This is a genomic window from Mumia sp. Pv4-285 (genome assembly GCF_041320275.1).
Taxonomy (GTDB): Bacteria; Actinomycetota; Actinomycetes; order Propionibacteriales; family Nocardioidaceae; genus Mumia; species Mumia qirimensis.
Genome location: NZ_CP162023.1, coordinates 4,532,523 through 4,643,338, shown reverse-complemented (window position 1 = coordinate 4,643,338; position 110,816 = coordinate 4,532,523). Strand labels below are relative to the sequence as shown.

114 protein-coding genes and 1 pseudogene (2 of these 115 cut by a window edge) are annotated in these 110,816 nt (G+C 70.4%); 52 read left to right on the top strand and 63 right to left on the bottom strand.

The window, feature by feature from the left end:
* The 5 genes from trxA to AB3M34_RS22100 form a co-directional block, all read right to left on the bottom strand.
* Positions 1–42: the 5' end (the start) of a thioredoxin gene (trxA, locus tag AB3M34_RS22120; RefSeq protein WP_370617021.1), read on the bottom strand. Its footprint begins 285 nt before the window's first position; the window shows 42 of its 327 coding nt (coding positions 1–42); its start codon is at positions 40–42; the stop codon falls past the left edge of the window.
* A gap of 160 nt (positions 43–202) precedes the next feature.
* The gene (trxB, locus tag AB3M34_RS22115) at positions 203–1,156 is read right to left on the bottom strand and encodes a thioredoxin-disulfide reductase (RefSeq protein WP_370617020.1); all 954 of its coding nucleotides are present in this window, start codon (positions 1,154–1,156) and stop codon (positions 203–205) included.
* Between the two features lie 131 nt (positions 1,157–1,287).
* Positions 1,288–2,871: a protein kinase family protein gene (locus AB3M34_RS22110; RefSeq protein ID WP_370617019.1), complete on the bottom strand. Its 1,584-nt coding sequence runs from the start codon at positions 2,869–2,871 to the stop codon at positions 1,288–1,290.
* Between the two features lie 58 nt (positions 2,872–2,929).
* Positions 2,930–4,717, bottom strand: a complete 1,788-nt coding sequence (gene murJ / locus AB3M34_RS22105; protein ID WP_370617018.1) for a murein biosynthesis integral membrane protein MurJ — start codon at positions 4,715–4,717, stop codon at positions 2,930–2,932.
* A complete protein-coding gene (locus tag AB3M34_RS22100; RefSeq protein WP_370617017.1) occupies positions 4,714–6,858 on the bottom strand; it encodes a DUF6049 family protein in 2,145 nt (714 codons plus the stop codon). Before AB3M34_RS22100 ends, murJ begins: the two co-directional genes overlap by 4 nt.
* A gap of 60 nt (positions 6,859–6,918) precedes the next feature.
* Between AB3M34_RS22100 and AB3M34_RS22095 the strand changes: the two genes are divergently transcribed.
* Both AB3M34_RS22095 and AB3M34_RS22090 read left to right on the top strand, forming a co-directional pair.
* Positions 6,919–8,373 (top strand): CCA tRNA nucleotidyltransferase, encoded by a 1,455-nt coding sequence (locus AB3M34_RS22095; protein WP_370617016.1) that lies wholly within the window; start codon positions 6,919–6,921, stop codon positions 8,371–8,373.
* A 119-nt stretch (positions 8,374–8,492) separates the two neighbouring features.
* Entirely contained in the window at positions 8,493–9,497 is a 1,005-nt protein-coding gene (locus AB3M34_RS22090; RefSeq protein ID WP_370617015.1) for a M15 family metallopeptidase, read from the top strand.
* Between the two features lie 12 nt (positions 9,498–9,509).
* Here AB3M34_RS22090 and AB3M34_RS22085 read toward each other — a convergent pair whose 3' ends face one another.
* From AB3M34_RS22085 to AB3M34_RS22075, 3 genes are all read right to left on the bottom strand, one after another.
* The gene (locus AB3M34_RS22085; RefSeq protein ID WP_370617014.1) at positions 9,510–10,637 is read right to left on the bottom strand and encodes an MFS transporter; all 1,128 of its coding nucleotides are present in this window, start codon (positions 10,635–10,637) and stop codon (positions 9,510–9,512) included.
* A gap of 256 nt (positions 10,638–10,893) precedes the next feature.
* Positions 10,894–11,985, bottom strand: a complete 1,092-nt coding sequence (locus tag AB3M34_RS22080; RefSeq protein ID WP_370617013.1) for an inositol-3-phosphate synthase — start codon at positions 11,983–11,985, stop codon at positions 10,894–10,896.
* A 20-nt stretch (positions 11,986–12,005) separates the two neighbouring features.
* Positions 12,006–12,632: a PadR family transcriptional regulator gene (locus AB3M34_RS22075; RefSeq protein WP_370617012.1), complete on the bottom strand. Its 627-nt coding sequence runs from the start codon at positions 12,630–12,632 to the stop codon at positions 12,006–12,008.
* A gap of 230 nt (positions 12,633–12,862) precedes the next feature.
* On the opposite strand from AB3M34_RS22075, the gene AB3M34_RS22070 reads away from it, so the two are divergent.
* Positions 12,863–15,163: a transglycosylase domain-containing protein gene (locus AB3M34_RS22070; protein WP_370617011.1), complete on the top strand. Its 2,301-nt coding sequence runs from the start codon at positions 12,863–12,865 to the stop codon at positions 15,161–15,163.
* A 29-nt stretch (positions 15,164–15,192) separates the two neighbouring features.
* Positions 15,193–16,560, top strand: coding sequence for a hypothetical protein (locus AB3M34_RS22065; RefSeq protein WP_370617010.1), 1,368 nt, complete (start codon positions 15,193–15,195; stop codon positions 16,558–16,560).
* Here the strand turns inward: AB3M34_RS22065 and AB3M34_RS22060 are convergent.
* The 3 genes from AB3M34_RS22060 to AB3M34_RS22050 are packed head-to-tail and all read right to left on the bottom strand — an operon-like array spanning position 16,557 to position 19,281.
* The gene (locus tag AB3M34_RS22060) at positions 16,557–17,342 is read right to left on the bottom strand and encodes a sugar phosphate isomerase/epimerase family protein (RefSeq protein WP_370617009.1); all 786 of its coding nucleotides are present in this window, start codon (positions 17,340–17,342) and stop codon (positions 16,557–16,559) included. The two genes, AB3M34_RS22065 and AB3M34_RS22060, sit on opposite strands and share 4 nt — an antisense overlap.
* Positions 17,339–18,307, bottom strand: a complete 969-nt coding sequence (locus AB3M34_RS22055; RefSeq protein ID WP_370617008.1) for a hydroxyacid dehydrogenase — start codon at positions 18,305–18,307, stop codon at positions 17,339–17,341. The genes AB3M34_RS22060 and AB3M34_RS22055 overlap by 4 nt, the downstream gene beginning before the upstream one ends.
* Before the next feature lie 14 nt (positions 18,308–18,321).
* Positions 18,322–19,281, bottom strand: a complete 960-nt coding sequence (locus AB3M34_RS22050; RefSeq protein WP_370617007.1) for a helix-turn-helix transcriptional regulator — start codon at positions 19,279–19,281, stop codon at positions 18,322–18,324.
* Between the two features lie 61 nt (positions 19,282–19,342).
* Between AB3M34_RS22050 and AB3M34_RS22045 the strand changes: the two genes are divergently transcribed.
* Positions 19,343–20,494: an epoxide hydrolase family protein gene (locus tag AB3M34_RS22045; RefSeq protein WP_370617006.1), complete on the top strand. Its 1,152-nt coding sequence runs from the start codon at positions 19,343–19,345 to the stop codon at positions 20,492–20,494.
* Positions 20,495–20,649: 155 nt separating this feature from the next.
* Positions 20,650–21,414 carry an SDR family NAD(P)-dependent oxidoreductase gene (locus AB3M34_RS22040; protein WP_370617005.1) on the top strand — a complete coding sequence of 255 codons (765 nt, stop codon included), beginning with the start codon at positions 20,650–20,652 and terminating at the stop codon, positions 21,412–21,414.
* A gap of 33 nt (positions 21,415–21,447) precedes the next feature.
* Here the strand turns inward: AB3M34_RS22040 and AB3M34_RS22035 are convergent, their stop codons facing one another.
* Complete coding sequence (locus AB3M34_RS22035) at positions 21,448–22,512, bottom strand: alanine racemase (RefSeq protein ID WP_370617004.1); 1,065 nt, start codon at positions 22,510–22,512, stop codon at positions 21,448–21,450.
* A gap of 12 nt (positions 22,513–22,524) precedes the next feature.
* Positions 22,525–23,667, bottom strand: a complete 1,143-nt coding sequence (locus AB3M34_RS22030) for a lipid II:glycine glycyltransferase FemX (RefSeq protein WP_370617003.1) — start codon at positions 23,665–23,667, stop codon at positions 22,525–22,527.
* Between the two features lie 173 nt (positions 23,668–23,840).
* Between AB3M34_RS22030 and AB3M34_RS22025 the strand changes: the two genes are divergently transcribed.
* On the top strand, positions 23,841–26,624 hold the full coding sequence (locus AB3M34_RS22025) for a DUF6801 domain-containing protein (protein ID WP_370617002.1): 2,784 nt from the start codon (positions 23,841–23,843) through the stop codon (positions 26,622–26,624).
* A 24-nt stretch (positions 26,625–26,648) separates the two neighbouring features.
* Here the strand turns inward: AB3M34_RS22025 and AB3M34_RS22020 are convergent, their stop codons facing one another.
* From AB3M34_RS22020 to AB3M34_RS22010, 3 genes are all read right to left on the bottom strand, one after another.
* Positions 26,649–27,146: an HNH endonuclease gene (locus AB3M34_RS22020; protein ID WP_370617001.1), complete on the bottom strand. Its 498-nt coding sequence runs from the start codon at positions 27,144–27,146 to the stop codon at positions 26,649–26,651.
* Positions 27,147–27,262: 116 nt separating this feature from the next.
* Positions 27,263–27,550, bottom strand: coding sequence for a hypothetical protein (locus AB3M34_RS22015; RefSeq protein WP_370617000.1), 288 nt, complete (start codon positions 27,548–27,550; stop codon positions 27,263–27,265).
* A gap of 8 nt (positions 27,551–27,558) precedes the next feature.
* Entirely contained in the window at positions 27,559–28,554 is a 996-nt protein-coding gene (locus AB3M34_RS22010) for a pirin family protein (RefSeq protein WP_370616999.1), read from the bottom strand.
* 122 nt (positions 28,555–28,676) lie between these two features.
* On the opposite strand from AB3M34_RS22010, the gene AB3M34_RS22005 reads away from it, so the two are divergent.
* A complete protein-coding gene (locus tag AB3M34_RS22005) occupies positions 28,677–29,471 on the top strand; it encodes an ABC transporter ATP-binding protein (protein WP_370616998.1) in 795 nt (264 codons plus the stop codon).
* A complete protein-coding gene (locus AB3M34_RS22000) occupies positions 29,471–32,002 on the top strand; it encodes an ABC transporter permease (protein ID WP_370616997.1) in 2,532 nt (843 codons plus the stop codon). Before AB3M34_RS22005 ends, AB3M34_RS22000 begins: the two co-directional genes overlap by 1 nt.
* 114 nt (positions 32,003–32,116) lie before the next feature.
* Here the strand turns inward: AB3M34_RS22000 and AB3M34_RS21995 are convergent, their stop codons facing one another.
* Entirely contained in the window at positions 32,117–32,821 is a 705-nt protein-coding gene (locus tag AB3M34_RS21995) for a ZIP family metal transporter (RefSeq protein ID WP_370616996.1), read from the bottom strand.
* Positions 32,822–32,990: 169 nt separating this feature from the next.
* On the opposite strand from AB3M34_RS21995, the gene rpsF reads away from it, so the two are divergent.
* The 4 genes from rpsF to rplI all read left to right on the top strand — a co-directional run bounded on the left by rpsF (position 32,991) and on the right by rplI (position 34,784).
* Positions 32,991–33,278: a 30S ribosomal protein S6 gene (rpsF, locus tag AB3M34_RS21990; protein WP_370616995.1), complete on the top strand. Its 288-nt coding sequence runs from the start codon at positions 32,991–32,993 to the stop codon at positions 33,276–33,278.
* 135 nt (positions 33,279–33,413) lie between these two features.
* Complete coding sequence (locus AB3M34_RS21985) at positions 33,414–33,962, top strand: single-stranded DNA-binding protein (RefSeq protein WP_370616994.1); 549 nt, start codon at positions 33,414–33,416, stop codon at positions 33,960–33,962.
* 114 nt (positions 33,963–34,076) lie between these two features.
* Positions 34,077–34,316 carry a 30S ribosomal protein S18 gene (gene rpsR / locus AB3M34_RS21980; protein ID WP_149767974.1) on the top strand — a complete coding sequence of 80 codons (240 nt, stop codon included), beginning with the start codon at positions 34,077–34,079 and terminating at the stop codon, positions 34,314–34,316.
* 21 nt (positions 34,317–34,337) lie between these two features.
* Entirely contained in the window at positions 34,338–34,784 is a 447-nt protein-coding gene (gene rplI, locus AB3M34_RS21975) for a 50S ribosomal protein L9 (RefSeq protein WP_370616993.1), read from the top strand.
* 76 nt (positions 34,785–34,860) lie between these two features.
* Here the strand turns inward: rplI and AB3M34_RS21970 are convergent, their stop codons facing one another.
* The 3 genes from AB3M34_RS21970 to AB3M34_RS21960 are packed head-to-tail and all read right to left on the bottom strand — an operon-like array spanning position 34,861 to position 37,640.
* Entirely contained in the window at positions 34,861–35,943 is a 1,083-nt protein-coding gene (locus tag AB3M34_RS21970; protein ID WP_370616992.1) for a carboxylate-amine ligase, read from the bottom strand.
* Positions 35,944–35,980: 37 nt separating this feature from the next.
* Complete coding sequence (locus tag AB3M34_RS21965) at positions 35,981–36,652, bottom strand: HAD family hydrolase (protein ID WP_370616991.1); 672 nt, start codon at positions 36,650–36,652, stop codon at positions 35,981–35,983.
* Positions 36,645–37,640 carry a TIGR03557 family F420-dependent LLM class oxidoreductase gene (locus AB3M34_RS21960; protein WP_370616990.1) on the bottom strand — a complete coding sequence of 332 codons (996 nt, stop codon included), beginning with the start codon at positions 37,638–37,640 and terminating at the stop codon, positions 36,645–36,647. Before AB3M34_RS21960 ends, AB3M34_RS21965 begins: the two co-directional genes overlap by 8 nt.
* Positions 37,641–37,770: 130 nt before the next feature.
* On the opposite strand from AB3M34_RS21960, the gene AB3M34_RS21955 reads away from it, so the two are divergent.
* Both AB3M34_RS21955 and AB3M34_RS21950 read left to right on the top strand, forming a co-directional pair.
* Positions 37,771–38,766 carry a Ku protein gene (locus tag AB3M34_RS21955; protein WP_370616989.1) on the top strand — a complete coding sequence of 332 codons (996 nt, stop codon included), beginning with the start codon at positions 37,771–37,773 and terminating at the stop codon, positions 38,764–38,766.
* Between the two features lie 169 nt (positions 38,767–38,935).
* On the top strand, positions 38,936–39,130 hold the full coding sequence (locus AB3M34_RS21950; protein ID WP_370616988.1) for a hypothetical protein: 195 nt from the start codon (positions 38,936–38,938) through the stop codon (positions 39,128–39,130).
* Positions 39,131–39,139: 9 nt separating this feature from the next.
* Here the strand turns inward: AB3M34_RS21950 and AB3M34_RS21945 are convergent, their stop codons facing one another.
* Genes AB3M34_RS21945 through AB3M34_RS21925 form a run of 5 tightly spaced genes read right to left on the bottom strand, consistent with a single transcriptional unit; the run spans position 39,140 to position 44,703 of the window.
* Positions 39,140–40,447: an MATE family efflux transporter gene (locus tag AB3M34_RS21945; protein ID WP_370616987.1), complete on the bottom strand. Its 1,308-nt coding sequence runs from the start codon at positions 40,445–40,447 to the stop codon at positions 39,140–39,142.
* A gap of 5 nt (positions 40,448–40,452) precedes the next feature.
* Entirely contained in the window at positions 40,453–41,700 is a 1,248-nt protein-coding gene (locus AB3M34_RS21940) for an MFS transporter (RefSeq protein ID WP_370616986.1), read from the bottom strand.
* Positions 41,697–42,182: a MarR family transcriptional regulator gene (locus tag AB3M34_RS21935; protein ID WP_370616985.1), complete on the bottom strand. Its 486-nt coding sequence runs from the start codon at positions 42,180–42,182 to the stop codon at positions 41,697–41,699. Before AB3M34_RS21935 ends, AB3M34_RS21940 begins: the two co-directional genes overlap by 4 nt.
* A 14-nt stretch (positions 42,183–42,196) precedes the next feature.
* Complete coding sequence (locus tag AB3M34_RS21930; protein ID WP_370616984.1) at positions 42,197–43,783, bottom strand: ABC transporter permease; 1,587 nt, start codon at positions 43,781–43,783, stop codon at positions 42,197–42,199.
* Positions 43,783–44,703: an ABC transporter ATP-binding protein gene (locus AB3M34_RS21925; protein WP_370616983.1), complete on the bottom strand. Its 921-nt coding sequence runs from the start codon at positions 44,701–44,703 to the stop codon at positions 43,783–43,785. Before AB3M34_RS21925 ends, AB3M34_RS21930 begins: the two co-directional genes overlap by 1 nt.
* A 76-nt stretch (positions 44,704–44,779) precedes the next feature.
* Here AB3M34_RS21925 and AB3M34_RS21920 point away from each other — a divergent pair, with 76 nt between their 5' ends.
* The 4 genes from AB3M34_RS21920 (at position 44,780) to AB3M34_RS21905 (ending at position 48,823) form a co-directional block, all read left to right on the top strand.
* The gene (locus AB3M34_RS21920) at positions 44,780–45,271 is read left to right on the top strand and encodes a GbsR/MarR family transcriptional regulator (RefSeq protein WP_370616982.1); all 492 of its coding nucleotides are present in this window, start codon (positions 44,780–44,782) and stop codon (positions 45,269–45,271) included.
* Between the two features lie 459 nt (positions 45,272–45,730).
* Complete coding sequence (gene dnaB, locus AB3M34_RS21915; protein ID WP_370616981.1) at positions 45,731–47,116, top strand: replicative DNA helicase; 1,386 nt, start codon at positions 45,731–45,733, stop codon at positions 47,114–47,116.
* Positions 47,117–47,658: 542 nt separating this feature from the next.
* On the top strand, positions 47,659–48,054 hold the full coding sequence (locus AB3M34_RS21910; protein WP_370616980.1) for a zinc-dependent metalloprotease family protein: 396 nt from the start codon (positions 47,659–47,661) through the stop codon (positions 48,052–48,054).
* Positions 48,055–48,064: 10 nt separating this feature from the next.
* Positions 48,065–48,823 (top strand): hypothetical protein, encoded by a 759-nt coding sequence (locus AB3M34_RS21905; RefSeq protein ID WP_370616979.1) that lies wholly within the window; start codon positions 48,065–48,067, stop codon positions 48,821–48,823.
* A gap of 347 nt (positions 48,824–49,170) precedes the next feature.
* Here the strand turns inward: AB3M34_RS21905 and AB3M34_RS21900 are convergent, their stop codons facing one another.
* The 6 genes from AB3M34_RS21900 to AB3M34_RS21875 all read right to left on the bottom strand — a co-directional run bounded on the left by AB3M34_RS21900 (position 49,171) and on the right by AB3M34_RS21875 (position 55,474).
* A complete protein-coding gene (locus AB3M34_RS21900) occupies positions 49,171–49,410 on the bottom strand; it encodes a nickel-binding protein (RefSeq protein WP_370616978.1) in 240 nt (79 codons plus the stop codon).
* A gap of 90 nt (positions 49,411–49,500) precedes the next feature.
* Positions 49,501–52,092 (bottom strand): helix-turn-helix transcriptional regulator, encoded by a 2,592-nt coding sequence (locus AB3M34_RS21895; protein WP_370616977.1) that lies wholly within the window; start codon positions 52,090–52,092, stop codon positions 49,501–49,503.
* Positions 52,093–52,155: 63 nt separating this feature from the next.
* Positions 52,156–52,530, bottom strand: coding sequence for a DUF4345 domain-containing protein (locus tag AB3M34_RS21890; protein WP_370616976.1), 375 nt, complete (start codon positions 52,528–52,530; stop codon positions 52,156–52,158).
* Between the two features lie 12 nt (positions 52,531–52,542).
* The gene (locus AB3M34_RS21885) at positions 52,543–53,847 is read right to left on the bottom strand and encodes a hypothetical protein (RefSeq protein ID WP_370616975.1); all 1,305 of its coding nucleotides are present in this window, start codon (positions 53,845–53,847) and stop codon (positions 52,543–52,545) included.
* Entirely contained in the window at positions 53,844–55,034 is a 1,191-nt protein-coding gene (locus AB3M34_RS21880) for an ATP-binding protein (protein ID WP_370616974.1), read from the bottom strand. The genes AB3M34_RS21885 and AB3M34_RS21880 overlap by 4 nt, the downstream gene beginning before the upstream one ends.
* Positions 55,031–55,474 (bottom strand): hypothetical protein, encoded by a 444-nt coding sequence (locus AB3M34_RS21875; RefSeq protein ID WP_370616973.1) that lies wholly within the window; start codon positions 55,472–55,474, stop codon positions 55,031–55,033. The genes AB3M34_RS21880 and AB3M34_RS21875 overlap by 4 nt, the downstream gene beginning before the upstream one ends.
* A gap of 91 nt (positions 55,475–55,565) precedes the next feature.
* Here AB3M34_RS21875 and AB3M34_RS21870 point away from each other — a divergent pair, with 91 nt between their 5' ends.
* Positions 55,566–56,303: a hypothetical protein gene (locus tag AB3M34_RS21870; protein WP_370616972.1), complete on the top strand. Its 738-nt coding sequence runs from the start codon at positions 55,566–55,568 to the stop codon at positions 56,301–56,303.
* Here AB3M34_RS21870 and AB3M34_RS21865 read toward each other — a convergent pair.
* From AB3M34_RS21865 to AB3M34_RS21855, 3 genes and pseudogenes are all read right to left on the bottom strand, one after another.
* The gene (locus AB3M34_RS21865) at positions 56,251–56,610 is read right to left on the bottom strand and encodes an MmcQ/YjbR family DNA-binding protein (protein ID WP_370616971.1); all 360 of its coding nucleotides are present in this window, start codon (positions 56,608–56,610) and stop codon (positions 56,251–56,253) included. The genes AB3M34_RS21870 and AB3M34_RS21865 overlap by 53 nt on opposite strands.
* A gap of 13 nt (positions 56,611–56,623) precedes the next feature.
* The gene (arr, locus tag AB3M34_RS21860; RefSeq protein ID WP_370620096.1) at positions 56,624–57,040 is read right to left on the bottom strand and encodes an NAD(+)--rifampin ADP-ribosyltransferase; all 417 of its coding nucleotides are present in this window, start codon (positions 57,038–57,040) and stop codon (positions 56,624–56,626) included.
* Positions 57,035–57,454: pseudogene (locus AB3M34_RS21855) on the bottom strand (YdeI/OmpD-associated family protein); the annotation flags it as partial. The pseudogene AB3M34_RS21855 and the gene arr, both read right to left, overlap by 6 nt.
* A 223-nt stretch (positions 57,455–57,677) precedes the next feature.
* On the opposite strand from AB3M34_RS21855, the gene AB3M34_RS21850 reads away from it, so the two are divergent.
* Positions 57,678–60,389 (top strand): PQQ-binding-like beta-propeller repeat protein, encoded by a 2,712-nt coding sequence (locus tag AB3M34_RS21850; RefSeq protein WP_370616970.1) that lies wholly within the window; start codon positions 57,678–57,680, stop codon positions 60,387–60,389.
* 57 nt (positions 60,390–60,446) lie between these two features.
* Here AB3M34_RS21850 and AB3M34_RS21845 read toward each other — a convergent pair whose 3' ends face one another.
* Positions 60,447–60,809 (bottom strand): DoxX family protein, encoded by a 363-nt coding sequence (locus AB3M34_RS21845; protein WP_370616969.1) that lies wholly within the window; start codon positions 60,807–60,809, stop codon positions 60,447–60,449.
* Positions 60,810–61,099: 290 nt separating this feature from the next.
* Here AB3M34_RS21845 and AB3M34_RS21840 point away from each other — a divergent pair, with 290 nt between their 5' ends.
* Both AB3M34_RS21840 and AB3M34_RS21835 read left to right on the top strand, forming a co-directional pair.
* A complete protein-coding gene (locus tag AB3M34_RS21840; RefSeq protein WP_370616968.1) occupies positions 61,100–61,561 on the top strand; it encodes an iron chaperone in 462 nt (153 codons plus the stop codon).
* Between the two features lie 40 nt (positions 61,562–61,601).
* Positions 61,602–62,063 (top strand): VOC family protein, encoded by a 462-nt coding sequence (locus AB3M34_RS21835; RefSeq protein ID WP_370616967.1) that lies wholly within the window; start codon positions 61,602–61,604, stop codon positions 62,061–62,063.
* Positions 62,064–62,068: 5 nt separating this feature from the next.
* Here the strand turns inward: AB3M34_RS21835 and AB3M34_RS21830 are convergent, their stop codons facing one another.
* Entirely contained in the window at positions 62,069–62,725 is a 657-nt protein-coding gene (locus AB3M34_RS21830) for a class I SAM-dependent methyltransferase (protein WP_370616966.1), read from the bottom strand.
* A 16-nt stretch (positions 62,726–62,741) separates the two neighbouring features.
* The gene (locus tag AB3M34_RS21825) at positions 62,742–63,632 is read right to left on the bottom strand and encodes a helix-turn-helix transcriptional regulator (protein WP_370616965.1); all 891 of its coding nucleotides are present in this window, start codon (positions 63,630–63,632) and stop codon (positions 62,742–62,744) included.
* Between the two features lie 101 nt (positions 63,633–63,733).
* On the opposite strand from AB3M34_RS21825, the gene AB3M34_RS21820 reads away from it, so the two are divergent.
* The 4 genes from AB3M34_RS21820 (at position 63,734) to AB3M34_RS21805 (ending at position 69,284) form a co-directional block, all read left to right on the top strand.
* Complete coding sequence (locus tag AB3M34_RS21820; protein ID WP_370616964.1) at positions 63,734–64,786, top strand: alcohol dehydrogenase catalytic domain-containing protein; 1,053 nt, start codon at positions 63,734–63,736, stop codon at positions 64,784–64,786.
* Positions 64,783–65,367, top strand: coding sequence for a flavodoxin (locus tag AB3M34_RS21815; protein ID WP_370616963.1), 585 nt, complete (start codon positions 64,783–64,785; stop codon positions 65,365–65,367). The genes AB3M34_RS21820 and AB3M34_RS21815 overlap by 4 nt, the downstream gene beginning before the upstream one ends.
* Before the next feature lie 5 nt (positions 65,368–65,372).
* On the top strand, positions 65,373–66,251 hold the full coding sequence (locus AB3M34_RS21810) for an aldo/keto reductase (RefSeq protein ID WP_370616962.1): 879 nt from the start codon (positions 65,373–65,375) through the stop codon (positions 66,249–66,251).
* A 213-nt stretch (positions 66,252–66,464) separates the two neighbouring features.
* Positions 66,465–69,284: a M4 family metallopeptidase gene (locus AB3M34_RS21805; protein ID WP_370616961.1), complete on the top strand. Its 2,820-nt coding sequence runs from the start codon at positions 66,465–66,467 to the stop codon at positions 69,282–69,284.
* Here the strand turns inward: AB3M34_RS21805 and AB3M34_RS21800 are convergent.
* The gene (locus AB3M34_RS21800; RefSeq protein ID WP_370616960.1) at positions 69,281–70,255 is read right to left on the bottom strand and encodes a DUF389 domain-containing protein; all 975 of its coding nucleotides are present in this window, start codon (positions 70,253–70,255) and stop codon (positions 69,281–69,283) included. The two genes, AB3M34_RS21805 and AB3M34_RS21800, sit on opposite strands and share 4 nt — an antisense overlap.
* A gap of 147 nt (positions 70,256–70,402) precedes the next feature.
* On the opposite strand from AB3M34_RS21800, the gene AB3M34_RS21795 reads away from it, so the two are divergent.
* A complete protein-coding gene (locus AB3M34_RS21795) occupies positions 70,403–71,983 on the top strand; it encodes a carboxylesterase/lipase family protein (protein ID WP_370616959.1) in 1,581 nt (526 codons plus the stop codon).
* A 1-nt stretch (position 71,984) separates the two neighbouring features.
* Here the strand turns inward: AB3M34_RS21795 and AB3M34_RS21790 are convergent, their stop codons facing one another.
* Complete coding sequence (locus AB3M34_RS21790; RefSeq protein ID WP_370616958.1) at positions 71,985–72,572, bottom strand: QsdR family transcriptional regulator; 588 nt, start codon at positions 72,570–72,572, stop codon at positions 71,985–71,987.
* A gap of 77 nt (positions 72,573–72,649) precedes the next feature.
* Between AB3M34_RS21790 and AB3M34_RS21785 the strand changes: the two genes are divergently transcribed.
* The gene (locus AB3M34_RS21785) at positions 72,650–73,432 is read left to right on the top strand and encodes a hypothetical protein (protein WP_370616957.1); all 783 of its coding nucleotides are present in this window, start codon (positions 72,650–72,652) and stop codon (positions 73,430–73,432) included.
* A 28-nt stretch (positions 73,433–73,460) separates the two neighbouring features.
* Complete coding sequence (locus AB3M34_RS21780; protein WP_370616956.1) at positions 73,461–74,048, top strand: TetR/AcrR family transcriptional regulator; 588 nt, start codon at positions 73,461–73,463, stop codon at positions 74,046–74,048.
* Positions 74,049–74,054: 6 nt separating this feature from the next.
* Here the strand turns inward: AB3M34_RS21780 and AB3M34_RS21775 are convergent, their stop codons facing one another.
* Both AB3M34_RS21775 and AB3M34_RS21770 read right to left on the bottom strand, forming a co-directional pair.
* Positions 74,055–74,519, bottom strand: a complete 465-nt coding sequence (locus AB3M34_RS21775) for an acyl-CoA thioesterase (protein ID WP_370616955.1) — start codon at positions 74,517–74,519, stop codon at positions 74,055–74,057.
* A 44-nt stretch (positions 74,520–74,563) separates the two neighbouring features.
* Positions 74,564–75,064 carry a DinB family protein gene (locus tag AB3M34_RS21770; protein ID WP_370616954.1) on the bottom strand — a complete coding sequence of 167 codons (501 nt, stop codon included), beginning with the start codon at positions 75,062–75,064 and terminating at the stop codon, positions 74,564–74,566.
* 34 nt (positions 75,065–75,098) lie between these two features.
* Between AB3M34_RS21770 and AB3M34_RS21765 the strand changes: the two genes are divergently transcribed.
* The 3 genes from AB3M34_RS21765 to AB3M34_RS21755 all read left to right on the top strand — a co-directional run bounded on the left by AB3M34_RS21765 (position 75,099) and on the right by AB3M34_RS21755 (position 77,813).
* Entirely contained in the window at positions 75,099–75,764 is a 666-nt protein-coding gene (locus tag AB3M34_RS21765; protein ID WP_370616953.1) for a 4a-hydroxytetrahydrobiopterin dehydratase, read from the top strand.
* Positions 75,765–75,836: 72 nt separating this feature from the next.
* Entirely contained in the window at positions 75,837–76,727 is an 891-nt protein-coding gene (locus AB3M34_RS21760; protein ID WP_370616952.1) for a hypothetical protein, read from the top strand.
* Positions 76,728–76,808: 81 nt separating this feature from the next.
* The gene (locus tag AB3M34_RS21755) at positions 76,809–77,813 is read left to right on the top strand and encodes an RNA polymerase subunit sigma-70 (protein WP_370616951.1); all 1,005 of its coding nucleotides are present in this window, start codon (positions 76,809–76,811) and stop codon (positions 77,811–77,813) included.
* Positions 77,814–77,828: 15 nt separating this feature from the next.
* On the opposite strand, the gene AB3M34_RS21750 is transcribed toward AB3M34_RS21755, so the two are convergent.
* From AB3M34_RS21750 to AB3M34_RS21740, 3 genes are read right to left on the bottom strand one after another with little or no spacing between them, the layout of a single operon-like run.
* A complete protein-coding gene (locus AB3M34_RS21750) occupies positions 77,829–78,611 on the bottom strand; it encodes an MBL fold metallo-hydrolase (protein WP_370616950.1) in 783 nt (260 codons plus the stop codon).
* Positions 78,608–79,453, bottom strand: coding sequence for an alpha/beta hydrolase (locus AB3M34_RS21745; RefSeq protein WP_370616949.1), 846 nt, complete (start codon positions 79,451–79,453; stop codon positions 78,608–78,610). Before AB3M34_RS21745 ends, AB3M34_RS21750 begins: the two co-directional genes overlap by 4 nt.
* Positions 79,450–80,337 carry an alpha/beta fold hydrolase gene (locus AB3M34_RS21740; RefSeq protein ID WP_370616948.1) on the bottom strand — a complete coding sequence of 296 codons (888 nt, stop codon included), beginning with the start codon at positions 80,335–80,337 and terminating at the stop codon, positions 79,450–79,452. Before AB3M34_RS21740 ends, AB3M34_RS21745 begins: the two co-directional genes overlap by 4 nt.
* Positions 80,338–80,639: 302 nt before the next feature.
* Here AB3M34_RS21740 and AB3M34_RS21735 point away from each other — a divergent pair, with 302 nt between their 5' ends.
* A complete protein-coding gene (locus AB3M34_RS21735) occupies positions 80,640–81,278 on the top strand; it encodes a TetR/AcrR family transcriptional regulator (RefSeq protein WP_370616947.1) in 639 nt (212 codons plus the stop codon).
* A gap of 10 nt (positions 81,279–81,288) precedes the next feature.
* On the opposite strand, the gene AB3M34_RS21730 is transcribed toward AB3M34_RS21735, so the two are convergent.
* Positions 81,289–84,024: a helix-turn-helix transcriptional regulator gene (locus tag AB3M34_RS21730; protein WP_370620095.1), complete on the bottom strand. Its 2,736-nt coding sequence runs from the start codon at positions 84,022–84,024 to the stop codon at positions 81,289–81,291.
* Between the two features lie 110 nt (positions 84,025–84,134).
* On the opposite strand from AB3M34_RS21730, the gene AB3M34_RS21725 reads away from it, so the two are divergent.
* The gene (locus tag AB3M34_RS21725) at positions 84,135–84,575 is read left to right on the top strand and encodes a DoxX family protein (RefSeq protein WP_370616946.1); all 441 of its coding nucleotides are present in this window, start codon (positions 84,135–84,137) and stop codon (positions 84,573–84,575) included.
* On the opposite strand, the gene AB3M34_RS21720 is transcribed toward AB3M34_RS21725, so the two are convergent.
* The 6 genes from AB3M34_RS21720 to AB3M34_RS21695 form a co-directional block, all read right to left on the bottom strand.
* On the bottom strand, positions 84,572–85,054 hold the full coding sequence (locus tag AB3M34_RS21720) for a YqeB family protein (RefSeq protein ID WP_370616945.1): 483 nt from the start codon (positions 85,052–85,054) through the stop codon (positions 84,572–84,574). The two genes, AB3M34_RS21725 and AB3M34_RS21720, sit on opposite strands and share 4 nt — an antisense overlap.
* A complete protein-coding gene (locus AB3M34_RS21715) occupies positions 85,051–86,364 on the bottom strand; it encodes an MFS transporter (protein WP_370616944.1) in 1,314 nt (437 codons plus the stop codon). The genes AB3M34_RS21720 and AB3M34_RS21715 overlap by 4 nt, the downstream gene beginning before the upstream one ends.
* Positions 86,365–86,435: 71 nt before the next feature.
* Positions 86,436–87,035: an ArsR/SmtB family transcription factor gene (locus AB3M34_RS21710; protein WP_370616943.1), complete on the bottom strand. Its 600-nt coding sequence runs from the start codon at positions 87,033–87,035 to the stop codon at positions 86,436–86,438.
* Between the two features lie 83 nt (positions 87,036–87,118).
* Positions 87,119–88,381 (bottom strand): RNA polymerase sigma factor, encoded by a 1,263-nt coding sequence (locus tag AB3M34_RS21705; protein WP_370620093.1) that lies wholly within the window; start codon positions 88,379–88,381, stop codon positions 87,119–87,121.
* A 5-nt stretch (positions 88,382–88,386) separates the two neighbouring features.
* Positions 88,387–88,728 carry a YciI family protein gene (locus AB3M34_RS21700; RefSeq protein WP_370616942.1) on the bottom strand — a complete coding sequence of 114 codons (342 nt, stop codon included), beginning with the start codon at positions 88,726–88,728 and terminating at the stop codon, positions 88,387–88,389.
* Positions 88,725–88,847 (bottom strand): hypothetical protein, encoded by a 123-nt coding sequence (locus tag AB3M34_RS21695; protein WP_370616941.1) that lies wholly within the window; start codon positions 88,845–88,847, stop codon positions 88,725–88,727. The genes AB3M34_RS21700 and AB3M34_RS21695 overlap by 4 nt, the downstream gene beginning before the upstream one ends.
* Before the next feature lie 124 nt (positions 88,848–88,971).
* Between AB3M34_RS21695 and AB3M34_RS21690 the strand changes: the two genes are divergently transcribed.
* Positions 88,972–89,883, top strand: coding sequence for a M15 family metallopeptidase (locus AB3M34_RS21690; RefSeq protein WP_370616940.1), 912 nt, complete (start codon positions 88,972–88,974; stop codon positions 89,881–89,883).
* Between the two features lie 12 nt (positions 89,884–89,895).
* Here the strand turns inward: AB3M34_RS21690 and AB3M34_RS21685 are convergent, their stop codons facing one another.
* Complete coding sequence (locus tag AB3M34_RS21685; RefSeq protein ID WP_370616939.1) at positions 89,896–90,987, bottom strand: ATP-binding protein; 1,092 nt, start codon at positions 90,985–90,987, stop codon at positions 89,896–89,898.
* A gap of 92 nt (positions 90,988–91,079) precedes the next feature.
* On the opposite strand from AB3M34_RS21685, the gene AB3M34_RS21680 reads away from it, so the two are divergent.
* Both AB3M34_RS21680 and AB3M34_RS21675 read left to right on the top strand, forming a co-directional pair.
* On the top strand, positions 91,080–91,970 hold the full coding sequence (locus AB3M34_RS21680; RefSeq protein WP_370616938.1) for a CAP domain-containing protein: 891 nt from the start codon (positions 91,080–91,082) through the stop codon (positions 91,968–91,970).
* A 59-nt stretch (positions 91,971–92,029) separates the two neighbouring features.
* Positions 92,030–92,542 carry an SRPBCC domain-containing protein gene (locus tag AB3M34_RS21675; RefSeq protein WP_370616937.1) on the top strand — a complete coding sequence of 171 codons (513 nt, stop codon included), beginning with the start codon at positions 92,030–92,032 and terminating at the stop codon, positions 92,540–92,542.
* 24 nt (positions 92,543–92,566) lie between these two features.
* Here AB3M34_RS21675 and AB3M34_RS21670 read toward each other — a convergent pair whose 3' ends face one another.
* Both AB3M34_RS21670 and AB3M34_RS21665 read right to left on the bottom strand, forming a co-directional pair.
* On the bottom strand, positions 92,567–93,313 hold the full coding sequence (locus AB3M34_RS21670) for a metallophosphoesterase family protein (RefSeq protein ID WP_370616936.1): 747 nt from the start codon (positions 93,311–93,313) through the stop codon (positions 92,567–92,569).
* A 32-nt stretch (positions 93,314–93,345) separates the two neighbouring features.
* A complete protein-coding gene (locus AB3M34_RS21665; RefSeq protein WP_370616935.1) occupies positions 93,346–93,738 on the bottom strand; it encodes a VOC family protein in 393 nt (130 codons plus the stop codon).
* Positions 93,739–93,805: 67 nt separating this feature from the next.
* Here AB3M34_RS21665 and AB3M34_RS21660 point away from each other — a divergent pair, with 67 nt between their 5' ends.
* On the top strand, positions 93,806–94,171 hold the full coding sequence (locus tag AB3M34_RS21660; RefSeq protein WP_370616934.1) for a DUF4180 domain-containing protein: 366 nt from the start codon (positions 93,806–93,808) through the stop codon (positions 94,169–94,171).
* 6 nt (positions 94,172–94,177) lie between these two features.
* On the opposite strand, the gene AB3M34_RS21655 is transcribed toward AB3M34_RS21660, so the two are convergent.
* Positions 94,178–94,756 carry a TetR/AcrR family transcriptional regulator gene (locus tag AB3M34_RS21655; RefSeq protein WP_370616933.1) on the bottom strand — a complete coding sequence of 193 codons (579 nt, stop codon included), beginning with the start codon at positions 94,754–94,756 and terminating at the stop codon, positions 94,178–94,180.
* A gap of 77 nt (positions 94,757–94,833) precedes the next feature.
* On the opposite strand from AB3M34_RS21655, the gene AB3M34_RS21650 reads away from it, so the two are divergent.
* Complete coding sequence (locus tag AB3M34_RS21650) at positions 94,834–95,409, top strand: dihydrofolate reductase family protein (protein ID WP_370616932.1); 576 nt, start codon at positions 94,834–94,836, stop codon at positions 95,407–95,409.
* Here AB3M34_RS21650 and AB3M34_RS21645 read toward each other — a convergent pair.
* Both AB3M34_RS21645 and AB3M34_RS21640 read right to left on the bottom strand, forming a co-directional pair.
* Positions 95,390–96,076, bottom strand: a complete 687-nt coding sequence (locus tag AB3M34_RS21645; RefSeq protein WP_370616931.1) for a sigma-70 family RNA polymerase sigma factor — start codon at positions 96,074–96,076, stop codon at positions 95,390–95,392. The genes AB3M34_RS21650 and AB3M34_RS21645 overlap by 20 nt on opposite strands.
* Positions 96,073–96,462: a cupin domain-containing protein gene (locus tag AB3M34_RS21640; protein ID WP_370616930.1), complete on the bottom strand. Its 390-nt coding sequence runs from the start codon at positions 96,460–96,462 to the stop codon at positions 96,073–96,075. Before AB3M34_RS21640 ends, AB3M34_RS21645 begins: the two co-directional genes overlap by 4 nt.
* 135 nt (positions 96,463–96,597) lie before the next feature.
* Between AB3M34_RS21640 and AB3M34_RS21635 the strand changes: the two genes are divergently transcribed.
* The 4 genes from AB3M34_RS21635 (at position 96,598) to AB3M34_RS21620 (ending at position 100,985) form a co-directional block, all read left to right on the top strand.
* On the top strand, positions 96,598–99,315 hold the full coding sequence (locus tag AB3M34_RS21635; protein WP_370616929.1) for an ATP-binding protein: 2,718 nt from the start codon (positions 96,598–96,600) through the stop codon (positions 99,313–99,315).
* Complete coding sequence (locus tag AB3M34_RS21630; protein WP_370616928.1) at positions 99,312–100,067, top strand: class I SAM-dependent methyltransferase; 756 nt, start codon at positions 99,312–99,314, stop codon at positions 100,065–100,067. Before AB3M34_RS21635 ends, AB3M34_RS21630 begins: the two co-directional genes overlap by 4 nt.
* Before the next feature lie 61 nt (positions 100,068–100,128).
* Positions 100,129–100,512 carry a MerR family transcriptional regulator gene (locus AB3M34_RS21625; protein WP_370616927.1) on the top strand — a complete coding sequence of 128 codons (384 nt, stop codon included), beginning with the start codon at positions 100,129–100,131 and terminating at the stop codon, positions 100,510–100,512.
* Positions 100,509–100,985, top strand: coding sequence for a PaaI family thioesterase (locus AB3M34_RS21620; protein ID WP_370616926.1), 477 nt, complete (start codon positions 100,509–100,511; stop codon positions 100,983–100,985). Before AB3M34_RS21625 ends, AB3M34_RS21620 begins: the two co-directional genes overlap by 4 nt.
* 31 nt (positions 100,986–101,016) lie before the next feature.
* On the opposite strand, the gene AB3M34_RS21615 is transcribed toward AB3M34_RS21620, so the two are convergent.
* The gene (locus AB3M34_RS21615) at positions 101,017–101,508 is read right to left on the bottom strand and encodes a pyridoxamine 5'-phosphate oxidase family protein (RefSeq protein ID WP_370616925.1); all 492 of its coding nucleotides are present in this window, start codon (positions 101,506–101,508) and stop codon (positions 101,017–101,019) included.
* 68 nt (positions 101,509–101,576) lie between these two features.
* On the opposite strand from AB3M34_RS21615, the gene AB3M34_RS21610 reads away from it, so the two are divergent.
* Entirely contained in the window at positions 101,577–102,323 is a 747-nt protein-coding gene (locus tag AB3M34_RS21610) for a VOC family protein (protein WP_370616924.1), read from the top strand.
* Between the two features lie 62 nt (positions 102,324–102,385).
* The gene (locus AB3M34_RS21605; RefSeq protein WP_370616923.1) at positions 102,386–102,673 is read left to right on the top strand and encodes a DUF1905 domain-containing protein; all 288 of its coding nucleotides are present in this window, start codon (positions 102,386–102,388) and stop codon (positions 102,671–102,673) included.
* Here the strand turns inward: AB3M34_RS21605 and AB3M34_RS21600 are convergent, their stop codons facing one another.
* Positions 102,674–103,765 carry a fatty acid desaturase family protein gene (locus tag AB3M34_RS21600; protein WP_370616922.1) on the bottom strand — a complete coding sequence of 364 codons (1,092 nt, stop codon included), beginning with the start codon at positions 103,763–103,765 and terminating at the stop codon, positions 102,674–102,676.
* Positions 103,766–103,932: 167 nt separating this feature from the next.
* On the opposite strand from AB3M34_RS21600, the gene AB3M34_RS21595 reads away from it, so the two are divergent.
* The gene (locus AB3M34_RS21595; protein WP_370616921.1) at positions 103,933–104,556 is read left to right on the top strand and encodes a LysE family transporter; all 624 of its coding nucleotides are present in this window, start codon (positions 103,933–103,935) and stop codon (positions 104,554–104,556) included.
* 6 nt (positions 104,557–104,562) lie between these two features.
* Here AB3M34_RS21595 and AB3M34_RS21590 read toward each other — a convergent pair whose 3' ends face one another.
* Positions 104,563–105,012 carry a YdeI/OmpD-associated family protein gene (locus AB3M34_RS21590; protein WP_370616920.1) on the bottom strand — a complete coding sequence of 150 codons (450 nt, stop codon included), beginning with the start codon at positions 105,010–105,012 and terminating at the stop codon, positions 104,563–104,565.
* 3 nt (positions 105,013–105,015) lie between these two features.
* Positions 105,016–105,564, bottom strand: coding sequence for a GNAT family N-acetyltransferase (locus AB3M34_RS21585; RefSeq protein WP_370616919.1), 549 nt, complete (start codon positions 105,562–105,564; stop codon positions 105,016–105,018).
* Positions 105,565–105,621: 57 nt separating this feature from the next.
* Between AB3M34_RS21585 and AB3M34_RS21580 the strand changes: the two genes are divergently transcribed.
* From AB3M34_RS21580 to AB3M34_RS21570, 3 genes are read left to right on the top strand one after another with little or no spacing between them, the layout of a single operon-like run.
* Positions 105,622–106,071, top strand: coding sequence for a hypothetical protein (locus tag AB3M34_RS21580; protein WP_370616918.1), 450 nt, complete (start codon positions 105,622–105,624; stop codon positions 106,069–106,071).
* A complete protein-coding gene (locus tag AB3M34_RS21575) occupies positions 106,068–106,748 on the top strand; it encodes an alpha/beta hydrolase (protein ID WP_370616917.1) in 681 nt (226 codons plus the stop codon). The genes AB3M34_RS21580 and AB3M34_RS21575 overlap by 4 nt, the downstream gene beginning before the upstream one ends.
* A 21-nt stretch (positions 106,749–106,769) precedes the next feature.
* Positions 106,770–107,981, top strand: coding sequence for a putative protein N(5)-glutamine methyltransferase (locus tag AB3M34_RS21570; protein ID WP_370616916.1), 1,212 nt, complete (start codon positions 106,770–106,772; stop codon positions 107,979–107,981).
* Here AB3M34_RS21570 and AB3M34_RS21565 read toward each other — a convergent pair.
* Positions 107,969–108,559 (bottom strand): DUF1707 SHOCT-like domain-containing protein, encoded by a 591-nt coding sequence (locus tag AB3M34_RS21565; RefSeq protein ID WP_370616915.1) that lies wholly within the window; start codon positions 108,557–108,559, stop codon positions 107,969–107,971. The genes AB3M34_RS21570 and AB3M34_RS21565 overlap by 13 nt on opposite strands.
* 73 nt (positions 108,560–108,632) lie before the next feature.
* On the opposite strand from AB3M34_RS21565, the gene AB3M34_RS21560 reads away from it, so the two are divergent.
* Entirely contained in the window at positions 108,633–109,148 is a 516-nt protein-coding gene (locus AB3M34_RS21560) for an NUDIX hydrolase (protein WP_370616914.1), read from the top strand.
* Here AB3M34_RS21560 and AB3M34_RS21555 read toward each other — a convergent pair.
* Complete coding sequence (locus AB3M34_RS21555) at positions 109,099–110,049, bottom strand: AraC family transcriptional regulator (protein ID WP_370616913.1); 951 nt, start codon at positions 110,047–110,049, stop codon at positions 109,099–109,101. The two genes, AB3M34_RS21560 and AB3M34_RS21555, sit on opposite strands and share 50 nt — an antisense overlap.
* 122 nt (positions 110,050–110,171) lie before the next feature.
* Between AB3M34_RS21555 and AB3M34_RS21550 the strand changes: the two genes are divergently transcribed.
* On the top strand, positions 110,172–110,816 hold the 5' portion of the coding sequence (locus tag AB3M34_RS21550) for an SDR family oxidoreductase (RefSeq protein WP_370616912.1). The gene runs 339 nt beyond the window's last position; only the first 645 of its 984 coding nucleotides appear in the window; its start codon is at positions 110,172–110,174; its stop codon lies beyond the right edge, outside the window.

Sequence of the window (110,816 nt, the reverse complement as noted above, 5' to 3'; positions counted from 1 at the left end):
AGTCGGGAAGTCGGCGTCAGTGACGGCCTGGATGTTTCCCACGGTTGGTTCCCCTTCGATCGAAGCGACGGTGACGGAGCAGCTCGACGGCGAGCTGACCGGTACTACGGAGACCGACGAGCGGTCGTACCCTGCTTGACAGGTGCAACGCCAAGGAGGCAGGCAGGGATTCCCGGAGGGAAAGTCTGCCGGACGTCGGTCATCACACGCTGGCGAGCTCGGCGTGCTCGAGGTCGGCGATGTAGCGCTCGGCGTCGAGCGCCGCCGAGCATCCGGTGCCGGCCGCCGTGACGGCCTGGCGGTAGGTGTGGTCGACAAGGTCTCCGGCGGCGAAGACGCCCGGGAGGTTGGTCCGGGTGGAACCGGGCTGGACGAGCACGTATCCGTCGGCGTCGAGCTCGACCTGGCCGGCCAAGAGCTCCGAGCGGGGATCGTGTCCGACCGCGATGAAGAGGCCGGTTGCCGGGACGTAACGCTCCTCGCCGGTCACGGTGTCCTCGAGGACGACACCCTCCAACGACAGCTCGCCGCGGATCTCCTTGACGGCTGAGTTCCAGGCGAACTCGATCTTGTCGTTCTTGAAAGCGCGCTCCTGCATGATCTTGCTGGCGCGGAGCTCGTCACGACGGTGGACCAGCGTGACCTTGTCGGCGAAGCGCGTGAGGAACGTGGCCTCCTCGACGGCAGAGTCGCCACCACCGACGACGATGATCTCCTGCTTGCGGAAGAAGAAGCCGTCGCAGGTCGCGCACCAGCTCACGCCTCGACCGGACAGGCGGTCCTCGCCGTCGACACCGAGCTTGCGGTAGCCCGATCCCATCGCAAGGATGACCGACCTGGCGTGGTGCTCGCCGGTCGCCGTACGGACGACCTTGACGTCGCCCGTGAGGTCGACCGACACGACGTCGTCGGCGACCAGCTCAGCCCCGAAGCGCTCGGCCTGGCGACGCATGTTGTCCATGAGTGCCGGGCCGTCGATGCCCTCCGGGAAGCCGGGGAAGTTCTCGACCTCGGTCGTGTTCATCAGCGCGCCACCAGCGGTGACGGACCCCTCGAACACGAGCGGGGAGAGGTTGGCACGGGCCGTGTAGACCGCTGCCGTGTAGCCGGTCGGGCCGGAGCCGATGATGATCACGTTGCGTACGTCAGTGGACATGCTCCGCCTTTGGTCACGATCAGTGCGTGTGGAAACCGCACCACTCATAACGAATCATAGGTGGGTGACATTCCCGTGAGCCGCCACACCCTGGCACGCCGACTGATTCGAGGGGACCGCCACGAGCCGGTCTATTCGAGCCCGCGGACCGAGATCTCCGACACGACGCCCTGGTAGACGTCCTTGTCGACCTCCGGGAGGCGCGTGAGCCACACGAGGACGTAGCGCGTCGTGGTCGGCTGCGACAACGAGACCGAGGCACCCATCGGGGCATCGGTGTATCCACCGACGCGCTCCATGTCGGACGTGTTGCGAGGGGGCTTGGCAACCCCCGGGGCGGAGTACACCCGGAACGACGTCGGAGCGGCACCGAACTCCACCTGGACGGCGGTGACGTCGCGGACGCGGCCAAGATCGATGAGCAGCCCGACGCCGTCCTTCAGCCCACCGAGGTCGCTGCGCCGGTAGTACTCGCGGGTGGTCCACGACGTGCTGCTGTCGCCGTCGACCGCGAGCTTGGCCTGGCCCGGGTTCTCGTCGCCGTCACCGTCAGGTCGGGGATCGAACGAGACGATCGAGTCGACCCCGAAGTCGACGACGGAGCGGCTGACCTCGGGTGTCGGGTCCTCGGCTGTCGGCGGGGTGCCGGACGGGGCCGACGCACGGCCGACCATGAAGGTGAGCGTCACGGAGAGCACAGTGATGACGGCGAGCGCGAGCCAGATCAGCTTGCGCTCGCTGCCCTTCGTCGAGCTCTTCACCCTCGAGACACCACGCTCGAGCGGGGTCGGCGGAGCCGGTGCGAACGCCGCGGGCCGAGGCTTGGGCGGGTTCACCGCCGGCGGCGGGTCGGAGTGGAGGTCACGCACGGGGTCGTGCCGGAAGACGTCCGGCGAGGACGCGACCTTCACCTCAGGGTCGATCGTCGAGTCGTCACCGGTCATCGCCAACTCCAGGGCGACGTCGCGCGCCGTACGGAGCTGGGGCCGGTGGTGCCGGGGCGGACGCCCGAGGATGCGGTCGCACACGGTGTCGACGTCCTGGGAGACGCCGGCGCGGACCTGGCGCGGACGCAGGACGCGCCCGTGCTCGCGCGGCGCCGGAGCGAGTCCTTCGTCACCGCCGGGGTACCTGCCGGTCAGACAGGCGTAGAGGATCTTGCCGATCGCCTCGACGTCGAGCTGCTCCGCGTAGCCCACGTCCGCGTCGTCGACGTCGTGGTGTGCTGACCGGAGGGCATGGTCGGTGGCGAGCCCGATGATCCGGATGCCGCCGTTCTCCTTGACGAGGACGGTCGCGGGGCGGAGATGGCGGTGGTAGACGCCCGCCTCGTGCGCCTGCGCGAAAGCGTCGGCGAGCTCGAGCACGACATGGGTCGAGCGAGAGTTGGTCAGGGTGGACGGGCCGAGCACGTGGTCGAGCGAGACGGCGCGGGCCCACTCGCGTACGAGGTAGGTGTGCCCGTGGTCGCCTTCGATGATGTCGAGCACCCGCAGGAACCGCGGGTCCGACACCGCCGTCGAGCGGCCGGCGGCGAGCACGAACGCCGTCGAGCGGCGATCATCGGCCCGGAGGGCTTGGACGCCGACGGGACGGTCGAGGACCGTGTCGTACGCCTTCCACGTCACAGCACCGCCCGACTCCTTGATCAGGTCGTCGAGGCGGTAGCGGCCCGAGAGCATGAGCCCCGAGCAGAGTGCCGCAGTCTGGTCCACGCCTCATGCTATCCGGGTCGACCCGGCCTCCGGGGGTCCGCTGCCAGGTCGGCCGAGATCAGCGCCGCAGGACTGTGCGGATGACCGAGGTGACCTCCCGGATCCGGAGCATCCACGCCGCGAGGAGGAATGCCAGGGCGCCGAGCCCGCCGAAGAGGACCAGGGAGAGGAGCGCCGAGATCTTGTCGTCGCCGTCGAGCCCGAGCGGCTCGGCGAGGAACGTGAAGGAGCCGATGATGGCGGCGCCCGCCACCAGGCACGCCAGGGCGAGTCGCCCCAGGAACCCAGCCGCGCTCCAGTCGACGACCGGACCGATCCGGAACGAGAGCACGGTGATGGCCAGGAGCGATCCGACGAGGTACGCGGAGCCGTACGCGAGCGCGAGCACCGTCGAGATCGCCTCGGGATCGACCTGCGTCGCGAAGACGACGGCGACCGCGATGTTCACGGTGGCCAATACGAGCTGGAGGAAGAACGGTGTCCGGGTGTCCTCGAGCGCGTAGAACCCGCGCAGGCTCATGTAGTGCAGCGAGACGAAGATGATCGCGGGGGCGAACGCCGCGATCGTGGCGGAGACGGCTTCGGTGCGTCCTTCCATGGCTCCCCACGAGGCGACCACCGTGCCGAGCGGCTCGGACAGCGCGAACACCGCGACGGCGATCGGCGCGAGCAGCGACAGGACGAGGCGGATGTTGCCCTGGATCTCGGCGCGCATCGCGGTCAGGTTGCCCTCGGCCGCGAGCCGCGAGATCAGCGGCATGGTCGCCGTGACGAGCGAGACCGTGATGACCCCGTGCGGGACCTGGGTGATCAAGAAGGCGCTCGCGTACACGGTTGTCCCTGCCGGGTCGGTCGTGCCGTCGCCGAGCGCCAGCAGCCCGGCACTGGTGCCGATCCGTGTGATCACGACGAACGTGACCTGGTTGACGAGGATGAAGGCGAGCGTCCACGCGCCGAGCCTGAGGGTGTGACCGAGCCCGACTCCACGGAAGTCGAACCGGGGTCGGTAGTGGAAGCCGGCGGCGCGCAGGTACGGGATCAGCACCAGCGCCTGCACCGCGATGCCGACGGTCGACCCGACGCCGAGCAGGAGCTCCTGGCCGCTGGTGAAGCCGTCGGAGCCGTTGCTGCTGCCGTAGACGGCGATGTACGTGACGAGGACGGCGCACGAGATGACGTTGTTCGTGATCGGCGCCCACATCATCGGCCCGAAGCGCCCGCGCGAGTTGAGGATCTGACCGACGAGCACGAACGCCCCGTAGAAGAAGACCTGCGGCAGGCAGTAGCGCATCAGCGCGTACGCGGACGAGAGCGCGTCCTCGTTGCCCGGGTCGAAGAGCCGGTGGTCGAACACGAGCCGGACGAGCAGGGGAGTCGCGATCACCAGGACGACGGTGGCGATGGCGAGCACGAGCAGGCCGAGGGTGACGATGCGCTGGGCGTACGCCTCGCCGCCGTCGCTGTCGTCCTTCATCGCGCGGACCAGCTGAGGGACGAGCACGACGTTGAAGATGCCGCCGGCGACGAGGATGTAGAGCGCGTTCGGGATCGTGTTGGCGCCGGTGAAGATGTCGGCGTTCAGCGACGACCCGATGGCGGCAAAGATCAGGGCAGAACGGACGAAACCAGACAGTCGCGAGACGATCGTGCCCGCAGCCATGAGCACGCTTGCGGACAGGAGCCCCGTCGACGTGCGGCGTACGGCCTCGGCGACCGCCTCGCTCGTCTCGTTGACCTCCGACGCCGCGTCGGGTGCCTCGGCGGCGAGCGGCGACGACTTCGAGGTCGCGGTGCGTGCTGCTGCGTCTCGGCGACGCTCTCGTCGGGTCTGCCGGTGCTTGCTCATGCGTCGGACCCCGGCTCGTCCTCAGCGGACGCCGCAGCACGACTCTTGACGACGCGTCGCGCGATCGCGACGACGACGAGGAGAAGAGCGAACCCGAAGAAGATCCAGATGATGCGACCGACCACGCTCGAGCGGAGCGTGAAGGCCGCGCCGTCGCCGAACAACGATCCTTCCGCGGTCGCGAGGGTCGCGACGAATGTCGTGGTGGTCGCCTGCCCGACGTCTGCGGACACGGTCAGCGTGACGCTCTGACCGGCGGGGATCTGCTGCGGCTCGATGTCCTCGATGCGTGCGGAGCGGTCGTCGGCGGTGAAGTGGACGCCGACCGTGACCGGGGCGGAGAGCTCGTTGGTGATCGTCACGGGGAAGCGGCCCGAGGAGCCGGACAGCGTGACGAACGACGACGTGGAGACGCTGACCCGGTCGAGGATGCGGTCGACCGACGCCGCCTGGTCGTCAGCGTGCTTGACGCCGCGGGTGCGGGCCGACCGCCAGTCCTGCGACGAGGCGAGCGAGGCGCTCTGCTGATAGAACACGTCCCTGCGCTCGTTGTCGCCGAGGATCTCGCTCACCACACCGCCGGTGTCGACGATGCGGGCCGAGGCGGCGACCTGGTCACGGTCGATGGGTCGCTGGTTGGCCTTGGCCGGGAGCCTGACGCGGCCCTCCCACGCAGCGGCGTTCCCCCCGAGCTGCGCCTCGGCGGCGACCGGCGACACCCAGGCCGGGTCGAAGAGAGTCGGGAAGCGGGCGCGTGCCCATTCGCTGCCGGGGTCGAAGCTCGCGCTCGGGACGACGACGAGGTGGCGTGATCCCTGCCCGAGAGCGGCAAGGGTCGCACGGGAGGCGACTCGCTGGCGGAGTGCGAGCGTCGGGTTGGAGCCGGACGCCTCGGGTGCGAGCGTCGGGTCTACGACGACCAGGTCGGCCGGCGTCGCGGCGACCGACGCCTGCAGCGCGGTGCTGTCGGTGGGCGTCCAACCCGGCAGGACGTCGGGCGAGACGAGGAAACCCGTGGCTCCGAGCTGGCGGGCACCGTTGATCCGGGTCGCGTTGGTGATGCCGTTGGGAGACCACGAGACGATGCGGGCTGTCAGGTCGAACTGTGCGAGGGTCGCCGCCGTCGCCGACCTCGCAGCCGCGACGACTGTCGCGCCGTCGTCCCCGGCGGTGCGGCGGGTGAGTGCCGCCGAGTCGGGACGACCGAACGGGAGTGCCCACACCGTGTGCCGGCGGGCGTAGTCGACCAGCTCGCTCAAGAAGGCCTGGACGCGCCCGGAGCCGGTGCTCTCGTCCGCGACCGGCGTGGGTGCGTACGCGGCGGAGCCGCCCGGGGCGTTGTCGCGGCCCGGCCCGTACGAGTCGTTCGCGATGTCGCGCAACGCGTCGAGCAGCGCGGGATCGATCAGCACCGTGCTCGGCGATGACTCGTCGGCGCGGGCGAGGTCGAGCATGCGGCGCAGGCGCCCGCCCGGCGACACCGACTTCACGAGCGTCGGCGCCCCGACGTACCGGTTGCGGGCGTCACGCTGGATGGGCGCGACGAACGGCCAGACCATCGACACCTGCGTCGGCGCGGTCGGATCGTCGGCGACGTAGGGGACGACCGTGTACGCGCGCCCGACGGCGTCGCGCGAACGGCTGCCGTCCTCGCCGGTGGCCAGCACGTGGACGCCGACGGGGTAGACGCCCGCCGAGGTCGTCGGCAGCTCGGTCGCCGGAACCTCCAGCTCGAAGGTCGTCGTGTCGCCCGGCTGCAGGTCGCCGGCCTCGACGACGACCCCGGGGGAGGTCAGGCGTGTCCCCGTGGTCGCCGCCGTCGGCTCGGCGAGGGCCGCATCGACGGCAGCCGGGTCGGTCAAGGGGACCGACGGCATGACCAGGTGGACCCGTAGCCTGCTCCACGCCTGCGACGACGGGTTGCTCACCCGGCCACTGACGGTGAGCGTGTCGCCGGCTCCGAGAGCGACGGGCGTCATGGCGTCGATCGTCACCGCCAACCGATCCTCGTCGGCGGCGCCGGCCGTCGGGACTCCCGCGGGGACGAGCACAGCGACGACAGCGGCCAAGAGGGTCGCCACCACCACCCGAGCCGCATGTCGGCGCGCAGGGCGGGAGTGGCGTACATCGGCGCGTGTCATCGGGGCAATGCTAGAGCGAGGCGCAACGTGCTCGGAGCAGCCCACGTAGAGTGGGTGGTCATGGCCACCGCCTCCCCTTCCTCCGCACTGCGCGATCCCGGTGCTGCACTGTCCGCTCTTCTGCGCAGCGCACCGACGGTCACCACCTTGGCGGAACGCTTCGGCGGAGCGGGACACACGCTGGCGCTGGTCGGCGGGCCAGTCCGCGACGCGGTCCTCGGGCGTGCGGGCAACGACTGGGACTTCACGACGTCGGCGCACCCTGACGACGTCGAGCAGCTCCTGGTCGGCTGGGCGGACACGACCTGGGACGTCGGCCGCGACTACGGCACGATCGCCGCACGCAAGGGTGACCTCCACGTGGAGATCACGACCTACCGCGACGAGCAGTACGACGCCGGCTCACGCAAGCCCCAGGTGCAGTACGGCACCTCGCTCGAGGGCGACCTCTCCCGCCGCGACTTCACGGTGAACGCGATGGCGTACGACCTCGCGACCAAGACCTTCGTCGACCCGTTCGGCGGACTCGCCGACCTCGAGGCCCGGCTCCTCCGGACCCCGGTCGCCGCCAGCCAGTCGTTCGACGACGATCCCCTCCGGATGATGCGGGCGGCGCGTTTCGTGGCGCAGCTCGGGTTCACGCCGGTGCAGGAGGTCGTCGACGCGATGACCGCGATGGCCGAGCGCATCACGATCGTCTCCGCCGAACGCGTCCGTGACGAGCTCGACAAGACGCTCCTCGGTGCCCATCCCCGCGCGGGCCTCACGCTGCTCGTCGACACCGGCATCGCCGCGTACGTCCTGCCCGAGCTGCCCGCGCTCCGCCTGGAGCGCGACGAGCACCACCGTCACAAGGACGTGTACGACCACTCGCTCACGGTGCTCGAGCAGGCGATCGCACTGGAGGAACGCCTGCCCGGCGGTGGACCTGACCTGACGATCCGGCTCGCGGCGCTCCTGCACGACATCGGCAAGCCGCGGACGCGCCGGTTCCTCGACGACGGCACCGTCACCTTCCACCACCACGACGCCGTCGGCGCGAAGCTCACCCGCAAGCGCATGCGGGCCCTCCGGTACTCCAACGACGTGATCGACGACGTCGCCACCCTGGTCGAGCTGCACCTTCGGTTCCACGGGTACGGCACCGGCGAGTGGACCGACTCCGCGGTCCGGCGCTACGTCCGCGACGCCGGCGACCAGCTCGACCGTCTCCACGTCCTCACCCGGGCCGACTCGACCACCCGCAACCGACGCAAGGCGGAGCGCCTCCAGCGCACGTACGACGACCTCGAGACCAGGATCGCCGCGCTCGCCGAGGCGGAGGAGCTCGACCGGATCCGCCCGGAGCTCGACGGCAACCAGATCATGGAGATCCTCGGCATCGGCCCGGGCAAGCAGGTCGGCGAGGCGTACCGGTTCCTCCTGGACCTGCGCCTCGACCGCGGCCCGCTCGGCGAGGACTCGGCCCGCGAGGCTCTCCTCGCGTGGTGGGCCGCCCGCGACGGCGACGCCTGAACCGGGCAGGCCGCGTGCGCCGGCGGCGGGAGCGTTGACGAATCGGTCACCGACCGTGGCCGCTGGAGCGTTCTCGTCGCTAGGGTGATCCGCGCGGGGGCACGCACGAGAGGACCACGGTGGCCGGACGGCGCAGCATGCCGACCAGTGCCGAGCCTGCGACCCCGCACGCCGGCACGGACTCGGCTGCGCCCGCACACCGTGCACCCACCCCGCCGGGCGGTCGCCGTGCGACACCGGCGGGTGGTCGCCGCGCCACGCCGCCAGGTGGTCGCCGAGCCGCCCCGGCACGCGCGCGTACGCCCGCCGCGCCGCGCGGACGAAAAGCCGTCACGGAGCCGGTGGTCGCCGACCCCACCGGCGCGCAGGTCGCGGACCGCCCGGGGGATCGCCGTACCGACCGCCGGACGACCCGTCGTGGCGGGCCCGCGTCCCCGAGGTCGGCAAGGCGGTCGCGTCGCCTGGTGGTCGCGGTCGCCCTCGTCGCGGTCGTCGCGCTGGCCGTTCCCCTCGGCCTGCACGTGCAGGAGCGGCGACAGGCGGCTGCCGAGGCGGCCGCGCTCGCACGGCAGATCGCTGCCGAGATGGACCGACGGGCCGCGCACGAGGACACCGAGGTGCGCGCGAGCCGCAGCCTCACCTCAGCGGGCCGAGCGACGGCCGAGCGGCTGCGGATCCTCACCGACTGCGACTCGACCGGCGACCAGCCCTCAGGCCCCAACGGTCGACTTCCGGCGTCGGCGCTCTGTGCGATCCCCGGCTCCGGCATGCAGCTGCGGGCCGACGCTGCCGAGGCGTGGGCGAGCCTCCAGGAGGCCTTCAAGGAGGCCTTCGGGCGCTACCCCTGCGTGAACAACGGCTACCGCACCTATGCGCAGCAGGCGTCGATGCACGCGGCGAACCCGGGCATGGTCGCCGCTCCGGGCACGAGCAACCACGGGTTGGGCCTCGCGCTGGACCTGTGCACGGCGAGCGACGGCGTCGCGGGGACGAGCGCCTGGAACTGGATGGACACGCACGCCTCCGACTACGGCTGGGCGTTGCCGTCGTGGGCGAGGCCAGGAGGGTCGCGTCCCGAGCCGTGGCACTGGGAGTACGTCGCCTCGGGGGACCGGGTCTCATGAGGGGCGCTGCCGTCAGAGCAGCACGAGAGCGACGGCGGCACCCGCGACGTACGTGAGGTTGTTCAGCACGTCGTACAGCACGAAGCTCCGACCGAGGTACGCCTCGTCGACCGTGCGCTGGACCGCCGTGTCGGTCCGGATCTTCCAGCTCTGGTGGACGACGCCGAACGCCAGTGCCTGCAGCCACCACGCCCACACGGCTCCACCGCCGACCGCCCACGCGACGACGACGAGGACGGCGCCCGCGAGACCGGTTGCCACGGACCACGGTCGCAGCCCGACGACACGCGCCGCCACCGGCGTCGTCGCCGCACCCAGCAGGAACCCGACGGCGATCCCCGTGGCGACCACGGCGGCTTCCGCGTCGTCACCACCACCCGCCGTCGCGGCGAACGCGAGAAGCGTGAACCCCCCGTACAGAAGTCGGAGCAACCCGAACCACGCGAGCGCCGTCAACGCCGTACGACGGGAGCGCAGGTGTGCCGCAGCGGCCACGAGGTCGCGGACGACGTCACGAGGCTCCGGCGGTCCGATCTCGTCGTCGGGCCCGAGCGCGCGACGGCCGAAGTCCCGCGCCACCACCAGGGTGACGACTCCGACGACGGTGCCGGCTGCCAGCACCACGGTCGAGGGCAAGCCTCCGGCGACGAGCAGGGCACCGAGGACGAGCCCACAGGTGTGAGCACCTGCACCGAGGGTCGGCCCGAGGGTGTTGGCGTCGACCAGCCGCTCCGCGGGCACGACGTGAGGGACGGAGGCCGAAAGACCCGCGAGAGTCAGGCGCGCGAGGCCGAGGGCGACGAGCACGAGGACGTACACCGGCCACGTCGCCCGCTCCCCGGTCGTCCAGGCGACGAGCGCTACCGAGGCGACGACCGCGGTACGTGCCGCCAACGCCCAGACCAGGATGTTGCGCCGCGGCCAACGGTCGAGCACCAGCGACACGAAAGGCGCGAGAAGGCTGAACGGGACCAGCACCAGCACCAGGACACCCACGAACCGCTCCGGCGACCGCTGAGCCTCGGGGGACAGCAGCACCAGCCACACCAGACCGGCCTGGAACAGGCCGTCGCCCAGCTGGGACCCGAGCCGGACCCCGAGGAGCCGGACGAAGCCGGGAGACCACAGGCTGGTGCGCACGGCTCACTATCTCCCGCCGGGCGGAGACACCGAACGGCGCGGACCCCGACCAGGGGGTCCGCGCCGTTCGTGGCGTGGGTCTCGATACGCGGCTCGCCCAGGGGCTCGCCGCTACTCGACCAGCGGGGGAGCGGGCGGCCTCGTACCTCGGCCGACCGCTGCGTTCGTCAGCGCTCTTCGTCTCGCTCTGATGGTCGACTCCGAGCACCGACTCTCTCCGCGGGCGGCCTCGTACCTCGGCCGACCGCTGCGTTCGTCAGCGCTCTTCGTCTCCTGCGATGAAGGCTTCGAGCTTCGCGCGACCCAGATCATCCGGACGCTGCACCGGGGGCGACTTCATCAGGTACGACGACGCCGAGATCAGCGCGCCGCCGATGCCGCGGTCCTTGGCGATCTTCGCCGCACGGATCGCGTCGATGATGATGCCGGCAGAGTTCGGGGAGTCCCAGACCTCGAGCTTGTACTCGAGGCTGAGGGGGACGTCACCGAACGCGCGACCCTCGAGGCGGACGTACGCCCACTTGCGGTCGTCGAGCCACTGCACGTAGTCCGACGGGCCGATGTGGACGTTCTTGTCGTCGATCTTGCCGGCCAGCGGACCGTTGAGGTTCGACGTGACCGCCTGGGTCTTCGAGACCTTCTTCGACTCGAGGCGATCACGCTCGAGCATGTTCTTGAAGTCCATGTTGCCGCCGACGTTGAGCTGGTACGTACGGTCCAGCGTCACGCCACGGTCCTCGAACAGCTTGGCCATCACGCGGTGGGTGATGGTCGCGCCCACCTGGCTCTTGATGTCGTCGCCGATGATCGGGACGCCGGCGTCCTCGAACTTCTTGGCCCACTCGGGGTCGGAGGCGATGAAGACCGGCAGCGCGTTGACGAAGGCGACGCCCGCGTCGATGGCGCACTGCGCGTAGAACTTGTCGGCCTTCTCCGAGCCGACAGGCAGGTAGGACACGAGCACGTCGGCGCCGGTGTCCTTGAGCACCTGCACCACGTCGACCGGCTCGGCGTCGGACTGCTCGATGGTCTCGAGGTAGTACTTGCCGAGACCGTCGAGCGTGTGGCCGCGCTGCACCGTGATGCCGGTCGGCGGCACGTCGGCGATCTTGATGGTGTTGTTCTCGCTGGCCTGCGTGGCCTCCGCCAGGTCGAACCCGACCTTCTTGGCGTCGACGTCGAAGGCGGCGACGAACTCGATGTCCTTGACGTGGTAGTCGCCGAACTGGACGTGCATCAGACCGGGCACGGTGCCCTCGGGATCCGCGTCCTTGTAGTACTCGACGCCCTGGATCAGCGACGTGGCGCAGTTGCCCACGCCCACGATCGCTACGCGTACCGAACCCATGGGGTTCCTCCTCCTCGGGGTCACTGACCCCGCCTATCGTCCTGTCCGCCGTCGGTGGGCGGGTTATTGGTGTTCGCCTGAGCCTGAGGGTCGCCCGGCTGGCGGCCGGACCGTTCGGCGTCGATCAGCCCGGTCAGCCAACGCACTTCGCGTTCGACCGACTCGAGACCGTGGCGTTGCAGCTCCAACGTGTAGGCGTCCAGCCGTTCACGACGTTTCTGTGTGGCCGTACGCACCTTGTCGAGCCGCTCCTCGAGACGACTCCTTCGTCCCTCGAGGATTCGCACACGAGTCCGGGAGTCGGTGCGCGAGAAGAATGCGAAGTGGATGCCGAAGCTCTCGTCCTCCCAGGAGGACGGTCCCGGTGCCGCCAGCAGGTCGGCGAAGTGCTCCTTGCCGTCGGCGGTGAGCCGATAGACGATCTTGCCTCGCCTGCCACGCGAGCCGGGGACGTCAGCAGGCTCGTCGGCGACGATGTAGCCCTGCTTGCCGAGCGCCTTGAGGCAGGGGTAGAGCGTGCCGTACGACAGCACCCGCCCCCATCCGAGCAGGGCGTTGAGCTCCTTGCGGAGCTCGTAGCCGTGCATAGGGGTGTCGTGGAGCAGCCCGAGTACGGCGAATTCGAGTGCAGCACCGCGTCTGGCCACGACGACCTCCTCCACGATTCTCCGTCGGCGGGTGTGTCGTACCCACCAAGTGGATATATCGTGGCGATACATCGTTTCGCTGTCAAATGGCGAGTCTCACGACGCGGGGGTTTTGGTTCGACCCGAGGATTCGGCACACTTGCACGCGGGGTCACGCGCTGGAGCGTGATCCTGAAGCCCTGCCCGCGACCGGGTGGGATCCCCCGCAGCAGACAAGAGGAGTACGACGCGTGACTGATCAGTCGCACGGCGGACCCGTGACGCCCCGCCCGAGGAAGGCCGCCCCGTCCCCTCGCGGCCCCCGCTCCCGCAAGGCGGAGAAGCCCGGCAAGGGCCGCAAGGCCAACGGTGCCGACAAGCCGAAGAAGCCGCTGTGGCGCCGCATCGTCAAGTGGGGTCTCATCACCGGCGTCGTGCTCTTCGTCCTCGGCATCGCGGGCGTCTACTTCGTGTACCGCTCGGTGTCGATCCCGAGCGCCAACGCGGAGTTCCTCACGCAGACGACGAAGGTCTACTACTCCGACGGCAAGCACAAGATCGGCGACTTCCAGACGCAGAACCGCACGTCGATCGAGTTCGAGGAGATGCCGGACACGATCAAGACCGCGGTCATCGCCGCCGAGGACCGCAGCTTCTACACGAACCAGGGCCTCGACTTCAAGGGCATCGCCCGCGCACTGCGTGACAACGCCACGACCGACTCCACGTCCGGTGGCTCCACGATCACCCAGCAGTACGTGAAGGTGCTCTACCTGACGCAGGAGCGCACCCTGAGCCGCAAGGCCAAGGAAGCCATCCTCTCGATCAAGGTGCACAACCAGATGTCGAAGGAGGAGATCCTCGAGGGCTACCTCAACACGATCTACTTCGGCAATGGCGCGTACGGCGTGGAGGCCGCCTCGCAGACCTACTTCGGTCAGAGGGCCGCGAAGCTGACTGCTCCGCAGGCGGCGCTTCTCTCGTCCGTCATCAACAACCCGAGCGCGTTCGACCCGTACGACGAGAGCGACCACGATCGCCTCATGGCGCGCTACACCTACGTGCTCGACGGCATGGAGAAGAGCGGCGCGATCACCGCGGAGGAGTACGCGACGTACTCCGCGAACCTCCCGAAGGTCGAGAAGCAGCGGCAGAACAACCGCTTCGGCGGCACGAAGGGGTTCCTGCTCCGTGTCACCGAGCAGCAGCTGCTGAAGGAGGGCTTCAGCGACGCCAAGATCACCGGCGGCGGCCTGAAGGTCGTGACGACGTTCGACTACGAGGCGCAGAAGGCCGCTGTCGAGTCCGTCAAGGAGATGAAGCCCGAGGGCCTCAAGCAGCTCAACGTCGCCTTGTCGTCCGTGGACCCCGCGACCGGTGCGCTGCGGGCGATGTACGGCGGCCCCAACTACCTCAAGAGCCAGCTCAACTGGGCGATGCTCGGTTCGCAGCCGGGCTCCTCGTTCAAGCCGTTCGCGGTGGCTGCTGCGCTCAGCGACGGCTACAGCCTGAAGACCCAGCTCAACGGCTCGTCCCCGCTCCGGCTGTCGGGCGGTGCCGAGATCGAGAACCAGGGTGACTCGGGCGGACAGTCGTTCGGGCAGGTCTCGCTCGAGCGCGCGACCGAGAAGTCGATCAACACCGCGTTCGTCGACCTCACGTACGACCTCATGGACGACGGCGGCCAGAAGACGATCGACGCGGCGCGCGCGGCCGGCGTGTCCGACGCCGCGGCGAAGCGGTACGACCCGAGCGTCGCGGTCGTCTCGCTCGGCTACGCCCCGGTGCCCAACGTCGAGATGGCTGCCGCCTACGCGACGTTCGCGAACAACGGCAAGCAGAACGACTGGTACGTGATCCAGAAGATCAAGGACAGCAGCGGCGAGGAGATCTTCCGCCACAAGGTCCGCTCCAAGGAGGCGTTCTCGGAGGCGGTCGCGGCCGACGTGACGGACTCCTTGCAGACCGTGGTGAAGTCCGGCAGCGGCATCAACGGCCGGACGATGTGCCCGACGGCCGGCAAGACCGGGACGGCGACGTTCCAGAAGGTCGAGGGCGGCAAGGAGGTCGGCAGCCCGCACGTCTCCAGCTCGTGGTTCGTCGGCTACACCCCGAAGCTCGCGACCGCCGTGATGTACGTCCGCGGCAAGAACGGCAACGAGGCGCTCAACGGCTACATGCCGACCTTCTACGGAGGCGAGTACCCCGCCAAGACGTTCAAGACCTTCATGAACAAGGTCGTCGACGGCGACGACTGCGGCGAGTTCCCGCCGCCGGCGAACATCAAGTCGACCAAGGGCAAGACGTACACGCCCCCGACCTCGGAGCCGACCAAGACCGAGAAGCCCAAGAAGGAACGCCCGGACCGACCGCGGCCGACCCGCCCGGGCCGTCCGACCTTCACGCCTCCGACCTTCACGCCTCCCACCGAGCCGACCGAGCCCACCGAGCCGACGGAGCCGACGGAGCCGACCGAGCCGACTCCCACCGAGGAGACGGACGGTCCCGGCAACGGTGGCGGTGGCGGCGGTGGCGGCGGGTTCGGCGACTGATCGTGGGTGAGCCGGCGGGGGGCCGGGTCTTGCCGAACGCGTGGTGGACGCCGCTGCGGATCCTGCTGGCGACCGCGGCCCTCGTCGGCACGCTCGGCCTGGCGACGAAGACGTCGTGCGCCGTGGCAGACGGGCACCGCTGGTTCTCCACGTCTCCCGTCCCGGCAGGCGCCTCGTACGCGCGGCTGTGCGCGAGCGAGCTGCCGGGCGAGTACGCCACCACCGGGCTCGCCGAGGGCATCCTCCCGTGGTCTCGCGACGACGGGCGCTGGCCGGTCAACGCGGTGCCGCTCCCGATCGGTCTCGTTCAGTACGCCGCCGCGTCCGTGGTGCACGTCGTGGCCCGACCGGATCTCGCGGAGCGTGCGGACGAGGACGCGGCCCAGGTCGAGCAGGCGCGCGACGTCCGCCGTGAGGCCGTCGCCTACACGGGGCTGGCGGCAATCGTCTCTCTGCTCGCGCTCCTGCTGTCGCTCGTCGTGCTGGCCCGCGCGTGGATGCGGTCGCCCACGCACGACGCCCTGCGACCGTGGCCGGTCCGAGGGCCGTTGCTCGCCGGACTGATGCCGCTCGCGGCATCACCTCTGGTCGCGCTGCTTCTCGGAGTGGGGTGGGATCTCGTGGGAGTGGCGCTGGTCGCGCTCGGACTCGCCGCGTGGACGGCCGGCCGAGCCCGCACGGCCGGGGTCGTGCTCGGCGTCGCCGTCCTCGCGGCGTGGTGGCCGATCGCTGTCGTCGTCCCGCTGGTCGCGACCGCGCTGCTGCAGCACGCGAGAGCAGCGGGGCGGCTCCTCGTGACGGGGATCGCCACGGTGGTCGTCGCCGGGGCTGCTGCTGCTGTCTCCACCTCGGGTGCCGCCGTGGGCGAGGGCATCCAGCGCTGGTTGTACCGCGACGACGGCGTCGGCTCGATCTGGTCGGCGCTGCGCGAGCTCGGTATCGACCCGTCGACACAGGTGGTCGCTGCCGTCACCATCGGGGTCTGCGCCTTCGCGGCATCGATGACCTTCGTGAACGCCGCGCGCTCGGGCGACGTCACGCAGACTGCGCGCTACGCGTTCGTGCTGCTCGCGGCGATGCTGCTGGTGAGCACGACCTACGCACCGGGCTACGCGCTCTGGTTGCTCCCGCTCGCCGTCCTCGCCCACCCGGTGTGGCGTGACCTCCTCTGGTGGCAGGCCGCCGAGGTGTTCCTGGTGGTCGCCACCTGGTGGCACGTCGGGCAGTCGACGCTGCCGGTCGGCGACTCCGCAGACGTCGTCTACGTCGTCGCGATCGCCACGCACGTCGCGGCCACGATCTGGCTCGCCGCGCGCATGAGCCTTTCGGCTGCCGCCGACCTGCGGGCGTACGAGGAGCGTCCGCAGCCGGCGGTCACGAGCGCGTCGCGGAGCTAGCACGAGGCAGCATCCGCGATCCATCGCTGCAGGGTTGCTGCCTCGCCGGCCACCGAGGAGGCCTCGTCGCCGGGGACGAACTCGAGCAGCAGGTCGAGATCGCGGTGCGTCGACGCGAGGAGGGTCGTGACCTGCGTCCAGAGATCGGCGCGGTCGGCGAGCGGGAGTCGCGCGATCTGCGGCCACCACGAGAACACGTGCACCGCGCGGACGTACGGTAGAAGCTGTTCGAGCCCGGCGACGGCGACGTCGGTGGGCTCGCCGACGCGAGGCTGCCAGTAGGTGCCGACGTTCGGACGGTCAACCGCCGCCAGCAGGTCGAGCGTCGAGGACGGGGTGTCGGCGAGGGTCCGGTCGTGGTGCTCGAAGGCGATCGTGATGCCGAGCTCCGCGGCGTCGTCGGCGAGCGCGCGGACGTCGCGTACGACGTCCCGCCGTTGCTGCGCCGAGGCGGTGTCCGAGCCTGTGACGCCTGCCCACACGCGTACGCGGGAGCAACCCAGGATGTGCGCAGCACGGATCGCGGCCGCGCCGTCGGCGAGGGACGAGGTGGCGGCTCGCCAGTACGACCCGTACGAGGCGACCTGTTGCCCGGACCGGCGGGTCGCGGCGGCCAGTTCGGCGAGCGCAGTCGGCGAGTCCGCAGGCGCGTGGACGTCGGCACCCCACTCGATCGTCTCCAGACCCGCCGCGGCGGCGACCGCCAGCACCTGCTCGGTGGGGAGGTGACGCAGGGTCACCGAGCAGATCCCGGACCGCAGTGCCGTGCCGGGGGCGCTCATGCGCTCGTCTCCATCGCGGCGGCGGTGACGGGTCGCACGGGTGGGCGGCCCTCGACGAAGGCACGCACCTCCTCGACCGCGGCGCGCCCCAGGCGCAGCAGCTCACCGCCCTGGGAGCCTGCGATGTGCGGCGTCAGGATGACGTTGGGCAGGGTCCAGAGCGGGTCGTCGGCCGGGAGCGGCTCGGGCTCGGTGACGTCGAGGATCGCGTCGAGCCGTCCGGAGGTCAGCTCCGCGCGCAGCGGTTCGTGATCGACCACCGGGCCCCGTGCGGTGTTGATGAGCGTGGCACCGTCGGGCATCAGCGACAGCAGCCGCCGGTCCACCAGGTGGTGCGTCTCGGGGAGCAGCGGCGCGTGCACCGAGACGACGTGCGAGCGGATGAACAGGTCGTCGAGCGAGACGAGCTCGGCCCCGAGATCCGCAGCCGTCTCGGGATCGAGTGTCGGATCCGCGACCAGGATCGTGACGTCGAGGACGGAGAGCATCTCGACGAGGGCGCGGCCGGTCGCGGAAGCGCCGAGGACCCCGACCGTCGTGCGGTAGTTCCCCGGGATGCTCGAGTCGGAGGGCAGCTCCAGGGTGCGACGCTGCGCCGAGAACCTGTCGGTGAGGGGCAGCACCTTCTTGCCTGCCCACACCACGGCTGCGAGCGTGAACTCGGCGACGGGCCGAGCGTTGAGAGCGGCTCCGCTGGTGACGCGCAGGCCACGGTCCCAGGCACCCGTGCCGACGATGTGCTTCACCGAGCCGGCGGCGTGCACGACGGCGCGCAGGCGAGGGAGGCGAGCCAGCGCGACGTCGTCGATCGCGGGGCAGCCCCATGCGGTCACCAGCACCTCGAGGTCGGCGGCGACCGAGTCGTCGAAGCTGTCGATGACGGCGGAAGGATCGATCTCGACGAGACCGCGCAGCTCCTGCAGCAGGGTGTCGTCGAAGAACCGGTGCTGGAGCCCGGGCGTCATGGCGAACGCCGCCCTCACCGAGTGCCTCCGGCGGCAGCGGCGTACCGATGTCCGAGGAGCCGCACGTGCTCCACGAGCTCCGTCGGCGAGTCGACGCTGAAGTCGAGCCCGAGCATCCCGATGTAGACGGCGAGGATCTCGATGCTGTCCGCGCCGGTGATGAGGACGCACGTCCGGTCGTCGACGGCCTCGACGACGCCGACCGCGTCGTTGATCCGCGAACGCACCTCGTCGGCCGGCGCCGCGACGGTGATCCGTGCGTGGACGGACCACCCGGACGACGCCACCTCGCGCACGACGAAGCTCGTGTAGTCGTCGACGTCCATCGGGCGAGCGTCGAACCGTGGCTGGGGCATCGCGCTGACCTCCGCCCAGTCGATGCGCAGCGCACGCCACTGACCGGAGGGCACCTCCCGTGCGACCAGGTACCAGCGGCGCTGCCACGTGATGACGCGGTACGGCTCCACGTCGAGCCGCGTCCCCTCGTACTCGAGCCGGAGTCGCTCGCGGTCACGGACCGCGTCGGCCATCCGGGTCAGGACCTCGGAGTCGATCTGCGGGTCCTCGACGTTGCTGTCCGTGTTGACCGGCCCGGCGTCGACGGTCTTCGTGACGGCCTCGACACGGCGACGCAGCCGGTGCGGCAGCACCTGCTCGAGCTTGGCGAGCGCGCTCGCGCTGCTCTCCTCGATGCCGGCGACGCCTGTGCCGGCACGGAGCCCGATCGCCACGGCGACAGCCTCGGCGTCGTCGAGCAGGAGCGGCGGGAGCTTGGCGCCGGGGCCGAGCCGGTAGCCGCCGGCACGACCACGCACGCCCTCGATGGGGTACCCGAGCTCGCGCAGACGCTCGACGTCGTTGCGGACGGTGCGCGGTGTGACGTCGAGCCGCTCGGCGAGCTCGGTCCCGGACCAGGCAGGCCGGGACTGGAGCACGGCGAGCAGTGAGAGCAGCCGCGAGGAGGTCTCCAACATTCTTCAGATCCTGCCAGATAATAGGCATCAGGTGTTCCGCAATGGCTCATACCTTCGTCTCATGAGCACACACGAGAGCAGCAACAGCGTCGTCCCCTCGATCACGCCCTTCAGGATCGAGGTCCCGCAGGCCGATCTGGACGACCTGGCCGACCGTCTCGCGCGGACGCGCCTCCCGCAGGCAGCGCCCGGCGACGACTGGACCTACGGCGTGCCGAACGCGTACCTCAGCGAGGTCGTCGAGCAGTGGCGCACGTCCTTCGACTGGCGCGCGGTCGAGAACCGCCTCAACGCATACGACCAGTTCCTCACCGAGATCGACGGCCAGACGATCCACTTCCTGCACGTCCGGTCCGCCGAGGAGGACGCCACGCCGCTCCTGCTCGCGCACTCGTACCCGGGTTCGGTGATCGACTTCCTGGAGATGATCGACCCGCTCGTCGACCCGGTGGCCCACGGTGGACGCGCGGAGGACGCCTTCGACGTCGTGGTGCCGTCCATGCCCGGGTTCGGCTACAGCATCCCCGTCGTCGACCGCGGCTGGACGATGGAGAGGGTCGCGCGGGCGTACGACGTGCTGATGCGCCGGCTCGGCTACGACTCGTACGGTTCCCACGGCAGCGACGGAGGCGCGATGGTCTCGCGCGAGCTCGGGCGGATGGAGCCGGAGGGCTTCCTCGGGATGCACGTGCTGCAGCTGTTCTCCTTCCCGACCGGCGCGCCGGGCGAGATGGACGGATTCGGACCGAAGGAGTTCGCGGCGCTCGAGCACCTGCAGTGGTTCCAGTCGGTGGGCGGTTACAACGCGATCAACGCGTCCCGCCCGCAGACCGTCGCCGTCGGCGTCTCCGACTCACCGGTCGGGCAGCTGGCGTGGAACGAGCTGTTCCAGTCGTTCGGAGATGGGACGAGTCTCCTCACGACTGACCAGATCCTCGCCGAGGTGACGCTGGAGTGGCTGACGAACACGTCGGCGACGGCCGGGCGCTACCACTTCGAAGAGGCCCGCCGCGCTGCCGAGCCGCAGGTCAACCACTCCCGTACCGGAGTCTCGGTGTTCGCCGACGACTTCAAGACGATCAGAGCGTTCGCCGAGCGCGACAACGACAACATCGTGCACTGGAGCGAGTTCCCCGAGGGTGGCCACTACGCGATGCTCGAGCGACCGGCCGAGGTGGTCGCGGACCTCCGGGCGTTCTTCGCCACCGCCTGACGGCTGCCGCCAGCCACCTTCCGTTGGTCCCACCTCAGAGTGCGTGCCCCACCTGAAGCGTCCGGTGGGGCACGCACTCTGCGTGGGGCCCCACGGAAAGTGCAACAGGGAGAAAAGAATTGCACTTGCATCATGCAACTCATAGCGTCGACGGCATGATGCTCGAAGGGAAGGTCGCCGCGGTGCACGCGGCCGGCGGCAGGATCGGTGGAGCGGTCGCGCGAGCGTTCGCCCGCGAAGGCGCGGTGGTCCACCTGAGCGGGAGGACGCTCGCGACCGTGGAGCAGACGGCGGAGAAGATCCGCGCCGACGGCGGTACGGCGTACGTCGCCGAGCTCGACGCGCTGGACGAGATCGCCGTCGACGCCCACGCAGCCGACGTCGTACGACGCGAGGGGCGCCTCGACGTGGTCCTCAACGCCATGGCGACCGATCCCGTGCAAGGAGTCCCGTTGCTCGACATCGGGCTCGACGAGTTCCTCCACCCCGTCACCAGCTGGGCGACGAGCCAGCTGCTCACGAGTCGAGCCGCGGCCCGCCACATGGTCGAGCGCCGCTCGGGGACGCTGATCACCCTCTCCGCGTCACCGGCCCCGCTCGCGATCGCGGGGACGGCCGGGTTCGGCGTCGCGTGCGCCGCGGTCGAGGGGATGACCCGGACGCTGGCCGCCGAGCTCGGGCCGGCAGGCGTCCGCGTCGTCTGCCTGCGACCGCACCGCATCGCCGACGCGATGGGCTACACGCCCGACCTGCCGATGAGCGAGGCCGAGTTCGCTGCGTTCCTCGAAGGGCTGACGCTGCTCGGGCGGCTCCCGACGCTCGACGAGGTCGGGCGTACGGCGGCGTTCGTGGCGTCGGACGGTGCCGGCCCGATGACAGGAGTCGTGGCCGACCTCACCGCCGGGATGAGCGTGCGCTGACCGGCTCCGCCGGCCCGCGTCGTACGGCGTCGCCTACGGCAGGTCGACGACGTCGAACGTGGTGGTGGTCATGCGGACGTCGAGCTCGACCTCGTCGCCCACCTCAGGAACGGTCGTACCACTCGGGACGAGGATCATGCTCGCCTGCATGTGCGGCGGCTCCACGAACCAGCGCTGCTTGCCGGCGATGAGGAACGGCGACAGCGCGAGGCCGGCAGCGCCCAGGCTGCCCTTCGCGACCGAGGTCGCCCGCTGCTTGAGCGTCACGGCCGAGCTGGGTGCCTCGAGCCCGATGCCGTGCGAGGTGCCGCCGGACACGATCAGGACCGTGCCGCCGACCGGCATCGGCCGCTGGCGGTAGCCGATCCGCTCACCGCGCTCGACGACGTGCCGGTCGATCACGACGCCGGTGACCCGGAACGCACCGCGGTCGCCGAGCCAGAGCGCGGTGCCGACCCGGGGGCGTACGCGCAGCCCTGGGCGGCGTTCGGCCAGCGCGCGAACCTCGCGGTCGCTGAGGTGCGAGACGGTGAAGAGGGGCGTGCCGGAGGCGTGCGGTGCGAGCTTCGACGCCTCGAACGCCGCCGCCCATCGCTCGGCCTCGGTGAAGTTGGCCTCGGACAATGGCAGGTGGATCGAGAACCCGGCGAGGCGGAGCGCACCCAGCTCGTCGGCGACCGACGTCAGCGCGTGCTGGTCGACGCCGTGGCGAGCCATCGCGGTCTCGCCCTCCACGACGATCCGTGTGCCGTCGGGTGCCTCGGCGCGCAATGGCTCCAGGTCCTCGACACGGCTGACGGTGTGGACGACGCGCGGGTCGTACATGCGCTCCGGACGGATCGTGTCGGTCCAGAACGGGCGCCACGGCGTGAGGACGTGCACGTCGCCGCCGAAGCGCGGGAGCACGTCGATTAGCTCGGCGTACGTCCCGACCGCGACGGTGTCCGCACCCAGCCAGTCCGCCCGCCGCGCGAGGGCGCGGTTGCCGAACCCGTATCCGTTGCCCTTGATGACCGGGATGATGCCGTCGTACAGCTCGGCGGTGCCCCGCAGGTGCGAGCGCCAGCGTTCGCCGTCGACGTGGAGCGTGAGCGTCATGGTCAGCCTTCCTCAGCGGCGCTTCATGTACTGCTGGAACGCGAGGTACAGGAGCTTGTTCACCGGTAGGTCCCACTCGCCGGCGTACTCGACGGCCTCGCCGCCGGTGCCGACCTTGAACTGGATGAGCCCGACGTGGCTGTCTTCGGGGTCGAGGGTGTCGGTGATGCCGCGCATGTCGTACACCGCGCATCCCGCGGCGAGCGCGTCGCGGACCATCTGCCATTGGATCGCGTTGGAACCGCGCACGTCGCGCTTGGCGGTCGTCGAGGCGCCGTACGAGTACCAGGCGTGCTGCCCGACGCGCACCAGCGTGGTCGCGGCGACGAGGTCGCCCTCGTGGTGCGCCAGGTAGAGCCGCATGCGGTCGGGATCCTCGCCGTTGAGCGCGTCCCACATCGTGCGGAAGTACGGCAGCGGCCGCGGCGTGAAGTGGTCGCGCTCGGCGGTCTCCGCGTAGATGGTGTGGAAGGCGGCGATGTCGTCGGCTCCGCCGAGCGACACCTCGACGCCCGCCTTGGTGGCCTTCTTGATGTTGCGCCGCCACAGCTGGTTCATCCCGCGGAGCACGGCCTCCTCGGAGCGGGGCACGTCGTCGGCGTCGACGAGGGGGAGCCAGAAGTTGTACTTCGGCTGGCCGGCCGTGAAGCCGCCCTCACCCACCTGCTCGCGCCATCCGAGGCGGTGGAGCTCGGCGGTCACGGCGAGGGCGCGCGGGTCGGACGCGGTCGCCGGGGCGTCGCCGAGGGTCCGGAGCGCGGGATCGGCGACGGCCTTCTTCACGGTGGCCGCGTCCCAGTGCCGCAGCACGACCGGCGGACCCATGCGGACGCCGAACGCCCCCTTGCCGGCGAGGTGCCTCACCATCGGGTCGAGCCACGCCGAGAGACCGCCCTCACCCTCGGCGGCCGCCGAGAAGTCGATGCTCGGGCCCTCCGGGAGGTAGGCGAGGTACTTCGAGACCTTGGGCAGCTTGCGGTAGAGCACGAGGCCGGCGCCCACGATCTCGGCACCGTCGAACCAGCCGATCGACTCGCCCTTCCACTCCGCCTTCACCGCGGACCACGCGGGCGTCTGGAGGAAGCTCGCCGAGGGCAGGGCGTTCAGGTACGCCAGGTGGTCGGCGCTGCTGATCGTACGGACGGTGAGAGACACGGCCCCGAGGCTACCGGAGTGGTTCGACGGTGCCTGAGCACGGCGAGCCGGCGGTAGTGGCGGGAGGTGCGCGATTTTGTCCCCACCCGGTGTAAATCTGTGTGACACTCAGCGCATCATGTGCACCGGGAGCATTCTCTCCCGGTGTTCTACGTTCTCTGGAGGGAGAATCTGTGTCCCGTTCGTCACGCCTGCTGAGGCGATCCACCGCCCTGGTCGGTACGGCCGCGCTCGCGGCCGGCACTCTGACCGTCGCCGCACCGGCTGCGACAGCCGCACCTGCCGAGGCACCCACGATCGCCGATGTCGCGATCGACAAGAGCTACACCTATCGCTGCGCCGTCGTCGCGGGCGCAGGCAGCGACGCCATGCCGCTGGGCACGCACGACGTCGGCGTGCGGACGCAGGTCGAGGTGCCTGAGTCGGCTACCCCGGGAGAGGTCGTCCCGAGCCGCTCGACTCAGATCACGTTGGCGATGCCCGAGACCCTGCGCAACGCGACGGTCGTTCTGCTCAGCGGCAGGACCGCCGGGGGACGGTCCGACGACGCGGCCGTGGTGATGGAGCTCGACGGGCAGTCCGAGTCGTTCGTCATCGACGGGCTGTCTGCCCCGCAGACCGCGATCCCGCAACAGGCCGGCGCCACGTGGACGATCCCGACCGAGGGGACCGTTCCAGCGATCACTGTTCCCGACCTGACCGGTCCAGCGACGCTCTCGATGCCGGAGTCGTTCTTCGTCGAGGCGACTGTCCACACCGAGCCTCCCAGCGGGCCCGCCAAGGACATCCCCGCCACGATGGACTGCACCGGCCCGACTGCCGCGGCTGACCGCGTCCTCACCACGATCGCGGTCGAGGCGGCATCGCCGACTCCGATCGTGCGGGACGTGGCCGCAGGAACGGTCGGCGTGACCGCCTTCTCGTACGCCCCCAAGGTGCCGGTCACCTTGCAGGCGACGGGCGGCCGTGCTCCGTACACCTTCGCTGTCGTCGAGAAGCCGGCCGCCGCGACCGTCACGATCGAGGGCTCGACGGCGACCCTGTCGACCAACGCGCGGGGCGCGGCGAGCTTCACCTACACCGCCACCGACGCCGACGGACAGGTGAGTCCGCCGGCCACCGTCTCGTACGAGGGCGTCAACAACCCGCCGATGGTGCGTGACCTGCACTTCACGATCGGCAAGGGCAAGGCGCTCGACCTGTGGCCGTACACGCGCGACGACGGCTATCGCTTCTACTTCTGGCAGGACTTCAACGACAAGCAGCGCGTCACCTACGGCACACCCGATCACGGTGCGCTCTCTCCGTTCCTCACCGAGGCGGACGTGACCAACGAAGCGTGGGAGGCGTTCCCGGCGATCATCAAGGAGTTCCCGAAGCTCGGGCACAAGCAGACCTACACGCCTGACCACGACTTCGTCGGGACCGACACCTTCACCTACACGGCGACCGATTCGCAGGGTGCGTCGTCCACGGCCACCATCACCGTCGACGTGGTGGAGGAGGAGCAGGTCCGTGGCGTGCTCAACGGCGTTCGCTACAAGTGCCAGCCGCAGGGTCGCGACGAGAACGATGTGGAGGTGCCGGGCCTCACCGAGTTCCAGCTCTACGTGATGGGCGGCTCGATGGCCTTCACCGTCGACACCCGCGCGGAGCTCCCGCGATCCGTCGCGCCGGGTGAGGTCTTCACGCCGGAGCCGACCGAGGTCGACCTCGTCATGCCGCAGGGACTCGGCGAGATCCTCGTCGGAAGCGAGAAGCTGGACACCATGGGCTTCGGCCAGACCAGCGTCGGGGGCCGTTCGATCGCGTCGGTCCACCTCGAGGAGACGGCCACGGGCAAGGAGTACGACGCTCCCCTGAACGGGCTCCAGGCCGACAACGTGGCGACATCGTGGCCGGTGTCGAGCGAAGGCATCCGTATCCCCGCCGTGGGCAACCTCGATGCGTTGACCGCTCCCGAAAAGGGTGCGATCAAGATCTCGGCGCCGAAGGACATGGCGATCCTGTCGAAGCTCGCACCGGGCATCATGGGCGGCGCGATCCAGGACGTCTGGCTGCAGTGCGCGGCGATGCCGGGCCAGGATCTGCACGTCGGCACGGTGTACGTCAAGGGTGACTCGACGACGACCGCCAAGGTCGGCCCGGTCGCGTACGGCGCTGCCCCGGTCGTCGACGTGACCGTCGCGTCGGACAACGCCGCCGAGGGCACCGTCGAGGTGAGCGAAGGCGGCAAGGTCGCCGCCACCGGCACGGTGAAGAACGGCAAGGCCCGCGTCGCACTGCCCAGGTCCACGAAGGCGGGGGCTCACCAGGTCGAGGTCGCGTACCTCGGGTTCGACGGTGCGAACCCCTCGTCGACCATCGCGTCGTACACCGTCGCCAAGGCGGCGTCGACGACGACGGCCACGGCACGCACCAGCGCGTACGGCTCGTCCCCGTCGGTGAGCGTCACCGTACGCACGGTGGCGGGCGCCAAGGGTCGGGTCGACGTACGCCGTGGGGCGCAGGTCGTCGGCTCGGCGACCGTCTCCGGGGGCCGTGCGACCGTGGCCCTGCGCAAGGGGGCGCTCGCTCCCGGCAAGCACGCGTTGACCGTCGCCTACGTCGGTGACGCGCACAGCGCTGCGTCGTCAGGGCGGGTCTCGGTCACCGTGACCAAGGCGCGTGTCTCGGTCCGCGCCAAGGTGAGCCCGAAAAAGATCCGGGCCAAGCGCACCAAGGCCAGGGTCGCCGTGCAGGTGACGACGGCTGCCGGTGTCACGCGCCATGGCAAGGTCGTCGTGACCATCAAGGGCAAGAAGGTCGGCACCGCGACCGTCCGCGCGGACGGCAAGGTCGTCGTACGCCTGAAGAAGTTCGCCAGGCCGGGGACGTACAAGGTGAAGGTCGCGTACGCGGGCAACACCTTCGTCGCCGCCAAGGCGATCACCGTGAAGGTCAAGGTCCGCAAGTAGCGGATGCGAGCCGCTGGCGGTGCCTCAGGGCGCCGTCAGCGGCGACCGGCGGGGGATCGACGGCGTGACGAGCAGCGTCATCCCCGCCTCGGCCGGCGTCCGGTCGCTCTTGCGGTGGTTGCACCGCAAGCACGCCGCGACGGAGTTCTCCCACGTGAGGAGCCCGCCACGGGAGCGCGGCAGGATGTGGTCGACGGTCTCGGCCGGCCCGCCGCAGTAGCCGCACCGCTGGTCACGCGCCTTCACGGCCGCCTTGGTGCACAGCGGGATGCGCTTGTGGACCCAGCGCGTCACGACGTAGCGGACAAGGCGGAGGACCTTCGGGAGCGGGAACGGCCCGAACCGGGCCTCGGGGTGCGCCTCCTCGACAACGGCGACCTCGCGCACGAGCATCCGGATGGCGTGCCGCAGAGACACCCGCTGCAGCGGCTCGTAGCTGGCGTTCAGCACCAGCACGGTCCGCTGACGACGCGTGCCAGTGAGGTGGTGGGTCACCACCACGGGCTCGGCGACAGCTGTCATGGCACCGCCTCTCGACCGTTCCGTGCGATCAGCCTAGCCCGTCAGGTCGAGCGTCGGCGTCCTCTCAGCGGTGGCTGGACCGCGTTTTCTTGAGCCGGTCATGGGTTGCGGAAGGCTCAGCGCGGGAGGCCCGGGTAGGTGCGGAGCTCGGCCCAGGCGAAGGAGCTCTCGGCGATGTGGTCCTGGAGCTGGTCGGCAAACACGAGCCGTGCCTCGTCCACCGTCTGCTCGACCCCGGGTTGGTAGAGGAAGAAGCGGGCGGGATTCGTGTCGGCCGTCCCGAGCGTCAGGACGATCTCTCCCTGGCGGGTGCGGTCGAGATGGATTGACGTGACCTCCGACGGGCGCAGCATGTGCTGGACAACCGGAGTCACGATGTCGGCGAGCGCCGTCGTCAGGTCCACCGGTCGGCTCAGCCCGGTGGTCGCTTGCGTGGCGTGAGCCGGGTGTGCGGCAGCTCAGGGGCCGGCAGCACCGTGCCGTTCCACGCCTCCGGGAACGGCCCGTACGCGTCGGTGCTCCCGCCGCCGGTCGAGGCGTGCGCCTGCGCCATCCACTCCTCGCGGAAGCGCACGATCTCGTCGTGGCTGCGGCCGATGAAGTTCCACCACATCACGATCTCCTCGTCCAGCGGCTCGCCCCCGAGGAGGACGACGCGAGCCGGCGCGTCACCGGAGCGCAGGACCAGTGTCGTACGGCCGAGGGGGTGGTACGAGAGCGCTGCGGGTTCCACGTGGAACCCGTCGACCGCGACCGGGCCGAGGTCCACGAGGACGCCGTGCTCGTACGCAGGGTCGAGTTCGAAGCGGACCTCCTCGCCCGGCGGGAGCGTGATCTCGGCACCGAGGAGCGGTGTGAAGGTAGTGACGGGCGACGACGATCCGGCGAACGAACCGACGAAGGTGCGAACGGTCGCGGCACCGTGCTCGACGGGCCGGGTGACGAAGTGCTCGAACGCGCGGTCGGAGAAGCGTGCGGCCTCGGGCAGAGCGGTCCACAGCTGGACACCGTGGAGCGTCGCGGTCTCGGGTGTGGAGTACTCCGAGTGCGCGATGCCGCGCCCCGAGGTCATCAGGTTGACCTCGCCCGGGCGGATCCGCTGCACGGAGCCGACCGTGTCGCGGTGGTCCACCTCGCCCGTGAAGAGCCAGGTCACGGTCTGGAGACCGGTGTGCGGGTGCCCGGGGACGGCCATGCCGCCGCTCGTGCGTACGTCGTCGGGTCCATAGTGGTCGGCGAAGCACCACGCTCCGATGAGCGAGCGCGACCGCTGCGGGAGCGTACGGCGTACCGTCATCGCCCGCGGCCCACCCAGCGGCACCAGGCGCGGCTCGAGGACCTCGACGTCGACCTCGGCCGGCGCCGGGGGGCACGTGATCTCCTGCGGATGGAGCTCGCCGTTGCTCATGACACCAGTATCAGGGTCTTCCCCCAGTCGTCGCTCCGTACGTCGGGGGCAAAACCGATGTCGCACTGACACTGCCTTCACCTAGCGTGGTGAAGACATCCGCCCCTTTCAGGAGTTCTGCCATGTCTGACGGCCCGCTGCTCGCCACGACCCGCTCCGTCGCCGCCCGCGCGGTCGACCTTCACAAGACCTATGGCAAGCAAGAGGCCGAGGTGCGTGCGCTCGACGGTGTGAGCCTCGACGTGTACGAGGGCGAGTTCACGGCCGTCATGGGCCCGTCCGGCTCCGGCAAGTCGACCCTCATGCACCTTCTCGCCGCTCTCGACTCCGCGACCAGCGGCACGGTCTTCATCGGCGACACCGAGCTCTCCGACCTCAACGACAAGCAGCTGACCAAGCTCCGACGCGACGACGTCGGCTTCGTCTTCCAGGCGTTCAACCTCGTGCCGACCCTGACCGCCCAGGAGAACATCCTCCTTCCGCTGTCGATCGCGGGCCGCAAGCCCGACCAGGCCTGGTACGACGAGGTGATCGACACGGTCGGGCTCCGCGACCGGCTCGGCCACCGGCCCAACGAGATGTCCGGCGGCCAGCAGCAACGGGTCGCGGCGGCTCGCGCGCTGGTCGGTCGCCCCAAGATCGTGTTCGCCGACGAGCCGACCGGCAACCTCGACTCCACGTCGGGAGCAGAGGTCCTGAAGTTCCTCCAGCACAGCGTCCGCGAGCTCGGCCAGACCATCGTGATGGTGACCCACGATCCGGTCGCCGCCTCCTACACCGACCGCGTCGTCTTCCTCGCTGACGGCCGGGTGGTCGACGAGATGCAGGCGCCGACCGCCGAGACCGTGCTCGAGCGCATGGCGGCGATCCAGGTGCGTGCGCTCGAGGCGGCGGCCGTCGACGGTGGGGCAGCCTGATGCTGCGGGTGACCCTGCGCAACCTGCTCGCGCGCAAGGTGCGCCTGCTGATGAGCGCGTTCGCGATCGTGCTCGGCGTCGCGTTCGTCGCCGGCACCCTGATCTTCACCGACACGATGAGCAAGTCGTTCGACGGGATCGTCGAGGGGTCGACACCCGACGTGACGGTGCGCCCCGAGGGCACCGGCAGCTGGGACCAGGCGCCGAGCGCCGACACCCGGACGATTCCCGCGTCGCTGGTCACGGAGCTCGGCGAGCTCTCCGGTGCGGAGCGTGCCGACGGCAGCGTGCAGAGCCAGTCGCTGACGTTGGTGGGGTCCGACGGCAAGCTGGTGACCGGCTTCGGTCCGCCGACGCTGTCGTTCAGCTACGACAGCGCCCCCGCGATGACCGGAGAGCCGGCGGTGGTCATCGCCGAGGGCAGGGAGCCGACCGCCGACGGCGAGGTCGCGATCGACGGCACCAGCGCCGAGAAGGGCGGCTACGAGATCGGCGACACGGTGACCCTCGTGTCGACGGGCGACCAGCCGCGGCTCGAGGTCGAGCTCGTGGGCCTGGCCGAGTTCGGCGGCGGCTCGATGGCCGGAGCGTCGCTCGTGCTGTTCGACGTCGCCTATGCCCAGGAGCTGTTCCTGGACGGCAAGGACGTCTTCAACCAGGTGTCGCTCACGACGGCTGACGACGTCACGCAGCAGGAGCTCGCGTACGAGGCGGAGCAGATCCTGCCCGACGGCCTCGAGGCGATCACGGGCGACGCCGCCGCGGCGCAGACCGAGGACCTCATCGGAGAGATCCTGGGCTTCCTGACGACGATCCTCCTCGTCTTCGCGAGCATCGCGATCATCGTCGGCACGTTCCTCATCGTCAACACGTTCTCGATCCTGGTCGCCCAGCGCAGCCGTGAGCTCGCCCTGCTGCGCGCGCTCGGTGCGTCGCGCCGACAGGTGAGCCGGTCGGTCCTCATCGAGGCGCTGGTCGTCGGGCTGGTCGGGGCGACGGTCGGCGTCCTGCTCGGCATCGGGCTCGCGCAGGGTCTGACGGCGCTGTTCAAGAGCTTCGGCCTCGACGTCAGCGAGACGCCGCTGGTGATCGCACCGCGCACGTGGATCGTCGGCTACGTCGTCGGGGTCCTCGTCACCCTCGTGGCGGCGTACCTGCCGGCGCGGCGCGCCTCGCGCGTCGCCCCGGTCGCCGCGATGCGTGACGACGTCGCGCTCCCCGAGTCCTCGATGCGCCTGCGCATGCTGTTCGGTGCGATCCTGGTGGTCATCGGCGCCGGCCTCCTGTGGCTCGGGCTGAGCGGTGTCGACAACGGCGCGTGGTACGTCGGCGGCGGGGCGTTCTCGATCCTCATCGGGGTGTCGCTGATGAGCCCGCTGCTCAGCCACCCGGTTCTCATCGCGATCGGAGGGCTCTACCGCCCGTTCGGGCTGGTCGGCCGGATGGCCACCCAGAACTCCCTCCGCAACCCACGCCGTACGGCGGCCACGGCGTCGGCGCTGATGATCGGCCTGACGCTCGTGACGACCATGAGCATCCTCGGGTCGTCGGTCAACAAGTCCGTCGACGTCGGCGTCAAGAAGGAGTTCACCACCGACTTCATCCTGACGAACCCGGTCGGGGCGCCGTTCTCGACGTCGATCGCCGACCAGATCCGCGAGATCGACGGCGTCGGTGACGTGGTCGAGTCCCAGTTCGTCCCGGCGCGGGTGGACGGCGCGTTCGCCGCGGTGACGGCGACCGACCCCGCCCTGCTGTTCGACATGTTCGAGCTCGACGCGACCGTCGACTCGCTCGGGCCCGACGAGGTAGCAGTGCGCGAGGACAAGGCCGACGACCTCGGCCTCGTGGTCGGCGACACGCTGGAGGTCGAGACGCAGTCGGGCGACTACGAGCTGACGGTCGCCGGCACGTACCCCGAGACCAACGTGACCTCCGAGTACCTCACCTCGTTCGACTTCGTCGACACGATCAAGCTGACCCGTGAGGACACCTTCGTCGCCGTCAACGCAGCCGGCGGGACGAGCGGCGCCGACATCGAGGAGCCCGTACGCGACGTGGTGGCCGACATCCCCACGGTGGTCGTGCAGACCCAGGACGAGTTCATCGACTCCCAGCGCGACCAGATCAACGGCATCTTGATGCTCATCAACGCGCTGCTCGGCCTCGCGATCGTGATCGCCGCACTCGGCATCGTCAACACGCTCGCGCTGAGCGTCATCGAGCGCACCCGCGAGGTCGGCCTGCTGCGGGCGGTCGGGATGAGCAGGCGGCAACTGCGCCGCATGGTGCGGCTGGAGGCGGTCGCGATCGCGGTCCTCGGTGCGGTGCTCGGCATCGCGATGGGACTGGTGTTCGGCACGGTGCTCCAGCGCGTCCTCGACGACGAAGGCATCACCGAGCTCTCGATCCCGGTCGGCACGCTCATCGCGTACGTGATCATCGCCGCGGTGGTGGGCGTGCTCGCGGCGGTGTTCCCGGCGCTTCGGGCCTCGCGGCTCAACGTCCTGCGGGCGATCTCGACCGAGTAGCCCGTCCGGTTGCCCCCGTTTGGGGTGTACCCACCTACAACGGGAGGATCCCACCTCGAATACGGGGTGGGATCCCTGCGTTCGGGGTGCGAGCACCTCGTGCGGGTGCAAGCGTCAGCTGGCGAGGGACAGCGCGGCGGCGACCGCGAAGCCGACGACGGCGGCGAGTCCGGCCTTCTCGTGGATCTTCGACTGGGCCTCGGGGATCATCGCGCCGACGAGCATCACCAGCAGCGCCCCCGCCGCGAACCCGTCCACGAGCCCGACGAACGGTCCGGCCGTGATCTCCGCAGCGGCGTACCCTCCGGCCGTCGCCAGCATGCAGACCACCGCGACCGCCGTCCACAGCAGCAGGACGTGGCGCACCGGCGAGCCGGCCTCGCGCATGTCGGTCGCCGACCCGACGGCCTCCGGCAGGTTCGACACGAATATCGCCACCAGCAGGGCGACGCTGACGCCGCCTCCCTCGGCGATGCCGAGACCCAGGACCGCCTGCTCGGGGATGCCGTCGAGGAAGGCGCCCAGAGCGAGCGGGATGCCCGCCGCCCCGCCGGCACGTCCACCGACCCGTTCGACCATCCGGTCGGAGACGTAGAAGACCAGCGCGCCGAAGGCGAGGCCCGACGCCAGCGCCGCCGCACCGCCGGCCTCGAGGCCCTCCTCGAACAGCTCGTACGAGATGCTGGAGATCAACGCTCCCGCGCCGAACCCGAGCACGGTGCCGACGACGGCATCGCTCCAACGGTGCACGACGCCGAGGACGGCACCGAGCAGCAACGACGATGCCGCGACCGCGCCCCACAGAAGTGCTGTGCCCACGGACGCGATCATCCTCACTTCCCGGGCGGACGGCGATTTGGGGTGCTGGAGGCGTCCCGATAGACTGCCTTGGTTGCCCATCCGCCACCCGGTGCGAGGGGCGACAGATGCAGAGCCCTCCTGTCACGGAAGGACCGTGACCGTACAGACCGAAGGAGGTGGAGTTGCCTTGCGTCACTACGAAGTCATGGTGATCCTCGATCCCGACCTCGACGAGCGCACGGTCGCCCCGAGCCTGGACACGTACCTCAACGTGGTGCGTCAGGACGGTGGCACCGTCGACAACGTCGACATCTGGGGCAAGCGTCGTCTTGCCTACGAGATCAACAAGCGGTCCGAAGGGATCTACGCCGTGGTCGACCTGACCGCGACGCCCGCGACCGTCAAGGAGCTCGACCGTCAGCTCACGCTGAACGAGTCCGTCATGCGTACGAAGGTCCTTCGACCCGAGAAGTGACGGACGTCCGACACGTCGTCCCCAGTCGGCCCGCCCCCCGTGGTTTCCCACGGTCCACGGCCAAGGGGTCGCCACTGTCGGAGTCTTGATGTTGACTGCTAGCCAGCAGACATCCCGCGAACGTTGGAGTGAGACATGGCAGGCGAGACCGTCATCACCGTCGTCGGCAACCTTGTGGACGAGCCCGAGCTGCGGTTCACACCGTCGGGCGCCGCGGTTGCCAACTTCCGCATCGCCTCGACTCCGCGCACCTTCGACCGCCAGAGCGGCGAGTGGCGCGACGGAGACACGCTCTTCCTGGGCTGCGCCGTCTGGCGCCAGGCCGCCGAGAACGTGGCCGAGTCGCTGCAGAAGGGCATGCGGGTCATCGTGCAGGGGCGACTGAAGTCGCGTCAGTACGAGACCCGTGAGGGCGAGAAGCGCACCGTGTTCGAGATCGACGTCGACGAGGTCGGTCCGAGCCTGCGCAGCGCGACCGCCAAGGTCACCAAGGCCTCCCGCTCCGGCGGTGGCGGCCAGGGTGGCGGCTACTCCGGCGGCGGCCAGGGCGGCCAGGGGTTCGGTGGAGGCCAGCAGGCCCCCGCCAACGACCCGTGGTCCTCTCCCGCACCGCAGGGTGGCAACGCTGGCAACGATCCGTGGGCGAGCACGCCCGCCGGCTCGAACGACGAACCGCCGTTCTGAGTCACGGATCTAGAGAAAGAACAGCACGGATCATCGAACACCATGGCGGTCTACTGACCGCCGCGTCATTCCGACCCGTCCTGCGGGTCGGGCTCACCGGAAGGGAGCACCACAATGGCTGCCAAGCCCGCTGTTCGTAAGCCGAAGAAGAAGAGCAACCCGCTCAAGGCTGCGAAGATCACCTACATCGACTACAAGGACACGACCCTCCTGCGGAAGTTCATCTCCGACCGCGGAAAGATCCGCGCTCGCCGCGTGACGGGTGTGTCTGTCCAGGAGCAGCGCAAGATCGCCACGGCGATCAAGAACGCGCGCGAGATGGCGCTCCTGCCGTACACCTCGACCGGTCGCTGATCGTAGGGGAAGGAGAACACCATGAAGCTCATCCTCACCCACGAGGTCACCGGACTCGGTGCCCCCGGCGACATCGTCGAGGTCAAGGGCGGCTACGGCCGCAACTTCCTGCTGCCCCGCAACTACGCGATCCTGTGGTCCAAGGGCGCGGAGAAGCAGGTCGAGTCGATCAAGAAGGCCCGTGAGGCCCGCGCGATCCACGATCTCGACGACGCCAAGGCCGCCAAGCAGAAGCTCGAGTCGAGCACTGTGAAGGTTCCGGTTCGCGCCGGCTCCGAGGGCCGCCTCTTCGGTGCGATCACCGTCTCGGACGTCGCCAACGCGCTCAAGGGCGCCGGCTCGACCGTCGACAAGCGTCGCATCGAGATCGGCAACCCGATCAAGGCCCTCGGCACCTACGACGTCCAGGTGCGCGTGCACCCGGAGGTCACCGCCAAGGTCACGATCAACGTGGTTGCCGCTGCCTGATCCCAGGCATCCGGCACACGCTGCGAAGGACCCGTCGCCCCTGTGGGGGTGGCGGGTCCTTCTGCGTGGGTGCGTCTCAGGCGTCGGGATCGGTCCGCCGGGCCAGGTCCGCGACCACCGCAACCAGGTCGCCGTCGACACCGACGCGGCGCTGGTGGTCCGCGCCGCTCCCGGATGACAGGAGCCGCTCGATGCCCTCACGCACGTACGCCGCGTCGCCCGCCGCTGCGAGAGCCTCGCCCACGTGCGTGACGAGCCGGTCGAGCACCTCGCCGGCTGGTCGCAGCTCACGCGTTGCCGGGTCGAAGAGCCGCTCGCTGACCCCGTGCCGAGCGGCCTGCCACCGCGAGCCGCGGAGCAGCTCGACCCGCCACGGGTCGACCGCGCGGCCGTCCGACCAGGCGCGCGCCTCCGTCTCGACGAGCGCCCGCACCAGAGCCGCGACGAGGATCCCGTCGCGACGGTCGGTGCACACGTCGGCGACGCGGATCTCGATGGTGGGCAGGGCCCGCGCGATCCGGGCGTCGAAGTAGACCATGCCCTCGTCGAGCGCGGCACCCGACGCGATCAGCTCGCGGACCGCCCGGTGGTAGGTGTCCGCGTCGCCGAACGGCTCGACCGGGCCGGCGGTCGGCCAGGCGGTCCAGGATCGCGAACGCCAGCTGGCGTAGTCGGTGTCACGACCGTCGGCGTACGGCGAGTTCGCGCTGATCGCGAGGAGGATCGGCAGCCATGGCTGGATGCGGTCCATCACGCCGACCGCCTCGTCGTCACTGTCGACATCGATGTGGACGTGCATCCCGCAGACGGCGGCGAACCGTCCGATCTCGCCGGCCTCCTCGACCATGCGTTCGTAGCGGGGCTTGGGCGTCACGTGCGACTCCCCGCTGGGAAGCGGGGGTGTCCCTGACGCGATCAGCGACGCGCCGGCCGATCTCGCTGCGGCGACGGCCTGTCGGCGGATCTCCTCCAGCTCAGCCGCGAGATCGTCGAGCGACGCGTGCGGCTCGGTCATCGTCTCGATCTGCTCGAGGAACAGCTCGTGCTCGATCTCGGCATCACCCGAGTGCCGTCGCATCGCGCGCTCGGACAGTGCCGTCGTGCGACCTGTCTTCGGATCGACGAGCAGCATCTCTTCTTCGAGCCCGATCTTCCGCATCGCACGAGTCTCGCGGTTCGCGGCGCCGTCCGCAGACTCAGCGCAGCAGGCGACCGATGGTCGACGCGTCGAGCGCTCCGTGGAGGACCGAGACGTCGTCGTAGACCTCCGCGGCGCCGGCACCCCGCAGCTCTTCCGGGCCAGCACCACCGGTCCGTACGCCGAGGAACGGGACGCCCGCCCGCTGCGCGGCGAGTCCGTCCCACACGGCGTCTCCGACCAGGACGGCCCGTGAGGTATCGACATCGACCTTGTCCAGCGCGGCCTGCACGATGTCGGGCTGCGGCTTGGCGTCCTCCACGTCGTCGGCGTTGGTCACCGCATCGACGAGGTCGTCGCAGTCCAGGGCCTTGCGCAGCCGGGCGAGCTCGTCGGGAGGGGCAGACGTCGCGAGCACGATCAGGACGCCGCGGTCGCGTAGCTCGCGCAGGAGTGGTCGCGTCCCGTCGAACCGACGCAGCTCGCCGGCGAGGTCGGCGTACTCGGAAGCATGGAGGTCCTTCGCGGCGGTGCGGTCGGCCTCGCTCGCCCCACCGGCGAGATCATCGAGGAGGCGGTCGCCGTCCATCCCGATCGCACGGTGGACCCGCCAGTCGTCGACCGTGATCCCCGCCTTGCGGAAGGCAGTCCTCCACGCCTGCACGTGGAGGTAGTTGGAGTCGACGAGGGTCCCGTCGATGTCGAAGAGTACGGCGGCGCGCTCAGCCATCTGTGCTCCCGTTCAGCTCTTCCAGCCGTGGTCGCAAGTTCGTACGGACGTGGTCGAAGAAGGCACCCATCTCCTCCGGCGGGCCGGCGTTCATGAGGACGAGGTGGTCGAACCCGGTGTCGAGGAAGCGCTGGGCGACCTCGAGGTGACGCTCGGTGTCGGGTCCGCAGCCGAACGCGGCCCGCATGTCCTCGACGCGCACCGTCGCGGTCGCCGCCTCGAAGTTGACGGGGTTCGGCAGCTCGGACTGCACCTTCCACCCGGCGAGGCCGAAGCGCATCGTCCGGTGTGCGGCCTCCGCGGCGGCCTCGACGTCGAGCGAGTAGGCGAGCGGCACCTCGGCGTACCGCGGCCCGGTCCCACCGGCCGATGCGTACGCGTCCACGAGCTCCGCCTTGGGCTCGGTCGCGAACAGTCCGTCGCCGAGCTCGGCGGCAAGCTTGGCGGCCTCTTCACCGCCCGCGGCGACGACGATCCGCGGGGGAGTGTCCGGGAGGTCGAAGACCCTCGCGTCCTCGAGGTCGAAGTACTGTCCGGAGAACGAGTGGTAGCCGCCGGTGAAGAGCGCATGGATGATCTCGAGCGCCTCGGTGAGCATGTCGTGCCGGACCGACACCGAGGGCCAGCCGCCACCGACGATGTGCTCGTTGAGGTTCTCGCCCGACCCCACGCCGAGCGTGAACCGGCCGCTGCTCAGCACCGCAGTCGTCGCCGCCATCTGCGCCACGATCGCGGGGTGGTACCGCATGATCGGGCACGTCACACCCGTCGCCAGCCCGATCCGGGTGGTCCGGGCGGCGATGGCGCCCAGCATCGAGAACGCGAAGCCGGAGTGCTGCTGGGAGTACAACCACGGATGGAAGTGGTCGCTGACCTCGACGAAGTCGAAGCCGGCCCGCTCCGCCGCGACGGCCTGCTCCACGATCTCCAGCGGGTCGAAGCTCTCTGCCATGAGCTTGAACCCGATGCGCAGCCGGTCGGTGGTCATACCCTCACCTTCCGTCCAGAAGGGGACTTTCGCAGGCTGAGCGACCGATGAGACTTGACCGTACGGTGAGTCTCCCGATTGACAGCGCTGGTCGCTGCCGGTTCGCTTGGCGTACGAGAGGGGTGGAGCGATGCGCGCGATGTGGAAGGGCACGGTCTCGTTCGGCCTGGTGAGCATCCCGATCAAGATGTACGGCGCCACAGCGACGCACGACATCTCGTTCCGGCAGGTACGCCGCAGCGACGGGTCACGGGTGAAGTACAAGCGGGTCGCCGAGGCCGACGGCGAGGTCGTCGAGTACTCGGAGATCGCCAAGGGGTACGAGCTGCCGGACGGACGCATGGTCGTCCTCACGGACGACGACATGGAGCAGCTGCCGCTGCCGACGAAGAAGATCGTGGACGTCCTCGAGTTCGTCCCGCTCGAGCAGATCGACCCGATCCTCTACAACAAGAGCTACTTCCTGGAGCCGGACACCAACGCCGGCCTCAAGCCGTACCTCCTGCTGCGCGAGGCGCTCGAGTCCTCCGACATGGTGGCCGTGGTCAAGGTGACGATCGGCACACGCGAGCAGATGGCGACGATCCGTGTGCGCGACGGCGTCCTGACGATGAGCACGCTGCTGTGGGCCGACGAGGTGCGCAAGCCCGAGTTCAGCTTCCTCGGGGAGGACCTCGACCTGCGCCCGCAGGAGGTGAAGATGGCGCAGTCTCTGCTCGCGAGCATGGAGAGCGACTTCGATCCCGAGGAGTACACCGACGAGTACGAGGTGGCGCTCGACGAGCTCGTCGAGGCCAAGCTCGAGGGCAACGAGGTCATCCAGCCCGCCGTCGGTGAGGGCGAGGAGGAGGCCGACAACGTGGTCGATCTGATGGCCGCGCTCCAGGCGTCCATCGACCGGGCGAAGAAGGGGGAGGGCGAGTCGGTGGCCGGTGTCGACGCCGACAAGAAGCCCGCCAAGAAGACTGCGGCGGCGAAGAAGTCGACGACGAAGAAGACGGCGGCCAAGAAGGAACCGGCGAAGAAGGCGGCGGCCAAGAAGGCGCCCGCGAAGAAGGCGGCGGCGAAGAAGACCACCACGAAGAAGACAGCAGCGAAGAAGGCTACGGCCAAGAAGGCGTCCTGAGACTATGCGGTGGATCGGGGCCACATGCTGACACTGATCGACCGCAGTCACCCCAGTTCCGGCCACCGCAGCCGACACGCCGACCGCGGTTACCTCGTGAGTCCTGTCAGTGCCTGCCCGCACACTCGGTACGTAAGGGTTTCCCCGGTCCTTCGAGAGGTGAGGCGTGATGAGCGAGCTGGTCGTGATGTGCATCGACTGCGACGCTGAGTTCGTCGAGGGCGAGGGCTGGCTCGACCGGTGCGCTGAGTGCTGCATGGTCCTCGACGAGCACCTCAGCGGCATGCACGTCCAGATGCAGGCGGTCTGCGTGAGCTGCGCGTCGAGCGCCGACGCGACGAGCCGCCGCGTGAACGCCGCCTGACCCCGCGGGCTACGCGCCGACGACCATCCAGCGATCGGTTCGCTCCCGCAGCACCAGCGTGATCATGCGGGCCACCATGAACGCCGCGTACGCGACCCAGAGCCACACCAGCCCACCTCCGAGCAACCACACCGCCACCGCCAGCGGGGCATACGCGACGAGGGTGACGACGCCCGCCCACGCGAGGTAGGCGCCGTCGCCCGCCCCGATCAGCACTCCGTCCAGTACGAACACGACGCCCGAGATCGGCTGCGTCAACGCGATCACGACGAGCGCCCCGACCAGGAGGTGCTGGACGTTCACGTCGGACGTGAACAGGCCCGGCAGCCACGGCACGGATGCGAGCAGGAGCACCGCGGCGGCTGTGCCCGACGCGACGCCCCACCCGATCATCCGCCGGGTGGTGGCACGCGTGCCGGTGACGTCACCCGCACCGAGCGAGCGTCCGGTGAGGGTCTGCCCCGCGATGGCGATCGCGTCCAGTGCGAAGGCGAGGATGGTCACCACCGTCACCGCGATCTGGTGCGCGGCGAGCGCTGCCGAGCCCATCGTCGCTGCGACCGCCGTCGCGATCAGGAGCGCGGCCCGCAGGGTGAGCGTACGGACGACCAGGGCGACGCCAGCGCGTGCGGCCTCGTGGATGCCGGAGCGCTGCGGGCGTACGGGGGCATGCTGGGCGCGCACCGCGCGGACCACGACGTACGCGAGGAAGACGCCCGAGCCGAGCTGGGCGACCGTGGTGCCGATCGCGGCGCCGCGGATCCCCATGTCGAGCCCGTAGACCAGGGCGATGTTGAGGACGACGTTCACGATGTTCGCGATGACGACGGTGTAGAGCGGGGTCTTGAGGTCCTGCATCCCTCGCAGGACGCCGGTCGCGGCGAGCACGACCAGCATCGCCGGGATGCCGGGCGCCGCCCAGACGAGATAGGTGACGGCCTGGTCCGTCACGGCGGCGTCGGCACCGAACGCCCCGATGATCACGGAGGCCCCCGCGCCGGCGATCAGCGCGGCCAGCGCGCCGAGAATGACGGCGAGCCAGACGCCGCTCATCCCAGTCGTCATCGCCGCGCGCAGGTCGCCCGCGCCGATGTGGCGGCCGACCGAGGCCGTGGTGCCGTACGCGAGGAACACGCACAGCCCGACGAACGTCTGCAGCACTGTCGACGCGAGCGCGAGGCCGGCGAGCGGGTCGGTGCCGAGGTGCCCGATGATCGCGGTGTCGGCGGCGAGCATCAGCGGCTCGGAGACGAGCGCTGCGAACGCCGGGACCGCGATGCGGAAGATCTCGCGGTCGCGCGCGTCCAGGTGCCTCACGCGTCTCAGTCTCGCCCAACGGCTGCGGCCCCCGGCGCGCGGTCCACCGCACCCGACCGTCGACGGATGCCCGGGCGGGTGAGCGCGAGCAGGCCCGCGGTCGTGCACGCGAGGGCGGAGACCCCGAGGACGACCGCCGGTTCGACCACGTCGAGCGCCAGCGCGCCCACGGCCGCGCCGATCGGGGAGGCCGTCTGGAGAAGGGCGCGCTGCGTCCCGAAGAGCCTTCCGTGCCGGCTCGCCGGTGCCCACTGCTGGAGGGCGGTGGTCTCCACCGCCGAGTACGGACCCCACACGGCGCCCGACAGGAGCATCAGGACTGCGGCCGTGGGCACGGCGTCCAGCAGGACGAGCGGAAACGTCACCAGCCCCCACGTCACCGCGTTGAGCGCGTTGACGACGCCCGGACGCCACCGCGAGAGCCGCGGCGCCAGCGGAAGCGTCGCGATGGCGCCGATCCCGAACACGATCCAGACGAGACCGTACGCATCGGCACCGCCGCCGAGGTCGTCGCGCACGAACGGAGGCATCGCCGGCTCGAAGGGACCGTACGCGGCGTAGTAGACGACCGAGAGGGCCACCAGGGTCGTCACGCCGGGGATGCGCCACGGCGAACCGTCGGCCGCGGACGCCGTCTCGCCGTCCGCCGTCGCCGCGTGCCGATCGCCACGAGGCAGGAGCGCCGCGATCACCGCGACGCCGAGCATGAGCACCGCGGGTACGGCGAGGGTCGCGCCGATCCCGAACGTGGTCAGCGCCGCTCCCAGGGCGGCGGCGGAGAGGATCAGCGGCAGCTGGTCGCCGAGGGCGAGGAGTGTGTTGGCACGCGCACGCAGCGGTGCCGGCTCGTAGCGGACGACGAGCGTGCGGCACGCGGCGTACGACATGGGGGCGGTCGCGCCTGCGGCGGCGGTGAGTGCGACGACGACAGGAAGCTCGAGCGAGTCGTCGGCGGCCGTGAGCGCGAGCGCGCTCAGCAGGACCGTGCGCGTGAGCGCGTCGACGAGGAGCATCGCGCGCGGGCCGAAACGGTCGACGGCTCGTCCACCGAGGACGCCGCTGAACAGCACGGGGAGCCGGGTGGCGAGGACGAGGAGAGCGGTCTGTGCACCGCTCCACCCCTGGGGCTCGGCCAGCCAGAGCAGCGCGAAGAGGACGAAGGCGTCGGCTGTTGCCGCGAGCACCCAGGCAGCGGCGACGGCGCGCATCGGTGCGCTCAGCCGTGCGCGGCCGGGTGCCGCCGGCAGGGTCATGTGGTCACCGACGCGTCCACCGGGCACTGCGGCTCGCACCGGGCCCAGGTGCACGTGCGGCAGGCGCGGTCGGCATCGGGCCTGGTGCGAGGCGTACGGAGCAGGGCCTTCGCCAGCAGGTCCGCCAGCACGTCGCGCTCCTCGGCCGTGAGACCGACGAGCACGTCGGCCATCGCCGCGTCGCGCGCACGGTCCCACGCGGTCAGCCGGCGTCGCGCCGTGGTGGTGAGGGTAAGGACGACCTCGCGGCCCGAGCGGCGACGGCGTACGAGCCCGAGCTGCTCGAGGCGGTCGACGAGACGGACGGTGCCCGACTGGGTGAGCCCCACCCGGGACCGCAACCATTCGACGGTGGCGCCCGGGTGGTTCACGACGAGGGTCAGCGCTTCCACGTCGCGCATCCCGAGGCCCTCGGGCAGCGCCTCGGTGAGGCGGTCGGCACCCGCGGTGACGGCCGCCGCCCAGACGTTCGAGGTATGCATGACTCATGCATACCTCACGTGCGGATGTCGCGCCTCCGGAACCCCACGAAACCAGCGGCGAGGAGCACGGCCGCGACCGCCGTCAGCCACAGCAGCGGCGGCCACGACAGATCCTCGAGCGGCACGAGCGCCGGGTGCGAGAACGGCGAGATGCCGTCGACCCAGTCGGGGAAGTCGAGCAGCGGCCCGAAGAACATCACCACCGCCGCGTACACGATGCCGAGCCACGCCAACGACGCGAACCGCGGCACGAGGCCGAGCAGCGCGACGGCGAGGCCGACCATCACCCAGATCGCAGGGGCGTACGACAGCCCGGCCCAGGTGAGTGGCCACACCTCACCGAAGTCGCCGGAGACCCACCCGTTCATCAACCCGGTGGCGAAGCCGGCGAGGGCGATGCCCAGCGTCGACGCGCCGAGAGCGACGAGCACGTGGCCGCCCAGGTAGGAGGGGCGCGGGAGCGCTGTCGCGAGCAACGGCTCGAGCCGTCCGCTGACCTCCTCGGCACGTGCGCGGAGGGCCGACGCGACGCCGAAGGCTGCCGCGGCGATCGCGAGCAGGAGCACGGCGCTGGCGTAGAAGCCGTCGATCAGGGCCTGTCCGCCGGTCTCTCCACCAGTCATCACGTCGGACAGGTCGCCGTCTCCGATGAGGTCGCCGACGTCGTCGCCGATGGAGCCGTACGCGAGTCCACCGACAGCGAGCCCGATCAGCCAGCCGATCACGGTCGGGCGCTGGAGACGCCAGGCGAGCTCGTACGCGCCGCCGCGCCAGGCGCGGGCCGCCGGTCCAGGTCGTGCGGCGACGAGCCCGGCACCGAAGTCGCGCCGCTCGTACAAGACGCGCGCCAACCCGACCAGCGCCGCCGCGACGACGAGCGAGAGCAGCGCCGGCCACCACCGCTCGTCGTCGTACGCACGCATCTGCTGGCCCCAACCGATCGGTGACAGCCACGACAGGGTGCCATCACCGACGTCGCCGACCGCGCGCAGCAGGTAGGAGAGGGCGAGCACGCCGCCGCTCATGCCCCAGGCGCCGCGGGTCGTGCTCGACACCTGGCAGAACACGAGAGCGAAGCCCATGAACACCAGGCCCGCGCACCCGAGCGCCAGCGCGAGCGCCCACGACCCGACCGCGGGAAGGCCGGAGGCGATGAGCACGAGGGCGACCGCGACGACGAGGACGACGTTGATCGCAGTCGTGACGAGGAGTGCTGCGGCAGTCGTGGCCGAGCGGCCCACGACGTCTGCGCGGATCAGCTCGTCCTGACCGTTCTCCTCGCCGGCCCGGGTCAGGCGTACGACGAGGAACGTGGACATGAGGCCGGCCAGGATCGCGCCGAACGCCGAGGTCTGCCATGCGGTCTGGCCCCCGAGCGTGTCGAGCGCGTAGTCGGGCCCCGCCATCGCGATCAGGGCGGCGTTGCCCTGGACCGAGGCGGCGAGACGGTCGAGCGAGGCCTGGTCGGGGTACGTCGCTGCGAGGCTCACCGCGGTGATGTAGTAGAGCGCCGTGATCCCGAGGACCCACCACACCAGCGAGAACCGGGTGCGACGCAGTGCCAACCGGACCAGCGTGCCGGTGCCGGTGAACGAGTCCATCACGCCACCGGCTCCTCGTCACCGACGGGGATCTCGTCTCCGTAGTGGCGAAGGAACAGCTCTTCGAGAGTCGGCGGGGTGCTCGTCAAGGCGGTGATGCCGAACTGGCCGAGGTGGAGGAGCGTCTCACCGATCCGCGCGGTGTCGACGTCGAAGCGGGCCCGCGCCCCGCCCTGCTCGACGACCAGGTCGTAGATGCCGTCGCGCGCGTCGAGGCCCTCGATCGGGCGAGATGCGGTCACGTCGACGGCCGTACGGGTCAGGTGCCGGAGCTCCGCGAGCGTGCCGGACTCGACCGTACGACCCTCGCGGATGATCGTCACGCGGTCGCACAGCGCCTCGACCTCGCTCAGGATGTGGCTGGAGAGGAGGACGGTGCGGCCCTCCTGCCGCATCTCCTGCACGGTGTCGCGGAAGACCTCTTCCATGAGCGGGTCGAGGCCGGAGGTGGGCTCGTCGAGGAGCAGCAGCTCCGTCCTGGCGGCGAGGCCGGCGATGAGCGCGACCTTCTGGCGGTTGCCCTTCGAGTAGGTGCGCCCGCGTTTTGTCGGGTCGAGCTGGAAGCGCTCGATGAGGTCGTCCCGTCTCGCCGTGTCGACGCCGCCGCGCAGCCGGCCGAGGAGGTCGATGACCTCGCCGCCGGAGAGGTTCGGCCACAGAGTGACGTCACCCGGGATGTACGCGAGCCGCCGGTGGAGCGCGGTCGCGTCCGACCACGGGTCGCCGTCGAGGAGCCGGACCGTGCCGCCGTCGTGGCGGAGCATGCCGAGCAGGATGCGGATGGTGGTGGACTTCCCCGCGCCGTTGGGGCCGAGGAAGCCGTGCACCTCGCCGGTCTCGACGCTGAGGTCGAGGCCGTCCAAGGCGTGTGTCGCTCCGAAGCTCTTGCGGAGCCCTTGGATCGTGATCGTGTCGCTCACCTTGCCGACGGTACACATCTTTCATAATCTTGTGAAGACAGTGGACGACGCTCGATGATGAGAAAAGATGCCAACCATGTCTGACGACGAGGTCCTCGCACGGGAGAGGTTCGTCGACTCGTTCGGTGCGGCGTTCCACGAGGCGGGCATCCCGCCGATGTCGTCGCGGGTCTTCGCGTACCTGCTGGTGGTCGATCGGGAGAAGGTCAGCGCGCGCGAGCTCGCCGAGGGCCTTGGCGCCAGCGCGGCGGCGGTCTCCGGTGCGGTGAACTACCTGATCGGCGTCGGGATGATCGAGCGAGCCCCTGGCACCCGCGGTGACCGGCAGCACTACTACCGCCTGTTCCCCGGGGACATCTGGACGGCCATCCTGCTTCGCCGGCTGCCGCTGGTCGAACGATGGTACGAGAGCATGCGCGCGGGGATCGCCGACCTGGGACACGAACCACAGGCGGGGTCGCCGCTCTACGAGAGCGCGCTCTACTTCGAGTTCATGAGGCAGGAGACGCCGGCGATCATGGAGCGGTGGAAGGCGTACCGGGACGCGCACCTCGGCGACCAGGGCTGATTCGGACATCTGGGGCGGGGTCGGGCAATTTAGATCCGATCCAACCTGTGCGCAACTCGAGAGACACGCCCGTCCACGAGTTTCGTTCCACACGCGGGGGACGACGTTTCCCCAGGTCAGCCCACAGGTGTGGAAACCCCACCGCGGTAATCCACACACATACCCACAACCTGTGCACATGCACAACCGCAGTTATCCACACAAAAGGGGTCGCCATCCACAAAGGCTGTTGATCGTCGACTTTCACCAGGGGCCCGCACACGCGTAGTTTGCTTCTCGTTCGGTGGGTGGTCGGGAGTTCGTCATCGCAGGCAGGGGTGGCTGCGGGACTCCTCGGGATCCGTCGGAGGTCCCCCGTACGCTCGAGGGTGAATCACATCCATGTGGTTCACCGGGCCAGAGGCGCGTGGGGTCCTCGCAGTCCGTGACGGGGTCGAGCGTACGAGGGGTGGACTCGCGTTGAGCGTTGCCGAGCTGGGTGCGGTGCCGGAGCCGCCAGACGACTACGGTTACGGCGGTAGCCAGGTCGACCGCACCCCGCCGCAGGACAACAACGCGGAGCAGTCGGTCCTCGGCGCGATGATGCTCTCGAAGGACGCCATCGCCGACGTCCTGGAGTCGGTCAAGGCGATCGACTTCTACCGTCCGGCCCACGAGGAGATCTTCGACGCGATCCTCGACCTGTACGGCCGTGGCGAGCCTGCCGACGCAGTCACCGTCTCGGCCGCGCTCCAGCGCCGGGGCGAGCTCGCGAAGATCGGCGGAGCTCCCTACCTCCACACGCTCGTCGCCAACGTGCCGATCGCGGCCAACGCCTCCTACTACGCCGACATCGTCCGCGAGAAGGCCATCCTTCGACGGCTGATCTCGGCCGGCACCAAGATCGCCCAGATGGGGTACGCCGGCGAGGGCGAGATCGACGACATCGTCGACACCGCGCAGTCGGAGGTCTTCGGGGTCACCGAGCAGCGCACGTCCGAGGACTACTCGATCTTGAACGACCTCATGGAGGCGACGTTCGACGAGCTCGAGGCGATCGCTGCCCGCGACGGCCAGATGGCCGGTGTGCCGACGGGGTTCGCCGACCTCGACCGCCTCACCAACGGCTTCCACCCCGGCCAGATGATCGTCGTCGCCGCACGACCCGGTGTCGGCAAGTCCACCCTCGGGCTCGACGTCTGCCGCTCCGCCGCGATCAAGCACGGGTTGACGACCGCCATCTTCTCGCTGGAGATGAGCCGCATCGAGATCACGATGCGTCTGCTGTCCGCCGAGGCGCGTGTCGGGCTGCACGAGATGCGTTCGGGTTCCTTGAGCGACGACCAGTGGGCCAAGCTCGCCCGACGCATGGGCGAGGTCTCGTCCGCGCCGATGTTCATCGACGACTCGCCCAACATGACGATGATGGAGATCCGCGCCAAGGCACGACGTCTCAAGCAGCGCCACGACCTCAAGATGATCGTCATCGACTACCTCCAGCTGATGACGTCGGGCAAGAAGGTCGAGAGCCGCCAGGTCGAGGTCTCGGAGTTCTCACGTCAGATCAAGCTGCTCGCCAAGGAGCTCGAGGTCCCGATCATCGCGATCAGCCAGCTCAACCGTGGCTCCGAGCAGCGCACCGACAAGCGGCCGATGCTGTCCGACCTGCGTGAGTCCGGCTCGATCGAGCAGGACGCCGACATCGTGGTCCTGCTGCACCGCCCCGACATGTACGAGCAGGAGTCGGAGCGGCTGGGCGAGGCCGACTTCATCGTCGCCAAGAACCGTTCGGGTCAGCCGGGCACCGCGACGGTCACGTTCCAGGGCCACTACTCGCGGTTCATCGACATGCCGAAGGAGTTCTGAGCGGGCACGGATTCCGTGGCCACAACGTGGCCGATTGACAGATCTGCACAGATCGGTGTTCGCCATCGCCAGCCTTGCAGTGATCAGCCGGCCACGGCACCCTTCCGCCTGGGAGCGCTGGCTCGGCTTCGCTGCAGCGCTCGTCTCCGGTGCTTCTCTCGGCGTGGCTGGATGCTTGCACCTCCAGCGTCGAATGGTGCATCAGCACATGGCGTCACGGCACCCAGGGGTTTCCGTTCCGAGCAGCCGTCGCTCGTGACCGTTTAGGACAGCTCCGACGCGAGGCGCACCTCCGCGCGATGCAGCTCCCTTGGCCCGACATGGCTCACCAACGTTCATAAGTTCATCCGAGTTTGGCGACGGAATCAGCCTTGGCTTGCCGGCTGTCGGCTGATCAACGCAAATCTGGCGACACCTGATGCCAAGCAAGGGATTCGACATGAGACCTGCCCAACGGATGAGCGCGGTACTTGCTGCCCTCAGCCTCCTGACCGCGCTACTCATCGCAGTGAACCCGTCCCAGCGAGCGGGACGAACTGGTTGTGTCAGACGCGACAAGCTGGATTCGCATCAATCGGATTCCAGCGACAGACATCGGCCCCACGGTGTGGCACAGCACCGCCCAGACCAATGCCGACGTCATCGTGTTCGACCGCTACTACGACGACTACTGCGGACTCGCGTGGGACAGCGGGGTGCTCGGACTGGCGACCTGTCGGAGCATCACGGCCACGAACCGCTGCGATCAGGCGAACGTGCGGTACAACAACACCTTCACGTCTAACTGGACAGCGACATACCACCGATCGCTCGCGTGTCACGAGGTTGGTCATGCCATCGGGCTGAAGCACCGCGAGGACCAGTGCATGGAGACAGTGGGCCTGACCCGCACTGGTTACTCAGCCCACGACGTCGCCCATATCAACGCCGAGTTCTGAGGAGAATCAGATGTTCGAAACACGATTGCTTCGTCGAGCATCCATCGCCTTGGCGGCAACCGCGAGTGCGATGGCCCTCACGGGGTGCGCGTCCTCGCAGCCCGCCGACGCAACCTTCAACCTGGACGCATCGGCGGAGTCCAGGTACCTCTTCGGGAACCTGGCCGCGTACATGGAGTCGGTCAAGTTCCTGGAGACCGCGACAACCTTCGCGGAGTACCTTCCCAGCCAACCGATCCAACTCGGCAAGGGTGCTGCGGTAGCTGCCTCGGAGCTCGTCGTGCAGGGACGGATCGCCGAAGTCGAAGGCGCACGCGGCTACTTCGTCCCCGGGGGCCCCGACGCCGACGCTGACTCGGGCACCGAGGCCGCCTTCGATGACCCCCGTGCAACGTGGCGCGTTGCGTCAGTCACGGTCGACGTCGGCGACGGTGTCGGGCAGGAATCCATGCCTAAGCAACTCCGATTCGGTGTGGTCGTCGATGGCCCCGATACCGACGCTCTGCTAACCGGTCTGCGCGACCTGGATGAGGTCGTGGTTGTCCTCGACGGGCAGGGCTTCTTCACGTTCGATCCTGACCTGTACAACATCAGTCGGTTCGGATCGCTGCTCGGTGCCATCGACGAGAACGGCACGATCGGATTCCCCGCGATTGAGCCGGCTGAGCAGGCCGAGTTCGTCGGAGACTTGACCACATGGTCGAAGGTCGAGAAGGAATACGAACTCGAGAAGGAGCCGATCAGCGTCGAGATGCCCGCTGCTGAGTAGGGTGAGCCGCCCTTGCCACGAAGCTGTTTGGCTTCCATTGGCAGGGTGACAATCGTTCAGAGCTCCACTGGGTCCCGCGCCCCGCGGGACCCAGTGGCTCGGGCATCGTGCTGCACAACGGGACGCGTTGGCGGATCTCTCGCCCATGGCACCGTCCGTTGGTGCCCACCAGCCACGGGTGGGACTATCGGTCCTCGCAGAGGATTGGGACCATCTCGCGATCATCACGATGGTTTGGTCTGGAATCGCTCTGTTTGGCGACCGAGTCGCCATTTCTGGCTGGACCTCACATCCGGCGAGTATGAGATCCGCGCGAAGGCGATCAGGCCAGACTTGAGGATCTCGGGTCAGGCACCTTCGACGACTTGATAGATCTCGTCCGCCACGAGACCGTGCGCCTCGCGGTGCACGGACGCGGCGGCGTCGGCCGTGGGGGCGTCCGTGAGGCAGAAGATCTTGGCGTTCTTCTCGTCGACCCAGTAGCGAAGGTAGTGGACGCCGTGGGGTCCCTGAGTCTGCAGGTCGGCGGCATGGGCCTTGGCCACGTCGTCGAGATTGATCGGTCCATCGAGCGAGTGGACATCCATGAAAAGGGGCATCGAACTGCCTTTCTCGTCGGTCTTGACTGGAGCTCCAGCACACTCGACCGACCCGACTCACCGCGTCGGGAGTTCGCCCTATATTGGCGGCTCACTCTCCGGCGACACGATGCCCAGCTGGCGGGCCCGGGCGGTCGCTCTTGCCCGGCTCGGCGCGTCCAACTTCTGAAGCACGGCCGAGACGTGGTGGCCGACTGTCTTCGGTGCCAGCACGAGGGCGTGGGCAATCTCCTGGTTGCTGAGCCCCTCACACAGCAGGTGCAGCACCTCCAGCTCCCGGGCAGTAAGGCCGTGTGACTCGACTGGCGTCGGACGACGCCCCCGCGGAACGGGCACTCCGCGTCGTTCCCACTCCCGTGCGGCTGCCCGCAGCGTTGCGCTCGCACCGAGCTTGACCAGCAGTTCGAACGCGGTTCGGGCATGGGCGGGATCATCGGAGCCGGCCAGCGTGATGGCGTGCCAGAACGGGTCCCCGGTCCTCTCCCACAGAGTTGCGGCCTCGCTCCACCGGCCGGCCAGCATCAGGTCGAACGGCGGGGCGACGGGTGAGGCCTTCCGAGGACCGTTCGACAGTGCTGACCACCAGGCGAGCGCGCCGATCCACCAACCGTTCATGGTCTCGCCCGCCGCCTGCCACGCGCGGTCGATCTCAGTCTGCACACTGCGCGGTCGGTCGCTGATCCATGCGGCCTCGGCTCGAACCGTCGCGACGGGGACCGCGACTCCCGGGACGCGTCCACGGCTGGCCAGGCTGAGTGCCTCGTCCAGGTGGTTCGTGGCATCAGGATCCCCCCGGCGGATCCCGATGGTCCCGAGGACCAGCAAGGCGGTGGCCCGGCCGCTGCTCGAGCCGCGCGTCTCGAGGACGGCTCGGCACCGCCCCAACGCCTGGTCCCAGTCCCCGGTAATCAGATCCACCTCAGCGGCCATCGCCTCCATGTTGAGCCGCCAGGTGTCGAGATCGCGCTTCAGGCAGTAGCCGATCCCGGCAGCGAGGTAGTCTCGCGCATCCACGACCAGGTGGTCGCTCAGCGTCGCCGTCACGAGGTTGTTGTAGGTCCTTGCCGTGTGCTCGTGGGCCCCGTCCTCCAGGCCTCGGTCCAAGCTCGCCTCCAGCAGGGCACGACCCTCGTCCAGGTGACCGGACGAGCTGAGCGCGGTGCCGATATTGGTCTGGGCGTGCATGACGACCTCGTCGGCACCGACGTCGGTGCCCAAGCTGATCGCGCGTCGTCCCCAGGTGATGGCACCCGCCGCGTCCCCGGCGAGCATGCACAGCTGGGACATGTTGCTGAAGGCCATGGCCAGCGGTTCACCTGCGGGGATCATCTCGAGGATCCGCACAGCCTCGTTGCCGTACTCGTGTGCTTCTCGCGTGCGACCCATCAGCCAGCTGATCCGCGAGCACCATCGCAGTGCCACTCCAACGCCCGGGGCGTCGCCCGCGGACCGGTGCAGGTCCAAGGCGGCGCGACTGCACTCCAAGGCTTCCTCGAGCAGCCCGATGAGATGGCACTCGACGGAGAGCTCCTCGAGGAGCTGCGCCTGGTCGCGGTCGGGGAGCCGGCTGCGATGTCGCGCTGCGGCCCGCAGATGTTGGGCCGCTTCTGCATGCGCGCCCCACTGCGCCGCCTGCCGGCCCGCTCGAGGTGCGTGGACGAGGATCGCGTCCGCGTCCCTCGCCCGCTCGGCCATCGTTGCCATCAAGCGCTCGTCGGTGCAGGTGTGCGCATCCAACCAAGCCAGCGCCCGTTCCGCCAGGTCCGTGGCCGTTGCCAGCGACAGAGCATCGACGATGACCTGCCGAGCCAGGTCGTGACGGAAGTCCACAAGCCGGTCGGTGGAGACCAACAGACCGCCGTGGAGACACTCCTCGAGACCCGTGGGACGGGTCGCGGCGGTCGCGAGCACAAGATCCGCGTCGGAGCGGCCGAGCACGGCCACCGCGTCGAGGACGGTCCGACCGGGCGGAGAGAGTCGCGCGGCCCGACTCAGCACCGCATCGCGCAGGCCCGGGGGCAGGCGATCGGTGTCAGCCGCCAGCAGCTCGCCGATGAAGAAGGCGTTCCCCTCGGTCCGCTGGAACAACACGTCGACGTCGACCGTCGCACCCACCTCGCGTACCCACTGCTCGACGGCTGAACGGGTCAATGCCGGCACTGCGAGCCGCACGGTCGTGGCACACGACGCCAGGTCCCCGAGCACGAGTGTCAGGAGATGGTCCGGGCCGATCTCGTCGCTGCGGAACGTCACGAGGATCAGCACAGGGGCGTCCCGGAGCCGTCGTCCGAGGTAACGGAGCATGTCCAGGGTCGCCTCGTCAGCCCAGTGTGCGTCCTCGACGACGAGGATGGTGGGTTCCTCGCCGAGCGCCGAGAGCACGGCGCTGTTGAGCATGAGCACGTCGGGATATCCTCGCAGCTGCTCTGCGATGTGGGGGCCGAGTGCATCGGCGATGTCGGTCAGTGGCCCCATCGGGCGTGCCGGCACGGCCCCGTCACACACTCCACGCAACACCCGTGCGGCGCTGCCCGAAGCGAAGTGCTCCACGAGGGCGCTCTTCCCGATGCCGGCCGGACCGTTGACCAGCACCATGCGTCCCCGGCCGTTCCTGACCTCGTCGAGATACTCGGCCAGGGCTGCCAGTTGAGACTCTCGTTCGAGCAGCACCTCTCCATCGAATACCCCGCAATGCGCGGATGCAATCGATTCCCGAGGGATGCGAGTCTGCCCCTACGGGGTACGGCGGTCTCGCCGTGCCGCTGCCTCGACGGCGAGCGGGGCGGCCAGCTCCACGGCGAGCAGCGCGTCGTGGAAGCGGTGCGGCCGGCCGAACGTGGAACGGGTGACGAGTCGAGAGAGGCCACCGAGGGCCATGAGCCCGGCAAGGAGCCGTAACCGGCCGAGGTCAGGCTCGGTGTCCGCCGAGGCGTCGAGCCAGCCCACTCCGTAGCCCGCGAAGGCGGCGCCCATGAAGCGGACGTGCGAGTCCACGGTCGCATCCCCACTCATGCCGGGCTCCGTGCGTACTCCGCCGACCACCTGCAGCGCGCCGATGCCGACACAGGTCCATCCGGTCACGCGTCCCAGCGTCTTCAGTGCTGACATGACGCCACCTTGTCACGATGGCGGGTCAGTGGCCTTTCGCGGAGCCGGTCGCGGGTCCTGACCACCGAAGTCGGCCACCCGGTCCCAGATCCAGTCGGCCATCGATGCGGCGACGGCCTCGTCGGGGTGACCGGGGCGACGCTTGACCAGTCTGCCGAACGCGACGACGACCAGGTACGCCCCGGCGTCGTCCGTCATCACCGGTTCCCAGGCGTCGTTCTCGGGCCATGCCGGATACGCCGCTGGGTCCGCTTCGATCTCGGCGGTCACGGCTCGGATCTCGGCTGCTGACATCAAGCGGAAGGACTCAGGCAGTCCCCAAGCAGCACCGCTGCCGGGCTGCTGGCCGTCCTTCCAGGCCACCAGATCGTCCGCGGCCAGGGCGCCGGGCATGTCCGCCTCGTCGGAGAACGTGGCCCCTGGTCGGAGGGTGGCGCCGACGTCGGCGGGCAGCACGCCGTCCAGCGCGGCCAGAGCAGAAGCCAGGTCGGTGCCGAGCACCTGGTCGCGGAGCTGCTGCCACGCCAGCTCGATCACCCCTGAGCGCCGAAGGTCCTCGAGGGTGAAGTCGTGGGCGTCGGCATTCTCGAGGGCTTGTCGCATCCTCCGGGCTGTCTCGACGAGGCCCTGGAACAGCCCCTCGGTGGGATTCTCGCGCAGCAGTCGCAGACCGAGCTCTTCGGCGTCGACGAATCGGTACTGGACCAGATAGGCCCAGCCGAGCATCAGAGCGATCCACGAGCTCGCCGCATCGGCCCGGATGGCCTCCTCGGCCGCGGGGATGATCCGGTCGGGCGGTGCGTAGCTTCCGAGCAGGTACCCCGCGCGTTGCGCGATGGCCGTCGGTAGCTCGTCCGGAGCCGTCCGTGAGCACATGGCCACCGCCTCGTCGAGCTGGCTCCATCCCTCCTCGTGCTCTCCGGAGAAGGCCAGGGCGCTCCCCAGCTCCATCCAGTCGCCCCAGTCCTCCTGGCTCTCACCCAGCACGGTGCGCGCCCACCGCAGCGTCTCCGGATGGTCGTGCTGCGCGGCCGCCAGATGTCGGAGGGCGCGAGCCGCATTGATGAACTGGCCGTCGCGCCGACCCGCCACCTGCAGGTAGAGGCGCCGCGCCTCGTCGGCCTCGCCGCAGACCTCACGGTGGTTGCCGAGCAACAGCGACGCGCTGCTTCGCTCCGGCCGGACCGCCAGCACCTGAAGCACCAGCTCGGCGATCTTGGGATGCGTGGGCTGTGCTTCGAAGAGCTCCCAGGCGAGATCCAGGTTCCGCTCCACAGCGTCGGTGTCAGCCGCAGGATCGCGCTCGAAGCCTGTCATCGCATGCCTCGCTTGACCCGGTACGCCCGCAGCTGGTCGAAGGTGCCGTCGTCGACGCCGTACTCCAGCACGGGCGCCACCTGGTCGAACCAGGACGTCGTAGAAGGGGTGATGCTGCCGACCGCGGCCAGCATCGCGTCGGTGGTGACCGGCACCAGCGCACCGCTGCTCATCGACTGGGCCATCGCCTGCTGCAGCACCGTGGTCGTCAGGTGACTGAGGTCAGCACCGGAGAACCCCTCGGTTGCCGCAGCGACCGCCACGACGTCGACGCCGTCGGCCGGCTTGCCCTCCAGCGCGCCTTGGACGATCGCGGCCCGGGCGACCGCGTCAGGTGGCAGCACGAGCACGGTCTTGTCGATCCGGCCCGGTCGGCGCAGTGCGGAGTCGATGTCCCACGGGCGGTTCGTCGCCGCGAGGAAGTAGACGCCGTCGTTCGCGCTGGAGACCCCGTCGAGCTCCTCCAGCAGCTGTGTCACGAGCATCCGCATCGTCTGCGACCCGCCACCACCGGACGTACGCCGGCCACCAAGCGCATCGAACTCGTCGAAGAAGATCACGCACGGCGCTGCTGCTCGGGCGTCGCGGAACACGCTCTGGATCGCCTTCTCGCTCTCCCCGATCCACTTGCTGAGCAGATCTGCGAGGGTCACGTGGATGAAGGACGCTCCGAGGTCGCCGGCGATCGCCCTGGCGATGTACGTCTTGCCGCAACCGGGTGGGCCGTACATCAGGAGGGAGCCCCCGGGCGTCTGGCCGAACGCCGCCGCCATCTCGGGGTTGCGCAGCGGGGCGAGAAACGTCATGTCGAGGTGCTGCTTGACTTCGGCGAGGCCGGCGACGTCGGCCAGCGTCACTGCCGGGCGCACGGCGTCCCAGAGCGACGCCGTCGCAGCAGCGGTGCTGTCCAGACGGTCGTCGTCGGCCGGAGCCGGAGCCGGAGCCGGAGTCGGGGCCGGGTTCGACGATCGCAGTCGCGCGGCCATCAGCCGGGCGCGCAGCAGACGGGTCCGTGCCGGATCACCGCCGAGGGCCTCGAACGCGTCCAGCTCGGTGGCGGCGCGACCGGGGTCCTTCTCGAGCAGCAACGTGACGAAGTCCTCGCGCAGCGCCAGGTTGCCGGGGTCGGCCACCACCTCGCTCGCGATCACCTCGATGAAGTTGTCGCCTGGGCCGTCGGCGCTCACTCCGCCGACCCTTCGATCCACCCCTTGAGCAGGCCAAGGTTCCCCAACGGGATGTAGTGGCCGATCTGCGGGTGGTCCAACGTCACACCGAAGACGCCGGATCCGCCGAAGGAGGCGACGTAGTCGATCGCAGCCGGCATCGGCACGCCGAACAACGGCACCGACCCGCCATCTGCGCCGTCCAGGCCGAGGACGCGCGCGGCTTCGGTCGCTCGTGCTGCGCTGCTGTAGAGGCAGATCATCGGACCGTGCTCGAAGGCCACACCGTAGGGGCGGGGCTGGTCGGCCGAGCCTCGCGCGATGAAGAACCAGTGCTCCAGCCGGGCCACCTGCTGCCACAGCGCGATCTGCGCCGTCGTGTCCCCCGGGGGCGCTGCTTTGACGGCCTCGTCGAGTCGGTCGAGCTCGGCCACCATCTCGGGTTTGTTGTCCCTGGTCATCTGGTTCTCTCTCGTCAGGTTCCAGGAGTAGCCAACCATCCCGTCGATGGGCCGGAGCAGGCGGCCGGACAAACGTCGGTACGATCCGCGAGTGGATCGGAGGCAGCTGAAGGCCAGGCCGGTCGCGGCACGTGGCTATGGCAACGCCTGCTTCCTCGACGAGGGCGATGCCGCGAGGGCCGACGCGGTGGTGTTCGCGCCGTTCGACGGCGCATGGACGGTGTACGCGACGGACGAGGCGGCCGTACCGATCGAGGCGACACTGCGCACGTTCGGTACGGACTCCGAGGCGTTCGACTACATGTACCAGTGCTTGCGGGACAAGGTCGCCGCCCGGCGCGCCGTGGTGAGCGCGCGCGTCGAGGCGGATGCGGCCGAGGAGGCGCGCAGTGGCGACCCGGAGCAGATGGTGTACAGGACGCTGCGCCTGCTCGACAGCTATCGAGAGCTGGGCCTCGTGGGGACCCTGACGACTCTCGCGTTCCTCGCGACAGCGGTCGGCTGGCTGGGGATCTTGCCCGTCCGCGACGACGCGCGGTGGCTGCCGGTCGTGGCGGTCTGCTACAGCCTCGCTGTGGTCAACATGGCCGCGCAGTGGTGGCTGGGCCGCCACGACGACGGTCGTCTCGGACGTCGGGCGTCCGGCACTGCGGTCGGCACGGCGCTGTTTTCCACGGTGGCGGTCGTCTGCATGACCATCCGGGCGGGTGACGTGGAGAATCCGCTCTACTGGCTCCCCCCGGTCCTGGCGCTGCTCAGCTCGATCACAGTGGCGATCATCCTGGGCCGTCGGGATGCGCGAGGTCGTACGCGAGGGAGAGCTTCTTAGGGACGACCATCCGCCAGGCGTCGACGACGAGCTCGCGGGCTTCACCACGGTCCAACGCCGCGAGGTCGGCGTGCACCCAGTTGAAGCGCATGTCCGACTCAGACGGCAGATGGAAGGTCTCCGGGTCGCTCGCGACGAGCGCAGCGCGCTCCTCCTTCGGGTAGGCGAAGCCCATCACGCGCTCGTCGAGCGAGAACGCCACGTAGACGATCTGCTTGACGCGGAACTTCAACCTGCCGCGTACGAACACCTCGTACGAGCGGTCCAGCTCCGTCCCCAACGGCCGGACGTCCTCGATCACCGCCATGCTCGAAGCCCTCTCACTCGTTGATGGCCTCGATGCCCTGACGGTCGAGCTCGTCGAGGTGGGCGCGCATGTTCAGGAGATCCTCGGGCGTGTGCGGCGCCCAGTCCACGACCTCGTCGACGACGCGCAGCGGCTCACGCGTCCGGTACGACCGCGTCGGGTTGCCCGGAAACCGCTGGTTCGTCAGGTTGGGGTCGTCCTCGAAGGGGCCCGTGGGTTCGACGCGATAGATCCTGCCCGGCCCCTCGCCGCGCGCCAGCTCTGCTCCCCAGGTCGCCGCGTCGAGGGTGGCGGTGAGGTAGATGAAGCTCGCCTCGCGTCCCTCGCCGTAGTTGGAGCCGTACCCGGCTGACAGAAGGTCACCGGGCTGCAAGCCGGCCTTCGTCCCGTGGAAGAACGGCCCGGGATCCTTCTGCCGTAGCCCCTCGATCGTCTTCTCGATGCGGCGCTGCCGCGTCTCCGCCCTCTTCGCGCCCTCGATCTCGCGCACGAGCTGCCGTTGCTGACTCACGGTCAACCCCTCGTACGCGGCGAGCGCGCCGGGGTCGTCGGCGAGCGCGGCCGCGAAGTCCTCGGGCTCCTCGACCGTCATGGGCTCGGTGTCGGCCTCGAGCTCCACCTCCACCTCGTCGCCGACGGCGACTCCGGCAGCAGCCCGGTTCGCGTTGCTGAGGCCGATCAGGTTCCGCCCGCGCATGATCGCGATCCTCGTGCTCCACGAGTGGCCGTTGATCGTGACCGTGACGCGAGGCCGCTTGCCCCCGTCGAGCGCCTCCACGACCTCGGGTGGCACCTCCAGGCCCTTCATCGGCTCCGGTGGTTCTACCTCGGTGCGGAACTTCATCATCTGCCTCCTTCCGGACGCACTCATGGTGGTCATCACCCGGGCCGCTCACAAGCGGAAGGGCTCGTCGGGGGTTGCCACCCTCTGAGCGTCCCACTAACGTGCGTGTCATCAGCCGGTTCGTACGGACCACTAGGCGGTCCCACTCGAACCCCGTCGTCTGCACGGCAGGCGAGCCCGGACGGGCGTGTGCTCGTCGGGGACCGACCAAGGAGATGAAGGCATGCGCACACGTCTGACAAGGGGGCGGGCCGCGAGAGTGCTGGGGGTGCTGCTGGCGCTCACGCTCGCCGCGTCCCCCGCGACCGGTCTGGTGTCCGCCGCGGAACCCGGCTCGCCCGACGGGCTCACGGCTGTCGATCCGACCGGGGCAGACATGCCCACGGTCGGAGGCAACCTCGGCAACCAGCACTACTCGGGGCTGAAGCAGATCACGAAGCGAAACCTCGACAAGCTCGGGCCGGCCTGGCGCACCCATGTTTCCGCGGTCGCCCCTGCCTCCGACGACGTGGGCCAGCAGACCACACCGATCGTGGTCGACGGCATCATCTACACCGACACCCCCAGCGGCGGCGTCATCGCGGTCGACGGCAAGACCGGCGATGCCGAGTGGAAGTGGGAGCCGGAGGGCTTCGACACGTCGGGCACGCGTCGGGGTGTCTCGGCCGGAGACGGCATGATCTTCACCATCGCCGACGAGAACCGGGTCGTCGCCCTCGACCAGGAGACCGGCGAAGAGGTCTGGGTCGTGCAGGCGCAGGGTCCGAACGGCGAGGACGTCGGCAACGTCGACCGGGTCGCGACCGTCTACAACGACGGCATCGTCTACGCCCACGCCGCCAACGGCGACCGCGCTGCCGTCGTCGCGCTCGACTCGAGCGACGGCAGCCACATCTGGCACTTCTTCGGCGGCCCCGACCGCGGCACGATCTTCACCGACGTCAACGGGAACTCCGTCGACGCAGGTGCCACCTGGGGCCCGGTGCTGCCGGACGGCACCGACTGTGCGCTGGAGGGGGGCTCGACGCCGTGGATCCACGGCGCGGTCGACCCCGAGCTCGGCATGTACTACATGACGTTCGGCAACGCGCGGAGCTGCACCAGCTCGCAGGACGGGTCGCAGCGCCCGGGTGACAACCTGTTCTCGAGCACGATGGTCGCCGTCGACATGACGACCGGCGAGTACAAGTGGCACTACCAGTCGATCAAGCACGACGTCTGGGACATGGACAACGTCCACCCGCCGACGCTCGCCGACATCAAGGTGAAGGGGAAGACTCGCAAGGTCGTCTTCTACGGCAGCAAGTCCGGTCACCAGTTCGTCATCGACCGCACGAACGGCAAGTCGGTGCTGCCGGTCGTCGAGAAGCCGATGATCACCGACTCTCGCCAGAACCACGCTCTGACTCAACCGTTCCCTGAGCAGCGGCTCCTGCCGGAGTGCGTCGTCTGGGAGAAGCTCGACCGGGACAACGTGCCTGGCGACCCGTGGCGTGCCGTCCCGAACTACAACGGCTACCAGCCCGACGAGGACGGCAACCTGCTGTTCAACCCGGACAGCTACGTGAAGCAGGACGAGCCGTTCCTGACCTACCCGGGGGGTCAGGACCACCGCAAGGGCTGCATGTACGACCCCCAGTGGGATCTGCCGATCCTCTCGACCACCAGCCAGAACGGCGGCGGTGACTGGTCCAACCATGCCTACAGCCACCGCACCAACATGGTCTACTTCCCGTACGGCACCAACCCGGTGGCGCACTGGAACGGCGCCGGCGCCAACGGCCAGCGGGCGATCGGCCAGTACCAGACCGGCGGCATCCTGGCGTACGACGCGTCCACCGGCAAGAAGAGGTGGACCAACCATCTCGGGACCGACATGTCGCACGGTCAGGGCCCGCTGGTGACGGCGAGCGACCTGCTGTTCGTCGGACAGATCGACGGCAAGCTCCTGGCGATGAACGCCAGGAACGGCGACGTGCTCTGGGACTTCCAAACGGGCTCCGGCATCGCCGCGGCACCGGTGACGTACGAGATCGACGGGGAGCAGTACGTCGCCATTCTCGCCGCCGGCTCCACCAACCCGTACGGCGCCTCGGTGACCCAGGGCGACTCGCTGTGGGCGTTCAAGCTGGGGGGCAGCTACACGACCGAGTCGGGCAGCCAGGAGGGTCCGGACACGGCGCCGCTGTCGATCCGCCGCCCGGTCATGGGTGGGCCGGTCGAGGGCTCGACGGTGGACAACACCGTCCTTCTCGGCCGTACGGACCGTTCGACCGACACGGCCGCCGCCCAGGACAGCACGTCCCAGCGGGGGATGGCGCCGACGCACCTCCGGGTGCCGGTGGGGACGACGGTCACGTTCCGCAACCCGGGCGTCGAGACGTTCCCGAACTTCCCCAACCAGCTGGAGCACTGCGCGACGCAGTACTTCGAGGGGGAGTTCAATCCCCGCCTGCAGCCGGGGGAGACGTACGAGCACACCTTCGACCGTGCCGGCGAGTACTTCTTCAACGACTGCACCGACCCGCGCCCGGCGGGCAAGATCGAGGTCTACCTCGAGCCGCAGGATCAGCCCGGCGCGTTCAGGTTCATCCCGTCATGGCTGCACCTCGGGCCGGTCACGGGACAGTTCACGAACGTGCGCGGGAAGGTCACGGCCACGTTCGACGTACCCCGTGGCTACCGCTACGACGGTGACGCCGTCCTGAAAACGCCCCTGTCGGCTTCGCCGGTCGTACCCACCAAGGTCTCGACCGTCACGCTGCCTCCGTCCCTCGGCGGCGGCACGAAGCTCGTCGTGCAGCTCGACCGTGCCGATCTCGACAACAACGTTCCCGAGGGCAACGGCGTGGCGTTGACGCTGACGGCGAACTTCCTCGACAAGGGGGTGCAGAAGCAGCTCACGTCGACCGCGACGGTGAAGGTCACCAAGTAGCCCGTCCATGCCCGGGCCGTCGGACACCGCACGTGTCCGACGGCCCGGTCGCGGCACTCACCACACGGTCGCGAGCCAGGCGGTGACGCCGGCGAGCACGACGAGCACCACGTTGAGCCCGATCACCTTCGCCTCACCCCGCGAGAGGTGCAGCGCCGTCGCCAGCACCTGGAGCACGACGAAGCCGAGCGCGGCGACGACGGCCAGCCACGGCGCGATGCCGGTCAGCGGCGGCAGGATCAGTCCGACGACGCCGAGCAGCTCGAGGACACCGATGATCCGGACCAGCCCCATCGGCACCGTGTCGACCCACCCCATCATCGGTGCGAGCTGCTCCTTGGTCTGCACGACCTTCTTGCCGCCGGCGTAGAGGTAGAAGACGCCCAGCAGCCCCGCGACGATCCGGTACGCGATCTCCATCGCTGGTCCTCCTCCATGGTTACTGTGAGTAAGCAGTGCCCATGATGGGCGCGTTCGGCCGACCGTACAAAAACAGGAGACGGTCGTGTCCTCGTACGGCTGCGCTTCACCGAGCTCCAGGCAAAGGTCCCGGGCATCTCCCAGCGAGCGGAGCCGCGCGTCGTACGACGCCGAGCACCCGTGATCGATCACGAATCGAGAAGCGACCCACCGGGCAGGTCCGGCATCGTGGCTGTCACGGCCGAGAAGGTCGTACGAGTCCACGACGATCACACCGAGGAGTGACCACCATGGCCGCAACGGGGAAGTCCGCAAAGAAGACCACGACCGCACCGGGGTTCACCGCCGAGGAGCGCGCCGCGATGAAGGAGCGCGCCGAGGAGCTCAAGGCCGAGGGGCGCGGCGGCAAGAAGAAGGCCGACAATCTCAAGGCCCTGCTCGACAAGATCGCCGAGATGCCCGAGCCGGACCGCGCGATGGCCGAGCGCATCCACGCGATCGTCACCTCCGTCGCGCCCGAGCTCGACGCGAAGACCTGGTACGGGATGCCGGCGTACCAGAACAAGGACGGCAAGAACATCTGCTTCTTCCAGCCTGCGTCCAAGTTCGACGCACGGTACGCGACGTTCGGCTTCGAGGGAGCGGCGAACCTCGACGACGGGACGATGTGGCCCACGGCGTACGCGTTGACCGAGCTGACCGACGAGACGGCCAAGCAGATCGAGGAGCTCGTGAGGCGTGCGGTGAGCTGAGCATCCTGAAACTGTCCGGCGGCGGTGCAACAGTGATGGGATGAGCCTCCAAGTCCAGGTCACCTTCGACGCACACGACCCGCGGGCGCTGTCGACGTTCTGGCGAGACGTCCTGGGGTACGTCCACCCCGGTCCGCCAGGCGTCGACCTCCCGGAGGGCGCCGATCCGCTCGCGGCGTGGGACGACCTCCTCGCGCAGCTCGGGGTTCCGGAGGAGGAGCGCAACACCAAGTCCGCCATCGAAGACCCCGATGGCCAGGGCCCGCGGCTGTTCTTCCAGCAGGTGCCCGAGGACAAGGTCGTCAAGAACCGGGTCCACCTCGACGTCCGAGCGGCTCCCGGTCTCGACGGGGACGAGCGGATGGCGGCGCTGGAGGCCGAGTGCGAGCGACTCGTGGCGCTGGGTGCGCATCGCGTACGCCGGTTCGAGGCCGAGCCTCCGATGGAGTCGGGCTTCATCGTGATGACCGACCCCGAGGGCAACGAGTTCTGCCTGGACTGATCGGGCTAGACCCGGGTGATCGTCGCCAGCCAGGCCGAGGCACCGGCGTCGTCGAAGCGCGTGTGGATGCGTTCGCGAGCGATCGTGGCGACCTCCCAGTCGGACCGACGACCGAACGTCGCTCGGAGGGAGTCCTGGCTGACCGGGTGCGGGCCCGAACCGGGGCCCGCGTCGCTGAAGCACAGCACGAAGAGGGTGCCACCCTGCTCGGTGACCGACGCGACGCTCGCCGCATAGCGTGGTCGCTCCTCCTCGTCGCACGTGTGGAACAGCCCGCAGTCCAGGACCGTCCCGAACCTGCGGCCCAGGTCCTGCAGCGCGAACGCGTCTGCGGTGAGCAGCTCGACGTCGATGCCGCGGTCGGCGGCCTTGGCCCGGGCGATCTCGAGCGCCGTCCCGGCCACGTCGACGCCCACGACCTCGAGGCCGAGGGATGCGAGGTGCAGGGCGTTCTCGCCCGTCCCGCACCCGGCGTCGAGCACGGGACCCTCGAACGCACCCCTCGAGGCGAGGCGTACGACCGCGGGTTGCGGGCCTCCCATGTCCCAGGGCGCAGGTCCGTCCTCGTACGAGGCGTCCCACGGGCGCCCCGACATGCGCTCGTGGCTGGTCGGCCGCCGACCGTGGAACGGGTCGTCCGAGGTCTCCGGTGGCTGTGACATCGACCTCTCCGACCGGTCAGTCCGAGGTGTCGTGCTGCTCGACCGCGGCGTGCTCCTGGGTGGCGACCCAGGAGGCGAGGAGCTTGAGGGCATCGGAGGAGGGGCTGCCGCTCGCCGCGGTGTAGACGTTGAGGTGGAGGCCGGGTTCGGACGGCAGCTCCATGGACTCGAAGTCGAGGTCGAGCTGCCCGACGATCGGGTGCCGCAGGCGTTTGCGGCCGCTGCGGTGATAGCGCACGTCCTGCGACGCCCAGCGCTGACGGAACAGCTCGCTGCGCGTCGAGAGCTCTCCGACGAGCTCGATGAGTGCCTTGTCGTGCGGGTTGCGTCCGGCTTCGAGGCGGAGCATCGCGGCGGCGTCACGGGCGATGTTGTCGTAGTCGACGAACAGCTCCCGCGCGGCCTCGGGGTGCAGGTACACGAACCGTGTGGTGTTCGCGGGCCGGCGTGGGTCCTCGAACACCGGGGCGTACAGCGCACGCGCCAGCGGGTTCATCGCGAGGATGTCGTGGCGGCCGTTTCGCACCCACGCCGGCGCGTCGGAGATCGCGTCGAGGACCTGCTGGACGGCCGGCCGCACGGTCGCCGACGGTGTGCGGCGGCGACGTGTGCTCGTGCCGGACTCGCGGGCGAGGTCGTACAGGTGGTCGCGTTCGGCATCGTCGAGCTGCAGGGCACTGGCGAGCGCGTCGAGCACCGACTCGGAGGCACCGGCCAGGCTGCCGCGCTCCATCCGCACGTAGTAGTCGACCGAGACCCCGGCCAGCATCGCAACCTCTTCACGGCGCAGCCCCTTGACGCGACGGTTGCCGCCGTACGCAGGAAGTCCCGCCTGCTCCGGCGTGATCCGGGCGCGGCGGGTGCTGAGGAACTCGCGGATCTCGCCACGAAGGTCCATCGATGCCATGCCCCCACCGTAGGTCGCCGGAAGCCGGCGAGGGAGGCACTGGTGGTACCCGGAACGTCCGGCACTCCCACACCGCTCGGATGCGGCGTCCAATGGAGGACATGCGAGCCACCTACATGTTCGGCGCCGGTGACGTCCGCGTCGTCGACGCCCCCGACCCGACGATCCAGCAGCCCACGGACGCCCTCGTCCGTGTCACCCGCGCGTGCGTCTGCGGCAGCGACCTCCACCCGTACCACCAGATGCCCCCGACGGAGGGCGGCTCCCCGATGGGCCACGAGTTCATCGGCGTGGTCGAGGCGACCGGCGCCGAGGTCGCGACCCTCGTCCCGGGCGACTTCGTCATCGCCCCGTTCGCCGTGTCCTGCGGCGTCTGCGAGTTCTGCCGCGCCGGCCTCCAGACCTCCTGCGTCAACGGCGGCTTCTGGAGCGACGCGGTCCTGGGCACCGCCGGAGGCCAGGCGGAGGCCGTACGAGTCCCGCTGGCCGACGGCACCCTCGTCAAGGTCCCCGGCATCACCGACTCCACGGACGACCCGCTGCTGGCCTCGCTGCTCTCGTTGTCCGACGTGTACGGCACGGGCTGGCACGCCGCCGTCAAGGGCGGGGTGAAAACCGGGAGCACCGTCACCGTGATCGGCGACGGCGCCGTTGGTCTGCTGGCCGTCCTCTCGGCCAAGCAGCTGGGCGCCGAGCGGATCGTCCTGATGGGCCGCCACGAGGCCCGCACCGACCTCGGCCTCGAGCTCGGCGCCACCGACGTGGTCGCCGAGCGCGGCGCAGAAGGCATCGCAGCGGTTCGCGACCTCACCGCCGGTGGCAGTCCGATCGTGCTGGAGGCCGTCGGTCACATGCCTGCGTACGAGCAGGCGGTCGGCATCGTCCGTCCGGGCGGCGTCATCAGCCGGGTCGGCGTCCCGCAGTACGAGGACGCTCCGGTCGGCTTCGGCAGCCTCTTCGGCCCCAACATCACGCTCACCGGTGGTCCGGCACCCGTACGCGCCTACATCGAGCAGCTCCTCCCGGCCGTCCTCGACGGCAGCGTCCAGCCCGGCAAGGTGTTCGACCTCGGTCTGTCGCTCGAGGACACCCCGAAGGCGTACGCCGCGATGGACGCCCGCGAAGCCCTCAAGGTCGTCGTCTCCCCGTGGTGACGCGCCGGGTGGTCGTACGAGGAGCGCTCGCCGCCGGGGCCGGCGCCGTCCTCGCCTCGGCCGCGGGGTGCACCGAACCGGCATCGTCGCCCAGGAACCAGCGTGTGCTGCTCGCCTACTTCTCCCGACCAGGCGAGAACTACTACTACGGCGACCGCATCGACCTCGATGTGGGCAACACCCAGGTGCTCGCCGGCCTGATCCGCGACCGGATCGGATGCGACGTCCACCGCATCCGAGAGTCCGACCTGTACCCGCACGACTACGACGCCACCGTCGCGCGCAACGTCGAGGAGCAGGAGGCCGATGCGCGCCCTGCCGTCGCCGATCCGCTCCCCGACCTGGCGGCGTACGACGTGGTCCTCCTCGCCAGCCCGATCTGGAACGTGCGACCGCCGATGATCATGCGGACCTTCACGGAGGCACTCGACTTCGACGGCATCACGGTCCATCCCCTCACCACGCACGCCATGAGCGGCCTCGGGACCGCCGAGCGCGACTACGCAGAGTCCTGCGCGGGCGACGAGTGGCTCGTGCGCGTCGACCTCACATCAGCCCGACCACCCACGACAGAACGGTGACCCACATGGAGACCCTCACCCTCAACAACGGCGTCGAGATGCCCGTCCTGGGCTACGGCGTCTTCCAGACCCCGCCCGACGAGACCCGCACCGCCGTCCGCGAAGCCCTCGACGCCGGCTACCGGCACATCGACACTGCAGCGGCGTACATGAACGAGCGAGAGGTCGGCGAGGCCATCGCCGCCTCAGACCTCGAGCGCAGCGACGTCTTCGTCGAGACGAAGGTCTGGATCAGCGACTACGGGTACGACGCCACGCTCCACGCCTTCGACAAGAGCGCGGGCAAGCTCGGAGTGGATCAGATCGACCTCCTGATCCTCCACCAGGCGCTCCCGAGCCGGTTCGACCTGACCCTCGACGCCTACCGCGCGCTGGAGACGCTGCTGGCCGACGGCTCGGTACGCGCGATCGGCGTCAGCAACTTCATGCCCGACCAGCTGGCCCGTCTCCTCGACGTCGCGTCCGTGGTGCCGGCCGTGAACCAGATCGAGGTCCATCCGTACTTCCGTCAGTCAGCGCTGCTCGACGTCGACGCGGAGCACGAGATCGTCTCCCAGGCCTGGTCGCCGATCGGTGGCATCACCTTCTATCGCGACGGGAGCCACGGGTCGACCCTGGAGGACCCGATGATCAACGAGATCGCCCAGGCTCACGACAAGTCGCCCGCCCAGGTCATGCTGCGCTGGCACGTTCAGCAGGGCCGTCAGGTGATCCCGAAGTCCGTCACGCCGTCACGCATCCGCGAGAACATCGACGTCTTCGACTTCGCCCTGACCGACGACGAGCTCGCTGCCATCGACGGCCTCGACACGGGCGTACGGGGTGGTCCCGAACCGGAGGCCATCACCCTCGAGTCCTTCGGCCGCGACATCCCGGAAGCCTGAGGAGCACTCGGTGGGCGGGTGAAAAGGGAGCTTGGGGCACATGCCGTCCACGTTAGAAGGGCTCTCGTGGCGCGTGCTTCTCGATTCCTGCTCTCTCACACCCGCATGCGGGGTTTTCGCCAAACTCTCGTCAGGCGGACGAGTGCCGGGTACCGTCGAACCATTGCTTGACCATGACGGGCCGTTCGGGTTGCCTGTCGTTCGAGGAGACCGATGGTGTCACGACTCCCGGCCCGCGCCGCCACGCTCGCGCTGGCCGTCGCGCTGACCGCCTCGGGACTCACCGCGTCTGCCTGGGCAGCAGCCGCTGATCCGGTCGCTCCCGAGGCCGCTGCCGAGGCGCTGCTGAGGTCCGAGGCGACGTCGACGCTGACCACGGCGTCGTCCGACAGCGGCGTGCTCGCCTTCGTCGGCGCGGAGGACGGTCGCGTCGACAACCCGAACGTCGACTCCCGCGACAGCGCGAGCACAGCCGCGCGCCGCCATCTCAACCGGTACGGCGCGGCCTTCGGCGTCGCCGAGGACGGCACCACGCTCGTCCGTAAGGACCAGAAGCACAGCGCGGCCGGCCAGGACGTCGTCCGGTACCAGCAGAAGGTCGACGGCGTCCCCGTGCTCGGCGGCGAGGTCGTGGTGTCGCTCCGGCCGGACCGGCAGCTCGGGTCGGTGCTGTCGACGGCGTCCACGGCCAGCGAGGCTCCCGCCTCGACCGTGACCGAGAGGGAGGCCGCGGCCGCCGCACGTACGGCGATGGCGAAGGTCGCGACCGGCGACTTCGACCTCGACGGCCTGGGCCGGTGGCTCGTCGACCCGGCGGTGTCCGGCCTCACCGCGGCGCCGGGCATCAGCACGGCCTGGTGGTTCGAGGCGAGCGACGGCGGAGCGTTGCGCCGGCTGATCCTCGTCGACGCGAGGAGCGGCCGGATCCTCGCCAACATCGACCAGGTGGCCAGCCTCAATCGGGTCGTCTGCGACAACGAGAACGTCCCTCGCGACGAGCCCGAGGACTGCCACGCGCCCACGCGTACGGAGCTCGATCCGCCGCTGGACCGGCCGGACGTCGACGCCGCGTACGACGCGCTCGGTGCCACGTCGGACTTCTACGACGACATCGCCGGGATCGACCTCACCAACCTCATCGGGGTGACCCTCGACGGGGCCAAGACGCTCGCATCGACGGTGCGCTTCTGCAGCACCGCCGAGAACGCACCCTGCCCGTTCGAGAACGCCTCCTGGAACGGCGAGCGCATCGTCCTCGGCGACGGGTTCGCGCAGGCCGACGACATCGTCGCCCACGAGCTCACGCACGGGGTGATCGAGAAGACCGCGAACCTCTTCTACTGGGGCCAGTCCGGAGCCATCAACGAGTCGATGGCCGACGTGATGGGCGAGATCGTCGACCACCGCGACGACTCGGAGGGCGGCGAGACGACGTGGACGCTCGGTGAGGACCTCGAACCAGCCCGCAGCATGGCCGACCCCACGGAGTACGGCGATCCCGACAAGATGACGAGCGACCTGTGGAGGAACGACCTGGCGCTGCCGTACGGCGACCGGGGCGGCGTCCACACGAACAGCGGCGTCGGCAACAAGACGTACTACCTGATCTCGCAGGGCGGTGCCTTCAACGGGCAGACGATCGCCGGCCTCGACTCCGGCGACCCGACGCTGAGGCGTTCGGCGACGCTGTACGTCGCGACGCTCCAGGCGCTGACGTCCGGCAGCGACTACGCCGACCTCGGCCGAGTGCTGCTGCAGACCTGCAACGATCTCGCCCTCGCGGGGACCGAAGGGATGACGAGTGCCCACTGCGAGCAGGTCGAGAAGGCGGTCTTCGCGACCGAGCTCAGCGAGACCCCGGCTGGCGTCGCCCCGTACGCCGACGCCCCCGCCAGCTGCCCGGTGGGGACGACCAAGCGAGCACTCCTCGCCAGCGAGCAGGGTGTCGCCGAGGACAAGTTCACCGCAGGGGCGCACTGGGGCCGCGCCCCCCACGACGCGGTCCCGAGCAACGCGACGTCGGGGACGCAGTCGTGGTTCGGTTCGGACCCCGCCCCGGAGCATGGCGAGCCCGACCGTTCGTCGTTGACGGCGAAGAGCGCGGTGACCGTCCCCGCGGGCCAGAAGACGTACCTGCGCTTCCAGCAGTGGCGGGTCTTCGAGTGGTACCAGAACGATCCGCTTCCCCCGCTGTTCTACGACGGCGGCACCGTCGAGGTGACCCCGACCGGGTCCGCTGCGGTCGGTACGGCAGCCCTGCCGTGGCTGAACGGTCCCAAGAACGTCCTGGTGAAGGGTGAGGACGGCTTCCCGAACGCCTACGCCGGCATGACGGCGTTCGGCGGCGACAGCTTCGGGTGGGTCGCCAGCCGGCTCGACCTCTCGTCGTTCGCCGGGAAGTCCGTGCGCCCCTCCTTCACGGTCCGCGGCGACGCCTACCTGGCCATGTGGGGCTGGTATCTCGACGACATCGAGATCTACACGTGCGACGTCCCCAGGATCAAGGTCGTCGCAGCTCCCCGGATCGCCACGTCGGCGAGGTATCCGGCAACATTGTCGGTCACCGCCGACCGCTGGAGCCCGACAAGCGTCACCCGCTCGTACCGGTGGTACCGCAACGGTGCGCCGATCTACGGCGCGACCCGTAGCGCGTACGCGTTGACCGCCGCCGACGTCGGCCGGCGGATCTCGGTCCGGGTCACGGCGAGCAGGTCCGGATACGTGGGCTCCGCGAGCACGAGCAACTCCGTCGGGGTCCTGGCCGGCCGCCTCGTGGCGAGCACGCCGAAGATCAGGGGCAAGACGAAGGTCGGCAGGAAGCTCACCGTCAACCGGGGCTACTGGACCGGAGGGACGCGCCTCACTCAGCGGTGGTACCGCAACGGCAAGGCGATCCGCGGCGCCACAGGCATCAAGTACAAGCTGACCAAGAAGGACCGCGGGAAGAAGATCCGCGTGAAGGTGACCGGCAGCAAGCCCGGGTACGCGACCACCGCGCGGACGTCGCGGTCGACGAAGAAGATCCGCCGCTAGCCGGCGCGCCGGTCGAGCAGGCGAGCGCGCTGGCGGGACAGCCGTCCCCACAGCGTCTGCTGGAGCGTGAGGGTCAGCCAGCCGGCGAGCGCCATGCCGGTGATGTTCGCGAGCAGCTGCAAGGTGCTTCCTCCGACGTCGTGCCACCGGCCGAACGCGAGCCCGAGCGCGATGTCGCCGGCGGCGGGGATCGTCGTCACCGAGATGAAGACGCCCGACAGGCCACCGAGTCGCGACGAGGTCACCGAGAGAACCCCGGCGGCCGCAGCGATCACGGCGACGATGAACGACCACTGGTCGGGTGAGGAGACGAACCCGGTGTACGGGCGCGGTGCCGACAGCATCGCCGGGGTGATCCACCCGAGTGCACGGGCCACCAGTGCCAGGGCGGTGGTGGCCGCGATGGCGACGCCGAAGCCCAGCGCGAGGGCCCGGATCGCGCGCCGCAGCAGGTGGTAGCGCTTGCGGACGAGGGCGACACCGAGGGCGATCACCGCACCGAACTCAGGGCCGAGGATCATCGCGCCGATCACGAGGACCAGCGAGTCGGTCGTGATCGCGATCGCGGCGAGCACGGTCGCGAGGACCATGAAGGACATGAAGGTCCAGTTGGGCTCCGTGTCCTCGTAGGCCTGCTGCGCGACACCGGCCCACACGATCGAGTCGGCGCTGCTGCCCGGGCTCTTCCTCTCGGCGTCGAACGCAGCCTGCGAGAGCCACGTCTGGACCGGGTCGATGTGGAGGGTGCCCAACCGGTGGACGTCGAGGGCGAGGAGTCCGTCGACGACCCCGTTCGCTGCTTCGCGAGCGACGTCGGCGTGGACGAGATCACCCGTCGGCTTCAGGGCGACTCCCCGCAGGACGACCACGCTGCTGACCGCGTCGTCGGCGAGCAGCAGGCGTTCGACGTCGTCGGTCAGGCTCGCTGGGATGACGAGGCGCAGGTGCAGCACCTCCGCAGTGTCCCGCATCCTCGCCCGCTCGGCCGGGCACGCTCTCGCACGCCTGGGACGCGGTCTCACGTTCACGCCGGTCCCTGGCGCGCCCCCGACCTGCCGGTCTAGCGTCGCACCGCGGCCGAGGTGAGGGCTGCACCTCCGAACCCCAGGAGCCCCTCTGTGCCTGCCTTCCGCCGACGCCGCACTCTTCTCCGCCCCGCACTCGTCGCTTGCTCGCTCGCGATGTCCGTCGCAGTCGCGTCGCTCGCGTCCCCTGCTGAAGGGACGCCGGGCCGACACCGCGACGACACCGTCGTGCGCACGTCGGACGGCGCTGTACGTGGCACCGCCGAGCGTGCTCTCCGGACGTTCGAGGGCATCCCGTTCGCCGCGCCCCCGACCGGCGACCGACGCTTCCGTGCGCCGCAGGCCGTGACGCCGTGGCGCGGCGTCCTCGACGCGACCGCGCCGCGCCAGCAGTGCGCGCAGCTGACCAACGGCACGGGCAACGCGACCACCGTCGACGAGGACTGCCTCTACCTCAACGTCACGACGCCGGCCGGCCGTTCGGCGCGACGAGCCGGGCTGCCGGTGATGGTGTGGATCCATGGTGGATCTTTCCTGACGGGTACGGGCGGCAGCTATGACGCGTCCAAGCTCGCGACGCAGGGTGACGTCGTCGTCGTGACGATCAACTACCGTCTGGGGCCGCTCGGGTTCCTGACCCACCCCGACCTCGGGTCGAGCAACGCAGCACTGCTGGACCAGCAGGCGGCGCTGCGGTGGGTGCAGCGCAACGCACGTGCCTTCGGTGGCAACCCGCGCAACGTGACGGTGTTCGGAGAGTCGGCCGGGAGTGCGTCGGTGTGCGCCAACGTCGCCTCGCCGGGTGCGCGCGGTCTGTTCCGTCGTGCGATCGCGCAGAGCTACTCGTGCGCGAGCGACTTCGCCAGCGTCGAGACCGCCGAGGCGACGGGTGAGCGAGTCGCCGAAGCGGTGGGTTGTGCGCAGGCTGCCGACGTCGCCGCCTGCCTGCGTGAGGTCGACGTCGAGACCTTGCTGCGCGCGTGGCCAGGCGGCGCCCCCGCCGTCGGTGACCGCGTGCTCCCGCGACAGCCGCGCGAGGCCCTCGCCGACGGGACCGCCAACCGCGTCGACCTCGTCCACGGCAACACCCTCGACGAGAACCGGCTGTTCATCCCCCTCCAGTACGGCACGGCGCTCACCGCCGCCCAGTACACCGGCGCGATCGGCGCCACGTTCGGTCCCGCCGCGCCGGGGGTCCTGCAGCGCTACCCGGTCACGGCGTACCCGTCGCCGATCATCGCCCTGTCCACGGTGTTCAGCGACTACGGCTCGCCGCTCTCGACGTGCACCCACGTGGACGCGTACGACCTCGCGACCGACCGCCGCGGCGCACGTGTCTACGCGTACCAGTTCCAGGACCGTACGGCCGACCCGCTGATCCCGCTGCTCGCCGGGCAGGACGGTGCCTCTCACGCGACTGAGCTGCCCTTCCTGTTCCCCGGGCTGTTCGGCGACGGGCTCACCCGCGAGCAGGATCGGCTCTCGGATGCCATGGTCGCCTACTGGACGAGCTTCGCCGCGACCGGTCGTCCGCACGGGCGTGGCCTCCCACGGTGGCCGGCGTACGAAGGTCCGGGTGACGTCCTCGCTCTGAACCTCGAGAGCGCGGGCGGCATCGCCAGGGAGGACGTCGCCGCAGCGAGCAACTGCGGGTTCTGGGCGCTGCTCGGCTGAGTCAGGCGGCAGCCTGGGCCAGCAACGACCGCTGCAGGTCGGCCGCGAGATCCAGGTCGGGCTCGCGGCCGGCCAGCAGGTCGGCGTAGATCATGGACTCGCCGATCCTGACGAAGAGATAGGCGAGGCGCTCCGTGTCGGCGTCAGGATCGAGGTCGCCGCGCGCGACCGCCGTCGACAACACCTGCTGCCAGGCCTGCACGATCCGGACGTGCACCTGCGCCGCGGGCATGAACAGCACCCGGAAGGCCGTCTCGGGCTCCGCCGCCAGGAACGTGCGGAGCGGCGCGAACTCCATCACGGCGCGGTTCATGATCCGGGCAGCGCCCACCAGCTGCTCGACCCCGGGGGTGAGCCCGCGCTCGCGTGCACGCACCAACGCGGCGGCCATCGTGGGCCGGGCGAGCGACTCCATCACGTCGCCCAGGAGTCTCTCGCGGCTGCCGACCACACGGTAGAGCGTCGCTCGGCCGACCGCGAGCTCGTCCGCCAGGACCTTCATGTCGACGGTCCGCCCGTCGAGGAACCATGCGCGCGCGACGACCAGCGCATCGCGCGGGGTGATGACGCGGTTCGGCATGGCGGACATGTCACCACGAACGGTGCGATCCGGGCAAGGGGCTCGCAGTCTGTGGCGGCGCTCAGCCGCGGGTAGCGTGACGAGGGATGACAACCTCGACGACACTGAGCGCCCCCACCCGGCCGTCGCCCGCTCTCTCGTGGGCGGTGCTCGCCGCCGCGGTCGTCCAGGTGGCGGTGCCGGCCGTGCAGGCGATCTGGAGCCTCGGAGCGCCGGCGAGCAGCCAGGGCGACGACCTGCTGATCACGCCCGCGGGCTACACGTTCTCGATCTGGAGCCTCGTCTACCTGTTGACGATCGCGTACGGGATCGTCGTCCTCGTGCGGGGCGCCACCGGCACGGTCCTGCCCGATCGCCTCCTGCGTGATCTGCTCCTCCTTTACGTCGGTGCCGCACTCTGGATCGTCGTCGCCGCGTGGGAGTCGTCCTGGGGTACGGCGGTCGTCCTCGTGGCGATGGTCGTGCTCGCCGCGGATGCCGCCCGGGTCGCGAACCGTCCGGCGCCGGACTCGACCGGACCGTCCTGGCTCACGACGCTGGCTCGTGTCACGACCGGCGTCTACGCCGGGTGGGTGACTGCCGCGGGGATCCTCAACGTGTGCACGGCGATCGTCGCCGCAGGCTGGCTCGACGGGGACGACGTCGGCTGGCAGCTGGGCGTCCTCGTGGTCACCGCGGTGGTCGCAGTGGCCCTGAGCGTGCTGATCGGCGGTTCGTGGGCGTACGCCGCGACGCTCGTGTGGGCGCTCGTCGGCCTCATCGTCGCGGTGCGGGAGACCTCAGGTGCACTGGTCGTCACGGCCGCGATCACCGCCGTCGTCGTGGTGGCGGTCAATGCCCTGCTCGTCCTCCGCCGACGCGCGAGGTGAGTCCGAGCACGCCTCCTAGACTCGAGCCATGAGCACCACCACCGATGGGCGCCGCGCCCGTGGTGACGCGACGCGGCGCAAGGTGGCGCGCCAGGCGGCCGACACTGCGACGACGCACGGCCTCGACTCGCTCTCCGTCGGTGGCCTCGCGACTGCGACGGGCGTCAGCAAGAGCGGCATCCTCACCGTCTTCGAGAACCGTGAGGCGATCCAGCTCGCGGCGATCGCCGAGGCTCGCCGGGTCGTGATCGCCGAGGTCGTCGCACCGGTGTGGGCCGCCGATCCAGGTGCGCCGAGGCTGCGAGCGCTGGTCGAGAGCTGGGCGGCGTACGTGCGCCGGCGGGTCTTCCCCGGCGGCTGCTTCCTGGTCACCTCGTCGGCGGAGTTCGGGGGTCAGGCCGGCCCTGTGGCCGACGCGGTTCGCGCCCTCAAGCACGAGTGGCTCGACCTCCTCGCGACGGACGTGGTCGCGGCGGGCGGCGACGGGCGTACGCTCGCGTTCCAGATCGACGCGTTCCTCGCCGCCGGCATCACCCGCTCGGTGCTGTTCGACTCCGACGACGAGCTCGACCTCGCGGTCGTGTGTGCGCTGGACGTGATCGGCGCGCTCGACTGATCGGACTCAGCCGGTGGGTCGTACGACGTCGGGCGCGAGCAGCGGCGCGGCGAAGCCCCACTGCTCGTCCGTGAGCGGTGTCGGGCGCAGCGTGCTGGGGTCGAGGTTGATCAGCCGTCGCGTGCCCTCCGCATGCAGGGTCTCGTGATCGCTCGACAGGATCCGGAACCGGTAGTTCACGCTCGTCCGGCCTGCCTGCTCCACCCACAGGTGCACGGCCACGTCGCCGATCTGGGTGATCGGCTGGTGGAAGGTCAGGTGCAGCTCGCGGATGACCTGGACGGAGCGCGTCGGGTCGAGGACCCAGCCGGCATCGGTCCAGTAGTCGATCACCGCGTGGTCGAAGAGCCGGGCGTACTCCACGTGGTTGAGCATCCCGAACCCGTCGAGGTCGTCGAGGTAGACCCGCACCGGGACCACCACCCCGTACGAAGGCGTCTCGAGGGCGGACTTCTCGTTCGTCATCGTCATGCCGCAAGAATACGACCGATCGGACGCATTGTCACGAGGTGGGTCTACCCCTCTGCGAGGACCTGCTCCCGCAGGATGTCGGCGTGGCCGCAGTGCTGGGCGATCTCGCGCAGCACGTGGAAGTAGACCCAGCGGAAGGGGAGCGGACCTCGGCGGTTGCCTCGTACGAGGTCGTCGAGCCCGAGCGGTGCCGCCGCCCGGCGGGAGGCCTCGACGGCGTGGCGGTACGCCGTGCGGACCGAGTCGATCGTGTCGTCGCCGTCGAGGTCGAACGACTCGTCCGGCGACGCGGGGATGCCGATCTCCGAGCGCGTGCGGCAGGTGATCGCCTCGTCGAACCAGACCTTCTCGACGAACGTCGCATGCTTCACGAGCCCGAGGAGCGTGGTCTTCGACGGCACGAGCCGGCGGCGTGCCTGCTCCTCCGTCAGACCGTCGAGCGAGTCGTGGATCGCGGCACGGTGCTGGTCGAGGAACGCCTCGAGCTGTGCGTGCGCCGGGGCGGCGATGACGTCTTCGGCGTACGTCGGGGGAAACGTGGGCATGCGCGTCAGCCTCTCATGGCGGCAGCATGGGTCCATGAGCACCGAACCCATGACCGGACAGCAGATCGCCGACGAACGGCTCGGCGGGTGGGCCTATCTCATCGGTGGGCTGCAGACCCGCATCGTCACCCCCGACTTCGCCACCGGGCTCGCCATCGTCAACGCGATCGGCGCAGCGGCCGAAGAGATGGACCACCACCCTGATGTCGACCTTCGCTACTCCCACGTGGACGTCCGGCTGACCAGCCACGACGCGCGCGGCGTGACCGAGCGGGACGTACGCCTGGCGCGGAGGATCAGCGAGATCGTCGCCGAGGCCGGCGAAGGGACATCCATGGAGTCGGCCTCCGTCGCGCGCCTCGAGCTTGCTCTCGACACCCCGGCGCACCAGGGCGTCCTGCCGTTCTGGAAGGCGGCGCTGGCGATGGAGGAGTCGGACGTCGCTGAGGTCGACGACGAGCTGAACGACCCGCACGACGGCCTGCCGACGATCTGGTTCCAGAAGTCGGGGAGCGAGGAGCCGCGCCAGCGGTGGCACCTCGACGTCTGGGTCGAGCCGGAGCAGGTCCAGCCACGGATCGACGCCGCGCTCGCTGCCGGCGGCACTTTCGTGAGCGACGCCGAGGCACCGAGCTTCTGGGTCCTCGCCGATCCCGAGGGCAACAAGGTCTGCCTCTGCACCTGGCAGGACCGCCGCTGACCGAAACGTGCAACCCCGCTCCGACGCCCTCTCGCCGGTCTAGCGTGAGGCTCCAGGAGAAGGGGGACTCCGATGAGCGTTCGCTCGATCGCTGTCACGATCTCGATGGTGCTGACGGGCGCGTTCCTCCCGGCGTCGCCCGGAGCGGCGTCGCAGGCGCCCACGGTGACCGCCGGTGTGGCTCAGCCTGAGCGCGCGACCCCGACGCAACCTGCTGTCGAGGATGCGAGGAAGAAGCGTAAGCGCGCTCGGATCAAGGCATCGCGTCACCAGGTGGCTACCGGACGCGTCGTGGTCTCGATCCGGAGCAACGCGCGTCGCGTCCGCGTCTTCTACCGCTCGGCACGGGGCAAGAAGCGGGTTCAGGTCGTCCGGATCCGGGCGAAGCGCGGCAAGGTGGCTCTGCCCAAGGGTTCCAAGCGGGTGTTCGCCCAGGCGAAGAAGACGCACCGCCTGCGCGCCAGCCGGAAGATCCGCGTCACCGTCGTCCGTGCTCCGCGCGTGTGGCTCGCCGATGCCGACGGCAACGGGACGCTGGACTACTACTACGACCGCGAGGCGGACGGGCGGGTCGACGCCATCCTCTTCGACGAGGACCGCAACGGTCGCTACGAGATGATCGCGGTCTACCTCCCCACGACCTCGGGAGCCGCGCTCGACCAGCAGGAGGACGGCTACTTCGAGCTGTTCCTCGTCGACGCCGACCGCAACGGACTCGGCGAGCGGGCCTACTACGACCCGAACCAGGACGGGTTCCCGGAGTGGCAGCAGGTCGACACCAACGGCGACGGCTACGCCGACACATGGGTCCAGACGGCGCCGAGCGTGGGGACGGCGACGCAGAACCAGACCGCGAACAACCTCATGGTCAGCAACATCGTGACGCTCAACCAGCTGCGGGCGCTCGATCCCTGGTCCGTCGGATACCTTCCCTACAACCCGGCTCCGTCGTTGCTGCGGTGACCGACCGCGCCCAGTGATGAGCTTTCGCGCCCGTACCCGTCACACGTACGACGGGACTCGAGGCGACGGAAGGAAGACGTGATGGGTGCGGACACGCGGCTGGAGGAGCTCGGCATGAGCGGGTTGGGTGGGACCGGTGTGGGCAAGGTCGACGAGCCGGAGTTCTCCGAGCTGGCGAAGCGGCACCGGCGAGAGCTGCACGTGCACTGCTACCGGATGCTCGGGTCGTTCCAGGACGCCGAGGACACCGTGCAGGAGACGTTCCTCCGTGCGTGGCGGCGGCGGGAGACGTTCGAGGGGCGGTCGACGTTCCGCGCCTGGCTGTACCGGATCGCCACCAACGCCTGCCTGGACCTGCTCGCCAAGCGACGCCCGGAGCCTGCGACCGGCGGCGAGGTGCTGTGGCTGCAGCCCTACCCGGACCGGCTGCTCGACGAGCTCGCCGCGGACGACGTGGACGAGCCGGAGACCGTCGCCGTCGCACGCGAGACGATCGAGCTGGCGTACGTGGTCGCGGTCCAGCACCTCGCGCCGCGCCCGCGGGCCGTACTGATCCTTCGGGACGTGCTCGGCTGGCCGGCGAAAGACGTCGCGGAGCTCCTCGGGGACTCCGTCAACTCCGTGAACAGCGCGCTGCAACGGGCCCGCGCCGGCATGCGGGAGCACTTGCCGGCCGAGCGCCAGGACTGGACCGGCAGTGACGAGGACACCCGGACACGCGAGCTGGTGCGCCGCTACACCGACGCCAGCGTGGCCGCGGACATCAGCGGCATCGTCACGATCCTGCGCGATGACGTCCGCTGCTCGATGCCGCCCACGCCCGGCCTGTACGTCGGCCGCGACGCCGTGGTGAACGACTGGGTCGAGAGCGGGTTCGAGGGCATGACGAACCTGCGCGCCGTCCCGACCTCCGTGAACCGGCAGCCCGCCGTCGCCTTCTACCACCGGCGCGAGCGGGAAGGCGCCTACCTGCCGCTCACGATCGACGTCCTGCGCATCAGCGGCGGAGCGATCGCGGAGATCGTCACCTTCCACGCCGACCAGTTCCCGCAGCTCGGGCTACCCGATCACCTGCCTCCGGGATAGGGAGGAGCGACTACCTCACACCTCCTGCGGCACGCCCCGGTCCAGCCACACGACGCGCTCACGCACGTCGGCCGGCGCCGCGTCGATCGCCTCATGGAGGTGCGCGGGCGGCTCGCTGAAGTGCGACCACCCTTCGTAGTGCACGGGCACGGCGACCCGAGGCCGGAGGGTCGAGATCAGGTCGACCGCGTCGGAGCCGTCCATCGAGTAGCGCAGCGGCCCGGTGGTCGGGAAGCGCACCTTCCCCGCGTGGACCAGGGCGACGTCGACGTCGAGCTCCTCGGCGGCTGTACGGAGAGCTCCGTACAGCACGGTGTCTCCGGTCATCCACAACGCGGTACGACGCTGGTCTCCGACGCGTACGGCGAACCCGACGACGGGCCCGACGATCGGTCGGCTGAGCGGCGGCCCGTGACGACAGGGCGTCGCCCGGACCGTGAGCGTGCGACCGTCGGCGGCACGGACGACGGTCTCCTCGCCAGACTGCAGACCGCGCACGTCGCCACCACCGGCGACGCGTCGCGCGCCGGCGCGGGTCGTGAGCACGACGCCGGCCCGCGTGAGCATCTCACGTCCAGCGTCGTCGAGGTTGTCGGCATGGTGGTCGTGGCTGAGCAGCACGACATCGACAGGCTCGACCTCCGCCAGCCCCAGCGCAGGGCCCTCGGTCTTGCGCGACGACGTGCCCCAGCCGAAGCCGTACCGCCGTCCCGGTGGGTCGAAGGTGGGGTCGGTGAGGATCCGCCACCCGTCGAGCTCCACCAGGACGGTCGGCCCGCCGAGGTGGGTCAGTCTCACGCGTCGGCGACCGGCGCCGTACGGGGTGCCGTGTCGGCGTGCTCAAGGGCCCACTCGAGGGCGTAGTCGGCGACGGCCTCCCACCCCGGAGCGGCGCACGTCCAGTGGTCGCGGCCCTCGAACTCGTGGTACTCCGTGAGCGACGCCGACTTCTTGTAGTGCTTGGCGTTCGACTTGTTCACCGAGGGCGGCATGATGTGGTCCTCGCTGCCGCCGATGAAGAGCAGCGGCGCGCGGTCGTCGTTGTCGTAGTCGACCCACGTCTCCTGGTGGCCGGGGATGAAGTTCGCGAACAGCCCGTACCGCCACACCCAGTTGCCGGGCGCTGGGATCTGGTAGCGCTCCCAGGCCTTGTCCGACTCCTCCCTGGTGAGCGTGTTGGTGAACGAGTAGTGGAACTCCTCGGCCGTGAAGCCCACGGCCTTGTGACGGTTCGCGGGGTTCTTCAGCACCGGGAACAGCGACTTCGCCTGCGACGGCGGGTTGACTCGCACGCCCTCGGTCGGCGCGGAGTCGATGGCGACCGCTGCTGCACCGAGACCGCGTGCCGCCAGCAGCTGCGTGAGCGTGCCGCCGAAGGAGTGGCCCATGATGATCGGCGGCGCGTCGAGCGCCTCGATGACGGCGGCGAGGTGGTCGACGGTCTCGGGAACCGTCAGGTTCGCGATCACGTCGGGGTTCTCGCGGAGCGCCTCGACCTCGATCTCGAACCCGGGGTAGCCGGGCGTCAGGACGGTGAAGCCTTTCGCGCCGTAGTAGTCCACCCAGCCTTCCCAGCTGCGCGGTGTCATCCAGAGACCGTGCACGAGGACGATCGTGTCTGGTGCGGTGGCGTCGGTCATGGTGTGCCCTTCCCGTCTTTCGTGGTGCTTGGTGGTCGGAACTGTGTGTTCGTCCTGCTCGGTCGGCCTTCGACGAAGGCGAGCAAGTCGTCGTGGAGGCGCTCGCGCGAGGTGTCCGGCAGGCCGTGGGCGCCGCCCTCGTACACCGACAGCACGGCGCCGTCGACGAGCTCGGCCGTACGGCGGCCGCCGACGTCGAGCGGGACGATCTGGTCGGCGTCGCCGTGGATGACGAGCGTGGGGACGTCGATCGCTGCAAGGTCGGGCCGGAAGTCCGTCGCGGAGAACGCGGCGATGCACTCGTACGCGGCACGGTGGCCGCAGCCCAGGCTCTGCGCCCAGAACGCGTCGCGGAAGCCTTGGTCGACCGGAGCGCGGTCGTGGTTGAAGAACGGTCCGTCGGCCAGGTCGCGGTACAGCTGTGAGCGGTCGGCGAGCTCGCCGGAGCGGAGTGCGTCGAAGACCTCGGCCGGAATCCCGTCAGGGTTGTCGTCGGCGCGCAGCATGTACGGCGGGACCGCCGACACCAGGACGAGACGTGCGACGCGGGCGCTCCCGTGCCGCGCGAGGTAGCGGACGGCCTCGCCGCCGCCGGTGGAGTGCCCGACGAGCGTGATGTCGGACAGGTCCAGCGTCTCGATGACCGTCGCGAGGTCGTCGGCGTAGGTGTCCATCTCGTTCCCGTGCCAGGTCTGGGACGAGCGCCCGTGCCCGCGGCGGTCGTGCGCCACGGCGCGGTGGCCGTGCTCGGCGAGGAAGAGTGCGGCGGCCTCCCAGGCGTCCGAGTTCAGCGGCCATCCGTGCCCGAGGACGACGGGGGAGCCGTCGATCCCCCAGTCCTTGTAGTAGATGCGGGCACCGTCGTCGACGGTGACGAAGGGCATCGGCACCTCCCTGGTTGCGTCGTACCGCGAGCATCGCCGAGAGAGGTGCGCACCCGGACCACGTGTTTCACGTAGTCGGTGGCGGGAGGATGGCGCCGCGAGGACGCGCCGGGCCAGGAATGTAAAAGGGGCTCGGTGCCGCCCCCGCCGGCGCCGAGCCCCTTCAGATCACCGGCCGGAGCCGACGATGTGGTCCAAGGAGAACAGACATCTTGACGCTTGACAAGATTTTTGCTGACATTCGTCAAGATTCGATGTGCATCTCGCGTTCCTCGGAGTGCTGGCGCGCCTACGATGGGCGGATGACCAAGTCCGATGGTCCGTCGACACGCCAGCAGGTGCGGGCGGAGCGTGCCGCGGTCGACAAGTTCGAGCAGCGGCGTTCCGAGCTCGCGTCCTCCGCACTGACGACCCTCGCCGACCGTGGCTTCGCCCACACGAGCCTGCGTGACATCGCCGAGAACTCTCCCTACTCCCACGGCGTCGTCCACTACTACTTCAGCGACAAGCTCGACCTGATGCAGCACTGCATCCGCCAGTACAAGCAGGACTGCGTCAAGCACTACGACGAGATCCTCGAGTTCGCAAGGACACCCGAGGCGCTCCGCGAGGGGTTCGCCGAGGCGATGGTGACGACCCTGCGTGACGAGACGACCCTGCATCGCATGTGGTACGACCTGCGCAACCAGAGCATGTACACCGCAGAGCTCGTGGGCGTGATCCAGGAGATCGACCTGCTTCTGGAGCAGATGATCTGGCGCGTCGTCTCGCGCTACGCCGAGCTGGCGGCGAGCCAATCACGGCTGTCCTCCCCGGTCGCGTACTCGCTGTACGACGGGTTGTTCCTCCGCGCCCTCATCGACTACCTCGCCGGCGACGCCGACGCGGCAGAGACCCTGCGGCGCGAGTCCGCCGGCCTCCTCGAGCTGCTCTGCCCTTAGCCGCCGCTCGTCACCGCAAGGAGGCGACGTGGTCGACGAGCTGGCGGCGCGACGTGATCGCGAGCTTCTGGAAGACCTTCCGCAGGTGGTAGTCGACGGTGTTCACGCTGATGAAGAGCGTGGCGCCGATCTCCGCGTTCGTCCGCCCGGCGGCCGCGAGCCTGGCGACCGTCGTCTCCTGCGCGGTGAGGTCGACGCGCCCGCTCCCACCCGTACGAGCGGTGCCGCCCGCGGCGTCCAGCTCAGCGCGCGCCCGAGCGGCGAACGCTGTCGCATCCATCCGCTCGAACGCCTCCGCCGCGACCGCGAGGTGCTCGCGCGCGTCCCCGCGGCGGCGGGCGCGCCGCAGCCACTCGCCGTACAGCAGGTGCGCCCGCGCGATCTCGATCTCCACGCCCGCGCCGTCGAGGGTCTCGATCGCGGCACGGTAGTGGCTCTCGGCCTCCTCGTCGGCAGACACCAGCGCACAGGAGCGTTCGGCGACGCCGCGGTTCCACGGGGACCCGTTGGCCTCTGCCGACGCCGTCAGTCGCCCGACGTACGGCAGCGCCTCCTCCGTACGCCCTGACCGGACGGCGGCCTCGACGAAGTCGGGGTACTGCAGCGGGGTGACCTGGAGAAAGGGATCTTCGACCAGCGGTCGCAGGAGCGCGTACGCGTCGGCGTACGCGCCCTCGGCGAGCGCTCGCGCAGCGAGCCCGCTGGCGGCCGACGCCTGCACGCCGCCGAACCCGAGCGCGCCAGCACCCTCCGCGACGGCGTCGACCACCTCGCGCGGTGCACCCTGCCAGGCGAGGTACGCGACGTTGACGACGTTCTCGGCGTCGTAGCCGATCGCGCGGCGCACCTCGCGGACGTGCTCGACGTGCTCGCCCGCGCGGCGAGGGCTGCCCCCGTTGAGCTCGACCAGCGAGAGGACCCACAGCACGGTGTCGAGAACGTGCAGCGCACCGCGTTCGCGCGCGGTGGCGGCGCACCGGACGAGGTGCGCACGCCGGGCCCGTGCATCCCACAGCGCCGTCGTCAGCGCGACACTGATCGTGCCGAGCGCGAGGAGTTCGTCGTCGTCGACCTCCGACAACGCGTCGACCGCCGCACGCATCACCGGCACCGCGTCCGCATAGGGGAGGAGCAGGTGCGCGCCGAGCCCGCGCAGGACCGTGGACGCTGTGCCGTCCGTGAGGTCCGCCCCGGCGGTGAGCCGGCGGCCGAGCTCCTCGAGGCTGACACCCGCGAGCATGCGTTCGGGTGGCAACGCGTACTCGAACGCACGCACGAGCGCCAGCTGCTCGCGCTCGAGGTCGCGACCGTGGAAGAGGGCGGCCGCACGAAGCATCTGCGCGCTCGTGTGCACGATCTGGTCGGCGTCCGGGACGAACAGCGCCAGCGCGGTCTCGACAGAGATCACCCGCCCGTGCAGCACCGGGTCGAGGGAGTCGCGGCCGATCTCGGCCAGCAGCCCGTACGCGACCTGGGCGGCTCCCGCGGCGAGCGCCGCCTCGGCCGCCGCGACCTGGCGGCGTACGCGGTCCGGGCCCGGGGGCGTGAGCTCGACGGCACGGGCCAGCACGCTGGCACGGGACGCTGAGCCACCGCGTTCGCCGGCACGGTCGGCCGCCTGCTCCAGACGGTCGGCGACGGAGGGGTCGGTGCCGAGCGTGGCCTTCGCGGCGTGGACCGCCTGCAGCTCGACCATCCCCAGCTCCCCGGCGGCGGTCGACAGTGCTGCATGGACGCGGCGGCGCTCGGCTCCGGAGGCGGAGGCGTACGCGGCGGAGCGCACGAGCGGGTGACGGAAGCGCACCGTCGAACCCAGCCCGATGAGGCCGGCGGCCTCGGGTCCATCGGCGGCACCCTCGGGGATGCCGAGCGCGCGTGCGGCACGGAGGACCACCTCGGTGTCGGCCGCCGAGCCTGCGGCCGCGACCAGCATCCACCGCTGCGCGTCCGCACCGCTGCGGCGGACCTGCTGGACGTAGTGGGACTCGAGCGTGCGGCCGATCGGCAGCGGGTCGTCGGCGAGACTGAGCGCGGCGAGCTCCGACGCGTCGAGGTCGCGGCTGAGGTCGACCAGCGCGAGCGGGTTGCCGCCGGTGGCCTCGACGACCCCCGCGGCCGCCATCGGATCGAGCGCCTGTGTCATCGACGCCGTGAGCAGGGTCGTCGCCGCGTCCCGGTCCAGGCCGTCCAGACGCAGCACAGGCAGCCCGGCCGTCCGTGCCGCCGCCGCGTCGTTGTCGCGAGCCGCGAAGATCATCGCCAACGACTCCGCCTGGAGGCGGCGCGCGACGAACGCCAGCACCTCGAGCGACTCCGGGTCCAGCCAGTGCGCGTCGTCGACCGCGCACACGATCGGCTGCTCGCCGGCGGCGACGTCGAGCAGGCCGAGGAGTCCGAGCCCGACCAGGAACCGGTCGGGTGGCGGCCCCTCGGCCGCGCCGGTCGCCGTCCTGAGAGCGGCGAGCTGGGCGGCCGGGAGTGCGTGTTCGTACGCGCGCAGCGGCACCATCAACCGGTGGAGCGCCGCGAAGGCGATGGCCGACTCGGTCTCGTAGCCGTCGAGTCGGATCACACGAACACCGGGCAGCCGGGACGTCACCGCCTCGAGCAGCGTCGTCTTGCCGATCCCGGGGTCGCCACGGACCACCACGGCACCGCCTGCCTGGTTGCGGGCAGCCGTCACCAGGGCGCGGAGCGTGCGGATCTCGTCGTCGCGGCCGACGAGCCGCGCAGGTGTCTCGCTGATGACGAGAAGACTAGTGGCCGGTGCGCCGCGGCGTGCTCGATCGCCACCATCTGACGCACTCCGTGCGAGAACCTAGGGTGGTCGCACCTTCACTCCACGAGCGAGGTCCCATGTCACGCAAGACCACCGAGCCGACATCCCTGTCGGCCCCGCGCACGATCGGCCGCCTCGCTCTCGGCGCGTTCCTGATGACGGCCGGTATCAGCCACCTCACGTGGGCCCGGCAGGAGTTCCTCGCGCAGGTGCCGGACTGGGTGCCGCTCGACGGTGACACGGTCGTCGTCGCGTCGGGCTTCGTGGAGGTCGGCCTCGGCGGTGCCTTGATCGGTCTCCCGGGCAGGCGCGTCGCGGTCGGTTGGCTGACGGCTGCCTTCTTCGTCGCGATCTTCCCCGGCAACATCTCGCAGTACGTCACGCACACCGACGCGTTCGGCCTCAACGACGACCGGGCTCGTGCGATCCGGCTCCTGTTCCAGCCGCTGCTCGTGCTCTGGGCGCTGTGGGCGACCGGCGCGTGGCGCGACCGGCGCCGTACGGACAACAAGGCCTAGACGCCCTCCCACGGATAGCCGTGGCGTCGGAACGCCGCGGCGACGGAGTCCTTGCTCGCCTCGACGTCGTGGTCGAAGAGGCGCCGGCCCTCGCGCCCGTCGATGACCACCTTCTTGCCGTCCCGGTAGACCGCGACCACCTGCGTACGCTCGATCCGCCTGCGGTCGTCACCGTGGTGCACCACGATCGCGGCGTCGCCCACGTCGAGCCGGTACGCGTCGACGATGACGACGAGCGCGACGGCGAGACCGACCAGCAGGCCCACGAGCGGACGCGCCACCCATGCCCACGGCTGGTCGAACGAGCCGACCCACTCGAGCGGCCCCTTGAACGGTACGACCGGCACGTCGGAGAGCCACGCTGCCAGCAGCGGCGCGAGGAGGAAGACGAGGAGCCCGGCGCCACCGAAGATGATGCTGGTCCCGATCTTGTCGGCGCGCGTGAAGCCGAGCGTCGTGGTCGAGGGTGCGTCGGTCACGAAGTCGACCGTACGGGGACGGACGGTGTCGCGGCATCGTCCGATGGGCTACGACGCTGCGACGAAGGGAGGGGGTCCTCCCACGCAGGCAGCTCCGCGAGGCGGCCGATCGGTGTGAGCAGCACAGCGAGGGAGGCGAGCAGGTGCACGCCCGCCATGACGAGCATCGTGGGGCGGGTCCCGAGGCCGTGCGCGAGCAGGCCGGCGGTGACGCCCGCCAACGGCATCGCGCCGTAGTTGACGACCTGGCTGGTCGTGACGACCCTGCCCATGAGGCGTTCCGGGACGTAGCGCTGTCGCCACGACCCTCGAACCACGTTGCCCGCGACCACCGTCGCACCGAGCAGGACGAGCCCGGCCACGGTGATCCCGACCTGACGGCTCGTCTCGGCGAGAGCGACCAGCAGCGCGCACGGAGCACTCGCGACCAGCAGCCCGGTCGAGGCCCGACCGGTTCCCCACCGCCGAGCGAGAGGCGTCGCGACGAGCGCACCGGCGACTCCTCCCATGCTCCCGAGCATCATCACGAGGCCGGCGTACGAGGGATCGATGCCGAGCGTGTCGACGAGGTAGACGACGATCAGCGCCGACGTACCTGTCAGTCCGAAGTTGGAGACGCCACCGATCAGGACGAAGGGCCCGAGGTAGCGGTCGTGCCGCACGATACGAATGCCCTCCGCGACCTGCGTACGCAGCCTCTCCGGGGTGATCCCGACGTCGGCCCGCCGGCGCGGGTGCACCCGGCGCATGCAGATCGCGGAGACCACGAAGCCGACGACGTCCAGCAGCAGCCCGGTGGCCGCCGAGACCGTGGTGATCAGCAACGCACCGATCCCGGGACCGGCGACGTGGGTCAGCGACTCCGTGCCGAGCAGCCGCGCATTCGCCTGCTCGAGACCGCCCGGGCCGACCACCGCAGGCACGATCTTGATGCCGGCGGTGCGCGAGAACACGGCGGCGGTCCCTGTCGTCAGCGCGACCACGAGCAGCTGTCCGAGCGTGAGCCGTCCGGTCCATCCGGCGACTGGCACGGTGAGCAGCGCCGCGCCCGCGAGGAGGTTGGCGGTGACGATCACTGTCTTCGGTGCATGGCGATCGACGAGCGCGCCGGCGGGGAGGCCGACGACGACCCAGGGTAGCCAGGCCGCTGCCGTGAGGAGGCCCATCCAGAGCGGTCCCGCGTCGAGATGGACGACCGCGAGGACCGGGATCAGGAACGCGCTGGTCGCGTTGCCGAGGAGGCTGGCGCCCTCGCCGAGCCAGAGGTGGCCGAAGCCGGAGCCGGTGGGCTCCGCATTCGTGCGGGTCATGGATCCTCCTCCTCCAGGGCAGGACGGCATCACCTCCCGAGGAGGTGTGCGGTCGGCGGTGGTTCCGGCGGTCAGGGCTGGTGCGGGAACCCTCGGGCGAAGACGAGCACGGTCTCGCGATCCACCCCGTCGTCAGGGACCTCCCGTCGGTGCCATCGGGTGAGGAGCTCGACGATCTCCTCACTCAGCTCGCGCATCTCGGCGGGGGACACGTGAAGCCAGGTCTGGGCGGCGAAGGCGGCGTCGTCCCAGTCACCGGCGGTCTCGGAGTTGCCGAGCCAGTCGCGAGCGGCGTCGTACTGTCGGTTCAGCTCCATGGACTCTGCTGCCTTTGCCGCGTCGACGGCCGCGGAGTCGGTCGCGAACTCGGCACGCGACCAGCGGATCGAGGACGACACCTTGCGCCACCAGCGCTCGCGACGATCCCTGGCGAGCTCCGGTGCCTCTTCGACGAGACCGGCTTCGTGAAGAACCTTGAGGTGGTGGCTCGCGCTGCCGACGGCCTGCCCGGTGCGTTGGGCGAGCGCGGACGCCGTCGACGGCCCGTCCACGGTGAGCGCGTCGAGCATCCGGGCGCGGAAAGGGTTGGCGAGGGCGGACAAGGCCTTGGCATCGGTGATCGTACGGCGGTAGCCGGCGTCGTCGGAGAGGTGCTCGCGGTCGTCGCTCATGATGCCCACGCTACTTGCACAACACATCTTGTGCAAGATCTCTTGTGCAACTGCCGCCGGCGGAGACCCGCAGGCGACGTTCGTCAGTGCGGAGCGTTCTCGGCAGCTTTCCGGCGCCGCTCGAGGAAGCGACGCTCCACGTCGTTGTCGACCAGGGCGAGCGCGGCGTCGTAAGCCGCCACAGCGTCGGCCGGTCTGCCGAGCCGGACGAGCAGGTCCGCGCGGGTGGCCGGGAGCAGGTGCTGGCGGGCCAGGTCCCCGGCACGGTCGAGCGCGTCGACCTCCGCCAGACCGGCTTCGACGCCGTCCGCCATGGCGAGCGCGACGGCCCGGTTCAGCGCCACCACCGCGGTCGGCTGAGCGCGAGTGAGAGCGTCGTACCAGCCGAGGATCCGACGCCAGTCCGTCGCCTCGGGGGTCGTCGCGCTCGCGTGGCAGGCGGCGATCTCGGCCTGGATCCGGTACGGCCCGTAAGCCGCGTCCGGTGCGACGGCGTCGAGGCGGGCCACGGCCCGGCCGGCGAGGCCGTGGTCCCACACGGACCGGTCCTGCTCCTCGAGCGTGAGCAGCTCGCCGCCGTCGTCGACCCGTGCCGTGCGCCGTGCGTGGGTGAGCTCCATCAGCGCCACCAGGCCGACCGCCTCCGACTCGTCCGGGAGCAGGCGCGCCGCGGTCCGTCCGAGGTAGAGCGCCTCGTCGCAGAGGTCGCCCCGCACCAGGACGGGGCCGCTCGTCGCGGCGTACCCCTCGTTGAAGAGCAGGTAGATCACCGCCAGCACGGCATCGACCCGCTCGGCGAGCAGGTCGTCGACAGGGACGGCGAACGCGGCCGGCCCGACCTGACGGAGTCGGCTCTTGCCGCGGACGAGACGCTGCGCCGCGGTCGCGCGCGGGATCAGGAACGCCCGCGCGATCTCGTCGGTGGTCATCCCCACCACCGTGCGGAGGGTGAGCGCGACCTGGCTCTCGGCAGGCAGCGCGGGGTGGCAGCACGTCAGGGTCAGGCGAAGGAGATCATCGTCGATCATCCGCTGCTCCGTCCCACTGCCCTCACCCCGCTCTCCGGCCGAGATCAGCGCGAGCTTCGACCGCTCGTTGACGGCGCGCTTGACGCGGTTGCGCGCGTCGTTGCGCGCGACCGTCACCAACCACGCACGAGGGTTCTCGGGAACGCCGTCGCGTGCCCACCGGGCGGCGGCGCGCGCGTACGCCTCCTGCGCGCAGTCCTCGGCGAGGGAGAGGTCGGACGTCAGCCGCACGAGCGACGCGACGACCTCTCCCCAGTGAGCGCGGAAGGCAGCGCGGACCGCGTCGTCGACGGCAGCCCGCCCGGCGGGTGGCGGCAGCGTCGTCAGCTCCCGTCGAACAACGGCCAGAACGGGCGGATCTCGAGCGATCCGTACGCGGCGATGGGATGCGCCGCGGCGATCGCGACGGCGGCCTCGAGGTCGGGGGCCTCCAGGACGTCGAACCCGCCGACGTGCTCGCGCGTCTCCGCGTACGGGCCGTCGCTGCGCACGACCGCGCCCTCACGGACGCGGACGACGACCGACTCAGGAGGCGGGGCGAGCCGGTCACCGATCAGGCGCGAGCCGTTCGCGTCCATCGTGTCCGTCCACGCCCGTACCTCCCCGGAGCCTTCCTCGGGGAACGTGAGGTCGGGATCGTCGCGCACCAGCATCAAGAACTTCACAGCATCTCCTCGGATCGTCCGGTCCACCACGCATCCTTCTCCTCCACGGCGCGTTCGTCACGCGCGGTGCGCTCGGCCCTGGCGTCGAGCACGATCCATGCCAGCATCAAGTTGTCCATCGAGTCCTCCTCTGAAGCGGTCCGTCACCTGTCGGACAATCGGCGACGGGGAGAATCGACAGGACGTCGCGAAAGAATTCGGGACGGTCGTGGTCCGGCGGTGGCACGCTCCTAGACTCGAAGGGTGCGGCACCGCGTACGGACCTCGCTCCCGGCCCTCGGACTCGGGCTGGTCGTCCTGCTCGCAGGCTGCGCCGGCGAGGAGCCGGACGCCGACTCGACGGCACGTCCCACGTCCGCCGCCACCTCGTCGTCGGCGGCGACGACTGCTCCGACCACCCCGGCAGCCCCGACAGCGAGCGCGACGCCGACCGCCGCGCCCGCCCGTGGCACGGTTCCGCCGGCGTGGCTGGGCACGCGGGTGCTGCCTCGTACGGAGGACGGCTTCGGCGAGATCCGTCCGACGCCGCGCGCTCTTCGCAACCGCCGGTTCACTCTTCCCGACCAGCTGCCGGCGCTCCCCGGCGACGGCTTCGCGAGCCGCGTCGCGGACCCGGCGCCTGCCGAGGTCCTCGCCCGATCGACGTGGCGCCCCGGCTGCCCGGTCGGCCGCGACGACCTCGCCTGGATACGGCTCACGTTCTGGGGCTTCGACGACGCACGCCACACCGGCGAGCTGCTGGTCAACCGCGCCGTGGCGCGTGACGTCGTACGCGTCTTCCGGGAGCTGTACGCCGCGCGGTTCCCGATCGAGGAGATGCGCATCACCCGTGCGGCCGAGCAGACGGCCCCGCCGACCGGCGACGGAAACAACACGGGTGCGTTCAACTGTCGTCCGACGCGTGGGACGACGACGTTCTCGCAGCACGCGTACGGCCTCGCCGTGGATCTCAACCCGTTCCAGAACCCGTACGTGAAGGGCGACGTCGTCCTGCCCGAGCTCGCGTCCGCCTACCTCGACCGCGACGACGTCCGACCCGGCATGATCACCGACGACGGCCCTGCGACCAGGGCGTTCGCCGCCATCGGATGGGGTTGGGGCGGGACCTGGCAGAACCTCAAGGACTACCAGCACTTCAGTCGCAACGGACGCTGACCGGCGCCTCGGTCACAGCGGCACGCCCACGTCCGACCCGCCCTCGTGGGTGAGGCGTGCGGCGACCTGGACGATCCCGGGCGTCGGAGCAAAACCGCCGGCGAACAGCGCCTGCCCCTGCGCGAAGGTGCCCGTGCGTGCCAGCAGGTCGGGCGGTGCGTAGCCGAAGTACTGGCCGAGCTCCGCGAGGTCGCGCGGCGAGCTCATCCGCATCAGGCCGAGGTTGTCGCACTGGGAGAGTGCGTTGGGGTGGATCTTCGAGGGCCGTTGCGTCGAGAGCAGCAGCCAGAGCCCGAACTTCCGGCCCTCCGCAGCGATCTGCACGATGCGTTCGGTCAGCACCTGGTCGAGGGCCGTGATCGGGTCCGCCGAGCAGAGGTTGTGGGCCTCGTCGATGACGATCAGCACGGGCCTCCGCTCCTCCCGGGTGGCCCAGAGGTGGTCGAGGGTGGCCAGGGCGGCGACCTTGAGCTCGTCGGCCTCGCGGAACCCTCCGAGGTCCATCACCGTCGCACGCGGTCGCTCGGCCACGACGTGCTCCGACGAGGGCCCGCCCCACGCGAAGACCTCCCACCGGAGGACGCCGAGGTTCTCGAGGCGGTGGAGGAGGCGTCGACGGCCGGGGTCGTCGGAGTCGCGGAGCAGGTCGACGAACTCGGTGGCCGCGATCTCTCCCGCCTCGACCTCCTCCTCCAGGTGCAGGAGGAGGTTGTACTCCTCCGCGTCGTGCAACGGGTCGAGGCGCAGGACGGCGGCCTTCGAACGCACGTCGAGGTCGAGGTAGCGCACGCACAGCCTGTCGGGCCCGGTCACGCCCGGGCGGAGGACTCGCACGTCCAGCTCCGCGAGCCGCGCGGCGGGCTCGGGGTGCGCGTCGTCGCGGGTATCGCCCAGCCGGACGAAGTCGCCGTTCGGATCCAGCACCAGGATCGGCAGCTGGGTGCCGAGGAGGAGCTGCTCGAGCACCACGCCCAACGCGTACGTCTTGCCGGAGCCGCTCTGCCCGCACCAGAACGTGTGACGGTTGAACCGCCGCGCATCGAGGTGCGCGGGGGCGCCGTCGGGGGAGTCGACGAGCGTTCCGACGGGAAGGTCAGCGGCCATGCCGCGACCCTAGCCCGCGCGGGTCCCCCTCGGCAGATGAGATGTACGGCCCGATGTCCCCACGTCGCCGCAGGTCTCGCTAGGCTCCCCGCGTGACGCCTGGCGCCTTGACGACGAGAGGGCGCGGCCGTGCGTCCGTCGCCGCCGCAGTCCTTGCCGCGATCACGTCGCTGGTGCTGGTGCTCGCGCCACCCGTCGCCGCCGAGTCCGACACGGAGACGATCACGGCACGCGCGAACGCCGCGCGGGCCGCCGAGGGACTGGCACCCCTCGTACGCAACCCGTCGCTCGATGCCGCCGCGCTGGCCTGGGCGCACGAGATCGCGGACGACGGTCGGCTGTCGCACAACCCCGACCTGGCCGAGCAGGTGCCAGGCGGGTGGCAGCGGATCGGAGAGAACGTCGCCCAGGGCTACCGGAACGGCGCCGCCATGCACACGGGCTGGATGAACTCGTCGGGCCACCGCGCCAACATCCTCGGCGACTACACCGACATCGGTGTCGCGTTCATCCGCAAGGACGGCACGACCTGGGGCGTCCAGGTCTTCGCGAAGTATCCCGGGTCGGGGAGCCGCCCGGCTCCGGTCACGCCCTCGGCACCGAAGACGTCGCCGCCGGCACCCGAGAAGACGAAGGCCCCGCAGAAGCCTGCGCCGACGCGAACGACGCCGCCCCGCACCACCGCCGTACCGACGACCGTGCCGACCGCCTCCGCCGCGACGACGGCGTCTGCACCTGCCACGCCCACGACCGCCGCCGCGACACCCACCGACAGTGCGTCGGACGATGCGGCCGGGGCCGCGGTCGACGACGCGGACCCGCCGTCGTCGAGCTCGGCGGCCGGGGTCGCCGCCCCGGTGACGACCGGCGTGGCCGCGACCGCGCTCGGTGCGGCGACCGCCCTCGCCCTGGCGGCCGTGCTGCTCTTCCGGCGCCGGCGTACGACGGCGGCCGGCGCTGCCCCCGGGCGGCACCGCGGCTGACGGTGGAAGCGTCCTCTGTGGCCTAGTGTGCTGAGGGACGCGACCACGAGGAGGACCTTATGGCGATCGCTCCGACGGGCCGGCGCGAGGAGCGCGACGGCACCGACTACCTCGTCTACACGCGGCGGTTCGCCGCACCGATCGAGGACGTGTGGGCGGCCATCACCGACGCCGACCGGCTCTCGCGGTGGATCGGGACATGGGAAGGCGACCCGGAGAGCGGCGAGGTCACGTTCTTCATGACCGCCGAGGGCGACGACGTACCCGGTCAGGCGTACCAGATCGACACGTGCGACCGACCCCGGCGACTCGTGACGCGCGCGCCGTCCCCGTCCGGCGTCGCGGACGACGAATGGGTGCTGGAGCTGGACCTCGACGACGAGGACGGCTTCACGACGTTGACGTTCGCGCAAGCGATGTCCGACGCCGAGATGGCGGCCGACGTCGGTCCGGGCTGGGACTACTACCTCGACCGCATGGTCGCGGCCGAGCGCGGTGACGACCTCGACGACATCGTGTTCGACCAGTACCTCGCCGACCAGGCCGAGTACTACCGCTCGGCGTTCGCCTGAGCCTGCGGCGGACTGGCCGGCGGGTCAGCGGCCGTCGCGCGGACCGAAGGCCCGCAACGCGTCAGCGTCGCTGTTGAGGGACCGTACGTACTCGTCGGCCCAAGCCTCACGCTCGTCGTACGCGGACTGCTCGACGACCTCCGCGACGACCGCGTCGACGTCGACCAGGGTGTGTCGAAGGCTGACCTGACCGTCACGGAGCAGCGCCCACGAGCCGCCGGCGCGCCCGTACGGCATGCCGATGCTCCCTGAGTTGACGACGAGCCGCCGGTCCACGAGCCGCACGAACGGCATGTGGGTGTGCCCGCAGACCACCGTGCGCACCGCGTCGTCGAGATCGGCGAACACGTCTGCCCAGCGCTCGAGCCGGGTGTCGACGAGCACGACCTCCTCGTCGTCGCGCGGCGTGCCGTGGCAGAAGACGACCGGGCCGAACCCGTCGACGACCTGGACCACCGGGTGCGGGAGACCGTCGAGGAGCGCGACCTGGTCCAGGCGCAGCTGCTGTCCCGCCCACCGCGATTCCGGGTGCTCGGAGGTGCCGCCACGCGCGACGGCGACCAGCTCACGGTCGGCGTTGCCGCGGACGAGGATGCACCGCTGTCCGAGCGACACCAGTCGGTCGAGGACCTCGACCGGCATCGGCCCCGCTGCGTGGTCTCCGGTCACGACGACCAGATCGGCGTCGCGGACGTCCGGCTCGGCCAGCACCGCGTCGAGCACGGGCAGCACTCCGTGGATGTCGGACAGGGCGGCGACCGAGGCGACCATGAGGCCGAACCTAGCGCGCGCCCTCCACCAGATCAGTCCCTGTCACGGCGGGGCGGCTGGATGAGGTCCCACGGCATCCCGTACAGGTCCTCGAACACGACGACGGTCCCGTACGTCTCGTAGCGCGGCTCCTCGCGGAAGCGGACTCCGTGCGCCTTCATGCGCGCGTGCTGCGTGGCGAAGTCGTCGGTCTCGAGGAAGAACGCGACGTCTCCTCCGGCCTGCCGACCGAGGGCTGGGTCGTCTGGTGTCGTGAGCTTGAGGACGAGACCCGCGCCGCCTCCGCCGGGGCGGACCACCACGCGGCGCCACCCGCCGTCGAACGTGTCGTCCTGCTGGATCTCGAAGCCCATGACGTCGACGAAGAACGCGATCGCCTCGTCGTGGTCGGTGACGAGGTAGGTGATGTCCTGGATGCGGAGCATGCTGCAGCGTACGCCGCCGGGCGGAATCGCAGTGCGACCACGCGGTGGCACAGCGTACGGTCGGCGCATGCGTATCGACGAGCACCGTGGCCAGCGTGTCCTTCGCCTCGACCCCGAGGGCCCTGCCATCACCGACGCGGGCGACGTGATCGGAGACGTGTGGGCGCACGAGGCGCAGATGGTCGTCGTCCCGGCGGCACGCCTCGATCCCGAGTTCTTCCGACTCCGCTCGGGAGTGGCCGGAGAGTTCCTGCAGAAGCTGGTGAACTACCGCATCCGGCTCGCCGTCGTCGGCGACATCACCGCGTACGTCGAGGCGAGCGACGCGCTGCGCGACCTCGTCCGGGAGTCGAACGCGGGGACGCAGGCGTGGTTCTTCGCCGACGAGGCGGCGCTCGGCGCGCGCCTGGGACCTGTGGTCGACGCGTCCTGAGCGCGGTCAGCCCGGGACGATGGTCTCGACGAGCTGCCGGACGAGCTCGGGCAGGCCTTCGTCGCCCCCGGGCAGGACGCCGGGCAGTGTCAGGTGCTCGAGCAGGAGGCCGTTCATCGCCAGGTAGAGCAAGAGCGCCGTCGTAGCCCCGCCGGGGAACCCGCCCTCCACGTGGGCGGCGGTGATCTCGTCGAGGTTCGCCCGGTAGCGGGCGGTGAACGCGTCGCGCAGCTCGGGGCGTCGTGACGCCTCGAGGCGCAGCTCGAACATCGCCAGGTAGCCCGGGCGGTCGGCCCGTGCCCGCTCGAGGATTTCCTGCATCAGGAGGACCTCGAGGTCGCGTGACGACGGGGCCGAGAGCCGCTCCGCCACGACGGCGGGATCGGGGGCGAGTCGGACGAAGACGTGGTCGCCGAGCTCGCGCAGGAGGGCGTCCCTGCTCGCGAAGTAGTTGGACGTCGTCCCGGTCGGCACTCCCGCGTGCTCGTCGACCGCGCGGAAGGTGAGCCCACGGGCGCCGAGCCGGGCGAGGACCTCGATGCCGGCGTCGAGCAGAGTCGTACGGCGGCGGGGGTTGCTGACCATGCGAGCATCCTGCCGCGTTCACGCCGAGAAAACAACTACGTTTGACGTACTTCATCTGTTGTGGTTGAGTCGACGGCATGCGAGAACTGACCTACTACGTCGGCCTGACCCTCGACGGCTTCATCGCCGGACCGGGCGACGAGGACGACTTCTTCCCTTTGTCCGAAGACCTCATGCGGTTCATGTCCACCGAGTGCGTCGACGCGCTCCCGTCCCATGCCCGCGCGTCGCTCGGGGTGGCAGATGCGCCCCTGCGTACGTACGACACGGTCCTGATGGGTCGCCGCACGTACGATCCGGCCCTCAAGATCGGCATCACCGATCCGTACGCGCACCTGCGGACGGTCGTCTTCAGCCGGTCGCTCGCCGAGTCTCCGGATCCCAAGGTCGAGGTGACGACCGTCGACCCCGTCACGCGGGTGCGCGAGCTCAAGGCCGAGGAGTCGCCGCTCGGCATCTACCTCGCCGGCGGTGGCACGCTCGCCGGCCAGCTGCTCGACGAGATCGACCGGCTGGTCGTCAAGAAGTACCCGGTCGTGGTCGGGTCCGGCGTCCCGGCCTTCTCGACGGACTTCCGACCGACCGCGTTCGCGCTCGAGGAGGTGGCGACCTTCGACAACGGGTGCGCGGTGCTCACCTACGCACGGGCGTGACCGCGTCCGCGCGCAGCAGCGCCACGAGCGCCTCGACGTCGTACGCCACGAACGCGGCGACGTAGTCCTCGAGCAGCCGGACGTCGTCGGCGCCGAGCGGTGCGTGGTCGTGCTCCGCTCCGACGCCCGACGGTGTGCCGTCCCGCAACGTCGTGCGCGCCCGCTGCAACGCGCTGGTCACCGAGACCACCGAGCTGCCGAGGAGCGCCGCCACCTCGGAGGCCCGCCAGCGCAGCACGTCGCGCAGCACGAGGACGGCCCGCTGGCGTGGTGGGAGGAGGCGTACGGCGGCGGCGAAGGCAGCGCGTACGTCCTCGTGCTCGCTGGCCGCCGTTGCCGGGTCGGGCACCTCGGCGGCACCGACGAGCGTGAGCACCGCACCGTCGGTCGCGCCGAGATCCATCGGCCGCGGACGTCGCCCCGAGGACGTGAGGGAGTCGTGGCAGACGTTGGTCGCGATGCGGTAGAGCCAGGACCGCACCGACGCGCGACCTTCGTACGTGGCGCGTGCCCGCCAGGCCCGGATCATCGTCTCCTGGACGGCATCGTCGGCCTCGGCCGCCGAGCCGAGCCGTCGACGGCAGTAGCCCGCCAGCTCGTGCCGGTACTCCTCCAGCTCGAGAGCGTCCGGCGCAGGGGCGCGCTCGACCAGCGTCGCGACGCTCACCGGGCCGGCTCCGCCTCGAAGACGACCGCGAGCTCGTTCGCCCGTGCGTCGTCGAGGAACTCCTGCAGGATCCGCGGCGACGCGTGGATGCACAGCATCCGGAGCGTCTCCGTCCCCACCGCGCGGAACGCGTGAGGGGTGTCGGCCCCCACGACGACGACGTCGCCCGGCTCGCCGTATGTCTCGCCGTCCGCCGTACGGATGTGGGCGGTCCCGGCGAGGACGACCCACGTCTCGGAGTACGGATGGACGTGCGCATCGGGGCCCGTGCCGGGCGCGTTGGCGACGTGGAAGAACGAGACGCCGGATCCGTACGCCTCGCCCTCGAAGCGCGTCGTACGGCTTCCCGGCAGTCGGAGATCGGATTCCTTGGCGACGATCAGCATGGGTGCTCCTTCGGAGGTGGGTCACGTTGACCTCTCGATCGTCGGTCGGCGGGACCCCTCGCCGGATCCGTGCCGAGCACGGATCCGCCACGGAACTCAGTAGGGGGCCCGTCCGTGGCGCGGCATACTGATGAGGTGCCGGACCTGCCTGTCGACGCCGTCTCTCCCCGCGAGCGGGACGTCCTGGCAGCGGTCACCGAGCACCTGACCAACGCCGAGATCGCGCACCGCCTGCACCTGTCGGTGCGCACGGTGGAGAGCCACGTGTCGTCGCTGCTGCGCAAGCTCGGAGCCCGCGACCGGCGCGAGCTGGCGACCCTCGCCGCCGGCGCCCTCCCCGACGGAGCCTCGCGCTCGGCCTCCGGAGAGCTCGTCGGCCTCCCGCGGCCGCGCACGTCGCTCGTGGGGCGTACGGCCGAGGTGGAGGCCGTCGCCAGGCTCGTCGCCGAGTCCCGGATCACGACCGTGCTCGGCCCGGGCGGCACGGGAAAGACCCGCGTCGCCGTGGCCGTCGCGCAGCGGTCGGGTCCGTGGTTCGCGTCGGGCGGCGCGTTCGTCGACCTGGTGCCCGCCGTCCCAGCGACCGTCGACGCCACGGTCGCCGCCGCCCTGGGGGTGGCGCAACGCCCGCAGGTGAGCCTCGTCGACGCCCTCGCGGGCGCGCTGAGAGGTCGGTCGCTGCTGGTGCTCGACAACGCGGAGCACGTGACCGACGAGGTGGCCCGCCTCGTCGTCCACCTCGCTGACGCTCTGCCGGACCTGCACGTCCTGGTCACCAGCCGTGAGCGTCTCGGCGCCCCCGGTGAAGCCGTCTTCCATCTCGGCCCGCTCTCCGACGCGGACGCCGCCGCGCTCTTCGTCGAGCGAGCCGCGATGGCGGATGCGTCGGTGGACGTGCCTGTCGACGCGGCGGTCGAGCTGTGCCGACGCCTGGACGGGTCACCCCTGGCGATCGAGCTCGCGGCCGCACGTGTCGCGTCGATGGGGCTCGCGGGAGTCGAAGCAGGGTTGGACGACGTCCTCCGCCTGCTCACCCTGGGCCGACCCGCGGACCGTCGGCACCGTTCGTTGCGCGCGGTGGTCGAGTGGAGCCACGCGGCGCTCGACGACGACGAGCGCGAGGCGTTGCACACCGTCGCCGTGTTCGCGGGCGGGTTCGACCTGGACGCAGCCGCAGCGCTCCTTCCGGCCGAGGGACGCGGCGGCGTCGCCGACCTGCTCGGCCGGCTCGCCGACAAGAGCCTCGTACGCCGGTCGCTCGGGTCGGACGGCAGGGACCGCTGGGCGCTCCTCGTCGGGGTGCGCGAGCTGGCCCGCGAGCACCTGGAGGAGTCACCCGAGCTTGGGGACACGCAGGCCAGGTACGCCGCCTGGGCGACGGAGCGGGCTCACGATCTCGTCGGGCGCCGCCCGTACGCCGCCAGGTCGGCTGCCGGATGGTCGACCGAGGTCGACGGCGTGCTGGACGACCTGCGGTCCTGCGTCGCCAGCCCCGCGCGTGTCGGCGGGGAGGCGCGGTCGTTCGTGCGGGACGTCGCGACGCTCGCCTATGCCCGCGGGTTCGTGGCCGAGGCGGCTCGGCACTTCCAGGCCGCAGCGGGCCTCGCAGAACGCGGACGCGACGTCGCCGCCGACCTGACCGACGCCGCGGCCTGCGTGCACCTCGTCTCCGACGCGCGCGAGGCCTACAACCTCCTCCTGACCGCGGCTGGAGCAGCCCGCACGGACGACCCCGTCGCGGCTGCTGTGGCTCTGGCGTCGGCGGTCACCGTCGCCGAGAGGTTCCGCGGGGCCGGATTCGTGGCGGACCCGGACACCGCGACGCTCGAGTCGCTGCTGGCAGACGCCGAGGCGCTCGCAGGAGACGGGAGCACGGCTCGCGCGTCGCTGGCCACCGCGCGCGCCTGGACCTCGGGTGCCGACCACCAGCACGTTGCGCCCGGGGCCGCGGCCGAGGCGGTCGCCGTCGCTCGGGCCGAGGGCGACGTGCTGATCCTCAGCGCTGCGCTCGACGCGTCGTCCACGGCGGCGGCGCTGTCGGGTCGTCCCGACACCTCGCTGCTGCTCTCGTCCGAGCGCCTTCAGCTGGTCACGGACGCGTCGGCCGAGCGCGCCCCCCGCGGTGCGATCGAGGTCGCCGACGCACTGCGCTCCGTGGCGTCGTACGCCGTCGCGACGGGTGGTCTCCAGGTGGCGCTCGACGCCACCCGACGTGGCACGGCGAACCCGACGCTCGAACCCCACCCCTGCTGGGCCAAGGGCAGCGCCGTCGCCCCGCTCGCTCTCGCCGGCGACTTCGTCGGTGCCGAGGACGCCGCGCACGAGGTCTGGGCGAACGTGGTCGCGACTCGGCGCTTCACCAACCTCACCCTGGCCGGGCCGCTGCTCGGTGCCGCGCTCGCCGCCGGCCTGCGGCGGGACTGGGAGGCGTACGACCGGTGGTGGGAGCGGGCCCGCGAGGTGGCCGCCCCGAAGCGCTTGAACGACTCACCCAACCTGGAGCCGTGGGCCGCTTTCGTGCGAGCCCGCGTCTGCCTCGCCGAGGCCGACGACCTGGAGCGCGCATTCACCGAGGTGTCGAAGGAGTTCGTGCCAGGGCGCTTCGACGGGTACGCGGCGGTGATGGCGGCCGAGCTGGCCGTCGTCCTCGGCGACGGCGCGGCCGACGCGCTGCTCGAGCGTGCCGCGGCCTACGCGCCGCACCACCGGTGGGTCGCTCCGGCGCTGCTGCGCGCCCGTGGCCGCCGCGACCGCGATCCGACCCTGCTGGAGGAGTCGGCCGCGGCGTGGGGCGCGATGGGTGCCGCGTACGAGCGGGACGTGACACGTGGCCTCGTGAAGGAGCTGGCGTGAGGTCGTACGAGGAGCTCGTCGCCGAGGCCGACGCCGCCGACGTCTCCGGATGGGAGTTCTCGTGGCTCGACGGGCGCGCGACCGAGCAGCGCCCGTCGTGGGGCTACCAGCGACTGATGAGCGACCGTTGGGCGAGGGCCACCGCCGCGCTCGACGTCCAGACCGGCGGCGGTGAGGTGCTCGCCGGCGCAGGGCGCTTCCCGCCGGTCGGCGTCGCCACGGAGTCCTGGCCGCCGAACCTCGCGAAGGCGACGCGCCTGCTGCATCCCCGAGGTGTCGTCGTCGTCGCGGACGACGACGAGCCGCCGCTACCGTTCGCCGACGGCGCGTTCGACCTGGTGACCAGCCGGCATCCCGCGACGGTCTGGTGGGACGAGCTGGCCCGTGTCCTGGCCCCGGGCGGGACCTACCTGGCGCAGCACGTCGGTCCGGAGTCGGTGTTCGAGCTCGCCGAGGAGTTCCTGGGACCGCTCGGTCCGGAGCACGGGCGAGCCCGCCGTCCTGACGACGAGGCTGCGGCGGCGGAGGCGGCAGGCCTGGAGGTCGTGGACCTTCGCACCGAGCGGCTCAGGATGGAGTTCGGCGACGTCGGCGCGATCGTCTACTTCCTCCGCAAGGTGATCTGGATCGTGCCGGGCTTCACGGTCGACACGTACGACGCGGCGCTCCGGCGACTGCACGAGCAGATCGCCACCGACGGCCCTTTCGTCGCGCACTCCACGCGCACGCTGGTGGAGGCGCGACGACGCTAGTCGCCCAGGCGGTTTTCTCGGCCTTGCTTCGCACAGTGCGAACGTTGCTAACGTCCACGGCATGCGCATCTCCGAGCTCGCGCGGGTCACCGGGGTGTCGACGCACCGGCTGCGTCGCTACGACGACCTGGGCCTCGTGAGCGCCCGACGCAGCGACCGCGGCTACCGCGAGTACGACGCCGCCGCGGTCCGCGAGGTCACCTTCGTCGCGATGGGACGTGACCTCGGGTTCTCGCTCGACGAGCTCGCCGCGCTGCTGCCCCGCTATCGCGACGGGTCCCTGTCGATCGACGAGATGGTCGCCGGCCTGCGCCAGCGGATCGCCGTCGTCGAGGCGGAGATCGCCGAGCGTCAGGACCTGCGCGACCGCCTGGTCGACCACGTCGGGTGGTTCGAGGAGAGACGCGACGCTGCCCGAGCACGATCCACGAAGGAGCTGCCATGAGTACGACGAGCACGACCACCACTCCCGAGACCACGCCCGCCGAGATCGTCGAGCAGGCCGTGCTCGCGATGCCGATGGCGAGGACGCTGGGACTCCGCTTCCGTCGGCTGGGTGACGGCAGCGCGGAGGTCGAGCTGCCGGTCCGCGACGAGCTCACGTTCCGTCCGGGCCAGCTTCAGGCGACGGCGGTGTACGCGGTCGCCGACTTCGCTGCGGTCTCGGCCGCCGGCACGACCCTTCCGCTCGGCTGGATCAACGCGACCGTCGACACGAGCCTGAAGCTCGTCGCCCCGGCGGTCGGCGAGGCTCTCGTCGCGCGCGGTCGGGTGGTGAGCGCCTCGCGGCTGCTGACCGTGTGCGCTGCCGACGTGTACGCGGTGGCGGCCGGCGTCGAGACGCTGTGCGCCACGATGCTCGCGACCGCCCGCAACGTCGAGCCGCGGCGGGCCGCGTCCTCCTCCGTGGCGGACTGACGCGGGGCGGTCGTTCGGCTGATCGCGCGCGTCAGGCCTTGTGCTCGACCCGCTCGCCCTCGCCCGGCTTCCAGATGGTGATCTCGAGCTGGTCGTCGACGAGCGCGATCGAGGAGGCGCCGGTGAGGTCGGCCACGTAGAACGGGTCGAACACCTGACCGCGCAGGTCCATCCCCGACCTCTCGAACAGGTCTGCGGCGAACCGCGCATGCAGGTCGGGCGCCTGGAGGTTGCGGGCCTCGCCCCACAGCTTCGCGTCGCCCTCGCCGACGTACGGGTCGGTCGTCGCGGTGTGCAGGCAGAACCGCGGGTCGCGGGCGAGGTCGCGGAACTTCGTCGTGCCCGGCATGCCGACGAGGACGAGGTGGTCCTCGAAGAGGGTCGGCTCCATCGGACTGATCCGCGGGAACCCGTCGGAGCGCAGCGTCGCCAGCATGCACAGGTTGCCGGTCGCGGCGTGCCGCCGGGCGAAGACCTCGGCGATCCGAGGCGCCTCGTCCTGGAGCCCTGCCCACGTGACCATCGCACGAGACTACTCGTCGGCGGCGTCGGCGCACCACGGTCCGCACGCGGGGCGTGCACAATGTCGGGATGGTCGTCTCCTTCCGCTGGATCACCGCGTTCCTCGACCAGCCCGCCGCCACCGCCACGGGCTCCCTGCAGCTGTGGCAGGCGATCACGGGGACGCAGGCGTCGCCGACGCGTGGCGAGCACGACGAGTTCCGTACGCTGCTCCCGGCGAGCGGCGACGCGTACCTGCGCTTCCAGGTCGTCCCGGACGGTCTCCCGCGGGTCCATCTGGACCTCCACGTCGACGACCTCGCGGCAGGTCGCGACGCGGCGGTCGCGGCGGGTGCGACCGTGGTGGCCGAGCCGGGCACGCACGTCGTCCTCGCCTCCCCGGGCGGGATGCCGTTCTGCGTGGTGCCGGACGAGGGCGAGCGTGAGGTGCCTCCCGCACCCACGTGGCCAGGCGGTCACCGCAGCGTTCTCGACCAGGTGTGCCTCGACATCCCGGCCGACCTGTACGACGACGAGTGCGCCTTCTGGGCCGAGGTCACCGGATGGCCGCTGGACGCCTCGGGTCGGGAGGAGTTCGTGCGACTCGTGCGCCCGTCCTCCCTGCCGCTCGGCATCCTCCTCCAGCGCCTCGACACGGTCCCTCCGCACGCCGACGTGACCGCTCACCTCGACCTCGCGGCAGGCTGGGAGGGCGCCGATGCCGAGGTCGTACGGCTCCGGGCCCTCGACGCCGCGGAACGGTGGAGGTCCGACTGGTGGATCACACTCTCCGACCCTTACGGACGGCTCTTCTGCGTCACCCGCCGCGAGCCGTGATCGATGACTCTCGAGCACGGCGACGGTCTGACCGTGCACGACCCCGAGATCCAGGAGCCGAGATGAACCCGCACGTGCCAGGCCCGCTCGACCACACCTTCACCGCACCGATCGAGAAGGACGGTGCCTTCGCGACGTACCTGACGATGCCCGGGTCGGCCGACCTGCTCGGCACGCGTAAGGCGGTGAAGGTCACCGGCACGATGGACGGTCACGCGTTCGCGGCCACGCTCATGCCGTCAGGCCAGGGACCGCACTGGCTCCCCGTCCGCAAGGACCTGTGCCGGGCGATCGGCAAGGACGCTGCGGGCGAGGAGGTCACCGTGCACCTCCAGGAGCGACTTACCTGATCAGACCGCGGTCCGCAGCTGGGCAGCCAACGGGCAGTCGAACGGGTCGCGTGCCCGGAGGCCGACGTTGTTCAGGTAGTCGACCACGATGCGGTAGGACGCGATCAGCCCGACCTCGGCGTACGGCACGTCGTGACGGAGGCAGAAGTCGCGGACGATCGGCCGGGCCTTGCGGAGGTTGCCGCGGGGCATGCTCGGGAACAGGTGGTGCTCGACCTGGTAGTTGAGGCCGCCCATCATCTCGTCGACGAGCCAGCTCCCACGGATGTTGCGCGAGACGAGCACCTGACGCCGCAGGAAGTCGAGCCGCATCTCCGGAGGGACGATCGGCATCCCCTTGTGGTTCGGCGCGAACGACATCCCGAGCGTCAGCCCGAACACGGCCATCTGCACGGCGAAGAACGCCGCCGCGAGTCCGAACGGGAGCACGACGAGCAGGACCACGACGTACGCGACCAGCCGCGTCGAGACCAGGACGAGCTCGAGCCGCTGCCACGGTCGCTTCACGGTGCGGTCCATCGACGTACGGATGCTCGCGTAGTGGAGGTTGAGGCCCTCGAGCGTGAGCAGCGGAAAGAACAGCCAACCCTGGCGCGCGACGAACCAGCCGGCGAACCCGCTCCGCCGTTGCGCGACGATCTCGGGAGTGAAGGCGAGCGCCCCGGGTCCGATGTCCGGGTCGACACCCTCCTGGTTGGGAGCCTGGTGGTGCTTGTTGTGCTTGGCGCGCCACCAGCCGTAGCTCAGGCCGGCGAACACTCCCGCGAGCAGCCGGGCCGCCCAGGCGTTCGCCTCCGCCGACCGGAAGATCTGCCGGTGTGCGGCGTCGTGCCCGAGAAACCCGAACTGCGTGATGACGACGCCCATGGCGGCAGCGACCAGCAGCTGCCACCACGAGTCGCCGAGCAGGAAGAAGGCGACCCACAGTCCTGCGAACGCGGCGATGGTGGCAGCGATGCGTACGGCGTACCGCCCGCTTCGTCGTTCCAGGAGACCCTTGGCGCGAACCTGGTGGAGCAGGTCGGAGAACCGTGCCGTGCTCGGATGAGCAGCGGGCGGTTGAGGGGACGGGGATGCGGTGTGGACGGTCATGGGCGGGCCTCGATCCGGATCGTCGGCGAGCGCATTCCGCCCCCGTGTCTCGACGCTACTGCCCAAGTGGTCACCGGGCCGATGGATCCAGGTCCACGAGACAGGTGGTGCTAGCACCCTTGAGAACTCGTTTGTCCGTCGCGACGTTGCCGGGCGATCATTCCGGGGTGCTCGAAGCCCTTCTCGCCGGTGCCGCGGCCGGCTACGCGATCGCGATCCCCGTCGGGGCGATCACGACCTACCTCGTGATGCTCGGCGCGCGGTTCGGATGGCGCGTGGCGGGTGCCGGCGGGCTCGGCGTGGCGACCGTCGACGGCATGTACGCGGCGCTCGCCCTCGTCCTCGGTGCGATCCTGGCTCCGGCGGTCGCCAGCGTCCAGACACCGCTGACGTGGCTCTCGGTGGCCGTCCTCGTGGTCGTCGGAGTGATGTTGATGCGCCCCGCATTCAGGAGCGAGCCTGCCCGTGCGGCCGGGGCGGAGGCGACCCCGATGTCGCCACCTCGCGCCTACCTCACGGTCCTCGGGCTGACCATCATCAACCCGGCGACCGTGGTGTACTTCACAGCGCTCGTCGCGGGTGCGTCGTTCGCCTGGATCGACACCGCACCGGAACGCGTGGCGTTCGTCGCCGGCGCGCTCGCCGCCTCCACGAGCTGGCAGCTGTTCGTCGCCGGAGCCGGCGCGTCGCTCGGGCGCCTGCTGACGGGTGCCCGAGGCCGGCGGGTCACGGCGCTGGTCGGCGGGTCGGTCGTCATCGCGCTGGCGGTCCGGACGGCGCTCGCCGCGTAGCCGCTCTCAGCGAGCCCGGCCCTCGTGGAGCATCTGGACCGACTTCGCGACCCGTGCCGCGCGGGTCTCCGGCTTCTTGGCACCCGTCGCCTGCTCGACGTGCCACCGTTTGTTGCTGAACGAGAGCTTCTCCCAGGTCGCCGTCGCCTCCGGATCGGCCGCGAGCGCCGTTGCGAGGTCGGCCGGCACCTCGACCTCGCGCGGAGCGGTGTCGAGCTCGATCTCGAGGTCGAGGACGTCACCGGCGGACGTGCCCGTCTCCTCGCGGCGCGCTGCACTCAGCCCCAGCCAGAAGTCGTCGCCCATCTTCGCGATCGTCGTACGGATGGTGGCGCCGTTGACGGTGACGGCCACCTTGGGGCGGCGGCCACCACCCAGCTCTTCCACGACGCCCTCGGGGATGCGGAACCCGGTGGTCGTGCCCCCGGTCGCCTCCAGCTCTGCGGTCACCCTCATCGGTCAGGTCCTCTCGTCGGCTCCTGCCGGTGGAGACGCCACCGGAGACAGAGACTCATCGCCGATGCGGCGTTGCATCCACGCGACGTCGTGCCATGCCCCGTGCTTCCAGCCGATGCGGCGCAACGTCCCCGCGGGTTCGAACCCGAGCGCCGAGTGGAGCCCGAGGCTCGCCGCGTTCGGGAGGGCGATCACGGCGACGAGCGTGCGGACACCGCGTTCCTCGAGCCGCGCGACGAGCGCCTCGTACAGCGCGCGGCCGCCACCGGACCGTTGCTGCTCACGGTCGAGGTAGACGCTGACCTCGCACGACCACGCGTACGCCGGCCGCGTCTTGAACGGCACACCGTACGCATAGCCGGCGACCCGTTCGCCGTCGTCGAGGACCAGCCAGGCGTGGCGCTCCTGCGCGGCGGTGATGCGTTCGGACATCTCGGCCGTGCTCGGTGGTGTCGTCTCGAACGTGATCGCGGTCGACTCGACGTACGGCGTGTAGATCGCCACGCATGCGGCCGCGTCGTCGACCGTGGCATCGCGGACCTCGAATCCCATGCCGGTGAGCCTACTGAGCGGACGGTCCTCCGTGGTTCGGCGCGCTACCGTCGGAGCATGCCCCCAGACGACGTGTCGCGGTTCCTCACCGCGTACGGCGACTCTCTCGCCGCCTTCGACGCCGAACGCTCCGCGGCGCTGTGGGGGACACCGGGGACGATCGTCTCCGACACGTTCGCCGCGTCGCTCGACTCCCGCCAGGAGATGGTGGAGGGCCTGCGCCAGTCGTACCCGCTCTACCGTGCGCTCGGCCTCGTCGGGGTGCGCTTCGAGGTGGAGGAGGCGGTCGACCTGACCGACGTCCTCGTCCGCGTCCGGGTGCGCTGGCTCTTCGACGGGGAGGGCGGCGAGCTCCTCGCGGACAGCACGTACGAGTACCTCCTCCGGCGGGACGCCGACGGACTGCACGCCTACGTGTCGGTGGACATCGACGCGCAGGAGAAGCTCGCCGACCTCGCGAGGCGCAAGGGTGTCGACCTGAGTCCTCCGCCGGAGTCGGGCGCGTGAGCACCGAGGCACGTCTCGTCCCCGTCCGTGTGCCGCGCGCAGCGACGGGCGTGGTCCTGGTCCTGCACGGGGGCGGTGCGCGCGAGGAGGACGCGGTCGTCAGCCCGGTGCAGCTCTCGGTGCTGCGCATGGTGCCGGTCGCCCGCCGTCTCGCACGCGCCGGCGGTGGCGGGCTCGCGGTCTACCGCCTGCTGAACTCACGTCGTGGCTGGGACGCGCGGCTCAGTCCGCTCGGCGACGTCCGCTGGGCGCTCGACGACGTGCGCGACCGGCACGGCTCCCTCCCCGTCGCCCTGGTCGGTCACTCGCTCGGCGGGCGGGCCGCGCTGCTCTCGGCGGGCGAGCCGGAGGTCGCCTCGGTCGTCGCCCTAGCGCCGTGGGTCTACGCGGCGGACGGGGCGAAGGTCGATCCCGAGGGATGCCGGATCCTCGCCGTGCACGGCACCCAGGACCGTATCTCCGACCTCGGTCGCACCGTCCAGGTCGTGGAGCAGCTGCGCCGTACGACGCAGGCGGGCCTCGTCCTGGTCGAGGGCGGGAGTCACGGGATGCTGCGCCGGCGCGGCAGGTTCGAAGGCTTGGCGGCCGACTTCGTCACGGCCACACTGCTCGACCGCCCGCCGCGCGAGGAGGCGGTGCGCGACGTCCTCGCCGGTGCCGCGCGGGTCGAGGTCTGACGCGGCTGCGAGGATCGTCCGGTGAGTTCCAGCGACGAGCTTCTCGTGTCACGTCTGCGTGCGGCCGGCTCTGTCTTCGCCGAGGACGAGGCGCAGGTCCTCCGGGAGTCCGCCGGGTCCGCGGACGACCTCGAGGCGATGACCGTACGCCGCCTCGCCGGCGAGCCGCTCGAGCAGGTCGTCGGGTGGGCGGAGTTCGGCGGTCTCCGGATCCGCGTCGTGCCTGGTGTCTTCGTCCCGCGCCGCCGCACGGAGCTCCTTGCCCGCTCCACGATCGACGCCGCTCCGCGCGACGGCGTCGTGCTGGACCTGTGCTGCGGCACGGCGGCTGTCGGCGCGCTCGTCGAGCACGAGCGCCCCGACGTGGACGTCGTCGCGACCGACGTCGACCCGGTGGCGGTCGGGTGCGCCCGCCTGAACCTCACGCGCGGCACGGCGTATGCCGGCGACCTCTTCGCGGCGGTCCCCGAGCGTCTGCGCGGCGCGATCGACGTGGTCGCGGTCAACGCGCCGTACGTCCCGACGGCCGGCATCGCGCTGATGCCGCCGGAGGCCCGCGACCACGAGCCGCACGTGGCGCTCGACGGCGGTGCCGACGGCGTGGACGTCCACCGGCGCGTCGCAGCCCAGGTGACGCCGTGGCTCGCACCCGGCGGTCGGGTCCTCGTCGAGACGAGCGACGCACAGGTCCCGTGGACGGCGCTGGCGCTCGCGGAGCACGGGCTGCGTGCCCGGGTGGTCCGCCGAGACCCCGAGATCGGGACGGCGGTGGTGGCCGGGACGCCGGTCCGTCCCGGTCTGCCGGTGGCCGAGCTGCCGCCGCTGGAGTTCGCGTTCGCCGGGCCGCTGCGAGACCGTCTGGTGGGTCTCGTGCTCGACGGCAGCAAGACGACCACGACGTCGCTCGTGGCGGAGCTCTTCGTCGGTGGCGAGGACAGCGAGGGGATGCCGGCCGTCGGTGAGCGGTGGCGGGTCGTCGACTCCGCGGGAGACACGGCCTGCGTGGTGGAGACCGTCGGCCTCCGCGTCGCCCGGCTTGCCGACGTCGATCTGCAGCACGCCGTCGACGAGGGAGAGGGCGACGAGACCGTCGCGCAGTGGCGGGTCAGTCACGCCGGCTTCTGGGAGGGCGCGGAGATGCGCGCGTTCCTCGGCGATCCTTCGTTCAGGGTCGACGACGAGACGCTGGTCGTGCTGGAGAGGCTGCGGCTCGTGGAGGGCTACTTCTCGTAGAAGTGGGGGTCCCTCGCGACGAGGGTCCCCATCCCGATCCCGCCGGAGACGACGACGAGGACTCCGTCGGCGGACGGCGCACCCTCGCGCTTGTTCTTCACCGCTCCCCACCCCGTACGGAGCTGGTCGGTGTCGACCGCCCATCCCTTGGGGAGGATCAGGACGACGTTGCCCGTGCCACCCTTCACCTCGACCTCCACCATCCGGTGGGGGCAGTCGGCGTTGCGGAAGTCGAGCTTGACGTTGCCCATCGCAGGAGAGACGTGGATCCGTGCCGGCACGGCCCAGGCACCGGAGCGCTCGACATCGCTCATCGTCGCCTTCAGCTGGAGCGCCTCGGAGCGCGATGCCGCCGGAAGGCGGGCGGCGGTCGTGGGAGAGAGGGTGGAACCGTCGGGCAGGTCGGCGACCAGGGTGTCGAGCTCGCGGTAGGTCTTGGCCCGGTAGGCGCGCTCGAGGCGTTCCTCGAGCTCCTCGATGTCGATCCGTCCCTCGCCGGCGGCACGGCGGAGGATGTCGGCGGTGTGCTCGCGATCGGGATCGCCGGCACGCATGTCGCGCGGGTCGATGCGGTCCATGCCGCCCACCGTATCGGGCGGCCAGGAGCGAGGCCGCGCACGCCCGGAGGCGTTCGGCGCCTACGCTCGAGGCGTGCCGATCCCTCCGTACGTCGCCGCGCTCCGCTCTCGCGTCGGTCACGACCTCCTCTGGCTGCCGGGCGTGACGGCAGTCGTCCTCGACGAGTCCGGCGAGCGCGTGCTGCTGGGTCGACGCGTCGACTCGGGCCGGTGGGCGCTGATCAGCGGCATCCTCGATCCGGGGGAGGAGCCTGCGGTCGGCGTCGTGCGGGAGGTGCGCGAGGAGACGGGTGTCGACGTCGTCGTCGAGGCGCTGGCGGGGGTGAGCGTCACCGATCCGATCAGCTATCCGAACGGGGACGTCTCGCAGTACCTCGACCTCTGCTTCGTCTGCCGCCCGGTCGACGCTGTGGCCGCCGCTCGGGCCCACGTCGCTGACGACGAGTCGCTCGAGGTCGGGTGGTTCGCGTGGGAGGACGTGCCCGACGACCTCGAGGAGACGAGCGCCGGGCGCCTGCGGCTGGGTGCCGAGATCGTGCTCAGGCCGGACGCGGGACCTGCGTTCGTGACCGGTGCTGCGTCGGACTGACGCCGCGTTCGCGGGAGAACGCCGCGCTCAGCGCGAACGGTGTCGTGTAGCCGACCGCGTGCGCGATCGAGGTGAGGGTGCGGTCCGTCCGCTCGAGAAGATCGGCGGCCAGTGCGAGACGCAGGCTGGTCAGGTAGGACATCGGCGGCTCGCCGACCGTCGCGGTGAAGCGGCGCGCGAGGACGGCCCGTGACACCTGGACCTGTGTCGCCAGCGACGCGACCGTCCACGGCTCGGAGACGCGGAGGTGGAGTGCCTGAAGCGCCGGGCCTACGACCGGGTCGGCGGCGGCGCGGTACCACCCGGGTGCCCCGTCCTCCTGGTCGCTGAGCCAGGTCCGGACGGCTGCGAGGACGACCAGGTCGAGCAGCCGGTCGAGGAAGACCTCCTGTCCGGGGACGTCGCGCTGCATCTCGTCGCACAGCAGGGTGACCAGGTCGGAGCTCCACTCGTCCCTGCGCAGCACGACCGTGGCAGGGAGAGCGCGGAGGAGGCGCTCGCTCACGGCGGACGCGCGTTCGTACGTCCCGGTGACGAGCATCGTCGTGCCGTCGGCGGCGTTGCCCCACGTGCGCAGGCCGAGCATCATCTCCTCCGACATCGACCGGCCGGCCGCATCCGTGCACCGCTGGCCGGGCTCGACGAAGACCTGCGGTGGCGTCTCGGGGCGGTCGGCGATCGTGTACTCGTCGGGGCCGCGGACGAGGACCAGGTCGCCCGGCTCGAGCCGGGTCGACCTGCCCGTGCTCGGCACGACCCACGCCGCGCCCTGGGCGACCACGACGACCGAGAGCGGAGCGAGGTCGCGAATGCGGAGCGACCACGGCGGCGTGAACACCGACCGCAGCAGGAAGGCACCGTCCGCTCGTGGCCCGTCGAGGAGCCCGCCGAGGATGTCCATGGCGCCGAGCGTAGCCGAGTCGAGACTCCTACGTATGCAGATGGCCTCCTGAGCCATGGATCGTCTCGGCGTGACCCGGTGGGATGGAGGCATCAGGCAAGCCCCATCCCAGGAGGAAGACCATGTCTCAGACCAACGCCGCGCACCGCCGCACGCAGCACCCCAGCACCGCGCCCGTCCTCGTCGTCGGCGGGACCGGCAAGTCCGGCCGCCGAGTCGCCGCCCGGCTCGAGACCCTCGGCGTCCCGACCCGGTCGGTCGGCCGTACGACGTCCGTCCCGTTCGACTGGTCGGACCCCGCCACGTGGGACGCCGCCCTCGACGGCACCTCGGCCGCCTACGTCTCGTACGCCCCGGACCTCGCCTTCCCGGGCGCCAGCGACCAGGTGGCCGACCTCGCCCGCCGGTTCGCCGACCGCGGGGTCGAGCGCGTCGTCCTGCTGTCGGGTCGCGGCGAGGCAGGTGCGCGAGCGTCCGAGGACGCGCTCCTCACGGCGGTCCCCAGTGCACGTGTCGTCCGTTGCTCGTTCTTCGCCCAGAACTTCACCGAGGGTGTCTTCGCGTTCGACGCGCTCGGCGGCGAGCTCGCGATCCCCGTCCCGGCCGACGTACCGGAGCCGTTCGTGGACCTCGAGGACGTGGCGGACGTCGCGGTCGCCGCCCTGCTTGACGACGTGTACGCGGGAACGGTGCTCGAGCTGACCGGTCCGGAGGCCATGACGTTCGGCGACGGCTGGGGCGTGGTCGGCGAGGCGCACGGCCAGCCG

Excerpts from the sequence above, each read along its gene's own strand:
- trxB (WP_370617020.1), bottom strand. The coding sequence starts at position 1,156 with ATGTCCACTGACGTACGCAACGTGATCATCATCGGCTCCGGCCCGACC.
- murJ (WP_370617018.1), bottom strand. The coding sequence starts at position 4,717 with ATGAGCAAGCACCGGCAGACCCGACGAGAGCGTCGCCGAGACGCAGCA.
- AB3M34_RS22100 (WP_370617017.1), bottom strand. The coding sequence starts at position 6,858 with ATGACACGCGCCGATGTACGCCACTCCCGCCCTGCGCGCCGACATGCG.
- AB3M34_RS22095 (WP_370617016.1), top strand. The coding sequence starts at position 6,919 with ATGGCCACCGCCTCCCCTTCCTCCGCACTGCGCGATCCCGGTGCTGCA.
- AB3M34_RS22080 (WP_370617013.1), bottom strand. The coding sequence starts at position 11,985 with ATGGGTTCGGTACGCGTAGCGATCGTGGGCGTGGGCAACTGCGCCACG.
- AB3M34_RS22060 (WP_370617009.1), bottom strand. The coding sequence starts at position 17,342 with ATGAGCGCCCCCGGCACGGCACTGCGGTCCGGGATCTGCTCGGTGACC.
- AB3M34_RS22055 (WP_370617008.1), bottom strand. The coding sequence starts at position 18,307 with ATGACGCCCGGGCTCCAGCACCGGTTCTTCGACGACACCCTGCTGCAG.
- AB3M34_RS22050 (WP_370617007.1), bottom strand. The coding sequence starts at position 19,281 with ATGTTGGAGACCTCCTCGCGGCTGCTCTCACTGCTCGCCGTGCTCCAG.
- AB3M34_RS22045 (WP_370617006.1), top strand. The coding sequence starts at position 19,343 with ATGAGCACACACGAGAGCAGCAACAGCGTCGTCCCCTCGATCACGCCC.
- AB3M34_RS22040 (WP_370617005.1), top strand. The coding sequence starts at position 20,650 with ATGATGCTCGAAGGGAAGGTCGCCGCGGTGCACGCGGCCGGCGGCAGG.
- AB3M34_RS22035 (WP_370617004.1), bottom strand. The coding sequence starts at position 22,512 with ATGACGCTCACGCTCCACGTCGACGGCGAACGCTGGCGCTCGCACCTG.
- AB3M34_RS22020 (WP_370617001.1), bottom strand. The coding sequence starts at position 27,146 with ATGACAGCTGTCGCCGAGCCCGTGGTGGTGACCCACCACCTCACTGGC.
- AB3M34_RS22010 (WP_370616999.1), bottom strand. The coding sequence starts at position 28,554 with ATGAGCAACGGCGAGCTCCATCCGCAGGAGATCACGTGCCCCCCGGCG.
- AB3M34_RS22005 (WP_370616998.1), top strand. The coding sequence starts at position 28,677 with ATGTCTGACGGCCCGCTGCTCGCCACGACCCGCTCCGTCGCCGCCCGC.
- AB3M34_RS22000 (WP_370616997.1), top strand. The coding sequence starts at position 29,471 with ATGCTGCGGGTGACCCTGCGCAACCTGCTCGCGCGCAAGGTGCGCCTG.
- AB3M34_RS21985 (WP_370616994.1), top strand. The coding sequence starts at position 33,414 with ATGGCAGGCGAGACCGTCATCACCGTCGTCGGCAACCTTGTGGACGAG.
- rpsR (WP_149767974.1), top strand. The coding sequence starts at position 34,077 with ATGGCTGCCAAGCCCGCTGTTCGTAAGCCGAAGAAGAAGAGCAACCCG.
- rplI (WP_370616993.1), top strand. The coding sequence starts at position 34,338 with ATGAAGCTCATCCTCACCCACGAGGTCACCGGACTCGGTGCCCCCGGC.
- AB3M34_RS21970 (WP_370616992.1), bottom strand. The coding sequence starts at position 35,943 with ATGCGGAAGATCGGGCTCGAAGAAGAGATGCTGCTCGTCGATCCGAAG.
- AB3M34_RS21965 (WP_370616991.1), bottom strand. The coding sequence starts at position 36,652 with ATGGCTGAGCGCGCCGCCGTACTCTTCGACATCGACGGGACCCTCGTC.
- AB3M34_RS21960 (WP_370616990.1), bottom strand. The coding sequence starts at position 37,640 with ATGACCACCGACCGGCTGCGCATCGGGTTCAAGCTCATGGCAGAGAGC.
- AB3M34_RS21955 (WP_370616989.1), top strand. The coding sequence starts at position 37,771 with ATGCGCGCGATGTGGAAGGGCACGGTCTCGTTCGGCCTGGTGAGCATC.
- AB3M34_RS21950 (WP_370616988.1), top strand. The coding sequence starts at position 38,936 with ATGAGCGAGCTGGTCGTGATGTGCATCGACTGCGACGCTGAGTTCGTC.
- AB3M34_RS21940 (WP_370616986.1), bottom strand. The coding sequence starts at position 41,700 with ATGACCCTGCCGGCGGCACCCGGCCGCGCACGGCTGAGCGCACCGATG.
- AB3M34_RS21935 (WP_370616985.1), bottom strand. The coding sequence starts at position 42,182 with ATGCATACCTCGAACGTCTGGGCGGCGGCCGTCACCGCGGGTGCCGAC.
- AB3M34_RS21930 (WP_370616984.1), bottom strand. The coding sequence starts at position 43,783 with ATGGACTCGTTCACCGGCACCGGCACGCTGGTCCGGTTGGCACTGCGT.
- AB3M34_RS21920 (WP_370616982.1), top strand. The coding sequence starts at position 44,780 with ATGTCTGACGACGAGGTCCTCGCACGGGAGAGGTTCGTCGACTCGTTC.
- AB3M34_RS21905 (WP_370616979.1), top strand. The coding sequence starts at position 48,065 with ATGTTCGAAACACGATTGCTTCGTCGAGCATCCATCGCCTTGGCGGCA.
- AB3M34_RS21900 (WP_370616978.1), bottom strand. The coding sequence starts at position 49,410 with ATGGATGTCCACTCGCTCGATGGACCGATCAATCTCGACGACGTGGCC.
- AB3M34_RS21890 (WP_370616976.1), bottom strand. The coding sequence starts at position 52,530 with ATGTCAGCACTGAAGACGCTGGGACGCGTGACCGGATGGACCTGTGTC.
- AB3M34_RS21885 (WP_370616975.1), bottom strand. The coding sequence starts at position 53,847 with ATGACAGGCTTCGAGCGCGATCCTGCGGCTGACACCGACGCTGTGGAG.
- AB3M34_RS21875 (WP_370616973.1), bottom strand. The coding sequence starts at position 55,474 with ATGACCAGGGACAACAAACCCGAGATGGTGGCCGAGCTCGACCGACTC.
- AB3M34_RS21865 (WP_370616971.1), bottom strand. The coding sequence starts at position 56,610 with ATGGCGGTGATCGAGGACGTCCGGCCGTTGGGGACGGAGCTGGACCGC.
- AB3M34_RS21850 (WP_370616970.1), top strand. The coding sequence starts at position 57,678 with ATGCGCACACGTCTGACAAGGGGGCGGGCCGCGAGAGTGCTGGGGGTG.
- AB3M34_RS21845 (WP_370616969.1), bottom strand. The coding sequence starts at position 60,809 with ATGGAGATCGCGTACCGGATCGTCGCGGGGCTGCTGGGCGTCTTCTAC.
- AB3M34_RS21840 (WP_370616968.1), top strand. The coding sequence starts at position 61,100 with ATGGCCGCAACGGGGAAGTCCGCAAAGAAGACCACGACCGCACCGGGG.
- AB3M34_RS21835 (WP_370616967.1), top strand. The coding sequence starts at position 61,602 with ATGAGCCTCCAAGTCCAGGTCACCTTCGACGCACACGACCCGCGGGCG.
- AB3M34_RS21830 (WP_370616966.1), bottom strand. The coding sequence starts at position 62,725 with ATGTCACAGCCACCGGAGACCTCGGACGACCCGTTCCACGGTCGGCGG.
- AB3M34_RS21825 (WP_370616965.1), bottom strand. The coding sequence starts at position 63,632 with ATGGCATCGATGGACCTTCGTGGCGAGATCCGCGAGTTCCTCAGCACC.
- AB3M34_RS21820 (WP_370616964.1), top strand. The coding sequence starts at position 63,734 with ATGCGAGCCACCTACATGTTCGGCGCCGGTGACGTCCGCGTCGTCGAC.
- AB3M34_RS21810 (WP_370616962.1), top strand. The coding sequence starts at position 65,373 with ATGGAGACCCTCACCCTCAACAACGGCGTCGAGATGCCCGTCCTGGGC.
- AB3M34_RS21805 (WP_370616961.1), top strand. The coding sequence starts at position 66,465 with ATGGTGTCACGACTCCCGGCCCGCGCCGCCACGCTCGCGCTGGCCGTC.
- AB3M34_RS21800 (WP_370616960.1), bottom strand. The coding sequence starts at position 70,255 with ATGCGGGACACTGCGGAGGTGCTGCACCTGCGCCTCGTCATCCCAGCG.
- AB3M34_RS21790 (WP_370616958.1), bottom strand. The coding sequence starts at position 72,572 with ATGTCCGCCATGCCGAACCGCGTCATCACCCCGCGCGATGCGCTGGTC.
- AB3M34_RS21785 (WP_370616957.1), top strand. The coding sequence starts at position 72,650 with ATGACAACCTCGACGACACTGAGCGCCCCCACCCGGCCGTCGCCCGCT.
- AB3M34_RS21780 (WP_370616956.1), top strand. The coding sequence starts at position 73,461 with ATGAGCACCACCACCGATGGGCGCCGCGCCCGTGGTGACGCGACGCGG.
- AB3M34_RS21775 (WP_370616955.1), bottom strand. The coding sequence starts at position 74,519 with ATGACGATGACGAACGAGAAGTCCGCCCTCGAGACGCCTTCGTACGGG.
- AB3M34_RS21770 (WP_370616954.1), bottom strand. The coding sequence starts at position 75,064 with ATGCCCACGTTTCCCCCGACGTACGCCGAAGACGTCATCGCCGCCCCG.
- AB3M34_RS21765 (WP_370616953.1), top strand. The coding sequence starts at position 75,099 with ATGAGCACCGAACCCATGACCGGACAGCAGATCGCCGACGAACGGCTC.
- AB3M34_RS21760 (WP_370616952.1), top strand. The coding sequence starts at position 75,837 with ATGAGCGTTCGCTCGATCGCTGTCACGATCTCGATGGTGCTGACGGGC.
- AB3M34_RS21755 (WP_370616951.1), top strand. The coding sequence starts at position 76,809 with ATGGGTGCGGACACGCGGCTGGAGGAGCTCGGCATGAGCGGGTTGGGT.
- AB3M34_RS21745 (WP_370616949.1), bottom strand. The coding sequence starts at position 79,453 with ATGACCGACGCCACCGCACCAGACACGATCGTCCTCGTGCACGGTCTC.
- AB3M34_RS21740 (WP_370616948.1), bottom strand. The coding sequence starts at position 80,337 with ATGCCCTTCGTCACCGTCGACGACGGTGCCCGCATCTACTACAAGGAC.
- AB3M34_RS21735 (WP_370616947.1), top strand. The coding sequence starts at position 80,640 with ATGACCAAGTCCGATGGTCCGTCGACACGCCAGCAGGTGCGGGCGGAG.
- AB3M34_RS21725 (WP_370616946.1), top strand. The coding sequence starts at position 84,135 with ATGTCACGCAAGACCACCGAGCCGACATCCCTGTCGGCCCCGCGCACG.
- AB3M34_RS21715 (WP_370616944.1), bottom strand. The coding sequence starts at position 86,364 with ATGACCCGCACGAATGCGGAGCCCACCGGCTCCGGCTTCGGCCACCTC.
- AB3M34_RS21710 (WP_370616943.1), bottom strand. The coding sequence starts at position 87,035 with ATGAGCGACGACCGCGAGCACCTCTCCGACGACGCCGGCTACCGCCGT.
- AB3M34_RS21695 (WP_370616941.1), bottom strand. The coding sequence starts at position 88,847 with ATGGACAACTTGATGCTGGCATGGATCGTGCTCGACGCCAGGGCCGAG.
- AB3M34_RS21685 (WP_370616939.1), bottom strand. The coding sequence starts at position 90,987 with ATGGCCGCTGACCTTCCCGTCGGAACGCTCGTCGACTCCCCCGACGGC.
- AB3M34_RS21675 (WP_370616937.1), top strand. The coding sequence starts at position 92,030 with ATGGCGATCGCTCCGACGGGCCGGCGCGAGGAGCGCGACGGCACCGAC.
- AB3M34_RS21670 (WP_370616936.1), bottom strand. The coding sequence starts at position 93,313 with ATGGTCGCCTCGGTCGCCGCCCTGTCCGACATCCACGGAGTGCTGCCC.
- AB3M34_RS21665 (WP_370616935.1), bottom strand. The coding sequence starts at position 93,738 with ATGCTCCGCATCCAGGACATCACCTACCTCGTCACCGACCACGACGAG.
- AB3M34_RS21660 (WP_370616934.1), top strand. The coding sequence starts at position 93,806 with ATGCGTATCGACGAGCACCGTGGCCAGCGTGTCCTTCGCCTCGACCCC.
- AB3M34_RS21655 (WP_370616933.1), bottom strand. The coding sequence starts at position 94,756 with ATGGTCAGCAACCCCCGCCGCCGTACGACTCTGCTCGACGCCGGCATC.
- AB3M34_RS21650 (WP_370616932.1), top strand. The coding sequence starts at position 94,834 with ATGCGAGAACTGACCTACTACGTCGGCCTGACCCTCGACGGCTTCATC.
- AB3M34_RS21640 (WP_370616930.1), bottom strand. The coding sequence starts at position 96,462 with ATGCTGATCGTCGCCAAGGAATCCGATCTCCGACTGCCGGGAAGCCGT.
- AB3M34_RS21625 (WP_370616927.1), top strand. The coding sequence starts at position 100,129 with ATGCGCATCTCCGAGCTCGCGCGGGTCACCGGGGTGTCGACGCACCGG.
- AB3M34_RS21620 (WP_370616926.1), top strand. The coding sequence starts at position 100,509 with ATGAGTACGACGAGCACGACCACCACTCCCGAGACCACGCCCGCCGAG.
- AB3M34_RS21615 (WP_370616925.1), bottom strand. The coding sequence starts at position 101,508 with ATGGTCACGTGGGCAGGGCTCCAGGACGAGGCGCCTCGGATCGCCGAG.
- AB3M34_RS21610 (WP_370616924.1), top strand. The coding sequence starts at position 101,577 with ATGGTCGTCTCCTTCCGCTGGATCACCGCGTTCCTCGACCAGCCCGCC.
- AB3M34_RS21605 (WP_370616923.1), top strand. The coding sequence starts at position 102,386 with ATGAACCCGCACGTGCCAGGCCCGCTCGACCACACCTTCACCGCACCG.
- AB3M34_RS21600 (WP_370616922.1), bottom strand. The coding sequence starts at position 103,765 with ATGACCGTCCACACCGCATCCCCGTCCCCTCAACCGCCCGCTGCTCAT.
- AB3M34_RS21590 (WP_370616920.1), bottom strand. The coding sequence starts at position 105,012 with ATGAGGGTGACCGCAGAGCTGGAGGCGACCGGGGGCACGACCACCGGG.
- AB3M34_RS21585 (WP_370616919.1), bottom strand. The coding sequence starts at position 105,564 with ATGGGATTCGAGGTCCGCGATGCCACGGTCGACGACGCGGCCGCATGC.
- AB3M34_RS21580 (WP_370616918.1), top strand. The coding sequence starts at position 105,622 with ATGCCCCCAGACGACGTGTCGCGGTTCCTCACCGCGTACGGCGACTCT.
- AB3M34_RS21565 (WP_370616915.1), bottom strand. The coding sequence starts at position 108,559 with ATGGACCGCATCGACCCGCGCGACATGCGTGCCGGCGATCCCGATCGC.
- AB3M34_RS21555 (WP_370616913.1), bottom strand. The coding sequence starts at position 110,049 with ATGGACATCCTCGGCGGGCTCCTCGACGGGCCACGAGCGGACGGTGCC.